Origin of the sequence: Streptomyces coeruleorubidus (genome assembly GCF_008705135.1) — a bacterium.
GTDB classification, from domain to species: domain Bacteria; phylum Actinomycetota; class Actinomycetes; order Streptomycetales; family Streptomycetaceae; genus Streptomyces; species Streptomyces coeruleofuscus.
The window spans coordinates 4,731,968-4,847,310 of sequence record NZ_CP023694.1 but is presented as its reverse complement, the minus strand read 5'-3'; the positions used below and the strand labels follow the sequence as shown (position 1 = coordinate 4,847,310).

Annotated in this window: 103 protein-coding genes, 3 tRNA genes and 1 pseudogene (2 of these 107 running past the window's edge); 43 read left to right on the top strand and 64 right to left on the bottom strand. The window is 70.1% G+C overall.

The annotated features are described in order from the left end of the window. The 3 genes from CP976_RS22425 to CP976_RS22415 form a co-directional block, all read left to right on the top strand. On the top strand, positions 1-54 hold the final stretch of the coding sequence (locus CP976_RS22425) for an acyl-CoA dehydrogenase (protein ID WP_150481978.1). It extends 1,773 nt beyond the left edge of the window; the window shows 54 of its 1,827 coding nt (coding positions 1,774-1,827); its start codon lies off the left edge, out of view; its stop codon occupies positions 52-54. Positions 55-128: 74 nt separating this feature from the next. Continuing rightward, the gene (locus tag CP976_RS22420) at positions 129-1,427 is read left to right on the top strand and encodes a M18 family aminopeptidase (RefSeq protein ID WP_150481977.1); all 1,299 of its coding nucleotides are present in this window, start codon (positions 129-131) and stop codon (positions 1,425-1,427) included. An 86-nt stretch (positions 1,428-1,513) separates the two neighbouring features. Continuing rightward, positions 1,514-1,762 carry a DUF6458 family protein gene (locus CP976_RS22415; RefSeq protein ID WP_086600312.1) on the top strand — a complete coding sequence of 83 codons (249 nt, stop codon included), beginning with the start codon at positions 1,514-1,516 and terminating at the stop codon, positions 1,760-1,762. A 12-nt stretch (positions 1,763-1,774) separates the two neighbouring features. Here the strand turns inward: CP976_RS22415 and CP976_RS22410 are convergent, their stop codons facing one another. The 3 genes from CP976_RS22410 to CP976_RS22400 form a co-directional block, all read right to left on the bottom strand. After that, positions 1,775-3,580, bottom strand: a complete 1,806-nt coding sequence (locus CP976_RS22410) for an NHL domain-containing thioredoxin family protein (protein ID WP_150481976.1) — start codon at positions 3,578-3,580, stop codon at positions 1,775-1,777. Further along, positions 3,472-4,866, bottom strand: a complete 1,395-nt coding sequence (locus tag CP976_RS22405) for a recombinase family protein (protein WP_150481975.1) — start codon at positions 4,864-4,866, stop codon at positions 3,472-3,474. Before CP976_RS22405 ends, CP976_RS22410 begins: the two co-directional genes overlap by 109 nt. Before the next feature lie 68 nt (positions 4,867-4,934). Then, positions 4,935-5,327 (bottom strand): cupin domain-containing protein, encoded by a 393-nt coding sequence (locus CP976_RS22400; protein WP_150481974.1) that lies wholly within the window; start codon positions 5,325-5,327, stop codon positions 4,935-4,937. A gap of 52 nt (positions 5,328-5,379) precedes the next feature. Between CP976_RS22400 and CP976_RS22395 the strand changes: the two genes are divergently transcribed. Beyond that, a complete protein-coding gene (locus CP976_RS22395) occupies positions 5,380-6,378 on the top strand; it encodes a helix-turn-helix domain-containing protein (RefSeq protein WP_150481973.1) in 999 nt (332 codons plus the stop codon). Continuing rightward, positions 6,375-6,866: an LURP-one-related/scramblase family protein gene (locus CP976_RS22390; protein WP_150481972.1), complete on the top strand. Its 492-nt coding sequence runs from the start codon at positions 6,375-6,377 to the stop codon at positions 6,864-6,866. The genes CP976_RS22395 and CP976_RS22390 overlap by 4 nt, the downstream gene beginning before the upstream one ends. Positions 6,867-6,876: 10 nt before the next feature. Here CP976_RS22390 and CP976_RS22385 read toward each other — a convergent pair whose 3' ends face one another. Beyond that, positions 6,877-7,674: a carbon-nitrogen family hydrolase gene (locus CP976_RS22385; protein WP_150481971.1), complete on the bottom strand. Its 798-nt coding sequence runs from the start codon at positions 7,672-7,674 to the stop codon at positions 6,877-6,879. Between the two features lie 192 nt (positions 7,675-7,866). Here CP976_RS22385 and CP976_RS22380 point away from each other — a divergent pair, with 192 nt between their 5' ends. After that, positions 7,867-8,691: a maleylpyruvate isomerase family mycothiol-dependent enzyme gene (locus tag CP976_RS22380; protein WP_150481970.1), complete on the top strand. Its 825-nt coding sequence runs from the start codon at positions 7,867-7,869 to the stop codon at positions 8,689-8,691. Here CP976_RS22380 and CP976_RS22375 read toward each other — a convergent pair. After that, positions 8,675-9,949, bottom strand: a complete 1,275-nt coding sequence (locus tag CP976_RS22375) for an RNA-guided endonuclease InsQ/TnpB family protein (protein ID WP_150485451.1) — start codon at positions 9,947-9,949, stop codon at positions 8,675-8,677. The two genes, CP976_RS22380 and CP976_RS22375, sit on opposite strands and share 17 nt — an antisense overlap. Positions 9,950-10,235: 286 nt before the next feature. Here CP976_RS22375 and CP976_RS22370 point away from each other — a divergent pair, with 286 nt between their 5' ends. Next, positions 10,236-10,979, top strand: a complete 744-nt coding sequence (locus CP976_RS22370; protein ID WP_150481969.1) for a class I SAM-dependent methyltransferase — start codon at positions 10,236-10,238, stop codon at positions 10,977-10,979. Position 10,980: 1 nt separating this feature from the next. Here the strand turns inward: CP976_RS22370 and CP976_RS22365 are convergent, their stop codons facing one another. After that, complete coding sequence (locus CP976_RS22365; protein WP_150481968.1) at positions 10,981-12,276, bottom strand: MFS transporter; 1,296 nt, start codon at positions 12,274-12,276, stop codon at positions 10,981-10,983. Continuing rightward, complete coding sequence (locus CP976_RS22360; RefSeq protein WP_150481967.1) at positions 12,273-12,923, bottom strand: GntR family transcriptional regulator; 651 nt, start codon at positions 12,921-12,923, stop codon at positions 12,273-12,275. The genes CP976_RS22365 and CP976_RS22360 overlap by 4 nt, the downstream gene beginning before the upstream one ends. Before the next feature lie 208 nt (positions 12,924-13,131). Between CP976_RS22360 and CP976_RS22355 the strand changes: the two genes are divergently transcribed. Then, positions 13,132-14,031 carry a D-alanyl-D-alanine carboxypeptidase family protein gene (locus CP976_RS22355; RefSeq protein WP_150481966.1) on the top strand — a complete coding sequence of 300 codons (900 nt, stop codon included), beginning with the start codon at positions 13,132-13,134 and terminating at the stop codon, positions 14,029-14,031. Between the two features lie 65 nt (positions 14,032-14,096). Here CP976_RS22355 and CP976_RS22350 read toward each other — a convergent pair whose 3' ends face one another. From CP976_RS22350 to CP976_RS22325, 6 genes are all read right to left on the bottom strand, one after another. After that, positions 14,097-14,921 carry a twin-arginine translocation signal domain-containing protein gene (locus CP976_RS22350; RefSeq protein ID WP_229875449.1) on the bottom strand — a complete coding sequence of 275 codons (825 nt, stop codon included), beginning with the start codon at positions 14,919-14,921 and terminating at the stop codon, positions 14,097-14,099. Positions 14,922-14,961: 40 nt separating this feature from the next. Continuing rightward, positions 14,962-17,196, bottom strand: a complete 2,235-nt coding sequence (locus CP976_RS22345; RefSeq protein WP_150481965.1) for a glycoside hydrolase domain-containing protein — start codon at positions 17,194-17,196, stop codon at positions 14,962-14,964. A 151-nt stretch (positions 17,197-17,347) separates the two neighbouring features. After that, on the bottom strand, positions 17,348-18,763 hold the full coding sequence (locus CP976_RS22340) for a dihydrolipoamide acetyltransferase family protein (RefSeq protein WP_150481964.1): 1,416 nt from the start codon (positions 18,761-18,763) through the stop codon (positions 17,348-17,350). A gap of 10 nt (positions 18,764-18,773) precedes the next feature. Continuing rightward, a complete protein-coding gene (locus tag CP976_RS22335; RefSeq protein WP_150481963.1) occupies positions 18,774-19,751 on the bottom strand; it encodes an alpha-ketoacid dehydrogenase subunit beta in 978 nt (325 codons plus the stop codon). A gap of 1 nt (position 19,752) precedes the next feature. Continuing rightward, positions 19,753-20,946, bottom strand: a complete 1,194-nt coding sequence (gene pdhA, locus CP976_RS22330; RefSeq protein WP_150481962.1) for a pyruvate dehydrogenase (acetyl-transferring) E1 component subunit alpha — start codon at positions 20,944-20,946, stop codon at positions 19,753-19,755. A gap of 412 nt (positions 20,947-21,358) precedes the next feature. Further along, complete coding sequence (locus tag CP976_RS22325) at positions 21,359-22,951, bottom strand: protein kinase domain-containing protein (RefSeq protein ID WP_150481961.1); 1,593 nt, start codon at positions 22,949-22,951, stop codon at positions 21,359-21,361. Between the two features lie 354 nt (positions 22,952-23,305). Between CP976_RS22325 and CP976_RS22320 the strand changes: the two genes are divergently transcribed. Continuing rightward, complete coding sequence (locus tag CP976_RS22320; RefSeq protein ID WP_150481960.1) at positions 23,306-24,955, top strand: protein kinase domain-containing protein; 1,650 nt, start codon at positions 23,306-23,308, stop codon at positions 24,953-24,955. A gap of 67 nt (positions 24,956-25,022) precedes the next feature. Here the strand turns inward: CP976_RS22320 and CP976_RS22315 are convergent, their stop codons facing one another. Then, positions 25,023-25,562: a bacterial proteasome activator family protein gene (locus CP976_RS22315; RefSeq protein WP_150481959.1), complete on the bottom strand. Its 540-nt coding sequence runs from the start codon at positions 25,560-25,562 to the stop codon at positions 25,023-25,025. Positions 25,563-25,815: 253 nt separating this feature from the next. Here CP976_RS22315 and CP976_RS22310 point away from each other — a divergent pair, with 253 nt between their 5' ends. Next, the gene (locus CP976_RS22310) at positions 25,816-26,286 is read left to right on the top strand and encodes a hypothetical protein (protein ID WP_150481958.1); all 471 of its coding nucleotides are present in this window, start codon (positions 25,816-25,818) and stop codon (positions 26,284-26,286) included. 31 nt (positions 26,287-26,317) lie between these two features. Here the strand turns inward: CP976_RS22310 and CP976_RS22305 are convergent, their stop codons facing one another. Then, positions 26,318-27,307 carry an NAD(P)H-quinone oxidoreductase gene (locus CP976_RS22305; protein WP_150481957.1) on the bottom strand — a complete coding sequence of 330 codons (990 nt, stop codon included), beginning with the start codon at positions 27,305-27,307 and terminating at the stop codon, positions 26,318-26,320. A gap of 170 nt (positions 27,308-27,477) precedes the next feature. Here CP976_RS22305 and CP976_RS22300 point away from each other — a divergent pair, with 170 nt between their 5' ends. Together CP976_RS22300 and CP976_RS22295 are read left to right on the top strand one after the other, a co-directional pair. Then, positions 27,478-28,503, top strand: a complete 1,026-nt coding sequence (locus tag CP976_RS22300; protein WP_150481956.1) for an ATP-binding cassette domain-containing protein — start codon at positions 27,478-27,480, stop codon at positions 28,501-28,503. Further along, on the top strand, positions 28,500-29,348 hold the full coding sequence (locus CP976_RS22295) for an ABC transporter permease (RefSeq protein WP_150481955.1): 849 nt from the start codon (positions 28,500-28,502) through the stop codon (positions 29,346-29,348). Before CP976_RS22300 ends, CP976_RS22295 begins: the two co-directional genes overlap by 4 nt. 68 nt (positions 29,349-29,416) lie before the next feature. Here CP976_RS22295 and CP976_RS22290 read toward each other — a convergent pair whose 3' ends face one another. The 6 genes from CP976_RS22290 to pdhA (CP976_RS22265) all read right to left on the bottom strand — a co-directional run bounded on the left by CP976_RS22290 (position 29,417) and on the right by pdhA (CP976_RS22265) (position 36,494). Beyond that, positions 29,417-30,523 (bottom strand): potassium channel family protein, encoded by a 1,107-nt coding sequence (locus CP976_RS22290; RefSeq protein WP_190146860.1) that lies wholly within the window; start codon positions 30,521-30,523, stop codon positions 29,417-29,419. Then, a complete protein-coding gene (locus CP976_RS22285; protein WP_150481953.1) occupies positions 30,520-31,902 on the bottom strand; it encodes a molybdopterin molybdotransferase MoeA in 1,383 nt (460 codons plus the stop codon). The genes CP976_RS22290 and CP976_RS22285 overlap by 4 nt, the downstream gene beginning before the upstream one ends. Next, on the bottom strand, positions 31,899-32,873 hold the full coding sequence (locus CP976_RS22280; protein ID WP_150481952.1) for an NTP transferase domain-containing protein: 975 nt from the start codon (positions 32,871-32,873) through the stop codon (positions 31,899-31,901). Before CP976_RS22280 ends, CP976_RS22285 begins: the two co-directional genes overlap by 4 nt. Before the next feature lie 86 nt (positions 32,874-32,959). Next, a complete protein-coding gene (locus CP976_RS22275; protein ID WP_150481951.1) occupies positions 32,960-34,342 on the bottom strand; it encodes a dihydrolipoamide acetyltransferase family protein in 1,383 nt (460 codons plus the stop codon). Beyond that, a complete protein-coding gene (locus CP976_RS22270; RefSeq protein ID WP_150481950.1) occupies positions 34,342-35,346 on the bottom strand; it encodes an alpha-ketoacid dehydrogenase subunit beta in 1,005 nt (334 codons plus the stop codon). Before CP976_RS22270 ends, CP976_RS22275 begins: the two co-directional genes overlap by 1 nt. Next, positions 35,343-36,494 carry a pyruvate dehydrogenase (acetyl-transferring) E1 component subunit alpha gene (gene pdhA / locus CP976_RS22265; protein ID WP_150481949.1) on the bottom strand — a complete coding sequence of 384 codons (1,152 nt, stop codon included), beginning with the start codon at positions 36,492-36,494 and terminating at the stop codon, positions 35,343-35,345. The genes CP976_RS22270 and pdhA (CP976_RS22265) overlap by 4 nt, the downstream gene beginning before the upstream one ends. A 189-nt stretch (positions 36,495-36,683) precedes the next feature. Between pdhA (CP976_RS22265) and CP976_RS22260 the strand changes: the two genes are divergently transcribed. Beyond that, positions 36,684-37,169 (top strand): Lrp/AsnC family transcriptional regulator, encoded by a 486-nt coding sequence (locus CP976_RS22260; RefSeq protein ID WP_150485449.1) that lies wholly within the window; start codon positions 36,684-36,686, stop codon positions 37,167-37,169. A 2-nt stretch (positions 37,170-37,171) separates the two neighbouring features. Here CP976_RS22260 and CP976_RS22255 read toward each other — a convergent pair whose 3' ends face one another. Together CP976_RS22255 and CP976_RS22250 are read right to left on the bottom strand one after the other, a co-directional pair. Next, positions 37,172-37,762, bottom strand: a complete 591-nt coding sequence (locus CP976_RS22255; protein ID WP_150481948.1) for a TetR/AcrR family transcriptional regulator — start codon at positions 37,760-37,762, stop codon at positions 37,172-37,174. Beyond that, positions 37,759-39,276: a 3-hydroxyacyl-CoA dehydrogenase gene (locus tag CP976_RS22250; protein WP_150481947.1), complete on the bottom strand. Its 1,518-nt coding sequence runs from the start codon at positions 39,274-39,276 to the stop codon at positions 37,759-37,761. The genes CP976_RS22255 and CP976_RS22250 overlap by 4 nt, the downstream gene beginning before the upstream one ends. A 160-nt stretch (positions 39,277-39,436) precedes the next feature. On the opposite strand from CP976_RS22250, the gene paaN reads away from it, so the two are divergent. Then, a complete protein-coding gene (paaN, locus tag CP976_RS22245; RefSeq protein ID WP_150481946.1) occupies positions 39,437-41,128 on the top strand; it encodes a phenylacetic acid degradation protein PaaN in 1,692 nt (563 codons plus the stop codon). On the opposite strand, the gene CP976_RS22240 is transcribed toward paaN, so the two are convergent. Genes CP976_RS22240 through CP976_RS22230 form a run of 3 tightly spaced genes read right to left on the bottom strand, consistent with a single transcriptional unit; the run spans position 41,125 to position 43,918 of the window. Then, a complete protein-coding gene (locus CP976_RS22240; protein WP_229875453.1) occupies positions 41,125-41,940 on the bottom strand; it encodes a TrmH family RNA methyltransferase in 816 nt (271 codons plus the stop codon). The genes paaN and CP976_RS22240 overlap by 4 nt on opposite strands. Then, positions 41,937-43,148 (bottom strand): HTTM domain-containing protein, encoded by a 1,212-nt coding sequence (locus tag CP976_RS22235; protein ID WP_150481945.1) that lies wholly within the window; start codon positions 43,146-43,148, stop codon positions 41,937-41,939. The genes CP976_RS22240 and CP976_RS22235 overlap by 4 nt, the downstream gene beginning before the upstream one ends. Then, positions 43,145-43,918 (bottom strand): DUF5819 family protein, encoded by a 774-nt coding sequence (locus CP976_RS22230; RefSeq protein ID WP_150481944.1) that lies wholly within the window; start codon positions 43,916-43,918, stop codon positions 43,145-43,147. The genes CP976_RS22235 and CP976_RS22230 overlap by 4 nt, the downstream gene beginning before the upstream one ends. Positions 43,919-44,349: 431 nt before the next feature. Here CP976_RS22230 and CP976_RS22225 point away from each other — a divergent pair, with 431 nt between their 5' ends. After that, the gene (locus tag CP976_RS22225) at positions 44,350-45,483 is read left to right on the top strand and encodes an acyl-CoA dehydrogenase family protein (protein WP_150481943.1); all 1,134 of its coding nucleotides are present in this window, start codon (positions 44,350-44,352) and stop codon (positions 45,481-45,483) included. Between the two features lie 103 nt (positions 45,484-45,586). Here the strand turns inward: CP976_RS22225 and CP976_RS22220 are convergent, their stop codons facing one another. The 4 genes from CP976_RS22220 to CP976_RS22205 form a co-directional block, all read right to left on the bottom strand. Then, positions 45,587-45,916, bottom strand: coding sequence for a rhodanese-like domain-containing protein (locus CP976_RS22220; RefSeq protein ID WP_020273126.1), 330 nt, complete (start codon positions 45,914-45,916; stop codon positions 45,587-45,589). A gap of 58 nt (positions 45,917-45,974) precedes the next feature. Further along, positions 45,975-46,886: a hypothetical protein gene (locus CP976_RS22215; protein ID WP_190146861.1), complete on the bottom strand. Its 912-nt coding sequence runs from the start codon at positions 46,884-46,886 to the stop codon at positions 45,975-45,977. A gap of 71 nt (positions 46,887-46,957) precedes the next feature. Further along, entirely contained in the window at positions 46,958-48,391 is a 1,434-nt protein-coding gene (locus tag CP976_RS22210) for a DUF2252 domain-containing protein (protein ID WP_150481942.1), read from the bottom strand. A 134-nt stretch (positions 48,392-48,525) separates the two neighbouring features. Next, on the bottom strand, positions 48,526-49,224 hold the full coding sequence (locus tag CP976_RS22205) for a ScbR family autoregulator-binding transcription factor (RefSeq protein WP_150481941.1): 699 nt from the start codon (positions 49,222-49,224) through the stop codon (positions 48,526-48,528). 159 nt (positions 49,225-49,383) lie between these two features. Between CP976_RS22205 and CP976_RS22200 the strand changes: the two genes are divergently transcribed. Further along, complete coding sequence (locus CP976_RS22200; protein WP_150481940.1) at positions 49,384-50,526, top strand: ScbA/BarX family gamma-butyrolactone biosynthesis protein; 1,143 nt, start codon at positions 49,384-49,386, stop codon at positions 50,524-50,526. After that, entirely contained in the window at positions 50,523-51,458 is a 936-nt protein-coding gene (locus CP976_RS22195) for an NAD-dependent epimerase/dehydratase family protein (protein WP_150481939.1), read from the top strand. The genes CP976_RS22200 and CP976_RS22195 overlap by 4 nt, the downstream gene beginning before the upstream one ends. Here CP976_RS22195 and CP976_RS22190 read toward each other — a convergent pair. Continuing rightward, on the bottom strand, positions 51,403-52,743 hold the full coding sequence (locus CP976_RS22190; protein WP_150481938.1) for a cytochrome P450 family protein: 1,341 nt from the start codon (positions 52,741-52,743) through the stop codon (positions 51,403-51,405). The two genes, CP976_RS22195 and CP976_RS22190, sit on opposite strands and share 56 nt — an antisense overlap. Positions 52,744-52,910: 167 nt before the next feature. Next, positions 52,911-53,732 carry a ScbR family autoregulator-binding transcription factor gene (locus CP976_RS22185; RefSeq protein WP_229875455.1) on the bottom strand — a complete coding sequence of 274 codons (822 nt, stop codon included), beginning with the start codon at positions 53,730-53,732 and terminating at the stop codon, positions 52,911-52,913. 220 nt (positions 53,733-53,952) lie between these two features. Here CP976_RS22185 and CP976_RS22180 point away from each other — a divergent pair. Next, positions 53,953-54,829: pseudogene (locus tag CP976_RS22180) on the top strand (ABC transporter permease); the annotation flags it as partial. A gap of 58 nt (positions 54,830-54,887) precedes the next feature. After that, the gene (locus CP976_RS22175; RefSeq protein ID WP_150481937.1) at positions 54,888-55,421 is read left to right on the top strand and encodes a winged helix-turn-helix transcriptional regulator; all 534 of its coding nucleotides are present in this window, start codon (positions 54,888-54,890) and stop codon (positions 55,419-55,421) included. Between the two features lie 104 nt (positions 55,422-55,525). On the opposite strand, the gene CP976_RS22170 is transcribed toward CP976_RS22175, so the two are convergent. Then, positions 55,526-55,609 (bottom strand) — tRNA-Leu (locus CP976_RS22170). Positions 55,610-56,083: 474 nt separating this feature from the next. Here CP976_RS22170 and CP976_RS22165 point away from each other — a divergent pair. The 7 genes from CP976_RS22165 to CP976_RS42990 all read left to right on the top strand — a co-directional run bounded on the left by CP976_RS22165 (position 56,084) and on the right by CP976_RS42990 (position 64,858). Beyond that, positions 56,084-56,947, top strand: coding sequence for an FhaA domain-containing protein (locus CP976_RS22165; RefSeq protein WP_150481936.1), 864 nt, complete (start codon positions 56,084-56,086; stop codon positions 56,945-56,947). A 10-nt stretch (positions 56,948-56,957) separates the two neighbouring features. Beyond that, positions 56,958-57,467, top strand: coding sequence for an FHA domain-containing protein FhaB/FipA (locus CP976_RS22160; RefSeq protein ID WP_150481935.1), 510 nt, complete (start codon positions 56,958-56,960; stop codon positions 57,465-57,467). A gap of 132 nt (positions 57,468-57,599) precedes the next feature. Further along, positions 57,600-59,162: a Stp1/IreP family PP2C-type Ser/Thr phosphatase gene (locus CP976_RS22155; RefSeq protein ID WP_150481934.1), complete on the top strand. Its 1,563-nt coding sequence runs from the start codon at positions 57,600-57,602 to the stop codon at positions 59,160-59,162. A gap of 27 nt (positions 59,163-59,189) precedes the next feature. After that, positions 59,190-60,632, top strand: a complete 1,443-nt coding sequence (locus CP976_RS22150) for an FtsW/RodA/SpoVE family cell cycle protein (protein ID WP_150481933.1) — start codon at positions 59,190-59,192, stop codon at positions 60,630-60,632. Then, positions 60,629-62,107, top strand: a complete 1,479-nt coding sequence (locus CP976_RS22145; RefSeq protein WP_150481932.1) for a peptidoglycan D,D-transpeptidase FtsI family protein — start codon at positions 60,629-60,631, stop codon at positions 62,105-62,107. Before CP976_RS22150 ends, CP976_RS22145 begins: the two co-directional genes overlap by 4 nt. Before the next feature lie 168 nt (positions 62,108-62,275). After that, the gene (gene pknB, locus CP976_RS22135) at positions 62,276-64,303 is read left to right on the top strand and encodes a Stk1 family PASTA domain-containing Ser/Thr kinase (RefSeq protein WP_150481931.1); all 2,028 of its coding nucleotides are present in this window, start codon (positions 62,276-62,278) and stop codon (positions 64,301-64,303) included. Between the two features lie 384 nt (positions 64,304-64,687). Next, the gene (locus tag CP976_RS42990; RefSeq protein WP_167537388.1) at positions 64,688-64,858 is read left to right on the top strand and encodes a hypothetical protein; all 171 of its coding nucleotides are present in this window, start codon (positions 64,688-64,690) and stop codon (positions 64,856-64,858) included. Between the two features lie 101 nt (positions 64,859-64,959). On the opposite strand, the gene CP976_RS22130 is transcribed toward CP976_RS42990, so the two are convergent. The 6 genes from CP976_RS22130 to CP976_RS22105 are packed head-to-tail and all read right to left on the bottom strand — an operon-like array spanning position 64,960 to position 69,302. After that, a complete protein-coding gene (locus CP976_RS22130) occupies positions 64,960-65,712 on the bottom strand; it encodes a class E sortase (protein WP_150481930.1) in 753 nt (250 codons plus the stop codon). A gap of 13 nt (positions 65,713-65,725) precedes the next feature. Then, positions 65,726-66,955, bottom strand: a complete 1,230-nt coding sequence (locus tag CP976_RS22125; RefSeq protein ID WP_150481929.1) for a class E sortase — start codon at positions 66,953-66,955, stop codon at positions 65,726-65,728. Further along, positions 66,952-67,590 carry an aminodeoxychorismate/anthranilate synthase component II gene (locus tag CP976_RS22120; protein WP_150481928.1) on the bottom strand — a complete coding sequence of 213 codons (639 nt, stop codon included), beginning with the start codon at positions 67,588-67,590 and terminating at the stop codon, positions 66,952-66,954. The genes CP976_RS22125 and CP976_RS22120 overlap by 4 nt, the downstream gene beginning before the upstream one ends. Further along, entirely contained in the window at positions 67,587-67,784 is a 198-nt protein-coding gene (locus CP976_RS22115) for a hypothetical protein (protein WP_167537231.1), read from the bottom strand. The genes CP976_RS22120 and CP976_RS22115 overlap by 4 nt, the downstream gene beginning before the upstream one ends. 17 nt (positions 67,785-67,801) lie before the next feature. Further along, entirely contained in the window at positions 67,802-68,497 is a 696-nt protein-coding gene (locus CP976_RS22110; protein ID WP_150481927.1) for a class E sortase, read from the bottom strand. A 22-nt stretch (positions 68,498-68,519) separates the two neighbouring features. Beyond that, entirely contained in the window at positions 68,520-69,302 is a 783-nt protein-coding gene (locus CP976_RS22105; protein WP_150481926.1) for a DUF881 domain-containing protein, read from the bottom strand. Positions 69,303-69,441: 139 nt separating this feature from the next. Here CP976_RS22105 and crgA point away from each other — a divergent pair, with 139 nt between their 5' ends. Further along, the gene (gene crgA, locus CP976_RS22100; RefSeq protein ID WP_086846254.1) at positions 69,442-69,696 is read left to right on the top strand and encodes a cell division protein CrgA; all 255 of its coding nucleotides are present in this window, start codon (positions 69,442-69,444) and stop codon (positions 69,694-69,696) included. A 257-nt stretch (positions 69,697-69,953) separates the two neighbouring features. Here crgA and CP976_RS22095 read toward each other — a convergent pair whose 3' ends face one another. Continuing rightward, positions 69,954-70,844, bottom strand: a complete 891-nt coding sequence (locus CP976_RS22095; RefSeq protein WP_150481925.1) for a rhomboid family intramembrane serine protease — start codon at positions 70,842-70,844, stop codon at positions 69,954-69,956. A gap of 88 nt (positions 70,845-70,932) precedes the next feature. Beyond that, positions 70,933-71,460 (bottom strand): peptidylprolyl isomerase, encoded by a 528-nt coding sequence (locus tag CP976_RS22090; protein WP_150481924.1) that lies wholly within the window; start codon positions 71,458-71,460, stop codon positions 70,933-70,935. A 385-nt stretch (positions 71,461-71,845) separates the two neighbouring features. Between CP976_RS22090 and CP976_RS22085 the strand changes: the two genes are divergently transcribed. Further along, positions 71,846-72,547, top strand: a complete 702-nt coding sequence (locus CP976_RS22085; protein ID WP_150481923.1) for a DUF5324 family protein — start codon at positions 71,846-71,848, stop codon at positions 72,545-72,547. A 198-nt stretch (positions 72,548-72,745) separates the two neighbouring features. Here the strand turns inward: CP976_RS22085 and CP976_RS22080 are convergent. After that, positions 72,746-72,818: transfer RNA gene (locus CP976_RS22080), tRNA-Ala, on the bottom strand. Between the two features lie 182 nt (positions 72,819-73,000). Here CP976_RS22080 and CP976_RS22075 point away from each other — a divergent pair. Together CP976_RS22075 and CP976_RS22070 are read left to right on the top strand one after the other, a co-directional pair. Beyond that, positions 73,001-73,549, top strand: a complete 549-nt coding sequence (locus CP976_RS22075; RefSeq protein ID WP_086560503.1) for a helix-turn-helix domain-containing protein — start codon at positions 73,001-73,003, stop codon at positions 73,547-73,549. A gap of 294 nt (positions 73,550-73,843) precedes the next feature. Continuing rightward, positions 73,844-75,352, top strand: coding sequence for a serine/threonine-protein kinase (locus CP976_RS22070; protein WP_150481922.1), 1,509 nt, complete (start codon positions 73,844-73,846; stop codon positions 75,350-75,352). A 27-nt stretch (positions 75,353-75,379) separates the two neighbouring features. Here the strand turns inward: CP976_RS22070 and CP976_RS22065 are convergent, their stop codons facing one another. Together CP976_RS22065 and CP976_RS43290 are read right to left on the bottom strand one after the other, a co-directional pair. Further along, positions 75,380-76,738 carry a hypothetical protein gene (locus tag CP976_RS22065; protein WP_229875460.1) on the bottom strand — a complete coding sequence of 453 codons (1,359 nt, stop codon included), beginning with the start codon at positions 76,736-76,738 and terminating at the stop codon, positions 75,380-75,382. Between the two features lie 167 nt (positions 76,739-76,905). Beyond that, positions 76,906-77,034, bottom strand: coding sequence for a DLW-39 family protein (locus CP976_RS43290; RefSeq protein WP_003999697.1), 129 nt, complete (start codon positions 77,032-77,034; stop codon positions 76,906-76,908). A 337-nt stretch (positions 77,035-77,371) separates the two neighbouring features. Here CP976_RS43290 and CP976_RS22055 point away from each other — a divergent pair, with 337 nt between their 5' ends. Both CP976_RS22055 and CP976_RS42985 read left to right on the top strand, forming a co-directional pair. Next, on the top strand, positions 77,372-77,746 hold the full coding sequence (locus CP976_RS22055; protein WP_150481920.1) for a DUF6344 domain-containing protein: 375 nt from the start codon (positions 77,372-77,374) through the stop codon (positions 77,744-77,746). Between the two features lie 145 nt (positions 77,747-77,891). Beyond that, entirely contained in the window at positions 77,892-78,032 is a 141-nt protein-coding gene (locus CP976_RS42985; RefSeq protein ID WP_167537387.1) for a hypothetical protein, read from the top strand. Between the two features lie 371 nt (positions 78,033-78,403). Here the strand turns inward: CP976_RS42985 and CP976_RS22050 are convergent. From CP976_RS22050 to dnaA, 9 genes are all read right to left on the bottom strand, one after another. Continuing rightward, a tRNA-Ile gene (locus tag CP976_RS22050) sits at positions 78,404-78,480 on the bottom strand. Between the two features lie 133 nt (positions 78,481-78,613). Next, positions 78,614-79,435, bottom strand: a complete 822-nt coding sequence (locus CP976_RS22045) for a DUF3566 domain-containing protein (RefSeq protein WP_150481919.1) — start codon at positions 79,433-79,435, stop codon at positions 78,614-78,616. 18 nt (positions 79,436-79,453) lie between these two features. Continuing rightward, complete coding sequence (gene gyrA, locus CP976_RS22040) at positions 79,454-82,048, bottom strand: DNA gyrase subunit A (RefSeq protein WP_150481918.1); 2,595 nt, start codon at positions 82,046-82,048, stop codon at positions 79,454-79,456. 42 nt (positions 82,049-82,090) lie between these two features. Beyond that, the gene (gyrB, locus tag CP976_RS22035; RefSeq protein ID WP_086850654.1) at positions 82,091-84,163 is read right to left on the bottom strand and encodes a DNA topoisomerase (ATP-hydrolyzing) subunit B; all 2,073 of its coding nucleotides are present in this window, start codon (positions 84,161-84,163) and stop codon (positions 82,091-82,093) included. Between the two features lie 475 nt (positions 84,164-84,638). Next, a complete protein-coding gene (locus CP976_RS22030) occupies positions 84,639-85,241 on the bottom strand; it encodes a DciA family protein (protein WP_150481917.1) in 603 nt (200 codons plus the stop codon). After that, positions 85,238-86,359 (bottom strand): DNA replication/repair protein RecF, encoded by a 1,122-nt coding sequence (gene recF / locus CP976_RS22025; protein WP_150481916.1) that lies wholly within the window; start codon positions 86,357-86,359, stop codon positions 85,238-85,240. Before recF ends, CP976_RS22030 begins: the two co-directional genes overlap by 4 nt. A gap of 37 nt (positions 86,360-86,396) precedes the next feature. After that, entirely contained in the window at positions 86,397-87,272 is an 876-nt protein-coding gene (gene gnd, locus CP976_RS22020; RefSeq protein ID WP_150481915.1) for a phosphogluconate dehydrogenase (NAD(+)-dependent, decarboxylating), read from the bottom strand. 165 nt (positions 87,273-87,437) lie between these two features. Next, positions 87,438-88,568, bottom strand: coding sequence for a DNA polymerase III subunit beta (gene dnaN, locus CP976_RS22015; protein ID WP_150481914.1), 1,131 nt, complete (start codon positions 88,566-88,568; stop codon positions 87,438-87,440). 904 nt (positions 88,569-89,472) lie between these two features. Beyond that, positions 89,473-91,479 (bottom strand): chromosomal replication initiator protein DnaA, encoded by a 2,007-nt coding sequence (gene dnaA / locus CP976_RS22005; protein WP_229875462.1) that lies wholly within the window; start codon positions 91,477-91,479, stop codon positions 89,473-89,475. A 404-nt stretch (positions 91,480-91,883) separates the two neighbouring features. Between dnaA and rpmH the strand changes: the two genes are divergently transcribed. The 9 genes from rpmH (at position 91,884) to CP976_RS21960 (ending at position 98,844) form a co-directional block, all read left to right on the top strand. Then, positions 91,884-92,021 (top strand): 50S ribosomal protein L34, encoded by a 138-nt coding sequence (gene rpmH / locus CP976_RS22000; protein WP_005482975.1) that lies wholly within the window; start codon positions 91,884-91,886, stop codon positions 92,019-92,021. Positions 92,022-92,042: 21 nt separating this feature from the next. Next, positions 92,043-92,414 carry a ribonuclease P protein component gene (rnpA, locus tag CP976_RS21995; protein ID WP_082319883.1) on the top strand — a complete coding sequence of 124 codons (372 nt, stop codon included), beginning with the start codon at positions 92,043-92,045 and terminating at the stop codon, positions 92,412-92,414. Beyond that, positions 92,411-92,785, top strand: a complete 375-nt coding sequence (gene yidD / locus CP976_RS21990; RefSeq protein WP_150481911.1) for a membrane protein insertion efficiency factor YidD — start codon at positions 92,411-92,413, stop codon at positions 92,783-92,785. Before rnpA ends, yidD begins: the two co-directional genes overlap by 4 nt. Positions 92,786-92,788: 3 nt before the next feature. After that, positions 92,789-94,063, top strand: a complete 1,275-nt coding sequence (yidC, locus tag CP976_RS21985) for a membrane protein insertase YidC (RefSeq protein ID WP_150481910.1) — start codon at positions 92,789-92,791, stop codon at positions 94,061-94,063. A 15-nt stretch (positions 94,064-94,078) separates the two neighbouring features. Beyond that, a complete protein-coding gene (locus CP976_RS21980) occupies positions 94,079-94,591 on the top strand; it encodes a Jag family protein (protein WP_086560485.1) in 513 nt (170 codons plus the stop codon). Positions 94,592-94,715: 124 nt separating this feature from the next. Beyond that, positions 94,716-95,432, top strand: coding sequence for a 16S rRNA (guanine(527)-N(7))-methyltransferase RsmG (rsmG, locus tag CP976_RS21975; protein WP_059414784.1), 717 nt, complete (start codon positions 94,716-94,718; stop codon positions 95,430-95,432). A gap of 302 nt (positions 95,433-95,734) precedes the next feature. Then, positions 95,735-96,811 (top strand): ParA family protein, encoded by a 1,077-nt coding sequence (locus CP976_RS21970; RefSeq protein ID WP_150485445.1) that lies wholly within the window; start codon positions 95,735-95,737, stop codon positions 96,809-96,811. After that, positions 96,808-97,908, top strand: coding sequence for a ParB/RepB/Spo0J family partition protein (locus CP976_RS21965; RefSeq protein ID WP_150481909.1), 1,101 nt, complete (start codon positions 96,808-96,810; stop codon positions 97,906-97,908). The genes CP976_RS21970 and CP976_RS21965 overlap by 4 nt, the downstream gene beginning before the upstream one ends. 318 nt (positions 97,909-98,226) lie before the next feature. Beyond that, the gene (locus tag CP976_RS21960; protein WP_150481908.1) at positions 98,227-98,844 is read left to right on the top strand and encodes a GNAT family N-acetyltransferase; all 618 of its coding nucleotides are present in this window, start codon (positions 98,227-98,229) and stop codon (positions 98,842-98,844) included. Positions 98,845-98,937: 93 nt separating this feature from the next. Here CP976_RS21960 and trxA read toward each other — a convergent pair whose 3' ends face one another. The 7 genes from trxA to CP976_RS21925 form a co-directional block, all read right to left on the bottom strand. Next, on the bottom strand, positions 98,938-99,270 hold the full coding sequence (trxA, locus tag CP976_RS21955; protein WP_030847066.1) for a thioredoxin: 333 nt from the start codon (positions 99,268-99,270) through the stop codon (positions 98,938-98,940). Between the two features lie 45 nt (positions 99,271-99,315). Further along, positions 99,316-100,284 carry a thioredoxin-disulfide reductase gene (gene trxB / locus CP976_RS21950; RefSeq protein ID WP_150481907.1) on the bottom strand — a complete coding sequence of 323 codons (969 nt, stop codon included), beginning with the start codon at positions 100,282-100,284 and terminating at the stop codon, positions 99,316-99,318. A gap of 166 nt (positions 100,285-100,450) precedes the next feature. After that, positions 100,451-101,374, bottom strand: a complete 924-nt coding sequence (locus CP976_RS21945) for an anti-sigma factor family protein (protein WP_150481906.1) — start codon at positions 101,372-101,374, stop codon at positions 100,451-100,453. After that, positions 101,371-102,096 (bottom strand): RNA polymerase sigma factor SigM, encoded by a 726-nt coding sequence (gene sigM, locus CP976_RS21940; RefSeq protein WP_150481905.1) that lies wholly within the window; start codon positions 102,094-102,096, stop codon positions 101,371-101,373. The genes CP976_RS21945 and sigM overlap by 4 nt, the downstream gene beginning before the upstream one ends. Before the next feature lie 27 nt (positions 102,097-102,123). Continuing rightward, the gene (locus tag CP976_RS21935) at positions 102,124-103,821 is read right to left on the bottom strand and encodes a protein kinase family protein (RefSeq protein ID WP_150481904.1); all 1,698 of its coding nucleotides are present in this window, start codon (positions 103,819-103,821) and stop codon (positions 102,124-102,126) included. Between the two features lie 141 nt (positions 103,822-103,962). Further along, positions 103,963-106,269: a murein biosynthesis integral membrane protein MurJ gene (murJ, locus tag CP976_RS21930; protein ID WP_150481903.1), complete on the bottom strand. Its 2,307-nt coding sequence runs from the start codon at positions 106,267-106,269 to the stop codon at positions 103,963-103,965. Between the two features lie 43 nt (positions 106,270-106,312). Next, positions 106,313-108,709 (bottom strand): DUF6049 family protein, encoded by a 2,397-nt coding sequence (locus CP976_RS21925; RefSeq protein WP_150481902.1) that lies wholly within the window; start codon positions 108,707-108,709, stop codon positions 106,313-106,315. Between the two features lie 257 nt (positions 108,710-108,966). Here CP976_RS21925 and CP976_RS21920 point away from each other — a divergent pair, with 257 nt between their 5' ends. Next, the gene (locus CP976_RS21920; protein ID WP_150481901.1) at positions 108,967-110,436 is read left to right on the top strand and encodes a CCA tRNA nucleotidyltransferase; all 1,470 of its coding nucleotides are present in this window, start codon (positions 108,967-108,969) and stop codon (positions 110,434-110,436) included. Between the two features lie 99 nt (positions 110,437-110,535). Here the strand turns inward: CP976_RS21920 and CP976_RS21915 are convergent, their stop codons facing one another. The 4 genes from CP976_RS21915 to CP976_RS21900 form a co-directional block, all read right to left on the bottom strand. Beyond that, on the bottom strand, positions 110,536-111,045 hold the full coding sequence (locus CP976_RS21915; RefSeq protein ID WP_086846491.1) for a DUF1720 domain-containing protein: 510 nt from the start codon (positions 111,043-111,045) through the stop codon (positions 110,536-110,538). Positions 111,046-111,169: 124 nt separating this feature from the next. Then, positions 111,170-112,432: an MFS transporter gene (locus tag CP976_RS21910; RefSeq protein WP_150481900.1), complete on the bottom strand. Its 1,263-nt coding sequence runs from the start codon at positions 112,430-112,432 to the stop codon at positions 111,170-111,172. Positions 112,433-112,521: 89 nt separating this feature from the next. Continuing rightward, on the bottom strand, positions 112,522-113,604 hold the full coding sequence (locus CP976_RS21905) for an inositol-3-phosphate synthase (protein ID WP_086560472.1): 1,083 nt from the start codon (positions 113,602-113,604) through the stop codon (positions 112,522-112,524). A 45-nt stretch (positions 113,605-113,649) separates the two neighbouring features. Then, positions 113,650-114,324: a PadR family transcriptional regulator gene (locus CP976_RS21900; RefSeq protein WP_150481899.1), complete on the bottom strand. Its 675-nt coding sequence runs from the start codon at positions 114,322-114,324 to the stop codon at positions 113,650-113,652. A gap of 387 nt (positions 114,325-114,711) precedes the next feature. Here CP976_RS21900 and CP976_RS21895 point away from each other — a divergent pair, with 387 nt between their 5' ends. Then, positions 114,712-115,343, top strand: the 5' portion of a protein-coding gene (locus tag CP976_RS21895; protein ID WP_208838940.1) for a transglycosylase domain-containing protein. 2,011 nt of this gene lie beyond the right edge of the window; 632 of the gene's 2,643 nt are visible here — the first part of the coding sequence; its start codon is at positions 114,712-114,714; its stop codon lies beyond the right edge, outside the window.

The following is a 115,343-nucleotide window of genomic DNA, read 5'->3' as shown; positions in this document are numbered from 1 at the left end:
GTCGCCGAGGGCGTCGAGCTGGACCTGATGGAGCTGGACGAGGCCGCGTTCTGATCCTCACGTCCTCTGTTCGAGGGCCTGTTCCCCTACACCGGGAACGGGCCCTCGTCCGTCGTTAAGGTGAACCCATGACCGAACCAGCCCGCTTCGACCGCGGCCACACCGACGACCTCATGACCTTCCTGGCGGCGAGCCCCTCGCCGTACCACGCCGTGGCCACAGCTGCCGAGCGGCTGGAGAAGGCCGGCTTCAGGCAGGTCGCCGAGACGGACGCCTGGGACGGGACGAAAGGCGGCAAGTACGTGCTGCGCGGCGGCGCGATCGTCGCCTGGTACGTGCCGGAGGGCGCTGCGCCGCACACGCCGTTCCGGATCGTCGGCGCCCACACCGACTCCCCCAACCTGCGCGTCAAGCCGCTCCCCGACAGCGGGGCGCACGGCTGGCGCCAGGTGGCCGTGGAGATCTACGGCGGACCGCTGCTCAACTCCTGGCTGGACCGCGACCTGGGTCTCGCGGGCCGGCTGACCCTGCGCGACGGCTCGACGCGCCTGGTCAACGTCGACCGCCCGCTGCTGCGCGTCCCGCAGCTCGCCATCCACCTGGACCGCTCGGTGACGGCGGACGGCCTCAAGCTCGACAAGCAGCGGCACATGCAGCCGATCTGGGGCCTGGGCAACGACGTGCGCGACGGCGACCTGATCACCTTCCTGGAGGAAACGGCCGGCATCCCCGCGGGCGAGGTCACCGGCTGGGACCTGATGACGCACTCCGTGGAACCGCCCGCCTACCTGGGCCGCGACCGCGAACTGCTGGCCGGTCCGCGCATGGACAACCTGCTGTCAGTGCACGCCGGCACGGCGGCCCTCGCGGCCGTGGCATCCGGCGCGGCAGAGCCGGCCGCCATCCCGGTCCTGGCCGCCTTCGACCACGAGGAGAACGGCTCCCAGTCGGACACCGGCGCGGACGGACCGCTGCTCGGCAACGTGCTGGAGCGCTCGGTGTTCGCGCGCGGCGGCTCCTACGAGGACCGGGCCCGCGCCTTCGCCGGCACGGTCTGCCTGTCCTCCGACACCGGCCACGCCGTCCACCCCAACTACGCGGAGCGGCACGACCCGACGCACCACCCGCGCGTCAACGGCGGCCCGATCCTCAAGGTCAACGTCAACAACCGCTACGCCACGGACGGTTCGGGCCGCGCGGAGTTCACGGCGGCCTGCGAGGCGGCCGACGTGCCCTTCCAGTCCTTCGTCTCCAACAACTCCATGCCCTGCGGCACCACGATCGGCCCGATCACCGCCGCCCGGCACGGCATCAAAACCGTCGACATCGGCGTGGCCATCCTGTCGATGCACAGCGCGCGCGAACTGTGCGGTGCCGATGACCCGTTCCTGCTCGCGAACGCTTTGACGGCGTTCCTCGAGGGATAGAACGGGCCGTCACCGCATGGGTGTTCCCCTCGGGGGTACCCGGTGTGCGGACCGGAACGACCGGACCGTACAGGGAGGCGACACACATGGGCCTCGGCGGATGCATCATCCTCATCGCCGTGGGAGCCATCCTCACGTTCGCGACCGACTGGGACATGCAGGGGGTCAACCTCGACCTCGTCGGCATCATCCTGATGATCGTCGGACTGATCGGCGTCACGACGTTCAGCAGCATCGCCAGGCGCCGGCGCGTGGTGGTGCCACCCACGACGCCGGTCGTGGACGACGGACGGCGCCACACGCGCGACGGCTACAGCGACGGTTACGGGGTGTGACCCCCGCCCGGATCAGGTGTCCATCCCGGCAAGGACCAGGGCCAGCCGGTCCGTCCCCGACTCGGTGAGACGGACCGGCACGCCCCAGTCCTGCTGGTGGACGTGACAAGCCGGGTACTCGTTGTCGGGGTCGTCGTCGCAGGAGGCGGCCATCGCGGAGACGTGCAGCACACCCTCCGGCACGGAGGGGTCGAGTTCGAGGGCGCGGGACAGCTCGGTTCCCGCGCCCTCGCCGTCGATCAGCAGGTCCGGCGGGGTGGACGAGACGAGCAGGCGGGTGGAGGGGCCGTACCGTGTGTCGAGCTTCTGGCCCGCCGGGGCCTGGAAGACCACGTCCAACCGGAGCCGTCCTGGGGCGACTTCGGTGGCCTCCCGCTGCGTGCGGTGGGCGACCTCGGGCACCTTCACCGCTTCCTCCGGCAGCCGCAGCCTGGTCAGCCGGTGGCGGGCCGACTCCACGACCACGATGTCGTCGCCGACGAGCACCGCGTCACTGGGCTCGCGCAGGTCCGTGGCCAGGGTGGTGACCTCGCCGGTCGCGGGGTCGTAGCGCCGCAGGGCGTGGTTGTAGGTGTCGGCGACGGCGACGGACCCGTCCGGCAGGGCGGTGACGCCCAGTGGGTGCTGGAGCAGGGCCTGTCCGGCGACGCCGTCCCGGTGGCCGAAGTCGAACAGACCGGTGCCGACGGCGGTGTGGACGGAGCCGTCCGGGTCCACCCAGCGCAGGGCGGACGTCTCGGAGTCGGCGAGCCAGAGCCTCTCCGGTGTCGCGGCCAGACCCGACGGCTGCGCGAACCAGGCCTCGGCCCCCGGGCCGTCCACCAGTCCCTCGTTCGTCGTCCCGGCCGCGACCGCGACCGTGCCCTCGGCCGGGTCGTACGCCCAGAGCTGGTGGACGCCGGCCATGGCGATCCAGACCTTGCCCTGCCAGAGGGCGACGTCCCAGGGGGAGGACAGGTCGACCTCGCGGGCGGGGCCGGAGGTGGGTGAGCCCTGCCACCACTGCCTGCCCGTACCGGCGAGGGTGGTGACTTCACCGGTGGTGAGGTCCAGCCGCCGCAGGGCGTGGTTGACGGTGTCGGCGACGACCACGGATCCGTCCTCCAGGAGGGCGAGCCCCTGCGGCTCGTTGAAGGATGCGGAGCCGGCGGCCCCGTCGGCGAACCCACGCCCTCCGGATCCGATCCGCCGGACGACCGACTCCCCGTCCTGCGCCAGCTCCACGAGCTGATGCCGGGTGGTGTCGCTCACCAGGAAGTTCCCCGACGGCAGCAGCAGCGCCTTCCCCGGGAACCGCAGCACCGTCGGCTCCGGCTCCGGCGCCACGTACGGTCCGTCCCCTCGCCGCAGCGTCCCCTTGGCCTCGTGCTCGGCCTCCAGCTCCGCGACCAGCCGCTCGATGGCGTGCGCATGCCCCTCACCGGCGTGCTGGGCGACGACGTACCCCTCGGGGTCGATCACGACGAGCGTCGGCCAGGCGCGCACGGCGTACTGCTTCCACGTGGCCAGCTCCGGGTCGTCGAGCACCGGGTGCTCCACGCCGTACCGCTCCACGGCGTCGACGACCGCCTGGTGCTCGGCCTCGTGCACGAACTTCGGCGAGTGCACCCCGATCACCACGACCGTGTCCCGGTGCTTGTCCTCCAGCTCGCGCAGCTCGTCCAGGACGTGGAGGCAGTTCACGCAACAAAAGGTCCAAAAATCAACAATTACGATCCGGCCGCGGAGCTCCGCCAGGCCGGGTTCCTTGTCCCCTGTGTTGATCCAGCCACCCTTGCCGATGAGCTCGGGAGCACGGACGCGTGCGCGCTTTGACATGCCTCCAGCCAATCACACCGGTCGGTCCGCTCTCCCTCGTCTCCTTCGTCGGCCCAGACGACCCGAAGCCGCTTTTCCGGCTCGAACCGTCGTCCTCTCCCGGTCGCCCTGGTTACCCAGACTCGCTCCACCACTTCGGACAGCAGCGCCCGCTTTTGCGAAACGTCTCCGTTCTCCCATCGCGCCGCCATCTCTGGGTGTCTGCTCAACAACGCCGCCGCGACAGCCCCTTCGACGCTGGTAGCCATCGCCCGCGCTCCAGGACAGGTGTGTCCCAGACGCACGCCCTGGCACACGTATGACGTCCCGTTCCTGCTCATGCGCGTCCCGCAGCCGTCGACAGCGCAGAACAGCAGCCCCGTCAGCAAGTGCGTCGGGCCCCGTGCCGGCCTCTTGAGACCGTCGCCTCGCAGGCGGGTTCTGGATTCCAGTTCCGCGACGATCCGCTGTTGTTCCTCCAGAGTGACGATCCCCTCGCCTGCCACGACCGGTTGCCCCGTCTGCGGATCCAGATAGGGCCGCACAACGCCTGTGTACCTGCGACAATCGCGCTTCTCGTCCCACACGGTCTCCGTTTCGGGCAGCAATCCGGCGAAGGCCGGGGCCCGGAGCAGTTGAGACAGCGATCCCACTTGCCACAGACCGCCTCTGGGGGCGGCGATCTCATGCTCATTGAGCAGCCTGGCGATCCTCACGAGCGGCCGTCCGGAGAGGGCCTCGTCCGCGATCAAGCGTGCGTACACCGCAGTCTCGGGGTCGGGCGTCAGCCGTCCTGATTCGGCATCGATACGCAGTCCGTAAGGCGGTTGCCCTCCGATCCACCGACCCCGACTGCGCAAATACCGCTTGGCATGCCGGATGCGTTCACCCTGGATCTCCGCCTCGGCTCGCGCCCACTCCGACAGGGAGGCCATGGCGAGCCTGTCTCCGGGACGGCTCGAGTCCAGACCATCCATGACGGAGACGAGTCGACCGCCGATCAAGTCGAACGCGTCCAGGAGAGGGCCGACTTCAGCCGTTCCCTTGCGACTGAGGCGATCCAGCTTCCACACGATCAGCGTCCGGACGACGCCTGAGGCCACGGCCCTTCTCGCCGCCTCGAAGCCCTTCCTGGTCACGCTCTTGTAGCCGGAGCGGCCTCGGTCAACGTGCACCTGGCGAACCAGCAGCCCGTGCCGAGCGGCCCAAGCCCGGCAGTCGGCCTCCTGTCGCTCGATGGCTGTCTTTCCTTCCCGGTCCACGGAAAGCCGTAGGTACAGATCGGCGCCGACATCCCGCTTGCCCATGTCCCCTCCCAGAGTTGCTCACCCTGTGAACGAACATGAGTGTCGAAGGTAATGAACTTCTGCGACCGCTAAGCCAGCGCATGCCCCGTCGTGGCGTCCACGTGGGCCGGGATCTCGTCGTGGCGGTCGCCGACCGTGAGGGTGCCGGTGGGCTCGAACATGAGGATCGCGGTCGGGACGGGGGCGTACGGCTTGTGCTCGGTGCCGCGCGGGACGGTGAAGACCGAGCCCCTGGGCAGGACGGCCGTGCGCTCACCGGCCGGTTCCCGCAGTCCGATGTGGAGTTCGCCGTCGAGGACGAGGAAGAACTCGTCGGTGTGGTCGTGGACGTGCCAGACGTGCTCGCCCTCGACCTTGGCGATACGGACGTCGTAGTCGTTGACGGCGGTGACGATGCGCGGGCTCCACTGCTCGGAGAAGGAGGCCAGGGCGTGGGCGAGGGAGACGGGTTCCTGGGTCATGAGGGGATCCTCCGGGGTTCCGCCCGCCTCGCACGAGTGCTAGGAATCGCACATGCCGCAAGGATCCTCGCACCGCCCGCACCAGGTCGCCGTGATCGTCGACGAGGGCACCAACCCCTTCGAGGTCGGGGTGGCCACCGAACTGTTCGGACTGCCACGGCCCGAGCTGGGGCGGCCGGGGCCGTTGTACGAGGTGACGCTGTGCGCGCCCGCGCCGGAGATCCGGATGAACCACGGCTTCTTCACGCTCACCGGCGTCCGGGGCCTGGACGCCGTGGACCGGGCGGACACGCTGGTCGTGCCCGGCCGGCCGGACAACGTCGTACCGCGCGCCCCTGCCGTGCTCGACGCCATCCGGCGCGCACACGCGCGTGGCACCCGGGTCATGAGCTTCTGCACCGGCACCTTCGCGCTCGCCGAGGCCGGACTGCTGGACGGCCGGCCGGCGGCGACGCACTGGCGCTGGGCCGACTCCTTCCGCCGGCTGCACCCGAAGGTGCTGCTGGAGCCGGACGTGCTGTTCGTGGACGAGGGCGACCTCCTCACCGCCGCCGGCAGCGCGGCCGCGCTCGATCTCGGGCTGCACGTCTGGCGCCGGGACCACGGCGCCGAGATCGCCAACCACGTCTCCCGGCGGCTGGTGTTCGCCACGCACCGGGACGGCGGGCAGCGGCAGTTCGTAGAGCGGCCGGTGCCGGACGTGCGGGACGAGTCCCTGGCCCCCCTGCTGGAGTGGGCGCAGGAGCGGCTGGGCGAGCCGCTGACGGTGGCGGACCTGGCCGCACGCGCGCGTGTCAGCCCCGCCACGCTCCACCGGCGCTTCCGCGCCCAGCTCGGGACGACACCGCTCGCGTGGCTGACGGGGGAGCGGGTGGCGCTGGCCTGCCGGCTGATCGAGCGGGGCGAGGAACGGCTGGACGTGGTGGCGGCCCGCAGCGGGCTCGGTACGGCCGCCAACCTGCGGAACCGGCTGCGGCGGGTGACCGGGCTCAGCCCGTCGGCCTATCGACGGCGTTTCGGAGCGGGCGCCGGGGAAGCCCTGGTGACATGAGATTCCTCGTGTACGACCGGCTCCTCGGCTTCGGCGACGACTACTGGATCGAGGACGCCGGCGGCTCCAAGGTGTTCCTCGTCGACGGCAAGGCCCTGCGGCTGCGGGACACCTGGGAGCTCAAGGACACCCAGGGGCACGTCCTCGTCGACATCCACCAGAAGATGCTCGCCCTGCGCGACACGATGGTGCTCCAGCGGGGCGGCGAGCCGCTGGCGACGATCCGCCGCAAACGGCTGTCCCTGCTGCGCAACCACTACCGGGTGTCCCTGGCCGACGGCAGCGAGCTGGACGTCAGCGGCAAGATCCTCGACCGGGAGTTCGCCGTCGAGTACGACGGGGAGCTGCTGGCGGTGATCTCCCGGCGGTGGCTGACCGTACGGGACACCTACGGCGTGGAGGTCGTCCACGAGGACGCGGATCCGGCGCTGCTGATCGCGGTCGCGGTGTGTGTGATCCACCTGGCGGAGAAGGAGCGGGAGGGCTGAGAGCGCGTCCTCAGGGCCTGCGAGGAGGCTGGAGCCCCAGCACCCGGTCCTTCAGCGCCGGGAACTGCTCACGGGTGGCGGCGACCTTCCCGGGGTCGAAGTCCACCGTGAGGACCTCCTCCTCGGCGCCCGCCTCGGCCAGCACCTCGCCCCACGGGTCGACCACGATCGAGTGACCGGCCTGGGGAACTCCGGCGTGCGTCCCGGCCGTTCCGCACGCGATGACGAACGACTGGTTCTCGACCGCCCGCGCCTGAGCCAGCAGCGTCCAGTGGGACCGGCGGCGCTCCGGCCAGCCCGCCGGGACCACGAGCGTCTCGGCACCGGCGTCGACGAGACCGCGGAAGAGTTCGGGGAAACGGAGGTCGTAACAGGTGCCGAGGCCCAAGGTGGTCGCCGGCAGACGGACCGTCACCAGCTCGGCACCCGCGCCCATCAGCACGGCCTCGCCCTTGTCGAAGCCGAAGCGGTGGATCTTGCGGTAGACGGCGGCGAGGTCGCCGGAGGGGGAGAAGACGAGGGAGGTGTTGTAGAGGGGGCCGTCCGGATCACGCTCGGGAATCGACCCCGCGTGCAGCCACACGCCGGCGTCGCTCGCGGCCTTCGCCATCGCCTCGTACGTCGGCCCTTCGAGCGGCTCGGCCTCCTGCCCGAACTCCTCGTACGCGAAGGCACCCGTGGTCCACAGCTCCGGCAGGACGACGAGATCGGCCCCGGCCTGATCCCGGACCATCGAGGCCGCCCGCCGACGGCGCGATTCGACCGATTCGCCCTCGTCTACGGCGATCTGGATCACAGAGGCGCGCACACTACCACCGTCCTGGCATTCGGCCCGTCCAACAAGGGGATCCCCACGGGCCTACGATCGTCACACGAAAGCACTGCCGGGGTGCCTCACAGCAGCGTAACTTAGCTGCCAAGACACCCGCCGACAGCCGCCACCTCCCACTGGCAACCGCCACCACCTGCCCGTGCACCGACCGCCGAGGGGTCCCGTTCCGTGAGTCTGCATCCCACCCTCCAGCCCTACGCCGACGCCTGGACCCACTCCATCGAAGCGATATCCGAGCTGCTCCAGCCGCTCGCGGAGGCCGAGTGGAACCGGCGGACGCCGTGCCCCGGGTGGTCGGTGCGGGACGTGGTCTCCCATGTCATCGGCCTGGACTGCGAGATGCTGGGCGACCCGCGCCCCATCCACACGCTGCCGCGCGACCTCTTCCACGTGACGAACGACCACCAGCGCTACATGGAGATGCAGGTCGACGTCCGCCGTCACCACACAGCGCCGGAGATGACCTCCGAGCTGGAGTACGTGATCATCCGCCGCAACCGTCAGCTCCGCAACGACTCGCGTGACCCGGGCACGAAGGTGCGCGGCCCGCTCGGCACGGAGCTGACCCTCGAGGAGTCCATGCGCCGGCACGCCTTCGACGTGTGGGTGCACGAGCAGGACCTGCGCACGGCCCTCGGCCGGCCCGGCAACCTCGACTCCCCCGGCGCGCACGTCGCCCGTGACGTGCTGCTCGGCGAACTCCCGCGGGTGGTCGCCGAGGACGCGCAGGCACCGCGCAGCTCGGCCGTCGTGTTCGACGTCCACGGTCCCATCGAGTTCCTGCGCACGATCCGCGTCGACATCCAGGGCCGCGGCACCCTGGAAACGGCCCCCGCCCTCGGCCCCGCCGCCACGCTCACCCTCGACTGGGAGACGTACGTCCGCCTGGCCTGCGGCCGCGTGACACCGGAGTCGGTGACGGACCGGTTGAAGACGGAGGGCGACCCGGACCTGACGGCGGCGATCCTGAGGAACTTCACGGTGACGAATTGACGTGCTCCCTGGCCTGAAGTCCAGGGATTCCGGCCTGGGTCGGCTGACCCTTCCGGGGGCTTCCTGCTTCACCACGCTGTGCGGGCACGTGTGCCCGTCTTACCAGCGCTCCACAGGCGTTTAGCGTCTCCGCCCGTCCGGCGGCGACGATACGACGTCCTTCGAAAAGGACGTTGCGAGCTGCGTTGTGGTCGCGGTCATGCACGGCGCCGCATCCGCCGCACGTCCACTGCCTAACGTGTAGAGGCTTGGGGCCGTCCCGGAACCCGCAGGCCGAGCAGACCTGAGAAGACGGGAAGGCCCGGCCCACCTTGACGAAGGTGCGGCCGTGCAGAGCCGCCTTGTACTCCAGCATGCCGACGAACGCGGACCATCCCGCGTCGTGCACGGACTTGGCGAGCCGGGTGCGGCACAGGCCCGATACCGCGAGGTCCTCCACATACACCGCTTGGTTGTCGCGAATGATCTGCGTGGAAGCCTTGTGGTGCCAGTCCCTGCGCCGGTACGCCACCTTGGCGTGCTGGCGTGCGACCTTCATGCGGGCCTTGGCCCGGTTCTTCGACCCCTTGACCTTGCGGGACAGCTCCCGCCCAAGGCGCTTGAGTTTCTTCTCCGCCCTGCGCAGGAAGCGGGGGCTGGCGATCTTCGTCCCGTCGGACAGGACGGCGAAGGCGGACAGACCCAGATCGATGCCGGACTCCGTCTCCAGGTCGGGGAGGATGTCCGGCTCGGTGTCCACGACGAAGCTGAGGAAGTACCGGCCGCAGCTGTCCTTGGTGACGGTCAGGGACGTGGGTGCGGCCGGGAGTCGGCGGGACCACTTGACCTTGAGGTTGCCGACCTTGGCCACGTACACTGTGCCGTTTTCCTTGAGGGAGAAGGCGCTGGTGGTGAGACGGATCGACTGCCGGGTGTCCTTCTTCGACTTGTATCTGGGCGGCCCGACCTTCCGGCCATGCCGCTCGCCCTCGAGGCTGTCGAAGAATTTCTTGTAGGCGGAGTCCAGGTCCCGCAGGGACTGTTGCAGGATCACGGCGGACACGTCGGCGAGCCAGGCGCGTTCCTCGGTGCGCTTGGCCTGTGTGATGCGCAGCTTGGAGAGATCCCCCGACTTCACATACGGCAGCCCCGCCGCGTGCGCTTCCTTACGGTCGCGCAGGCAGTCGTTCCACACCACACGGGCACACCCGAACGCCCCGGCCAGCGCACGGCGCTGGGAGGCGTCCGGGTAGGCCCGGTAGTTGTAGCGGAGCTTCATATCGATCAAGGTACGGATGCTCCGCAGCCGCTCGCAGCGAAAGATCACATACAACTGGAATTGCACTCGATGTGAGCAGGTGAGTTCGAATGCTTCAAGCGGAGAAGGAGGTCAACGGCGAATACGACCACGTCCACCTCCTGATCAAACAAGTACCACCGCGGCCACAGGTGCCCGTTCATGATGGCGTGCTTGATGCGCCGGTGAATTTTTGGTGCATCCGGCGGGCGGAGGGGCCGCAAAACCCCATGCCGCCAACGCCCCACTCCACGTACCGTCCCTGGACATGACAACCCCGCCCCGCCGCAGCCGCCTCACCTTCCACGGCCCCCTGTCCGAAGCACGGGCCGACCAGCTCGTGACCCGCCTGGCCGGCAACACCCCGACCACCGTCCTGGACATCGGCTGCGGCTGGGGCGAGCTGATGCTCCGCGTCCTCACCGCCACCCCGGAGGCCACCGGCACCGGCATCGACATCAACGCCGAGGACCTGGCCCGCGCCCGCCGGACCGCCGAGGAACGGGGACTCACCGACCGGGTCCGTTTCCTCGAAGAGTCCGCCACCGGAACCCCCCACGGCCCCGCCGACCTCGTCCTGTGCGTAGGCGCGAGCCAGGCCCTCGGCAGCCAACTCCCCCAAGCCCTCGGCGAGCTCCGCGGGCTCGTCTCCGACGGCGGCCGCGTCCTCCTCGGCGAAGGCTTCTGGCACCGCACCCCGACCGAGGCCGAACTGTCCCGCATGTGGCCGGACGCGAAGGCCACCGACCACCCCGACCTCGCGACCCTCGTCGGCCTGGCCGTCGACGCGGGGTTCCGGCCGGAGTGGACGGAGACCGCGAGCCTCGACGAATGGGAGGCGTTCGAGTCGGCGTACCTCGCGGACACCGAGGTGTGGCTCGCCGAGCACCCCGGCCACCCCCTGGCCGACGAGACCCGGGAGCGCGCCGACCGGCACCGAGCCGCCTGGCTCACCTACCGCGGCGTTCTCGGCCTGGCGTACCTCACCCTCGTACCGGTAGCGGCTCGTTGACCTACGCCGGCACGTGCACCGTCGCCACCCGGCTCGCCACCAGCCGCTCCCGTTCACGACGGGCCGCCTGCTTGCGCAGCCGCAGGATCTGCGTGACCCCGAGCGCCTGGAGCACGAACACGAAGGAGAAGGCCACGGTGTAGTCGTCGCCGGTGGCGTCGAGCAGCACGCCGACCGCGAACAGCGTCGTCATGGAGGCCACGAAGCCGCCCATGTTGGTGATGCCGGAGGCCGTGCCCTGCCGCTCGGGCGGGTTCGCCGGGCGGGCGAAGTCGAAGCCGAGCATCGACGCGGGCCCGCATGCCCCGAGGACCGTGCACAGCACGATCAGCAGCCACATCGGGGCGTGCGGGCCGGGGTGGGCCAGGGTCGCCGCCCACAGGGCCGCCGTCGTCCCGACCGTGCCGAGCGCGAGCGGCAGCCGCGCCCCGTGGTGCCGGGCGACGATCTGCCCGTAGACCAGGCCGACGACCATGTTCGAGAGCACGACGAGCGTGAGGAGTTCGCCGGCCGTGGCCCGGGACAGTCCCTGTGCCTCGACCAGGAAGGGCAGGCCCCACAGCAGCAGGAACACCATCGCCGGGAACTGGGTTGTGAAGTGCACCCACAGGCCGAGCCGGGTCCCCGGCTCCCGCCAGGCGGCGGCGATCTGCCGCCGTACGTAGGCCGCGCCCTGGTGCGGGACCGGCTCGGGCTCGTGGCCCTCCGGGTGGTCCTTCAGGAACAGCAGCACCAGCACGAACACCACGGCCCCGGCGGCCGCGCTGCCCGCGAAGGCCGCCGTCCAGCCGATGCCGTGCAGCAGCCGGGCCAGGACGAGCGTGGAGACGAGGTTGCCCGCCATGCCCACCAGCCCCGCGAACTGGGCGACGAGCGGCCCGCGCCGGGCCGGGAACCACCGGCTGCCCAGGCGCAGCACGCTGATGAACGTCAGCGCGTCACCGCAGCCGAGCAGCGCCCGGGAGGCGAGCGCCGTGCCGTACGACGGGGAGAACGCGAAGCCGAGCTGCCCGGCCGTGAACAGCACCGCGCCGAGGGCCAGCACCTTCTTGGTGCCGAGCCGGTCGACGAGCAGGCCGACGGGTATCTGCATGCCCGCGTAGACCAGGAGCTGGAGGATGGAGAAGGTGGAGAGCGCGGAGGCGTTGACGTGGAAGCGGTCGGCCGCGTCGAGGCCGGCGACGCCCAGGGACGTGCGGAAGATGACCGCGACGAAGTAGACCGAGACGCCGATGCCCCAGACGGCCAGGGCCCGCCGGCCGCCCGGCGGATCGTCCGGCAGCGTGGTGGAGCTCATCGGACCTCCCCCCGGGCCAGATGCGAGAACCAGCCGACGTGCCGGTGGACCAGCGCGACGGCCGCCTCGGCGTCCCCGGCGCGCAGCGCCTCGAGGATCTCCTCGTGCTCGGCGAGGGTCTTGGCGATCCGGTCGGGGTGGGAGTGCATGACGGCGACGCCCATCCGGAGCTGGCGGTCGCGCAGCTGGTCGTAGAGCCGGGAGAGGATCTCGTTGCCGCCGCTGCGGACGATCTCGGCGTGGAAGCAGCGGTCGGTGACGGCGGCTCCCGCGAGGTCTCCGGCGGCGGCCTGCTTCTTCTGCCGGGCCAGCAGTTCCTCCAGGCGCTCGATGAGCCCGGCGGGCGCGGGGACGGCCTTGCGCGCCGCGTGTTCCTCGACGAGCAGTCGTGTCTCGACGACGTCGGCGATCTCCTGCGCGGAGACCGGCAGGACGAGGGCGCCCTTCTTCGGGTAGAGCCGGATCAGCCCTTCGGCCTCCAGCCGGAGCAGCGCCTCGCGCACCGGCGTGCGCGAGACCCCTACGGCCTCCGCGAGCTCGCCCTCGGTGAGGAGGGTCCCGCCCTCGTAACGGCGCTCCAGCACGCCCTGCTTGACGTGGGTGTAGACGCGGTCGGCGGCGGGAGGTTGCTTCACGGCCAGGGTCATGCCGACAGCATAGATACAACAGGTACGCATGAATGCATCCGTCCAGTATGCGGACCCGAATGTCACACGTCTGTGGCAAAGGGTGGGTCCTGGTCGGCAACGGCACAACCAGATGTGCTAGTTACGAGTCAGACACGTGCGGCCCCCTTCCCCTCGTCCTCAATTCGGCCGCACACCTGGGGCATTCAACGCAATCGGGGTACTTCACTTGATAACCGGCATTAAGGGCACCCGTCTCCGCAGAGCTGCGGCCGTCGCCGTGACCACCGGCGCCATGCTCGCGACCGGAGCCCTCACCGCTGCGCCGGCGCAGGCCGCCACGGCGCCCTCGATCGCCGCCAAGGGCGGCTACGTGATGAACAACGCGACCGGCAAGTCGCTCTACACCAAGGCGGCCGACACCCGCCGCTCCACCGGCTCGACCACCAAGATCATGACGGCCCTGGTGGTGCTGAAGCAGCCGAAGCTCAACCTGGACAGCAAGGTCACGATCCAGAAGGCGTACAGCGACTACATCGTCGACAACAACTGGGCGTCGAACGCCAGCCTGATCGTCGGCGACAAGGTCACCGTCCGCCAGTTGCTGTACGGGCTGATGCTGCCGTCCGGCTGCGACGCGGCGTACGCGCTCGCCGACAAGTTCGGCTCGGGCTCGACGCGGGCGGCGCGCGTGAAGTCGTTCATCGGCAAGATGAACACCACCGCCAAGGACCTGGGTCTGAAGAACACCCACTTCGACTCGTTCGACGGCATCGGCAAGGGCGCCAACTACTCGACACCGCGCGACCTGACGAAGCTCGCCAGCAGCGCGATGAAGAACTCCATGTTCCGCACGGTCGTCAAGACGAAGAAGTACACGGCGAAGACGACCACGAAGTCCGGCGGCACGCGGACGATGGCCCCTTGGGAGAACACCAACCCGCTGCTGAGCAGCTACAGCGGCGCGATCGGTGTGAAGACCGGCTCCGGCCCGGAGGCCGGGTTCTGCCTGGTCTTCGCCGCCACCCGCAACGGCAAGACGGTCATCGGCACGGTCCTCGCGTCGACCGACAAGACCGCGCGGAAGACGGACGCCACGAAGCTGATGAACTACGGCTTCGCGAAGTAACAAAAGCAGGACGGGCACCACGAAGGGGGCTCACCGCCGATGGCGGTGAGCCCCCTTTCCGTTCGTCACGCGGCGGTGCGCTGACGGCGCTCCAGCGCCCGGGCCGCCTTGCGCCGGCTGCCCGCCAGTACGTTCACGGGGGCGCCCGCACCGGCTCCGGGCTGCAGCTGCCAGCCGCGGATCCGCGCCGCGACCTGGGCCAGCCGCTTGTCGCCGGGCCGTACGTCGACGGAGAACAGCGACTCGTCGGGCGTGGGGTCGTCGCCGCCCCAGCGGACGACGCCGTCGAGCTCGGCGAGGATGTCGCGGATCACGACCTCCTGGTGCGGGAAGAAGCCGCCCCGGGCGCCGCGCGGGTAGAAGCCCGGCCGGATCCGCACCGCCGTGCCGGACGCCAGGTTGGACTCCGGGCGGCCCTTGCCGACGCCGGACGGGTCGTGCCAGCCGACGACGTCGCCCCGGCGCAGCCGGTCGACCTCGTAGTGGAACCGGCGCACCAGGTGGACGAGGACGGTCTCCACGTCGCCCATGCGGACCGCGATGCCCGTGAGCGGGGTGCCGGGCACGGGACGGGTGTAGACGGTGCCGCCGTCGTCCGCGACGTTCTCCATCTCCCAGCCGTTGTGGGAGCGCGAACCGGCCAGCACGCGCCGGGTCCGGTTCTGCGCGCTGCGCAGGGCGTCCCGTACGCGGCCCGGGATGGGGTTGTGCGCGTCGGCGTACGCCTGGGACAGGAAGTGCGAGACGGGCAGGGCGGCGACGCCCACGGCACCGCCGACGGCGGCGACACGGCCGAGCAGGGCGCGGCGGGACAGACCGCGGCGGTGGGCCGCCGCCGGTCCGGACCGTCTGCGGGTGAGACGGGGTATGTGGGGGAGGTTGAGGTTCAACGGGCTCTCATTCCGGCGATTCACGCGTTGCGGCGATGCTTCACGCGTTGCGGGCGATGCTGTTGTACTTCTCGAAGATCTGGTAGACGGCCAGGCTCTGGTGCGTCTGCGCCTCCACGTCGGGGTCCCAGGCCCGGTAGCGGCGCAGCAGCTCGGTGATCTCGAACTCGGCGAGGTCCAGGCGCATGGACCGCGGGGTGGTGACGCGGTCGCCGGGGGGTAGTTGGCCGCCGGGCCTGCCCCGTGTGCCCCACAGGTGGACCAGGGCCGCGGTGCGCACGCTGAAGGCGTTGTCCTTGCTCAGCTGCTGCCACACCGACCAGAGATCGGCGTCCTTGGCCGGGTCGCGGCGGTCGCCGGTGGTGAAGCCCCAGCCGATGCCGTGGTTCCAGGCCTGGATGGCGTCGGAGGCGCTGATCTGCCCGATGCCGGTGTGCGAGTCCCTGACCGGGCCGGAGCCCGTGAGGTGGTGGTCGGCGACCTGCTGGTCGGTGGCCTGGTCGGCGAGGCTGTAGTCGCGCATGGCCCAGTACACGGCCGTCTGGATCAGCGCCTTGCGCATCTTGTACGTGTTCGACAGCTCGGTGATCAGCCCGTCCTGGTCCTGGATCGCCTCGACCGCCTGGACGTTGGTGTAGAGCCCGGCGTCGCCGCCGACGCCGCCCAGGTCCGGGCGTCCGATCGACCGCATGTAGCGCGCGAGGTCGGCCCGCAGCGCCGGCACCTGGCGTTCGTCGAGGGCGACGTCCGGGACGGCGGGCCGCGGCCGGTTGAACGAGCCCTGCCCGGTGTCACGGCCCGAGGCGATGTCGACGTCCACCTCGAGCTGCCCGTCGCCCGAGCCGAGCGTGCGGATGACGAACTGGTCGTAGGCCCAGTCCTTCGGCAGCGGGCGCCCGGCGTTGCCGTCGAAGCCCGGGGACATGTCGGCCACGAAGCTCGCCGTCGACCAGCCGGCCGCGCCGACCTGCGCGCAGACGTTGCGGGAGCCGTAGACCCCGATCTCGTACGGGTGGCCGGAGTCCGCCATCGCCTCCTTGATGCCCTTGAAGTGGGGCAGGACGTTCGCGGTGATCTCGGCGTCGATCGCGTCGAAGTCGACGGCGAAGAAGATCCGGGTGCCCCTCTTGAAGCCGTGGTCGAGGGCGGCGTTGAGCGCCGCGTACCCGGCCGTGCGCCCCGCGACGTAGTCGAAGTCCGAGGCGTCGTTGTTGACGGTCTGGTAGATCGGGAAGCAGCGCAGGCCGTGCTGGGCGAAGACCTGCAACTCGCCCGGCTGGATGGCCTTCTCCGGCAGGGACGTGGCGCTCGGGTTGGTGAGGTAGCGGCCGACGTACGTGATCCCGGCGGCTTTGAGGGCCGCCGCCCGGGCCGGGGTGACCTTGGCGATGGTGTCGCAGGCCTTGCCCTGGCGCGACTGGTCGCCGTAGGAGGCCAGGAGCGAGGCGAAGGTGGGGAAGTCGCCCTCGCCCGTGGGCGGGAGGGCGACGAAGGTCTGGAAGGACCTTACGGCCGAGGCGAGATAGGAGTCGAAGGTGTCGGTGAGGGCGACGGGCCGCCGGTTCACGACCATCCCGGCGGAGAACAGCTGGACGTAGACGCCCTTGTCGCCCTGCCGCACGGGGTGCGCCTTCAGGGCCGACTGGGTGCCGGGCCCGAAATTGCCGTTGGCGGTGCCGTCGGCCATGCCCAGCTCGTACTGCGTGCCGAGGACCAGCGCCCGGGCCAGGTCCCGGGAGACGCGTCCGTCGCAGGCGACGACGAAGAAGTCCTGCCGGTTCAGGTAACGCCCGTTGAGCCACTGCTGCACCTCGCGGACCTGCGGGGCGCCGGAGGGGCCAAGGACGTACGAGTCCATCGTCAGCAGCGCCTTGAACACCTTGGGCGTCAGATCGGCGCCGGGGAAGGCCTGTTCGAGGCCCATGTCGGTCTTGAGCTTCGTGACGGCGGCCTCGACCCGCTCGCCGTACGTGCCGTCCAGGTCGCCGCCGTCGTAGCCCTTGCAGTACAGGCCGGACTGGATGATGCGGCAGAAGTCGGGGGAGGGGACGGTGTCCGCGTTGAGCTTCGGGTGCTTGGCGGTCAGCGTCGCGAGCGTGGTGGGGCCGAAGTTGTCGGACAGTGCCGTGATGCCCAGCTCGTACTGGAGGGCACGGGTCAGGGCGTACAGGGTCGCCCAGTCGGTCTCGCCGGTTTCCTCCACGGTCGTACCGGTACGGCTGCCGTAGACGGAGTTCACGAATCTCTGGGCCCTGAGCACCATGGGGTCGCGCATGAAGAGTGATCGTATGTCCGGCTAAACCGCTTACTGTGGGGTACTTGGGCAGGTCCGAGGAGCTTCCTGTGCTCTTCGGCGTACCCCCGGTTCACCCACCGGGCAGACGGCGGCGGCCCCCGCCCGGGGGCAGGGGGCCGCCGCCGTCGCTTCACGCCCAGGTGATCAGGCGCTTCGGCTGCTCCAGGATCGCGGCCACGTCCGCCAGGACCTTCGAGCCCAGCTCGCCGTCGACCAGGCGGTGGTCGAACGACAGGGCCAGCGTGGTGACCTGGCGGGGCTTCACCTTGCCCTTGTGGACCCACGGCTGGAGCTTGATCGCACCGACCGCGAGGATCGCGGACTCGCCGGGGTTGAGGATCGGCGTGCCCGTGTCGACGCCGAAGACGCCGACGTTGGTGATCGTCACCGTGCCGCCCTGCATGGCCGCCGGGGACGTCTTGCCCTCCCTGGCGGTCGACACCAGCGCGCCCAGCGACTCGGCCAGCTGCGGCAGCGTCTTGGCATGGGCGTCCTTGATGTTCGGCACGATCAGGCCACGCGGGGTCGCGGCCGCGATGCCCAGGTTCACGTAGTGCTTGACCACGATCTCCTGGGCGGCCTCGTCCCAGGACGCGTTGACGTCCGGGTTCCGCCTGATCGCGACGAGCAGCGCCTTGGCGATCAGCAGGAGGGGGTTCACGCGCAGGCCCGCGAACTCCTTGTCCTGCTTCAGCTCCTCGACCAGCTTCATCGTGCGCGTCACGTCGACCGTGACGAACTCGGTGACATGCGGCGCGGTGAACGCCGAGCCGACCATCGCCGCCGCCGTCGCCTTGCGGACGCCCTTGACCGGGATCCGGGTCTCGCGGGTGGTGTCGTACGACACCGGCGTCTGCGCGGGTGCCGGGGCGGCGGCCACGGGGGCCTCCTGCTGCGGTGCCTGGGTCCGGGCCACCGCCGCGTGCACGTCCTCGCGGGTGATGATGCCGTCCGGGCCGGTCGGGACGACCGTCGTCAGATCGACGCCCAGGTCCTTGGCCAGCTTGCGGACCGGGGGCTTGGCGAGGGGGCGCTCCTTGACGGCGGAGGCGGCCTGGGGCGCCGCCCCGTGGCCGTTCAGCTCCGTCTGGATCGCCGTCGAGGCCTGCTGGACCGGGACCTCGGGGCCCTTGCGGGGGCGGCGGCGGGTGGAGGACGTCGCCACCCCGTAGCCGACGAGGACCGGCTGCCGGCCGGAGCCCTCCGCCTTCGGCTCGTCCGTCGGCCGGGGCGCCGGGGTCTGCTCGGCGGCGGGCGCGGGCTGCTCGGCTGTGGGGGCGGCACCTCCGCTCACGTCCACCGCGATGATCGCCGTGCCCACGTCGACCGTGGTGCCCTCGGGGAAGTGCAGCGCCCGGACCACGCCGTCGTACGGGATGGGCAGCTCGACGGCCGCCTTCGCCGTCTCGACCTCGCACACCACCTGGCCGTCCGTGACCGTGTCACCGGGCTGGACGTACCACTTGAGGATCTCGGCCTCCGTGAGCCCCTCGCCCACGTCGGGCATCTTGAACTCGCGCACGGACGCTTCCGTCATCGTCGTCACGACCCTCTCCTCAGTACGCCAGCGAGCGGTCGACGGCATCCAGCACCCGGTCCAGGTTCGGCAGGTACTCCTCCTCAAGGCGGGCCGGCGGGTACGGCGCGTGGTAGCCGCCGACCCGGAGCACCGGGGCCTCCAGGTGGTAGAAGCAGCGCTCCGTGATCCGCGCGGCGATCTCCGCGCCCGATCCGAAGAACACCGGTGCCTCGTGGACGACGACCAGGCGGCGCGTCTTCTCCACCGACGCCTGGATCGAGTCGAAGTCGATCGGGGAGACCGAGCGCAGGTCGAGGACCTCCAGGTTCCTGCCCTCCTCGGCGGCCGCGTCGGCGACCTCCTGGCAGAGCTTCACCATCGGGCCGTAGGCGGCGAGGGTGAGGTCGGTGCCCTCGCGGACCACCTGGGCCTTGTGCAGCGGGCCCGGGATCGCCTCCGTGTTGACCTCGCCCTTGTCCCAGTAGCGGCGCTTGGGCTCGAAGAAGATCACCGGGTCGTCGCTCTGGATGGCCTGCTGCATCATCCAGTAGGCGTCCGACGCGTTCGAGGGGCTGACGATCTTCAGACCCGCCACGTGCGCGAACAGCGACTCGGGGGACTCCGAGTGGTGCTCCACCGCGCCGATGCCGCCGCCGTAGGGGATGCGCACGACGACCGGGAGCTTGACCTTGCCCAGCGAGCGGGCGTGCATCTTGGCGAGCTGCGTGACGATCTGGTCGTAGGCCGGGAAGACGAAGCCGTCGAACTGGATCTCCACGACCGGGCGGTAGCCGCGCAGGGCGAGGCCGATCGCCGTGCCGACGATGCCCGACTCGGCGAGCGGGGTGTCGATGACCCGGCTCTCGCCGAAGTCCTTCTGCAGGCCGTCCGTCACACGGAAGACGCCGCCGAGCTTGCCGACGTCCTCACCCATGATCAGGACCTTGGGGTCGGAGTCCAGGGCGCGGCGCAGCGACTCGTTGATCGCCTTGGCCAGAGCCATCTTGTCGGCCATCTCAGTTACCCCCCTCGTCGGCGAACGACGCCTGGTACGCGGCGAACTGGGCTCGCTCCTCGTCGACGAGGGCGTGTCCGTCCGCGTAGACGTTCTCGAAGATGGCGAAGTGGTCCGGGTCCGGCATGGCACGGACCGCCTCGCGCACTCGTTTGCCCAACGCCTCGGACTCGGCCTCCAGTTCCGCGAAGAATCCCTCGTCCGCGTGGTTTGAGGCCTCCAGATAGCGGCGAAGGCGCAGGATCGGGTCCTTGGCCTCCCAGGCCTGGCGCTCCTCGTCGCCGCGGTACCGGGACGGGTCGTCGGAGGTGGTGTGGGCGCCCATGCGGTAGGTGAACGCCTCGACGAGGGTCGGGCCCTCACCGGCGCGGGCCCGCTCCAGGGCCCACCGGGTGACCGCGAGGCAGCCGAGCACGTCGTTGCCGTCGACACGGACGCCCGGGAAGCCGAAGCCCTGCGCGCGCTGGTAGATCGGCACCCGGGACTGCTTCTCGGTCGGCTCGGAGATGGCCCACTGGTTGTTCTGGCAGAAGAACACGACGGGGGCGTTGTAGACCGCGGAGAAGGTGAACGATTCGGCCACGTCGCCCTGGCTGGAGGCGCCGTCGCCGAAGTAGGCGATCACCGCGCTGTCCGCGCCGTCCTTGGCGATGCCCATGGCGTAGCCGGTGGCGTGCAGCGTCTGGGAGCCGATGACGATCGTGTAGAGCTGGAAGTTGTTGCCGTTGGGGTCCCAGCCGCCGTTGTTCACGCCGCGGAACATCCCGAGCAGGTTGGTCGGATCCACGCCGCGGCACCAGGCGACGCCGTGCTCCCGGTAGGTGGGGAAGACGTAGTCGTCGTCGCGCAGGGCCCGGCCGGAGCCGATCTGGGCGGCCTCCTGGCCGAGCAGCGAGGCCCACAGGCCCAGCTCGCCCTGGCGCTGCAGGGAGGTCGCCTCGGCGTCGAAGCGGCGGGTGAGCACCATGTCGCGGTACAGACCGCGGAGCTCGTCCGGGGTGACACCGGCGACGTACTTGTCGTACTCGGCGTTCTTGACGCGCTTGCCCTCGGGCGTCAGCAGCTGCACGAGCTGGGGCTCGGTGCCGGCGTCCTTCTTGGCGGTCGTGCGGGTGGTGCGCTTGGTGCCGGTGGTGCCGGCCTTGCTTCCGGCGCTGCGTCGCGGTGTGCGCGCGGCAGTGCTCTCCACGGTCACGTGTGCTCCTCCGTCGGTCCGGCCCCCGGGGTTGCCGGTAGGCCAGTGCGGCTCACCTGTTCCGACCACCGGGCACGGGGTGGGTGCCACTCGACCGGGAACAGGCGGGACAGGTGCCCCGGCGAGCGCCCTGCAGAAGGCACGTTACCCAGTGCATCACATTTCTGTGAAACCCCCTCTGACCTGGGATTTTGCTTGGATATCCAAGTAAATCGGGAAGGCGTGGAAGGGGCCCTGGTCACAGCCTTGCAGGAGGCCGGAGCAACCGCACGTTAACCCGGTGACCCAGGTCACGGGAAGAGTTCTTTTGTCGGCGTGCCTTAACGGCACGCGCGCGTGGGCCCCGTCTCCGGGCCCCACGCGCGCGTGGATCATGCTTTTTTCTCCAGCTGTCAGCCCTTTAATCCAGCTGTCAGCCGCTGCCTTCGCCGCCGGTGCCCCCGACGACGCCGGTCGCGCCGCCCGCGTCGGTGCCGCCCGTGTCGTCCGGCGGCGTCGCCGGGTCCGAGGGCTCCGGGTCCGTGGGCTCGTCGGTCGGCTCCTGCGAGGTCGGCTGGTCCGACGGCTGGCCGGTGGGCGACTCGGGAGCGCTCTGCGACGGCGTGTAGGACGGCGTGTACGACGGTGTGTACCCGCCACCGCCGGAGCTCGTGCCGGAGCCGTCGTCGGTGGACGTGTCGGTCGGCTCGTCCGTCGGCTCGTCGCTCGGCGTCTCGCTGGGCGTCTCCTTCTCGGTCGTCTGCGAGGTGGTCGGCGACTGCTTGGTGCCGGGCCCGTTCGTATCACCGCCGGTGTTCTGCAGCGCCAGGGCGACACCCGCCGCGACGGCGATCACCGCGAGCACGGCGAGGATCCACAGCTTGCCGCGGCCGCCGCCCTTGTTGCCGTGGCCCTCGAAGCCGCCGTCGTCCCCGCCGCCGTAGCCGGCAGGCAGGATCGGCGACGGGATCTGCGCGGTGCCGGAGGGGTCCCCGGGGTGGCCCATCACGGCCGTACCGGCGAAGCCGCCCGACGGGGTGTGCCGGCCCTCGTGCATGTCGACCGGGCCGGTGTTCCAGGTGCCGGTGTGGCCGCCCTGGTCGTAGAGCATCTGGAGCGCGTACTGGACCAGCCCGCGCATCTCCTCGGCTGTCTGGAAACGGTCGTCCGGCTCCTTGGCGAGGGAGCGCATGACCAGGCCGTCGAGCTCGGGCGGGCAGGCGTCGGAGGCCTCGGAGGGAGGCGTCGGGATGTCCTGGACGTGCTGGTAGACCACCGACAGCGGGGTCTCCCCGGTGAACGGCGGGCGCAGCGAGAGGAGTTCGTAGAGCAGGCAGCCCGTGGCGTACAGGTCGGAGCGGTGGTCGACGGCCTTGCCGAGCGCCTGCTCGGGGGACAGGTACTGGGGGGTGCCCATGACCATGCCGGTCTGCGTCATCGTGGACTGCGCGCCGTGCAGGGCGCGGGCGATGCCGAAGTCCATCACCTTCACGGCGCCGCTGTGCGTGATGATGACGTTGGCCGGCTTGATGTCGCGGTGCACGATGCCGTGCTGGTGCGAATAGGCGAGCGCCTCCAGGACGCCCGAGACGATGATCAGGGCCTGCTCGGGGCCCGGCGCCTCGGCGTTCAGCAGCAGGTCGCGGATCGTGCGGCCCTCGACCAGCTCCATGACGATGTAGGGCACGGACTGGCCGCCGACGACGTCCTCGCCGGAGTCGTACACGGCGACGATCGCGTGGTGGTTGAGGCCGGCGACCGACTGGGCCTCGCGCGTGAAGCGCGCCTTGGACACCGGGTCCTCGGCGAGGTCGGAACGGAGCAGCTTGACGGCTACGGTGCGCCCGAGGCGGACGTCCTCGGCTGCGAACACCTCGGCCATGCCGCCCCGGCCGAGTCTGCCGGTCAGCCGGTACCGGCCGTCCCCGACGAGCCCGCCGTTACCCCAGGACTCCGGCGCGTCCGACATGCCGCCGCCAGTCGCCTCGGGTTCGGACGGGCCCTGAGCGCGCTGCTGCTGTGCCATCAGTCCTCGCCGTCGTTTCTGCCCGCGGTGCGCGCGGTGTTGTTACGGTCTCCGTCGGCCACGCTACAGCCTCGGCGCAAGCCGCCGTTCCGAGACGGGTACCAGTGCGGGCACGGGACGGACGCGTCATGAAACCTTCACTCCGTACTGTCGTGCAAATTCTGTGTACCGGCCGCACATCCCCTGTAACGCTTCCGCGACGCTTCCTTCGCGTACGGTCACGGAACGGGCACCGAGCTTGACGTGTCGGTGCCCTGGGGCAGACTTGGCCGGGAATGGCGGTTTGGATCACCGCGGTCAGCGACGGATCAGCGGCAGTCGGCGGCGCCTCAAGGGCTACGGGGGAAACGGAACATGAGCCAGGACGGCGCACAGGGCCAGTACACGGGGCGGGCGGTCGCCAACGGCCGCTATCAGCTGCGTGATCTGCTCGGCCAGGGCGGCATGGCCTCGGTGCACCTCGCGTACGACAGCGTGCTCGACCGACAGGTCGCGATCAAGACACTTCACACCGATCTCGGTCGGGAACAGGCCTTCCGCGAGCGGTTCCGCCGCGAGGCCCAGTCCGTGGCCAAGCTCACGCACACCAACATCGTCTCGGTCTTCGACACCGGCGAGGACACCCTCGACGGCATGACGACGCCGTACATCGTCATGGAGTACGTCGAGGGCCGCCCGCTCGGCTCGGTGCTCGACGAGGACGTGCGCCAGCAGGGCGCGATGCCCGCCGACAAGGCCCTGAAGATCACCGGGGACGTGCTCGCCGCGCTGGAGATCAGCCACGAGATGGGCCTGGTCCACCGCGACATCAAGCCGGGCAACGTGATGATGACCAAGCGCGGCGTGGTCAAGGTCATGGACTTCGGCATCGCCCGCGCCATGCAGTCCGGTGTGACGTCGATGACGCAGACCGGCATGGTCGTCGGGACCCCGCAGTACCTCTCGCCGGAACAGGCCCTCGGACGCGGTGTGGACGCCCGCTCCGACCTGTACTCGGTCGGCATCATGCTGTTCCAACTGGTCACCGGGCGACTGCCGTTCGACGCGGACTCGCCACTGGCCATCGCGTATGCGCACGTTCAGGAGGAGCCCCCGGTTCCGTCCTCGGTCAACCGCTCGCTGCCCCCGGCCGTGGACGCGCTGATCGCCCGCGCGCTGAAGAAGAACCCGAACGAGCGCTTCCCGAGCGCCGAGGCCATGCGGGACGAGTGCCTGCGCGTGGCGGCGTCCGTCCAGGCCGCCCCGCCGAGCATCGTGCCGGGCACGCAGGCCCCGAGCGGCGCGGGCGTCGGCTCGGCCGTGTTCCCGCCGGTCGACCAGGCGACCCCGGCGCCCTCGGGCCAGGTGCAGGCGCCGTACCAGCCGACTCCGCCCCCGAACCCGTACGGCCCGCCCGCCCCGGCGGCGCCGTCCCCGGCCTACGGCTACCCGCAGCAGGGCGGCTACCAGACGCCGTCCCCCGCCGCGTACTCCCCGCAGCCGGGTCCGTCGACCCCGCCGCCGTACAACCTCGCGCCGCAGACCGCGCAGGTCTCCGCGGGCGGCGGCAAGAGCAACAAGCCGGTGATCATCGGCTCGGTCCTGGTGTCCGTCGTCGCGGTCGGCGGCCTGGTCGCGGCCCTGCTGATGAACGGCGGCGGCCAGGACGACCAGGGCGGCGGGGGCAGCAGCGCGAGTGCCTCGGCCTCGGCGGCGGTCAAGAAGCCGGGCTACCGCGGGCCGGACACGTCGAAGACGATCGAGACCGAGGAGTGCACGGAGCCTCAGGAGTCGTACAACGACCCCGAGAAGATCCGGATGCCCAACTTCAAGTTCAAGAACATCGACTCGGTCAAGGCCTGCCTCCAGGCGGCCGGCTGGGAAAAGAAGATCAACAACATGGACGAGAACACGTACGGCGACGGCACGGTCATGAACCAGTTCCCGTCCGCCGGCACCGACGTGGACCCGGAGGACATGCCCGAGATCGAGCTCGGCGTCTCCACGGGCAACCCGCCGGCCTGATCGTCGCGTGCGAAGGGCCCGGCAGCTTCGGCTGCCGGGCCCTTCGCACGGCCGGTACGCGGACGCGTTACAGGTACGGCCCGCCCGAACGGCCGCCCGGGTGCTGCTCGTCGAGGCCGTCCTGGCCGACGCCCGGCGGGAGGGCGCGGCGCATCTGCTCCAGCTGGGCGCGGGCCGCCATCTGCTGGGCGAACAGCGTGGTCTGGATCCCGTGGAAGAGCCCCTCCAGCCAGCCGACCAACTGGGCCTGCGCGATGCGCAGCTCCGCGTCGCTCGGGGTCGTCTCGTCCGTGAAGGGCAGGGAGAGCCGCTCCAGCTCCTCGACCAGCTCGGGCGCCAGACCGTCCTCCAGCTCCTTCACCGAGCTGGCATGGATCTCCTTGAGCCGGACCCGGCTGGCCTCGTCCAGGGGAGCCGCGCGCACTTCCTCCAGAAGCTGCTTGATCATGCTGCCGATCCGCATGACCTTCGCGGGCTGCTCCACCTGTTCCGTGACCGGGGTCTCGCGGGAGTCCTCGTCACCGCCGCCGCTGAGCGCCATGCCGTCCTGGCCCACGACCAGGATCTGCGGGTTCTCCGGCGACCTTTCGTTCCTCGGCATCTCCATGCCGCCATTCTCTCGCACGCCTGCACCTCCCCTCTGTGGTGCCCCCTCGGGAGGCTGATCCACCGTGTGGGAGGAGACGTGCGGGTCAGGCCCCGGGTTGCTCACCAAAGAGTGAATCCGGCTCGTGCGGCGATTCCGCCTGTCGGCCGAACCCGGAGTGCCGCGGGAGTGGGGCGGTGTGAGGCTGATTGCCTCGATCTGACCGAACTTGCCGAATTCGCCCTACCGGGCACGGCGGGAGGGGGTCACCAACGTGACTCCATGGCAACGCGCACTACGGGCGACGGGACTGGCGGTCGCCCTGGGGGCGGGTGCGGTCGTCTCACCGTACGGGGCCGGCGCCTCGTACGGAGCTGTCCAGTCCGTCCAGTCGTACGGCTCTGTCCTCGCGTACGACGGCGCCCCCGGGGGCGGTGCCCTCGCCGCCCCCTCCGACCCGGGTGAGCCCTCGCGGGCCGGGACCCGGGCCGGTGAGGGGCGGCAGCGGCCGGGGCGGCCCGAGGAGGCCGAGCGGGAGCGGGAGGTCACCGCCGTGCCCGAGGAACCCCGGGAAGCCGTCCCCGAGCCCACTGCGCAGACGGAGCAGCCCGTACGGGAGGCCGCCGCGCGCGCCGAGCGTCCCGTCGGGCCGGTCCTGCGCATCCTGCCGCTGGGCAGCGGCCTGGTGCTGATCGGCCTCGGCCTCGGACTCGCCTTCTTCGCCCTGCGGCTGCGGCGGATCTAGGCCTGTCGGCCGGGGCCTGTCTGCCGGTGCCTCAGGCGCCCTGCGGGGTGATCAGCAGCACCTTGCCGATGTGGCCGCTGTCCTCCACGACCCGGTGCGCGGCGGCCGCGTCCGGCATCGGGAGCTCGCGGTCGACGACCGGGCGCAGGTGGCCGCCGGCGAACAGGGGCCAGACGTGTTCGCGTACGGCCGCGACGATGGCCGCCTTCTCCTCCAGCGGCCGGGCGCGCAGGGACGTCGCGCTGATGGCGGCGCGCTTGGCGAGCAGGGCGCCGATGTTCAGCTCCCCCTTGACGCCGCCCTGCATACCGATGATCGCGAGCCGGCCGTTGACGGCGAGCGCCCTGACGTTGCGCTCCAGGTACTTGGCGCCCATGTTGTCGAGGATGACGTCGACACCGGCACCGTCCGTGGCCTTCCTGACCTCCTCGACGAAGTCCTGCTCGCGGTAGTTGACCAGGATGTCGGCGCCCAGTTCGGCGCACCGGTCGAGCTTCTCCTTGGTACCGGCCGTGACGGCCACCCGGGCGCCGACGGCCTTGGCGAGCTGGATGGCCATGGTGCCGATGCCGCTGGAGCCGCCGTGCACGAGCAGCGTCTCGCCCGGGCGCAGGTGGGCGATCATGAAGACGTTCGACCAGACGGTGCAGGTCACCTCGGGCAGGGCCGCGGCCCGCGTCAGTGCGATGCCCTCGGGCACGGGCAGCAGCTGCCCGGCCGGGACGACCACCTTCTCGGCATAGCCGCCGCCGGAGAGCAGCGCGCACACCTCGTCGCCGACGTTCCAGCCGGAGACACCGGGGCCGATCTCGGCGATCCGCCCGGAGCACTCCAGGCCGGGGTAGGGGGACGCGCCGGGCGGCGGGTCGTAGAAGCCCTGCCGTTGCAGGATGTCGGCCCGGTTGACGGCACCGGCCGCCACCTCGACCAGGACCTCGCCCTCGCCGGGCGCGGGATCCGGGACCTCGTCCCAGACCAGCGCCTCGGGCCCACCAGGTTCGGGAATCGTGATCGCATGCATGAAGGGGACGGTACTCCTCGGTCGCCGGACGGACCCCCCCTCCGCCCCCTGGCCGGCTCCGCCTCCGTCGTTGGTCCGGTCCTGGCCGAATTCCATGTGCGGGACCGATGAGTTTGCGCGACGGTGAGGGTCTCCCCATGCGTAGCCCACGTACTCGGAAGGACCCGAACATGAGCACGCAGACGTCCGGCCTGGCGATCGAGACCGCGGGCCTGGTGAAGACCTTCGGCGAGACGCGGGCGGTAGACGGAGTGGACCTGTCCGTGCCCGCGGGCACGGTCTACGGCGTCCTCGGCCCGAACGGCGCCGGCAAGACCACCACCGTGAAGATGCTCGCCACGCTCCTCCGGCCGGACGGCGGCGAGGCTCATGTCTTCGGCCACGACATCGTGCGCGAGGCCGACGAAGTGCGCGGCCGGGTGAGCCTCACCGGCCAGTACGCGTCGGTGGACGAGGACCTCACCGGCACCGAGAACCTGGTCCTGCTGGGCCGGCTGCTCGGCCACCACAAGAAGGCCGCCCGGGGCCGTGCCGCCCAGCTCCTGGAGGCCTTCGGGCTCACAGAAGCGGCGGCGAAGCAGGTCAAGCAGTACTCGGGCGGCATGCGGCGCCGCATTGACATCGCCGCGTCCATCCTCAACACCCCCGATCTGCTGTTCCTCGACGAGCCGACCACCGGCCTCGACCCGCGCAGCCGCAACCAGGTCTGGGACATCGTGCGGGCCGTCGTGGCCCAGGGCACCACCGTGCTGCTGACCACGCAGTACCTGGACGAGGCCGACCAGCTCGCGTCCCGCATCGCCGTCATCGACCGCGGCCGGGTGATCGCCGAGGGCACCAAGGGCGAGCTGAAGTCGTCCGTCGGCGCCGGGTCCGTCCATCTGCGGCTGCGAGATCCGGACCAGCGGACCCTGGCGGCGGATCTGCTGCGCCGGGTCCTCGACGCACAGGTGCAGCTGGAACCCGACCCGGTGGCCCTGACCGCCCGCCTCGGTACGGCGGCGAGCGACGACAGCGCGGCCGAGCAGGCGTCCCGCGCGCTGAGCGAGCTGTCCCGAGCCGGGATCACCGTCGACAACTTCTCGCTGGGCCAGCCCAGCCTGGACGAGGTGTTCCTCGCCCTCACCGGGCACGACACGCACGACTCCGACCACACCGACGACTCCCACGACCCGAAGGACGAGGTGGCGGCATGAGCACCGCGACGACCACGGAGAGCAAGGAACTCGCCCCGGTCAGCACCGAATCCCTCGCCGCGCTGCTCATCTCCGAGGAGCGTCCGCCCCGGCCCAGCGCCTGGTCGGCCTCGATGACCTTCGGCTGGCGGGCGATGCTCAAGATCAAGCACGTGCCGGAGCAGCTCTTCGACGTCACGGCGTTCCCGATCATGATGGTGCTGATGTACACGTACCTGTTCGGCGGGGCGCTGGCCGGCTCGCCGGGGGAGTACATCCAGTTCCTGCTGCCGGGCATCCTCGTGATGTCGGTCGTGATGATCACGATGTACACGGGCGTCTCGGTCAACACCGACATCGAGAAGGGCGTCTTCGACCGGTTCCGCACCCTGCCGATCTGGCGGCCGTCGACGATGGTCGGCTATCTGCTCGGCGACGCCCTGCGGTACACGATCGCGTCCGTCGTGATGCTCACCGTCGGCATCATCCTCGGCTACCGGCCGGACGGCGGGATCGTCGGAGTGCTCGCCGGGATCGCCCTGCTGGTGCTCTTCTCGTTCGCCTTCTCGTGGATCTGGACGATGTTCGGGCTGATGCTGCGCACCGAGAAGTCGGTGATGGGCGTCAGCATGATGGTGATCTTCCCGCTCACCTTCCTGTCCAACGTCTTCGTCGACCCGAAGACGATGCCGGGCTGGCTCCAGGCCTTCGTCAACAACAGCCCCATCACCCATCTGGCGTCGGCGGTGCGCGGCCTGATGGGCGGTGACTGGCCGGCCGCCGAGGTCGCCTGGACGCTGGGCTGGACCGGGCTGTTCGTGCTGGTCTTCGGGCCGATCACGATGCGGCTGTACAACCGGAAGTAGGTCGCGGGGACTTGGCCGGCCGTCACGCACGGAATGGGTGCGTGACGGCCGGCCTTTCGTCCTGCCGGTCAGCCGCGGGGCATCGGCGGCAACGGCCGGGTGTCGGGCGCGATCTGGGAGCCGGGCGTCGCCCGCACGATCGTGATGAGCCGGTCGGTCAGCTCCAGCGTCCCGACGGCCGCATCGTCGTAGCCGAGCACCCGGTGACCGCGTATGACGCTCACCACCAGGTCGGTGATCTCCCTTGGAGTCTTGCCCACTTCGGCCTTGACCACCGGCCGTTCGACGATGTCGAGCCCGCTTCCCTGCTGGATGAGGTCCTCCATCACCATGCCCGCCGAGGGGCTGAGGACGGAGAGGCCGAGCAGACGGCCGGCGGCGCTGGCGCTGGTGATGACCGCGTCGGCACCCGACTGCTTCAGCAGCGGCGCGTTCTCCTCCTCCCGCACCGCGGCCACGATGTTCGCCCCGCGGTTGAGCTGCCGGGCCGTCAGCGCCACCAGGACCGCCGTGTCGTCCCGCTGCGTGGCGATGATGATCTGGCGCGCCCTGTGCACCTCGGCCCGCTTCAGCACCTCACTGCGCGTCGCGTCCCCGACGATGCCCGCGTAGCCCTCGGCGGTCGCGGCGTCGATCACCTTCGAGCTGGGGTCGACCACGACGACCTGTTCCTTCTTCAGGCCCGTCGCGCAGACGGTCCGGATCGCCGACCTGCCCTTCGTGCCGAAGCCGATGACGACGGTGTGATCGCGCAACGTGGACCTCCAACGGGTCAGCCGCCACTCCTCCCGTGTGCGTTCGGTGAGGGCTTCGAGCGTGGTGCCGACCAGGATGATCAGGAACAGCACGCGCAGGGGCGTGACGATGAGGATGTTCGTGAGCCGGGCGGCGTCACCGGCCGGGGTGATGTCGCCGTAGCCGGTGGTGGAGAGGGTGACGGTCGCGTAGTAGAACGCGTCGAGGAGGGTGAGGCCACCGCCCGCGTTGTCGTTGTAGCCGTCGCGGTCGAGGTAGACGATCAGCGCGGTCACGACGAGGACCACCAGTGCCATGGAGAGCCGCTTGGCGACCTGGCGGATCGGGTGTTCCACCACTTTCCTCGGGAGTTTCACCCGATGGGTCACCAAATGTTCGTCCGCCTGGCGGGCGATCGCGTCCTGGCCCGGAAGTTTCACGTGAAACACACCCCGATTCCTCCGGACGCCCAGGGCAGGTCGAGCAGTTCCGCCTCCTGTCCCGGTCGTGCACCGCCTGGGGGTACGACGGCCAGCGCGTCGGCCGCCGCGATGCCGCGCAGCATGGCCGGTCCGTTGTAGCGCAGCGGCACGGCCTGGTCGCCCCGGAGGACGACGGGGACGAGCCGGGTGTCGTACGGGTGCCCGTGCACGGCGTCCCTGATCGGCAGCGTGTACGGCTCCGGGGCCGGACGGGCCGCGAGGGTCCGCAGCAACGGCTCGGCGAGCGTCAGCAGCCCGGAGACGGCGGCGAGCGGGTTGCCCGGCAGGCCGACGAGGTGCTGGGTCTCCGTGATGCGGGCCAGCAGCATGGGGTGGCCGGGGCGCACCTTGACGCCGTCCACGAGGAGTTCGGCACCGATGCGGCGCAGAGTGGGGTGGACGTGGTCGACCGGGCCCGCGGCGGTGCCGCCGGTGGTCACGACGACATCGGCGTCGGACGTGGTGATCGCCTGGTGCAGGGCGTCGGCGTCGTCGCGGACGCGTCGTACGGCGGTGACCTCGGCGCCGAGCGCCCGCAGCCAGGGCGGCAGCATCGGACCGAGCGCGTCCCGGATCAGACCGTCGTGCGGCCGCCCCTCGGTGAGCAACTCGTCGCCCAGGACCAGGACTTCGGCACGAGGCCTCGGGACTGCGGTGACGGTGTCGTATCCGGCCGCTGCGGCGAGCCCGAGTACGGCCGGGGTCACCAGGGCGCCGACGGGGAGCAACTGGTCGCCGCTGCGGCACTCCTGGCCGCGCGGGCGGATGTCCTGGCCGGGGACCACGTCCCTGGTCGCGTAGAGGCGGCCCTTGTCGTCGGTGCGCCCGTGCTCGCTGCGCAGGACGGCGGTGGTGTCCGGGGGGATGCGGGCGCCGGTGGCGATCCGGACGGCCTCGCCGTCGGTCAGGCGCTCCTGCGCCGCGTGCCCGGCCAGGACGCCGTCGTCCCGTACGTCCCAGGGGGCGGGCCCGGCGACCGCCCAGCCGTCCATCGCGGAGGTGTCGAAGGAGGGGAGGTCGGTGAGGGCGTCGAGGGGAGCGGCCAGGGTGAGGCCGAGGGCGGCTTCGAGAGGCACGGAGACCGGCCGGCGGCGGGCGGCCCGGGTGGTGCTCCGGGCGGCGCGTCCCGCGGTGGCCCGGGCCTCCGGCCAGGGAGTGGCGTGGTGGCGGGCGTCGGGCCGGGGAGAGGTGTCCGGCCGGCCGGAGGCGCGGCGGCTGTCCGTCTCACTCCGTTCGGCGGGGCCGGGCAGGTCGTTGCTGTTGTTCACGAGGGCGAGCACCTCCTCGACGTCGAGGTCCTCGGCGTCCTCACCGGCGCGTGTGCCGTGCGGGGTCATCCGGCGTCCGGGCGGGTGTCGGGCGTCGCGTCGGGGGCGACGTCGGGCTCGGTCCGGGTGCCGGAGGTCTGGGCCTCTGCGGCACTTTCTTCCGCCCAGCGGGCGGCGAGAGCTTCGGCTTTGCGGGCGGCCTCGGCGACCGCCTCGGGGCCGCCGCCCGCCCGTGCGGCCGCGTAGCCGACGAGGAAGGTGGTCAGCGGCGCCGCCGGACGGTCCACACCGTGGGCGGCGTCGCGGGCGAGGTCGAGCAGAAGGCGGGTGTCGACGTCGAGGTCGATCCCCAGGTCGTCCTTGACTGCGGAAATCCATTCATCCAACACGTGCCCATGCTCCCTGATGCGTGCCCTGGCGGTGGCGATGTCGTCCCAGGTGTCGCAGTCGAAGGACGCGACGGGGTCGGAGACGCGGGTGAGGTTCAGCTCGGCGATGAGACGCCGCAGCGGGAGACCGGCGAGACCCTCGTGCCGGTCGGTGAGGAGTGCGAGCACCTCGCGCAGCCGCGGTGCGGCGTACGCGGCCACGAGGGGCTGGTCACGGCCCTCGGGGTCGGTCAGCAGCACGCCGTCGGCGGTGCTCGTCCGGAGCGTGCTCAGCAGCCGGCCGACCGTGCGCTCCTCCAGGAACGGCAGATCGGCGGAGAGCACCACGACATGCTCCGCCGTGGTGTGCCGGAGTCCGGCGTCGAGCGCGGCGAGCGGGCCGCCGCCGGGCGGGTCCTCGTGGGCCCAGGTCACGGGCCGTGCCGTCGGCCGGGGCGCGGCGACGACGACGGTGCCGCGGGCGCCCGCGCACGCGGCGAGCACGCGGTCGAGCAGGGCCCGGCCGCCCACGCGCACACCGGGTTTGTCCGCGCCGCCGAGCCGGCGGGCGGCACCCCCGGCGAGCACGACGGCGTCGTACACGGCGGGGCCCGGCCGCTGCGCGGGGCCGGAACCGGTACCGGGTTCACCCGGGAGCTCGTAGGCGGTCACACCCCGAGTATGCGTGCCCCCGCGATCACACGGAACGCGGGGGAACGGACCCGATCACGGGCACCGGCTCACGGGCCGAACAGGAATCACAGCGTCCGCAGCAGCACGGCCGGCTGTTCCACGCAGTCCGCCACGTAGCGCAGGAAGCCGCCCGCCGTGCCGCCGTCGCACACCCGGTGGTCGAAGGTGAGCGAGAGCTGGACGACCTGCCGCACCGCGAGCTCGCCCTCGTGCACCCACGGCTTGGGGACGATGCGGCCGACGCCGAGCATGGCCGCCTCGGGGTGGTTGATGATCGGTGTGGAGCCGTCGACGCCGAAGACTCCGTAGTTGTTCAGCGTGAAGGTCCCGCCGGTGAGTTCCGCGGGCGTCAGCGTCCCGGTCCGGCCCGCCTCGGTCAGCCGGGCGAACTCAGCGGTCAGGGACTCGGCGTCGCGCGCGTGCGCGTCCCGGACGACCGGGACGACGAGCCCCCGGTCGGTCTGCGCGGCGAAGCCCAGGTGCACGCGGTCGAACTGGACGACCTCCCTGGCCTCCGCGTCCACGGTCGAGTTGAGCTCCGGGAAGCGGGCGAGGGCCGCTGTGCAGATGCGGGCCAGCAGGGCCAGCAGGGAGATCTTCGGGCCGCCGGCCGCGTTCATGGCCGTGCGTGCCCGCATGAGCTCCGTGGCGTCGGCGTCCACCCAGCAGGTCGCGTCCGGGATCTCGCGGCGACTGCGCGCCAGCTTGTCGGCGACGGCGCCCCGGATGCCCTTGAGCGGGGTGCGGATCTCGCCGGGGGCCGCTGTCGCGGTGGGCTGCGGTGCGGGGGCCGTGCCCGGTGCTTGCGGCACGCGCGGGTGCGGCTGTGCCGACGGTGCGGCCGCGGCGTCCTGGCCGGCGGCACGCAGCGCGTACTCGACATCCGCCCGCAGGATCAGCCCGTCGGGGCCGGACCCGGTCAGCTCCCGCAGGTCGAGGCCGTTCTGCCGGGCCAGCCGGCGGACCAGGGGCGAGATCACGGGGACGGGGCCGTCGTCGGTCTCGGGGGCGGCAGCCTGCCCGTTCACCGCTGGGACAGCGCCCTGCCCGTTCACTTCCCCGGAGCCCGCCGCGGACGCACCGGACACCGGCCTTCCCTGCCGCACCCTGCGTCGCCGCGCGGGCGCCTCGGACGTGCCGTATCCGACCAGGACGTTCCCGGAACCCTCGGCACTGGCAGACCCGGCACCGGACGCCGGCCGCTCCCCCACCGCCACCGTGATCAACGGCGCGCCGACGGGCAGTTCCGTGCCCTCCTCGCCGAAGCGGGCCGTGACCACACCGCCGTAGGGGCAGGGCACCTCGACCATCGCCTTGGCCGTCTCGACCTCGACGACCGGCTGGTCGATGGCGACCACGTCGCCGACCTCGACCAGCCAGCGCACGATCTCCGCCTCGGTGAGCCCCTCGCCCAGGTCGGGCAGCTTGAACTCCAGCACCTGTGCCATCAGCTCTCGGCCTCCCACTGCAGACGCCCCACGGCGTCCAGGATCCGGTCCACTCCGGGCAGGTGGTGGCGCTCCAGCATCGGCGGCGGATACGGGACGTCGAACCCGGCCACCCGCAGCACCGGCGCCTCCAGGTGGTGGAAGCAGCGCTCCGTGACCCGGGCCGCGATCTCCCCGCCCGGGCCGCCGAAGGAGCCCGACTCGTGGACGACGACCGCGCGTCCCGTCCGCCGCACCGAGGCGACCACCGTCTCGTCGTCGAACGGCACCAGGGAGCGCAGGTCGACGACTTCGAGGTCCCAGCCCTCGGCCCGGGCCGCCTCGGCCGCCTCCATGCAGACGGGGACGGACGGCCCGTACGTGATGAGCGTGGCGCTCCGGCCCGGGCGCCGCACCACCGCGCGGCCGATCGGTTCGACGGGCGCCGGATCCTCGGGGTTCCAGGAGTCCTTCGACCAGTACAGCCGCTTGGGCTCCAGGAAGACGACCGGGTCGTCGGAGGCGATCGCGGCGCGCAGCAGCCCGTAGGCGTCGGACACGGTGGCCGGCGTGACGACATGGAGCCCCGGAGTCGCCATGTAGTACGCCTCGGAGGAGTCGCTGTGGTGCTCGACACCGCCGATGCCGCCGCCGTAGGGGACGCGGATGGTGATCGGGAGCGGCATCCTGCCGCGGGTGCGGTTGCGCATGCGGGACACGTGCGAGATGAGCTGCTCGAACGCCGGGTAGGCGAACGCGTCGAACTGCATCTCCACGACCGGGCGCAGGCCGTACATGGCCATGCCCACCGCCGTGCCCAGGATCCCCGCCTCGGCGAGCGGGGTGTCCGTGCAGCGGTCCTCGCCGAACTCCTTGGCGAGTCCGTCGGTGACGCGGAAGACGCCGCCGAGGGTGCCGACGTCCTCGCCCATGACGTGCACGGCGGGGTCGGCGGCCATGGCGTCGCGCAGCGCGCGCGTGAGGGCCTGCGCCATGGTGGCCGGCTTGACGGCGACGGTGGTCATCGGTGCGTGCCCTCCTCCGGCTCGGCCTCGGCCTCGGCCTCCAGCTCGGCCCGCAACTGTTCCCGCTGGTCGCGCAGTTGGGTGGTGGGCTCGGCGTAGATGTGGGCGAACAGGTCCATGGGGTCGAGGACCGGGTCCTGGTTCATGTGCTCGCGCAGGTCGGCGGCCATCGCCTCCGCGGCGTCCCGTGCGGCCTGCTTCCCGGCCTCGTCGAGCAGGCCGCGCGCGGTCAGCTCCCGCTCCAGCAGCTGGATCGGGTCGTGCTCGCGCCAGGCCTCGACCTCGGCGTCGCCGCGGTAGCGGGTCGCGTCGTCGGCGTTGGTGTGGGCGTCGACGCGGTAGGTGATCGCCTCGACGAGGGTGGGTCCGCCGCCCGCGCGGGCGTGGCGCACGGCGTCGCTCAGCACCTCGTGCACGGCGGCGGCGTCGTTGCCGTCGACCAGGCGGCCGGGCATGCCGTAGCCGACGGCCTTGTGGGCCAGCGAGGGGGCCGCGGTCTGCTTGGCGAGCGGGACGGAGATCGCGAAGCCGTTGTTCTGCACCAGGAAGACGACGGGGGCCTGCCAGACGGCGGCGAAGTTCAGCGCCTCGTGGAAGTCGCCCTCGCTGGTGCCGCCGTCGCCGACCATGGCCAGCGCGACGACGTCGTCGCCCTTGAGGCGGGCGGCGTGCGCGAGGCCCACGGCGTGCGGCAGCTGGGTGGCGAGCGGGGTGGACAGGGGGGCGACCCGGTGCTCGTACGGGTCGTAGCCGGTGTGCCAGTCGCCGCGCAGCAGCGTGAGCGCCTCGACGGGGTCCACACCGCGGGCCACGACGGCGAGCGTGTCGCGGTAGCTGGGGAAGAGCCAGTCCCGCTCCTCCAGCACGAGCGCGGCGGCGATCTCGCAGGCCTCCTGGCCGGTGGTGGAAGGGTAGACGGCCAGGCGGCCCTGCTTGGTGAGCGCGGTGGCCTGCGCGTTGTAGCGGCGACCGCGGACCAGCTGGCCGTACAGCGTCCGCAGCAGCTCCGGGTCGGCCTTCGCGGCCGCCTCGGTGCCGAGGACGCGGTACGGCTCGGCGTCGGGCAGCAACGGCGCGGGGTCCGTGCGGGGCTGCCAGGCGGGCGGCGGGGTCGGCCGGTACGCGCCCCGCTGCTCCATGACCGTCATGACGGCACCTCCTCGTGGGAGCGGCTTCGCAGGCGCGTCGGCTGTGATGCGCCTCACCTACCGATTGTTCGGTCGTCGGCACATTTTGGCTACGGGTCCCCTCAGGCTGTGGACAAACGGTTCTCCACAGCCTGTGATGGACGCAGTACGTCCATGGCAGGGAGGCGGACGCCGGTGGCATCTGAACAAATGGCCGAAAGCCAGGACGACAGCGGCCTGCCGCCACCCCCGCGTCCGCTGGACGCCATCGACCAGGACATCCTGCGCATGCTCCAGGCGGACGGCCGCGCCTCGATACGGTCGGTCGCCGAGCGGGTTCACGTCTCGCGCGCCAACGCCTACGCCCGCATCAACCGGCTCGTCGAGGACGGCGTCATCCGCGGCTTCGGCGCCCGCGTCAACCACGAACGGGCGGGCCAGGGGACGTCCGCATACATCACCCTGAAGATCGTGCAGAACTCCTGGCGCACCGTGCGCAAGGAGCTCAGACAGCTTCCCGGCGCCTCGCACATCGCCCTGGTGGGCGGGGATTTCGACGTGCTGCTGCTGGTGCACGTGTCCGACAACCGGGCGCTGCGCGAGCTGGTCCTGACCCGGCTCCAGGCGATCCCGCAGGTGCTCAGCACGCGCACGCTGCTGGTGTTCGAGGAGGAGGACCTGGAGCCGCAGGGCTGAGCTCAGGCGCTCTTGCGGAGCCCGCCGAACGCCAGCCGCACCACCGCGTCGGCCACCTCGCGCTCGTCCATGCCCCGACCGCCCGGCTTGTACCACTCGACGATCGAGTTGATCATCCCGAAGACCAGCCGGGTCACCAGCCGGACCTCTATGTCGCCGCGCACGTCCCCGTCCGCCGCCGCGGCCTTCAGCAGGTCGGCGACCCGGTGGTCGAAGTCGCGGCGGCGGTCCAGGGCCCACCGCTCGGTGTCCGTGTTCCCGCGCACGCGCAGCAGGAGTGTCACGTAGGGCAGCTCGGCTATGAGCACCTCGACCATGCGCCGGACGACGTACTCCAGACGCTCGGCGGCACGCCCCACGCGCGCGTGCTCCTCGTCGAGGATCCCGAAGAGGCCGTCCAGGGCCCGGCTCACGGCCCGGCGCAGCAGCTCCTCCTTGCCGGTGACGTGGTGGTAGATCGACGACTTGGAGATGCCGGCCGCCTTGGAGAGGTGCTCCATGGAGGTGCCGTCGTAGCCGCGCTCGTTGAACACCCGGACGGCGACGGACAGCAGGGTGTCCGGCGTGTAGGTGTCGCGTTTGGCGGTGGTCATGAGGCGGTGCCCTCCCGCTTGTCGGAGGCGTGGGCGTGGCGGTACAGCGCGAGGGACGGCGCGTAGCGCCCCGAGGGGTCGCGCAGGTGCAGGTCGTCCAGGAGCGCGTAGGCCCAAAAGCGGCCGAGCCGGCGGCTCCACTCGAAGGGACCCAGGGGGTAGTTCACGCCCAGGCGCATCGCGGTGTCGACGTCCTCCTCGGTGGCCACGCCCTTGGCGACGGCGTCGTGCGCCAGGTCGATGATCCGCGCGACCGTGCGGGCGACGATCATGCCGGGGACGTCGCCGATGACGCTGACCTTCTTGCCGAGCGCCTGGAACAGGCCGACGGCCTCGGCGAGGGTCTGCGGGGAGGTGTCCTGGGAGGCGGACAGGGCGATCCGGGTGGCCTTGCGGTAGTCCAGGGCGAGGTCGAAGTAGACGACGTCCCGGAACTCCACGGAGGTCTGCCCGTCGGCGAGGGCGAGCTGCCCGCCGCTCGGCAGCACCATGCGGGTGCCGTTGTCCTCGTCCTCGTCGCGCACCGGGATGCCCGCCTCGCGGATCAGCGCGAGCAGGTCACCGGCCGGACCCAGGTCGCCCTCGGCGACGACGTAGGCGGGCGGCTGCCGCTGCTCCGCGGTGTCCGGCTCGGGGCGCTCGGCGCCGTCCCGGTGGTCGTACCAGCCGTGGCCGGTCTTGCGGCCCAGCCGGCCGGACTCCACCAGGCGCCGCTGGGCGAGGGACGGCGTGAAGCGCACGTCCTGGAAGAAGGACTGCCAGACCGACCGCGTGACGGACTCGTTGACGTCCTGGCCGATCAGGTCGGTCAGCTCGAACGCGCCCATCCTGAAGCCGCCGGACTCGCGCAGCACGGCGTCGATGGTGGCCGGGTCGGCGCCCTGCGCCTCGTAGACCGCGAAGGCCTCCGCGTAGAAGGGCCGGGCGATGCGGTTGACGATGAAGCCGGGGGTGTCCGCGCAGGCGACGGGCGTCTTGCCCCAGGCGCGGGCGGTCTCGTACGCGCGCGTGGCGTACGTGACGTCGGTGGCGAACCCGGAGACGACCTCGACCAGCGGCAGCAGCGGGGCGGGGTTGAAGAAGTGCAGGCCGACGAAGCGGCCGGGGGAGCGCAGGGCGCCGCCGATGGCGGTGACGGACAGGGACGAGGTGTTGGTGGCGAGCAGGCAGTCGTCGGCGACGATGTCCTCCAGCCCGCGGAACAGGTCCTGTTTGACGTCCAGCCGCTCCAGGACCGCCTCGACGACCAGGGAGCAGTCCGCCAGCTCGGAGAGGTCTTCGGCGGGCAGCAGCCGGGCGCGGGCGGCGTCCCGGTCGGCGCCGGTGAGCCGGTCCTTCTCGACGAGCCGGTCCAGCCGGGCGCCGATCGCGTCGGCGGCCTCCCGTGCGCGCCCGGGGATGGTGTCGTACAGCCGTACGGGATGGCCCGCGACCAGCGCGACCTGGGCGATTCCCTGGCCCATGGTGCCGGTGCCGACGACGGCCACGGGGCTGCTGAGGTCGAGTGCTGTCATGTGCGCGATCCTCCCGCACGGGGTTTTCCACAGATGCGGCGGACCCCCTTGAACCGACCGATCGTTCGGTTACTCTAGCTCTGTCCGAGTGTTCCTGCCCAGGTTTCTGCCCAGGTCATGAACTCGACGAAGAGTTCTTGAGACGAGGAGTTGGTCACCCATGACCGCCGCACTCTCGGCGCACGAGCTGATCGCCCGGCACCGGTCCACCCTCGACCAGGCGCTGGAAGCGATCCGCACGCGCGCGTACTGGTCCCCCCACCCCGAGCACCCCAAGGCCTACGGGGAGAACGGCAGCCTGGACGCGGCCGCGGGCAAGGCCGCCTTCGACGCCCTGCTCGGCACCCGCCTCGACCTCGGCCAGCCGGGCACGGACGACTGGGTGGGCGGCGAGACGTCCCCGTACGGCATCGACCTGGGCGTGACGTACCCGCACGCGGACCTCGACGTGCTGCTGCCCGCCATGAAGGCCGGGCAGCGGGCCTGGCGGGACGCGGGCGCGGAGCAGCGCGCGGTGGTCTGCCTGGAGATCCTCAAGCGCATCAGCGACCGGACGCACGAGTTCGCGCACGCGGTCATGCACACCTCCGGCCAGGCGTTCATGATGGCGTTCCAGGCGGGCGGGCCGCACGCGCAGGACCGCGGCCTGGAGGCGGTGGCCTACGCCTACGTGGAGCAGGTGCGCACGCCCGACAACGCCGAGTGGACCAAGCCGCAGGGCAAGCGCGACCCGCTGGCCATGACCAAGCAGTTCACGCCCGTCCCGCGCGGCATCGGCATGGTGATCGGCTGCAACACCTTCCCGACCTGGAACGGCTACCCGGGCCTGTTCGCCTCCCTCGCCACCGGCAACTCGGTCCTGGTCAAGCCCCACCCGCGCGCGGTGCTGCCCCTCGCGCTCACCGTGCAGGTCGCGCGCGAGGTGCTCGCCGAGACCGGCTTCGACCCGAATCTGGTGGCGCTGGCCGCCGAGCGCCCCGGCGAGGGCATCGCCAAGACCCTCGCGCTGCGCCCCGAGATCCGGATCATCGACTACACGGGCTCGACCGAGTTCGGCGACTGGCTGGAGGCCAACGCCCGCCAGGCGCAGGTCTACACGGAGAAGGCCGGCGTCAACACGGTCGTCGTCCACTCCACGTCCGACTACAAGGGCATGCTCTCCAACCTGGCGTTCTCGCTGTCCCTCTACAGCGGCCAGATGTGCACCACCCCGCAGAACCTGCTCGTCCCGCGCGAGGGCATCTCCACGGACCAGGGCCCCAAGTCGTACGACGAGGTGGTCGCGGATCTCGCGAAGTCGGTGGACGGGCTGCTGGGCGACGACGCCCGGGCCAACGCGCTGCTGGGCGCGATCGTCAACCCGGAGGTGAAGGCCCGGCTGGAGGCCGCGGCGGGGCTGGGCGAGGTCGCCCTCGCCTCCCGGGAGATCACCAACCCGGACTTCCCGGGCGCGGTCGTCCGTACGCCGGTGATCGTGAAGCTGGACGGGGCCAAGCCGGATGCCGAGGCCGCGTACATGAGCGAGTGCTTCGGGCCGGTCTCCTTCGCCGTGGCGGTCGACTCGGCGGCGGACGCGGCGGAGCTGTTGCGGCGGACCGTCCGTGAGAAGGGCGCGATGACCGTCGGGGCGTACACGACCGACCCGGAGGTCGAGCAGGACGTGCGGGAGGTGTGCCTGGAGGAGGCGGCGCAGTTGTCGCTGAATCTCACGGGTGGGGTGTATGTGAACCAGACGGCCGCGTTCTCCGACTTCCACGGCTCGGGCGGTAACCCGGCGGCCAGTGCAGCGCTGTGCGACGGGGCGTTCGTGGCCAACCGGTTCCGGGTGGTCGAGGTGCGGCGGGACGCCTAGGAGCTCGGGAGGTGCGGTGATTGCGCGGCTGCCGTTGCGTTGTGGTTTGTCGCGCAGTTCCCCGCGCCCCTGAGCGCCACACCGCAGCTCCAGTGGTACAGGGTCATGGCCACACTGGTCGCCAGGTTGTAGCTGGAGACCTGAGGGCGCATCGGCAGGGACAGCAAGTGGTCGGCCCGGGCGCGCAGTTCGGGCGACAGGCCCGTGCGTTCCGAACCGAAGGACAGGACGGCGTCGTCCGGGAGCTTCGTGGCCCGGATGTCGTCGCCCTCCGGGTCGAGTGCGAACAGCGGGCCGGGCGGCAGGCCGGACACCTCCAGCCGCTCCACCGCCGTCGCGAAGTGCAGCCCGGCCCCGCCGCGGACGACCGTGGGGTGCCAGGGGTCGACCGTCCCGGTGGTGACCACGCCCGTCGCCCCGAAGCCGGCCGCCAGGCGGATCACCGCCCCCGCGTTGCCCAGGTTGCGCGGGTTGTCGAGGACCACGACGGGGGCCGTGCGGGGCGTGTGCGCCAGCTTCTCGAGGTTGGACTCGCGGGAGGGCCGTACGGCCAGGGCGGCCACGGCGGTGGGGTGCGGGCGCGGCACGAACGACGCGTACGTCTCGTGCGGCACCTCCGTCAGCAGCCCGGCCAGCGCGTCCCGTACGTCCGGGGCCAGCTCGTCGGCCAGGGCGAGCGTGGCCGCCCGGTCGGCGGTGACCGCGACCGGCACCTCGGCGCCGAACCGCACGGCGTGCTTGAGGGCGTGGAAGCCGTCGAGCAGGACGGTGCTGCCGGCGAGCCGGCGCCAGGCGGTCACGGGGTCGGTCATGTCCCGAAGCCTACGTGCGTGGCCTCGGGGCGCTCGTGGACCTGCTGCTCAGGCACCTGTCCCGGCCCGCCGCGCCGCAGCAGCCGGTCACGGGCGCGTGCCGCCCGGCCGCCCATGCGGCGCAGGAAGGCCGTCGGCAGGAACACCGCGTCCGCCGCGATCATCGCCAGCGAGAAGAACGGCAGTCCGAGGACGACGGCGATCACGGCGTGCTCGGTGATCATGACGGCCAGCAGGACGTTCTTCACCCGCCGGTTGAACAGCGTGAACGGGAAGGCGACCTGCACCAGGACCGTCCCGTAGGTCACGAGCATCACCATCGTGCCGCTGGCGGACAGCAGGTCGGCGAGCCCGGGCCAGGGCGAGAAGTACTCCAGGTGGAGCGGGTAGTAGACGGCGGTGCCGTCCTGCCAGCGGGAGCCCTGGATCTTGTACCAGCCGGCCGTCGCGTAGATCAGGCACGCCTCGGCCATGATCACGAGCAGGGCGCCGTTGTGCACGACGTTCGCGACGACGTCGAGCATGATCCTCGGCTCACCGGCCTGCGCGCGGCGCCCGGTCAACCACCACAGGCCCTGCGTCACCCACACGGTCCACAGCAGCGCCGGTATCAGCCAGTCGCTCTCCATCCGGCCGGCCAGGGTCGCCCCGGCCAGCACGAGCCCCAGCACACCCCACAGGGCCGGGCCGGTCCGGTCCGTGACCCGCTCGCCCCGCGCGTGGGCCGCCCTGGCGCGCGCGGCCCGGCGGGCGTCCAGCGACCACACCTGGGCACAGCGCGTGAACACCAGGTAGACCGACATCAGGTGCAGCACGTTGTCGCCGCCGTCGCCCATGAAGACGCTGCGGTTCTGGAGCGACAGCACACCGACCATGAACAGCACCGACATGGTGCGGCTGCGCCAGCCCAGCATCAGCAGGGCACTGGCGAGGACCGCGAGCAGATAGACGATCTCGAACCAGGCCCCGCCGTCCGACCACATGAGAGTGGTGAAGGCCTTGTTGGTCCCTATGAGCTGCTCGGCGAGACCCCAGCTCCAGGGCCCGTCGGGGCCGTAGAGCTCGTGGCGGTGGGGGAACTCGCGCAGCAGGAAGAGCAGCCAGGTGGCGCTGAAGCCTATGCGGATCACGGCGGTCTGGTACGGGCCGAGGGCGGCCTCGGTGACCCGGGCTATACCGCGCGAGGCGGCCAGGGAGAAGCGGTTCACCGCACACCACCCCCGGCCTCGTCCTCCGGCACCGGCCACCACGGCAGCTCGCGGTAGGCCGGTGTCGTGGAGACCTTCTCCCGGCTCCACTTCGGCGGGGGCACATTGCTGGTGCGGGAGCGGACCTGGACGCGCTCGATGGTGCCGACGCCCCCGGTGGCGGCCCGCACGGCGTCGTCGCGGTCTAGGCGCAGCACCACGATCCGGCGCAGGTACGACTCGGAGAGCGAGCCGCGCAGACCCACCGGGCGGTTCTCGCTGTCGTGCGTGGCGAGGAAGAAGTCCCAGGCGCGCCGCAGCTCGTTCTGCTGGGTGTGGCTGGGCAGCAGGTTGCCGTCGATGGCCCGGCCGTCCTCGGCGGACAGGTCGTACCAGCCGGTGGTCAGCGTTCCGCCCTCCCCGTCCCGGACCTCGGCACGGACCTGGATCGAGATGTTCTGCTGGAGCGGGTTCGGCGCGAAGAGCTTCCAGTTCTGCTCGAACTCCGGATAGATCCAGTCGTCCACGGCCTTGCCGTGCTCCCTGGTGACGGTGTTCGGCGGCGCGACGTGCAGGAACATCATCCCGACGTGCACACAGACCCCCACCGCGACGACCGCGAGCGCCAGCGCGACACCGATCCGGTAGGGGAGGGAGAGCGCGGCGACACCGGCGGGGGGTTCGGTGGGCGGGGCCGGCTCGACAGGCCCGCCCGACTCGGCCGGCACACCCGGCCCGTCCGGCCCGCCCGGCCCGTGCCGGGCTTCCGAGCCTCCGTCGTACGCGTCCATTCAGCCCCGTTCCACGATCCCGGTCCGTCGTTCCGTCCGCCCGGCCGCGAGGGCGTCGTACCGCCCGCACACCGCTGCGCGACGTCGGCACGGGCACGGTACTCAGGCCGCCCACCCGGGCACAGCCTCTTGCGCCGGTTCCGACCGTGGCCGTCACCACATCGCGGAAGCCGGCCCGAAGCCGACCCGAAGGTGATCGGAAGCCGACCGTACGGCGCTCGCGGCGGCCGGGGAGCGGCGGTCCCCCTGGTCCACAGGGGACCCCCGCAGGTTATCCACAGGGCGCCCGGACAGGTCGCCCACAGGAGTGACACCCTACGGCGCCCGCCCGCACGCCCATTCCCTTCTTCTAGAACCTGTTCTATCTTGCGGCCCGTCAGCTCACGTCAGCTCACGTCCGCTCAACGGGACCGGCCGGAAGGACAGGCACCGTGGACTTCACCTTCACCGAGGAGCAGCAGGCCGCGGCCGAGGCGGCGAAGGGCGTGTTCGCCGGGGTCGCGCCCGACGCCGTGCCCAGTCCGGCCCTCACCCCCGGCGCCGTCGCCGACGCCTGCGACCGCGCCCTGTGGGCGAAACTCGCCGACGCCGACCTGCTGAGTCTGCTGCTGGATTCCCGGTACGGCGGGGCCGGGCTGGACGCGATCGCGCTGTGCCTGGTGCTGCGGGAGTCGGCGCGGGTGCTGGCCAGGGTGCCGCTGCTGGAGAGCAGCGCGGCAGCCGCCGCCGTCCAGGCCTTCGGCGGCGAGGAGGCGAAGTCGGCGCTGCTGCCCCGGGCGGGCCGGGGCGAGCTCGTGCTGACCGTCGCCGCGCACGGCCGCACCGGCCACGACCCGGCCGAGCTCGCCGTGACCGCACGGCAGGACGGCGCGGCGTGGGTGCTGGACGGAGTGCAGACGGCGGTGCCCTGGGCGTACGACGCGGACGTCACGGTCGTCCCCGCGCACACGGCGACCGGGCGGACCGTGCTGGCCCTGGTCCCGCGGGGGCACGAGGGGGCCGTCCTGGCCGAGCAGTTCTCCACGAGCGGTGAGCGGCTCGGCGAGCTGCGGCTGGAGTCGGCGCGGCTGGCCGCCCGGGACGTGATCGACGCCGAGGGCGCGTGGGAGTGGCTGCGTGACCTGCTGGCCACCGGGACGTGTGCGCTGGCGCTCGGGCTCGGGGAACGCGTGCTGCGGATGACCGGGGAGTACACGAGCGAGCGGGAGCAGTTCGGCTTCCCGATCGCGACCTTCCAGGCCGTCGCCGTGCAGGCCGCCGACCGCTACATCGATCTGCGCGCGATGGAGGCCACACTGTGGCAGGCCGCGTGGCGGATCGCCTCGGGGGCGCCGGGCGCGCTGCCCGCAGCCGGTGACGTCGCCGTCGCCAAGATCTGGGCGGCGGAGGGCGTACGCCGGGTCGTGCAGACGGCGCAGCATCTGCACGGCGGGTTCGGCGCCGACGTCGACTATCCCCTGCACCGGTACCACGCCTGGGCCAAGCACCTGGAGCTGTCACTCGGCCCGGCGGCGGCGCACGAGGAGGCCCTGGGCGACCTGCTGGCCGCCCACCCGTTGGCCTGATCCCACCGGCGGGCGGGCGCCACGGGCGGGCGCCAGGCCGCTACAGCCGCTACAGCCGCTACAGCCGCTACAGCCGCTACAGCCGCTACAGCCGCTACAGCCGCTACAGGACGAACCCGGGCTGCCCGTCGTCCGTCACGACGGGACGGCCCGCCGCCTCCCACACCTGCATGCCGCCGTCGACGTTCACGGCGTCGATGCCCTGCTGGGCCAGGTACATCGTGACCTGGGCGGAACGCCCGCCGGAGCGGCAGATCACATGCACCCGGCCGTCCTGCGGGGCGGCCTCGGTCAGCTCCCCGTACCGGGCGACGAAATCGCTGATGGGGATGTGCAGCGCCCCTTCGGCGTGACCGGCCTTCCACTCGTCGTCCTCCCGGACGTCCAGCAGGAAGTCGCCGTCCTTGAGGTCCGCGACCTCGACCGTGGGCACACCAGCTCCAAAACTCATGCGTCCGACGCTACCCGAACCGGCCCGGCCGGGCCGCGGCTCAGCCCTCCGCCAGCAGCGCGGCCAGCTCCCGCTCCCGCTCGGTGACCTGCGTGAGCAGCTGCTGCCCGATCTCGTCCAGGAGGCCGTCCGGGTCGTCCGGGGCAAGCTGGAGCATGTGGCCTATGGCGCTCTCCTCCAGCTCCTTGGCGAGCAGGGCGAGCAGTTCCTTGCGCTGGGCGAGCCATTCGAGGCGGGCGTAGAGCTCCTCGGCGCGGCTCGGGCCCCGCTTCAGCTCGGGCCCCTTGGCCCACTCCTCGGCGAGTTCGCGCAGCTCCGCCTCGTCGCCCCGGGCGTAGGCGGCGTTCACCCGGGTGATGAACTCCTCGCGCCGCTCGCGTTCCTTCTCCTCCTGCGCCAAGTCCGGGTGGGCCTTGCGGGCGAGCTCGCGGTAGAGCTTGCGGGCCTCCTCGCTGGGGCGGACCCGCTGCGGTGGCCGGACCGCCTGGTCCGTGAGCATCGCCACGGCCTCCGGGAACAGGCCGCTGTCGTCCATCCAGCCGTGCAGCAGCTCCTCGACGCCGGGGATCGGCGCGAGCCGGGCCCTGGCCTCCTCCGCCCGGCGCCGGTCCTCCGGGTCACCGCTGCGGGCGGCCCTGGCCTCGAGGATCCGGGCGTCCAGCTCCTCGAGCCGGCCGTAGAGCGGACCGAGTTTCTGTTCGTGCAGCCGGGAGAAGTTCTCGATCTCGACGCGGAAGGTCTCCACCGCGATCTCGTACTCGATCAGCGCCTGCTCGGCGGCCCGCACGGCCCGCTCCAGCCGCGCCTCGGGCCGCGCCGCCTCGCTTTCGGTAGGCGCCGCGCCGCCTTCGGGGCGGTCCTCGCCGCCCTCGGCACGCGCCGCGTCACCTTCGGGCGTCACCCGTTCCTCACCGGCGCCGCCACCACCCTGCTCAGCTTCCGGGGTCGTCACCCGACCAGCGTAGGCCACGGCCGGACCGCTCCCGTGCTCCGGACGACCGCACGCCCGATGTCCCGCAGGCTTCAGACGCCCATCTCCGCGGCGACCTTCCCCGCCCGCACCCCCGCCACCAGGTCCGCATGGTCCGCCTCCGTACGGTCCGCATAGGCGACGGCGAAATCCGCCACCGCCTCGTCCAGCTCCTCGCTCTTGCCGCAGTAGCCGGCGACGAGGCGCGGGTCGGCGCTGTGGGCGTGGGCGCGGGCCAGGAGGGCGCCGGTCATCCGGCCGTAGTCGTCTATCTGGTCGGCGGCCAGGGCGGCCGGGTCGACGCTGCCCTTGCGGTTGCGGAACTGGCGGACCTGGAAGGGATGCCCGTCGACCGTTGTCCAGCCGAGCAGGATGTCGCTGACGACCTGCATCCGCTTCTGCCCCAGCACGACCCGCCGGCCCTCGTGGTCGACCACCGGAGCGTCGAAACCGGCCGTCGCCAGATGCGGCACCAGGGCCGACGCCCGCGCCTCCTTGACCTGGAGCACCAGCGGCTCACCCCGGTGGTCCAGGAGCAGCACGACGTAGGACCGGGTGCCGACACTGCCGGTGCCGACGACGCGGAACGCCACGTCGTGCACCGCGTGCCGGGCGAGGAGCGGCAGGCGGTCCTCCGGCAGCGTGCCGACGTACTCCTCCAGGGACGCCGCCACCGCCGCGGCCTCCGCGTCCGGGACGCGCCGCAGCACCGGCGGGGCGTCGACGAAGCGGCGCCCGCCGTCCTCCGTGGCCTCCGTCGACCTGGCCGCGAAGCGGCCGCTGGTGTTGTGGCGGGCCTTCTCGGAGACCCGCTCCAGCGTGCCGAGCAGGTCGTGGGCGTCCGTGTGGGAGACGAGTTCCTCGTCCGCGATGGCGTTCCACGCGTCCAGCACCGGGAGCCTGGCCAGCAGCCGCATGGTGCGGCGGTAGGCGCCCACCGCGTCGTAGGCCGCCTTGCGGCACCTCTCCTCGTCCGCTCCGGCCTCCCGGCCCGCGAGCACCAGGGAGGCCGCGAGGCGCTTCACGTCCCACTCCCAGGGGCCGAGCACCGTCTCGTCGAAGTCGTTCAGATCGATGACCAGGCCGCCGCGCGCGTCGCCGTACAGGCCGAAATTGGCCGCGTGGGCGTCGCCGCAGATCTGCGCCTTGATCCGGGTCATGGGGGTGCGCGCCAGGTCGTAGGCCATGAGGCCGGCGGCGCCACGCAGGAACGCGAACGGTGTGGCGGCCATGCGGCCGACCCGGATCGGTGTGAGCTCGGGGAGCCGGCCGCGGCCCGACTCCTCGACCGCGCTCACCGCGTCGGGCCGGGACGCGTCCAGGTCGAGCGTGGCGTGCGCGCGGCGTGGGACCCGCTTGCGCAGGGCCTTGCCCTCGTCCTTGGGCGAACCCTCGGCGGGCCACTCGGCGAAACCCCGCACCCGGGGCAGCCGACGGGTCTCCCCATGCACCGCCCCGCCCTCGGCCCCAGCACTGTCCCTGGTCACACCGACCGCCTCCCCCGCACGCGAACGAACATCAACTCGTGCGACCGTACAGCCGGTGGCCGAAACGCGTCAGACCCTGTGGACAACTCCACAGCTGTGGACAACCCGTGCGGGCACCCGGCGAAAGGCGACTCCTAAGCCCCCGACGAGACCTGCGCCGGCACAGCCCCCTCCTGCGTCTCCATCCGCTCCCGCCCGGGTCTCTGCTGCACCTGGGCCAGCACCCGCTCAGCCCGCTCCACCGAGATGTCGAGCCGGGCCAGCACCGCGGGGACGGCGATGCTCGGCAGGAAGTGTTCGAACATCACGACGACGCGGCGCTCCAGGTCCTGCCGCTGGCACCGTAGCTGGGACAGCAGCTGCACCCCCGAGAAGCTGCCGACCAGCAGTTCCGCCGTCTCCGCCACGTCGACATGCGGCAGCAGTTCGCCCTGCGCCTTCGCCTCACCCAGCCGCTGTACGTTCTGGTCGAACCACATACGGAAGGCCGGCGTGCGGTCGAGCTCCATGGCCCCCTGGTCGAGGGCGAGCCCCACACTGGCGCGAACCAGCGGTTCGGAGCGCAGCCGGCGGGCCAGCACCAGCCCGGAGTCGATGAGTTCCTGGAGCTTGCTGGACTGCGGCGGGAGCGTGATCGCGAGCTGCTCCTCGAACACCCCCACCGCAAGCTCCTCCTTGGAACCGAAGTGGAAGTACAGCGCGCCCTTGGTGACGCCCGCCCGGTCCAGGATCTCCCCGATGGTCGCCGAGGTGTAGCCGCGTTCGTCGAAGACGGCCGCGGCCGCTTCGAGGATGGTCCGCCGGGTGCGGATCGCGCGCTCCTGTCGCGCCATCGGGTGCCTCCTGATCTCCGTCGATTCCTGTGAAATCGCTGTGCGGCGGGGGCGCGGGAGCCTGTCCCAGCGGTTTGACCAACCCTTTGAAAAAAACCGGCTCGTCCGTATCTTAGTCAAACGCCGACCTCAGCCAGGCTGCCGATCCTGGGGGTTCTCATGCCGCAGTCAGAACCTTTAAGCGCACCCACGGACGATCAGACCGGACAGGGGGGCCGTCCGGCAAACAGATCCACCGCGGCCGTCGAGAACGCGCCACAAGCCACAGTCATCGATCCCGTCGATCCCCCCGAAGCCGCCGCAGCCATCGAACCCGCGCAACCCACCGAACCCACCTCGGTCACCAAGGAACTCGCCCACCGCACCGTAGAAGCAGATGTCTTCCCCACCCAGTGGCGCCGTATCTCCGATACGCGCTTCCGCTTCACCGCTCACTGGCCGGCCACCCATCCCTTCTTCGGCCCCGTGGACGACCACCACCAGGATCCGATGATCGTGGGCGAAACGTTGCGGCAGGCCTCGATGGTGCTCGCGCACGCCGAGTTCGGAGCCCCCGCCGACACCCACTTCGTCATGTGGGACCTGACGGTCCACACCGACCCGTTCGCCCTCCTGCTGTCGGACGCCGCCGAGCCGGTCGACGTGGACGTCGTCTGTTCCGAGATACGCCGCCGCGGTCGCGGTCTGCACAGCATGCGGACCACCATGGAGTTCCGCCGTGCGGGACGCTTCATCGCCCGCGGCACCGGCAGCACCGGCTGCACCTCCCCGCTCGCCTACCGCCGTCTGCGGCAGAAGCAGCTGGCCGCACTGGGCACACCGGTGCCGCTGCTGCCGGGCATATCCCCGGCGCTCGCCGGCCGCTCCCGCGCCGAGGACGTCGTCCTCGCCCCCTCCGACCGTCCCGGCGTCTGGCGGCTGCGCGTGGACACCGGCCACCCCGTGCTCTTCCCGCGGCCCAACGACCACGTGCCCGGCATGGTCCTGTTCGAGGCGGCCCGGCAGGCGGCGGCCGCCGCGTCCGGCCGGCACACCTTCCTGCCCCGCTCGATGACGGCGACGTTCGCCCGGTACGCCGAGCTGCACAGCCCGTGCTGGATCGAGACGGAGGTGCTCGACGAGAACCCGGGAATCCCGGGAGATCCGGGAGATCCGGGAGATCCGGGAGATCCGGGAGATCCGGGAGATCCGGGAGATCCGGGAGAGACGACCGTACGGGTGTCCGGGCGGCAGGACGGCGAGTCCGTCTTCAGCGCCACGCTGACCTGCGCGCAGCCGGCCCGGGTACGGTCGCTGTCGTGACGGTCGATTTTCTGATCACGGGCGGGAGCGGCTTCGTCGGCAGCAGGGTCGCGGCCACCGCACACCGGCAACCTGGTGTCCGCGTACGGCACTTGTCACGCCGTACCCCACCACCGGGAGCCGAGCCCGGCGCGTCCGTCCACGGCGACCTCGCCGACCCGCTCTCCCTGCGCGGCACCTGCGCGGGCGCCGACGTCCTGGTGCACTGCGCCACACGGGTCGGCGGCGACGCCGAGACCGTCGAGGCCGTCAACGAGCTGGGCACGCGGGCCCTGGTCGAGGAGGCCGTGCGCGCCGGGGTGCCCCGGATCGTGTACCTGAGCACAGCCGCCGTGTACGGCCGGGGCCCCTTCCGCGGAGTGCGCCCCGGGGAAGTGCCGATCGCCCCGGCGTCGGCCACCAGCCGCACCCGGGCCGCCGCCGAACGGCACGTCCTCGACGCGGGCGGCCTGGTGCTGCGCCCGCACCTCGTGTACGGCGAGGGCGACCGGTGGGTCGTCCCCGGACTGGTGTGGCTGCTGGGCGAGTTGTCGGCGACCCTGACCGGCTGCGAGGCGCTCCAGTCGATGATCGACGTGGACACCCTGGGCCGTGCGGTGGTGGCCGCGGCCCTGTCCCCTACGCACGACGGCGGTGTGCACCACGTCAACCACCCCGAGCCCGTGGGGGCCTCGGACCTGCTCGGGGCGGCGGGCGAACTGCTGGGGGAGCCCGGCGGCGGTGCGGCGGTGGACGTCGCCACCGCCCTGGACCGGGCCGCCGGGAAGCCGCTCGCCCTCCATCACCTCGGCATGCTCACGGTGGACCACTGGTTCGTGGACGACGCCTTCTGGAAGGACCTCGACTGCTCCCCCGGCGAGGGATTCGCGGCCGGATTCAGACGCGCGGCACCCTGGTACCGCTCGTTCCTCCGAGGCCGGAAAGCCTCCTGATCGCCTCCGCCTCCTCCGCACGCGGGCCCGGTACCGGCCCGCCATCGCGGCCGTGCAGCAGCACGGGCAACTCCTGGTGCCCCGTGGAGATGATGGAGCGCAGCCGCTTCGGAGGCCGGGCCGGATCGGCCAGGGCCAGCCGCGGGAACCGGTCGAACAAGGACGTCAGGGCCACCGTCGCCTCGGCCATGGCCAGGGGCCGGCCCAGGCAGTGGTGCACGCCGTGGCCGAAGGAGACGTGGTCGCGGCTGGTGGACCGGGTGACGTCGAACCGTTCGGCGTCCGGGCCGTGCCGCTCGGGGTCGCGTCCGGCACCGGCGAAGGAGACCACGACGGGATCACCCTTCGGGATCGTCAGGCCTGGCTCGATCTCGATGTCCTCGACGGCGTAGCGCAGACCCGACATGGCACCGGGCGCCTCGAAGCGCAGTGACTCCTCGATGGCGTCCTCCCAGGTCGCCTGTCCGGAGCGGACGAGTTCGAGCTGGTCGGGGTGGGCGAGCAGGCTGTGCACGGTGTTGTCGATGAGGTTGACGGTCGTCTCGAAGCCCGCGGTGAGCAGCAGGATCAGGTTGTCCATCAACTCCTGTTCGCTGAGGCTGCCTTCGTCGTGCGCGGCCATCAGGGCCGTCGTCAGGTCGTCGGCCGGGTGATCGCGCTTGTACTGGAGGAACGCGGTCAGCGTGCCGTACAGCTCGACCCCGTTGGCCTGGGCGTCCTCCAGTGAGATCGCCGTGTCGAAGAAGCGGTTGATGATGCGGTAGAGGGCCCCTCGCGGACCGTCCTCACCCGGCGGTACGCCGAAGAGCTCGCACACCACCTCGTGCGGTATAGGCGCCGCGAACCCCGCCCGCAGGTCGATGACTTCGCCCTCGGGGATCCGCTCCAGGCCGTCCAGCGCCCGGTCGACGATCTCCTGGACGCGCGGGAGCAGCGCGTCGACGCGGCGCTTGGTGAAGGCGGCGGACATCGGCTTGCGCAGCCTGCTGTGGTCGGTGCCGTAGGCCGTGACCATGTTGCGCACCGAGACCCAGATCGCGAGCGGCCAGGTGCGGGAGATGTCCCCGTTGATCCAGGCCGGCCAGTGCTGGAAGGCGTCCTTGCTCGTCTCGGGTCCGGCCAGGAGCCGCTTGTTCAGCTCCAGGCCGTTGATCCACCACGCCCGTACGCCGCCCGGGAGTTCGACCTCCACGGCGGGTCCCTGGGCCCGGATCCGGGCTATCTCGTCGTAGAGGTCCTGGCCGGACGGGTCGATCGCCAGGAAGGGGCAGGCCTGCTGTGCCATGACTCATCGCTCCTTGGTCCAGAGGCTGGGGAACCATCGTGCGATCGAAGGGACGAAAAAACTTGGCAACCGGTTTGTTTTGGCCACCACTTCATTGACTGCCGGCCATGGGAAGGCCGACCGGAAGCCGTCAGAAAAGCCGACCGAAAGTCGACCGGGACACCCCGCTACCGCAGCGCGAGCCCTGCCCGGCCCGGCTCCTCCAACGCCCCGCCGGTGTCCCTGCCGACGTCCGGCTCCCGGCTGGCGTCCGCCTCGTTGCCGACGTCCGCCTCCTTGCCGACGCCCGGCTCCCTGCCGAGGTCCGCGTCCCTGCCGATGTCCGGCTCCCTGCCGTTGTCCGGCTCCCTGCCGATGTCGGGCCCCGCATGCTCCGGCTCCGTCCCGGCCGGGTCCAGCGCGCCGGCCAGGTGCGGGGCGGCCACGCACGGCAGGAGCAGGTGCCACAGGTCGGTCAGGGAGGGCCGGGCGAGCCAGCCGGGGTCCTCCCGGGCCAGCACCTCGATGCCGGTCGTGGCGGCGAGAACGACGGCGCTGGAACGGTGCGGCGGCATCCCGGCGGCGAGTTCGCCCCTGCGCTCCGCCTCGGCCAGCAGCGCGTGCACGCACTCCCGCCACTCCCGGCGCAGGTCCCGCACCCGCCCGGCGACCGCCTCGGCGTTGAGCCGCAGCCCCGCGCGCACGACGACGTCGGCGCACAGCAGCCGGGCGACGTGGTGCGTGACGTCCACGAGGCGCTGGAGGGCGCAACCGTCACCGCCGCGGCCCCGGCCCGCGACCCGGCGCAGGGCACGGGCGGCCGCGTGCTCGACGGCCTCGGCCACGGCGGCCTTGTTCGCGAAGTGGAAGTGCAGAGCGCCGGAGCTGACACCGGCTCCGGCGCTGATCTCCGACAGACTGGCCCGGACGTATCCCCGTGCCTCGAAGTGCTCGGCCGCCGACCGGATCAGCGCGAGACGGGTCCGGACGGCCCGGTCCTGTTTGGTCACCCTGGCTCCCGTGGAGGGCTCTGATGGCGACGCAATGAAACCAACTCGCTGGTTTTTCCACAACGCGCGTATGCGCGGAAGGCGTTGGGCTTCACGGTGACGGCGTCGTTCCATCGCGGGGACGAAGGTGTCCGGCCGGGTCCGACCCGCCAGGCCCGACCGCGCGCCTACGCCCGCAGATACGCCAGCACGGCCAGCACCCGGCGATGGGTCTCGTCCGCCGGCGGCCTCGACGGCCGTCCACGTCCTGGAGGACGGCGTCGCCCTCATCCGCTCCGAGGCCAGCGCCGCCACCCCCGGCCCCCTCGCCGCCACCCCCGGCCCCCTCGCGGCCACCACCCGCCTCCCGCTGGCCGTCGGCGAGGTGAGCGGCCTCGACGACGACTCGGTCATCGTCAACGAGGAGTGGCAGCGGCACCGGGTGGGCACTGGGTCCGCGTCTGGCTCGGCGACGGAACACCGCGCACCCTGCGGATCGCCGCGGTGATGACCACCGGCACCGGCGACAACGGCGTCTACGTCACCCCACGCAACGCCCCCGGCGCCACGGTCGACCGGATCGACGTGGCCCTGACCGACGACGCGGACCCGAACACCGTCGCCACCGCCCCGCACCGGGCGCTCGGCCCCGGGAACGGGCAGATCCTCACCCGCGACGCATGGATCCGCGCCACCCACCCCGAGACGAACCGCACCACCCGCCTCGGCCTCCTCCTGGTCCTCGGCATCGCCCTCCTCTACACGGGCATCTCCGTGGCCAACACCATGGTCATGGCGACGTCCGACCGGGCCCGCGACCTGTCCCTACTGCGGCTGGCCGGAGCCACCCGGTGGCAGGTCCTGCGGCTGACCGGCGCCGAGGCGCTGACGGTCGTGGCGGCCGGCGCCCTCCTCGGCCTCCTGGTCGCGCCTTTAACCTGGCCGACAGGGCGAGCGCCCTCGCCCTGTTGTCGGCCCCGGCCACGATCGAGCTCCCGTGGCAGGCCCTCGGCACGACCACAGCCGTCTGCGCCCTCCTCGCGACGACCTCCGCATTCGCCCCGGCCGCCCTCGCCCTGCGCCGCCGCCCGGCGGAACTGGCGGGCATACGGGAGTGACGGGCACAGGGACGCCGAGGCCGGTCCATCTCATGATGAAACCGATAGCCTGGCAGCCGTGAAACGGACCTCGTTCGACACCTGGCCCTGCTCCATCGCCCGCACCGCCGACATCCTGGGCGACGCCTGGAGCCTGCTGGTGCTGCGCGAGGTCTTCTACGGGGAATCCCGCTTCGACGGCTTCATCGGCTCGCTCGGCATCGCCCGCAACACCCTCACCGACCGGCTGCGGCGCCTGGAGGCCGAGGGCCTGCTGCGGCGGCGGGCCTACCAGAGCGACCCGGTCCGCCACGAGTACCTGCTGACGGACAAGGGCCGCGACTTCTTCGGCGTACTCGCCGCGATCAACGCCTGGGGCGACCGCTGGCTGGCCGGCGACGAGGGCGCCCCGGTGGTCCTGCACCACACGCCCTGCGACCACGACACCGAGGCCCGGGTCGTCTGCTCGTCCTGCGGGGAGCAACTGCGCCACCAGGACATGACCGCCAGCACCGGCCCCGGCTACCCGGCCCGCCTCCTCGACACCCCCGCCGTACGGGACCGCTTCGCCCCCGGCCGGCCGCTGGGGGATGCCCGAGCCGGCCAGGCCTGAGAGCTTCCTCACACCAGCACAACCCCCGGATGCCGCGAGACAACCATCACATCCGCAGACACGAGAAACGGGCGGCATCTGATCGATGCCGCCCGTTCCGACGGTGCGCGAGGGGGGAGTTGAACCCCCACGCCCTTGCGGGCACTGGAACCTGAATCCAGCGCGTCTGCCTATTCCGCCACCCGCGCATTGGGTGTGTCATGGGCTCCTGCCCCTTGGGGCCTGGCGCCTTCCGACACCCAGAACATTAGCACGCGGGGCGGGGTGGATTCACATCCGTTCTTCCGCAGGCAGACCCGCCTCCGAGCCTTCGGTGCCCTGGCCACGTATCAACGCGTAGCGCTTCACGTATCAACCTCGTACCGGTACCCCCCGTCTCCCCAGCAGGGGGTCGGGGTCCACAGCCGGGTGCGGGACACTGGTCTTCGGCCGCCTCTACGATCCTTGTCAGGAGTACGCGAGAGCGGTTGCGCGGCAGCCGTATCACCGGAGGAGTTCGAAGGGGAGCTCCACAGGGAACTTCGTCATGCGTCGACATCCGTCGGCCGTGCTGACAGGGGGAACCAGCCGATCGAGCGGCGCGTGGATACGATCAGTAAGCAGTACCAGGCAAGCGGCCCGCAGGGCAGTACACAGGACGGCAGCGACGGAGGAGGTGCCCCATGGGAGTCCTGAAGAAGTTCGAGCAGCGTCTCGAAGGTCTGGTCAACGGCACCTTCGCCAAGGTGTTCAAGTCCGAGGTCCAGCCCGTGGAGATCGCCGGCGCGCTCCAGCGCGAGTGCGACAACAACGCCACCATCTGGAACCGCGACCGCACGGTCGTACCCAACGACTTCATCGTGGAGCTGAGCACGCCCGACTTCGAGCGGCTCAGCCCCTACTCCGGCCAGCTCGGCGACGAGCTGGCCGGCATGGTGCGTGATTACGCCAAGCAGCAGCGCTACACCTTCATGGGCCCGATCAAGGTGCACCTGGAGAAGGCGGAAGACCTGGACACCGGCCTGTACCGGGTGCGCAGCCGTACGCTCGCCTCCTCCAGCAGCCAGCAGGCCCCGTCAGGCGCCGCCGCGCCCGCGGCCCCGCCCGCCGGACGCCCCGGCGGCTACGGCTACCCGCCGGCCGCCGCGCCCGCGGGCGCCCCGCCCATGCCGGCCGCGCCGCCGCCCGGCGGCCGCCCCGGCGGGTACGGCTACCCGCAGCCCGCGGGCACCCAGCGACCCCCGGCCGCCCCGGCGGCCGGCGGACGCACCCGCCACTGGATCGAGATCAACGGCACGCGCCATCAGATCTCCCGCGCGACGCTGGTGCTGGGCCGCAGCACCGACGCCGACGTGCGGATCGACGACCCCGGCGTCTCCCGCCGGCACTGTGAGATCCGGACCGGAACGCCCTCGACGATCCAGGATCTCGGATCCACCAACGGCATCGTGGTGGACGGGCAGCACACCACCCGCGCTACGCTCCGCGACGGCTCGCGGATCGTCGTGGGCAGCACCACCATCATTTACCGGCAAGCCGAAGGGTGAAGCGGGGGCAATGTCAGAGCTGACCCTCACGGTCATGCGGCTGGGTTTCCTGGCCGTTCTGTGGCTGTTCGTGATCGTGGCCGTGCAGGTCATCCGGAGCGACCTGTTCGGTACGCGCGTCACCCAGCGCGGATCGCGCCGGGAGGCCGGCCGGCAGCAGCAGGCCGCCCGCCAGGCGCCGCCGCAGCAGCGCCAGCAGTCCGGCAGCGGCCGGCGCGGCCGTAACGCCCCCACCAAGCTGGTCGTGACCGAGGGCACCCTCACCGGCACCACGGTCGCGCTCCAGGGCCAGACCATCACCCTGGGCCGGGCGCACGACTCGACCATCGTGCTGGACGACGACTACGCCTCCAGCCGCCATGCCAGGATCTATCCGGACCGCGACGGCCAGTGGATCGTCGAGGACCTCGGCTCCACCAACGGCACGTACCTGGACCGGAACCGGCTGACGACTCCCACACCGATTGCGCTGGGCGCGCCGATCCGCATCGGCAAGACCGTCATCGAGCTGCGGAAGTAGTACGACAATGAGCGAGCGGAGCGAGCACGCAGTGGCGGGCCCCACCCCGGGCCCCGGCGCGCTCCCGACCGGAGGGTGGGCAGTGTGGCTCGACACGACCGGCTGTACCCGGAGCCGACAGGCGAGGTGCGCATGAGTCTGTCACTGCGCTTCGCGGCCGGATCGCACAAGGGGATGATCCGGGAGGGCAACGAGGACTCCGGATACGCCGGCCCGCGCCTGCTCGCCATCGCCGACGGCATGGGCGGCGCCGCGGCGGGCGAGGTCGCCTCCTCCGAGGCCATCTCCACGATCGTCGCGCTCGACGACGACGTCCCCGGCTCCGACATCCTCACCTCGCTCGGCACGGCCGTACAGCGCGCCAACGACCAGCTGCGCTCGATGGTCGAGGAGGACCCCCAGCTGGAGGGCATGGGGACCACCCTCACCGCCCTGCTCTGGACCGGCCAGCGCCTCGGCCTGGTCCACGTCGGCGACTCCCGCGCGTACCTCCTCCGCGACGGCGTCCTGACGCAGATCACGCAGGACCACACCTGGGTGCAGCGTCTGGTCGACGAGGGCCGCATCACCGAGGAAGAGGCCACCACCCACCCGCAGCGCTCGCTCCTCATGCGCGCCCTCGGCAGTGGCGACCACGTCGAACCGGACCTGTCCATCCGCGAGGTCCGCGCCGGCGACCGCTACCTGATCTGCTCCGACGGCCTGTCCGGCGTGGTGTCCCACCAGACCCTGGAGGACACCCTCGCCAGCTACCAGGGCCCCCAGGAGACCGTCCAGAACCTGATCGAGCTGGCGCTGCGCGGCGGCGGCCCGGACAACATCACCGTCATCGTCGCCGACGTCCTCGACCTCGACACCGGCGACACCCTCGCGGGGCAGCTCTCCGACACCCCGGTCGTGGTCGGCGCCGTCGCCGAGAACCAGCACCAGCTGCAGGACAACTCCTTCATGCAGACCCCCGCCGGCCGCGCCTCCGGGCTCGGCCGCCAGGGGCACGGCCAGGGCGGCGGCGGCGAGTTCGGCCCGCCCGGCTCCGGCGACACCACCGGCTACATCCCGGCGGCCGGCCTGGGTTACGGCGACGACGACTTCGACAAGCCCCGCAAGAAGGGCCGCTGGCTGAAGAGATCCTTCTACGGCGCCCTCGCGCTGGCCGTCATCGGCGGCGGCCTGTACGGCGGCTGGCGCTGGACGCAGACGCAGTACTACGTCGGCGCCGAGGGCGAGCACGTCGCGCTGTACCGGGGCATCAGCCAGGACCTGGCGTGGGTGTCGCTCTCGGAGGTCGAGAAGGACCACCCCGAGATCGAACTCAAGTACCTGCCGCCCTACCAGCAGAAACTGGTCGAGGCGACGATCGCCGAGGGCGGGCTGGAGAACGCCCAGGCGAAGATCCAGGAACTGTCGGTGCAGGCCTCCGCGTGCAAGAAGGAGGCGCAGCGGCGCCAAGCCGAGAGCCAGAACAACTCCAAGACCGGCGAAGGCGAGGCCGGGGGCACCACGGGAACCACTCCCGCCTCCTTCACGTCCAAGGCCACACCGACGCCGAACCCGTCGAACCCGTCGAACCCGTCGGGCTCGCCGTCGGCGCCTGAGAAGTCCCCGAACCCGTCCACGACCGCACCTACTCCCAGCCCCGGCCCCAGCCTCTCGGAGGAAGAGCAGAAGGTCGTCTCGCTGTGCGGTAAGCAGTAGGCAAGCCGTGAGAGGCCCTGTTACACGATGAGCGGTACGAACACATCGCCGACGCACCACACGTCCACGATCGGCGCGATCGGTGCGCCGAGCCGGCGCAACACCGAGCTGGCGCTGCTGGCGTTCGCCGTGGTCATCCCGGTGTTCGCCTATGCCAACGTCGGGCTGGCGCTCAACGACTCGGTGCCGCCGGGTCTGCTCAGCTACGGGCTCGGACTCGGCCTGCTGGCGGGCGTCGGCCATCTGGTCGTAAGGAAGTTCGCGCCGTACGCGGACCCGCTGATGCTGCCGCTGGCAACTCTGCTGAACGGCCTCGGTCTAGTCGCCATCTGGCGTCTGGACCAGTCCAAGCGACTCAGCAACTACGCCGAAGCCGCACCGCGCCAGCTGCTGTATTCCGCGATGGGCGTCGCCCTGCTGGCAGTCGTACTGATCTTCCTCAAGGACCACCGCGTCCTGCAGCGCTACACCTACATCTCCATGGCCGGCGCGCTGTTCCTGCTGATCCTGCCGCTCGTGCCGGGACTCGGCGCGAACATCTACGGCGCCAAGATCTGGATCAAGATCCCCGGCCTCGGCACGCTCCAGCCCGGTGAGTTCGCCAAGATCGCCCTCGCGGTCTTCTTCGCCGGCTACCTCATGGTCAAGAGAGACGCCCTCGCCCTGGCCAGCCGCCGCTTCATGGGCCTGTACCTGCCGCGGGGCCGCGACCTGGGTCCGATCCTCGTCGTCTGGGTCATCTCGATCCTCATCCTGGTCTTCGAGACCGACCTCGGTACGTCGCTGCTGTTCTTCGGAATGTTCGTCATCATGCTGTACGTCGCCACCGAGCGGACCAGCTGGATCGTCTTCGGTCTGCTGATGTCCGCGGTCGGCGCCGTCGGCGTGGCGAGCTTCGAGCCTCACATCCAGACGCGTGTGCAGGCCTGGCTCGACCCGATGCGCGAGTTCGAACTCTCCCGCGCCGGCGTCCAGGACGGCGTCGTCCACTCCGAGCAGGCCATGCAGGCGCTGTGGGCCTTCGGCTCCGGCGGCACGCTCGGCACCGGTCTCGGGCAGGGCAACTCCGACCTCATCGGCTTCGCCGCCAACTCCGACTTCATCCTCGCCACCTTCGGCGAGGAGCTGGGCCTCGCCGGTGTCATGGCGATCCTGCTGCTCTACGGCCTGATCATCGAGCGGGGCGTACGTACGGCGCTCGCGGCCCGCGATCCGTTCGGCAAGCTGCTGGCCATCGGCCTGTCGGGCGCCTTCGGCCTCCAGGTCTTCGTCGTGGCCGGCGGTGTGATGGGCCTCATCCCACTGACCGGTATGACGCTGCCGTTCGTGGCCTACGGCGGTTCCTCCGTGATCGCCAACTGGGCCCTGATCGGCATCCTGCTGCGCATCAGCGACACCGCACGCCGCCCGGCCCCGGCCCCGGCCGGCAATCCCGACGCCGAGATGACTCAGGTGGTCCGCCCGTCATGAACAAGCCCCTGCGCCGGATCGCGGTCTTCTGCGGTCTGCTCGTCCTGGCACTGCTCATCCGCGACAACTGGATCCAGTACGTCCAGGCCGACGAGCTCAGGACCGACAAGAACAACCGCCGCGTCACCATCGAGCGCTACGCCTCCCCCCGCGGCGACATCATCGTCGACGGCAAGCCGATCACCGGTTCCGCCGAGACGTCGGGCAGCGACTTCAAGTTCAAGCGCACCTACAAGAACGGCCCGATGTGGGCGCCGGTCACCGGCTACGCCTCGCAGGCCTTCGGCGCGACCCAGCTGGAGTCCATCGAGGACGGCATCCTCACCGGCAACGACGACCGGCTCTTCTTCCGCAACACGCTCGACATGCTCACCGGCAAGAAGCAGGAGGGCGGGAACGTCGTCACGACGCTGAACGCCGCCGCGCAGAAGGCCGCCTACAACGGCCTGAAGAAGCAGGGGGGCAAGGGCGCCGTCGTCGCCCTGGAGCCGTCCACCGGCAAGATCCTGTCCCTGGCCTCCTACCCGTCGTACGACCCGTCGTCCTTCGCCGGGAACTCCACGACGACGGACACCGACGCCTGGCAGAAGCTCCAGAAGAAGAACAACCCGAACGACCCGATGCTCAACCGGGCGCTGCGGGAGACCTATCCGCCCGGCTCCACCTTCAAGGTGGTCACGGCGGCCGCCGCCCTGGAGGACGGCCTGTACACGGACCCGGACGGCAAGACCGACTCGCCCGACCCGTGGATCATGAAGGGCACCACCACCAAGCTGCCGAACGAGGGCAACATCCCCTGCAAGAACGCGACACTGCGGGTCGCCCTCCAGTACTCCTGCAACACCGTCTTCGGCAAGATCGGCTCCGACCTCGGCAACGACAAGATGCTGGACATGGCCAAGAAGTTCGGCTTCGACGAGGAGCAGTTCACGCCGGTGCGCGCCAATGCCTCGGTGTTCTCCGACGACATGAACCCGTCGGAGACCGCGCTGTCGTCGATCGGCCAGTTCAACACCGCCGCGACCCCGCTCCAGATGGCCATGGTGGCCTCGGCCGTCGCCAACGACGGCAAGCTGATGAAGCCGTACATGGTCGAGGAGCTCCAGGCGCGCAGCGTCGACACCATCGAGAGGACCGAGCCGGAGGAGCTCAGCCAGCCGCTGTCCCCGGAGAACGCCCAGAAGCTCCAGTCGATGATGGAGACGGTCGTCGACAAGGGCACGGGCTCCAACGCCAAGATCCCGGGCGTCACGGTGGGCGGCAAGACCGGTACCGCCCAGCACGGTGTCGACAACAGCGAGAACCCCTACGCGTGGTTCATCTCCTACGCCAAGGGTGAGGACGGCAGCGCGCCGGTGGCCGTGGCGGTCGTGGTCGAGGACGACAACGCCGTCCGTGACGACATCTCCGGCGGCGGCCTCGCGGCGCCGATCGCGAGGAACGTGATGGAGGCGGTCCTCAAGAGCAAGCAGTGACTCCGCTCACGTCTGCTTCACAACGGTGCACGTTGCGATACCGGTCCTGTATCGGCTGACGGGCTTGGCCAGGTCACACAAAGCGAGCCGGGTACGGTAGGCCCGGACGGCAGCCTCCGACCGTACAAGCTTCCGGTCGGGACCGACGGAGAGGGCTGGTAGGTAGCTATGGAAGAGCCGCGTCGCCTCGGCGGCCGGTACGAACTGGGCCAGGTGCTCGGGCGTGGTGGCATGGCGGAGGTCTACCTCGCGCATGACACCCGCCTCGGCCGCACCGTGGCGGTGAAGACGCTGCGCGCGGATCTCGCGCGTGACCCTTCCTTCCAGGCCCGGTTCCGCCGGGAGGCCCAGTCGGCCGCCTCGCTCAACCATCCCGCGATCGTCGCGGTCTACGACACGGGCGAGGACTACATCGACGGGGTCTCGATCCCGTACATCGTCATGGAGTACGTAGAAGGCTCGACGCTCCGCGAGCTGCTCCACTCCGGCCGCAAGCTGCTGCCGGAGCGGTCGATGGAGATGACCATCGGCATCCTCCAGGGCCTGGAGTACGCCCACCGCAACGGCATCGTCCACCGCGACATCAAGCCCGCGAACGTCATGCTGACGCGCAACGGCCAGGTCAAGGTGATGGACTTCGGCATCGCCCGCGCCATGGGCGACTCGGGCATGACCATGACGCAGACCGCGGCGGTCATCGGCACGGCCCAGTACCTCTCGCCGGAGCAGGCGAAGGGTGAGCAGGTCGACGCCAGGTCGGACCTCTACTCGACCGGCTGTCTGCTCTACGAACTCCTGACGGTGAGGCCCCCCTTCGTTGGCGACTCGCCGGTCGCCGTGGCCTACCAGCACGTCCGGGAAGAGCCGCAGGCGCCGAGCGTCTTCGACCCCGAGATCACGCCCGAGACGGATGCGATCGTCCTGAAGGCGTTGGTCAAGGACCCCGACTACCGCTACCAGTCGGCCGACGAGATGCGCGCCGACATCGAGGCCTGCCTCGACGGCCAGCCGGTCGCGGCCACGGCGGCGATGGGCGCGGCGGGTTACGGCGGTTACCCCGACGACCAGCCGACGACGGCCCTGCGCGCGGACTCCGGTGCGGGCGCCACGTCGATGCTGCCCCCCATGAACCCGGACGACGGCGGCTACGGCTACGACGACCGCCCCGACCGGCGCCGCCAGCAGCAGCGCAAGTCCAACACCTCGACGATCCTGCTGGTCGTGGCCGGCGTCCTCGTCCTGGTCGGGGCCATCCTGATCGGGCGGTGGGCGTTCAGCGGCAACGGCGTGGCCAACGACACGGTCGCCGTCCCCAACCTCGTCGGCCAGACACTGGACGACGCCAAGAGACTGGCGGTCAACAGCGACCTCAAGCTGAGTACGACCGAAAAGCCCTGCGAGAACCAGAGCAAGGGCAAGGTCTGCGATCAGACCCCGGATTTCCCGACCAAGGTCAAGAAGAACTCCACCGTCGAGGTCGTGGTGTCGACGGGCGCGCCGAAGGTGTCCGTCCCCAGCGTCACCGGCCTGAGTCTCGACGAGGCGAAGGAAAAGCTGGAGGACGGCAAGTACGAGCTCCAGGTCGAGACGGAGACCCGGACGTCCCCCGAGGACCCGGGCACCGTGCTCGAGCAGAACCCGACCACGGGCGAAGAGGTGGAGAAGGGTTCGACGATCACCCTGACCGTCGCCAAGGCCGAGGAGAAGGCCACCGTGCCGGACGTCGTCGGCCAGACCTGTGACGCGGCGAAGGCCCAGATGACGGCCAACGACCTGACCGGTCAGTGCACCGAGCAGGAGACCGACGACCCGAACCAGGTCGGCAAGGTCATCTCCACCACCCCGCAGGCCAATCAGCAGGTCGACAAGAACTCGTCGGTGCAGATCGTCGTCGGCAAGGCCAAGCAACAGCAAAAGGTGAAGGTGCCGGAGGTCCGGCTGCGGACCCTGGGCCAGGCCAAGCAGATCCTGCAGCAGAACGGGTTCACCAACATCCAGGTGTCCGGAGCGCAGGACGACAATGCCGTGGTCACCCAGCAGGATCCGCAGCCGGGTACCGAGGTCGACAACCCGGGCGGTCAGGCGATCACGCTGACGACCGCCGGCGGTGGCGACAGCGGCGGTGGCAACAACGGCGGAGGCAACGGCGGAGGCGGCATCTTCGGAGGCACCATCAGCCGCAACGAAGACGGCTGACCGGTCGCTTCTCGTACGGCGAGCGCCCCAGCACTCTCAGAGCGCTGGGGCGCTGTGCTGTCCGCGGCCGGCAGCGGGGTGTCCGAACAGGCTGTTCGAGCCTCGGAGTTCGATGATCGGTTAAGATGCGCCTTGATCGCGTTTTGAACGCGACATGATCAATGGGGGAACATCATCAAGAAGCGAATCCTGGCCGTCGTCGGCGCTGCCTGCGCCCTGACGTTCCTTGCCACGGGAACCGCGAACGCCGGGACCAACAGCGGCTTCGTCTACACGACGGACTGGGACCCGGGCGGCAAGGGCGCCTTCGGTCACGACGGGGACTGCCTCACGGTCTACGACGACCAGAGTGACGGCTACGCCGTCGAGATCCACCTCTTCAGGATGAGCGACTACAAGACGATCGCCGAACTGAGGACGACGCAGCCCGCCCTGTCGCACAACTACCAGTGCTTCGGGAGCCAGGTGCCCGAGAACATCAAGGTCGGCGTGCGTGTCTCGCTCATCAAGAGCGGCGACAAGTTCAGCGGCTTCAAGTACAACCTCACCACCTGAGCCGCGGCCGGGGAAACACAGCCGGAGGGGGCCTGTCCCGTGTGACACACGGGACAGGCCCCCTCCGGTTCGTTCGGGTGGGCCCCGAACTGCCCGTCACCTCACCGCAGTTCCTCCGGCGGGGTCCGGTCCGCATCGACCTTCTCGACCCGCTCCAGCTCGCCCCACACGATGTACCGGTACGTGCTCGTGTACACCGGCGTGCACGTCGTCAGCGTGATGTAGTGGCCCGGCTTCTTCTTGCCGGACTCCTTCGGCACCGCCGAGAGGACCTTGACGTTGTACTTCGAGGTCTCGGGAAGGATGCCGTAGACCTTGTAGACGTACCACTTGTCCTTCGTCTCGAAGACGATCGGGTCGCCCTTCTCGATCTTGTCGATGTTGTGGAACGCGGCGCCGTGACCGTCCCGGTGGGCGGCGAGGGAGAAGTTGCCGGCCTTGCCCGACATCGGCAGGGCCGACTTGACGGGATCGGTGTAGTACCCGGCGACACCGTCGTTGAGGATCTTGTTCGACGTGCCCTTCTCGACCAGGACCTCGTCGTTCCTCATCGCCGGCACATGCAGGAACCCGATGCCGTTCTTCGTGTCCAGCGCACCGGGCCCACCCCGGCCGTGAGCCCAGTCGTCACGGACCTGGTCCGCCTGCTTCCCGGCCGCACGGTCGGCGACCACGTTCGTCCACCAGAGCGAGTAGGCGACGAACAGGCCCAGGACCAGTCCCGCGGTGATGAGGAGTTCCCCGAAGACGCTCACCGCCATGGCGATCGGGCCGGGACGGCGCCGGGCCGCGGACGGCCGGGACGCCGCCGCGCCGGTGTGCTCTTCGTGGTCCGTGTCGGTGGTCGCTGCCACTGGTCATCTGCCCTTAACTGACGAGCGCATCCGGCTTGCCCTTGCTGCGCGGCCGTTCCTCGACCATCTTGCCCCACACGATCATCCGGTACTTGCTGGTGAACTCCGGCGTGCACGTGGTCAGCGTGATGTAACGGCCGGGCTCGGTGAATCCCGACCCCGCGGGGACGGGATTCAGGACGCTCGTGTTGCTGGGCGAGGTGACCGGCAGGATCGAGGCCATCTTGTAGACGTAGTACTCGTCCTGCGTCTCCACGACGATCGGATCGCCCGGAGTGAGCTTGTTGATGTACCGGAACGGTTCTCCATGGGTGTTGCGGTGGCCCGCGAGCCCGAAGTTCCCGGTCTTGTCACTGGGCATCGCGGTCTTCAGCGCGCCCTCGGCGTAGTGGCCGACCATGCCCCGGTCGAGCACGCCCTTGCTGTTCGTGCCCTCGGCGATCGGCACCACCACGTCCAGCTTCGGGATGTGCAGGATGGCGAAGCCCTGCCCCGGCTCGAAGGCCCCCGGGTTGCGCTTGCCGTTCGCCCAGTCGTCCTGGAGGCTGCTGGCCTCCTTGCCGGCCTGCGCGTGCGCCCGGACGTTCGTCCACCAGAGCTGGTAGGTCACGAACAGCAGCATCAGCACGCCGGTCGTGATGAACACCTCGCCGATCGCCCGGCTTGCCACCACCGCCGCACCCGGCTTGCGCGCCCGCGCCTGCCGTCGCGCCTCGACCCGCGACAGCGGTGCCCGCCGCCCCTCCGGAGCCGAGTCCTGGGCCGAGTCCTGGGCCGGTCGGGTCTCCGCAGCGCCGCCATGGCGCCCGTGACGGCGTTTGGAGGCCTTTCTGCGGGCCGCGCGGCCGCCGTGGGCAGGTCCATCGTTCCGGGTGGCGGAAGAGCCCGCAGAACCGGTCATGGGGTCATCGGCCGCGGGCGGCGGATCCGGTATCCGCAACGCCACCGTCTCCTCGTCGACGACAGGCGGGTACGGCTCGTCCGGGACGGGCTCGTACGGCGCCGCGTACGGCTCCGGCCCGGACGCGTACGTCTCCGGTGTGAACGGCTCCGGCTCCGGGGCGTACGGCTGCGGCTCCGGCCCTGGCATGTACGGCTGTGACGGCGGCTGCGGCTGCGGTTCCGGCCGCGGAGAAGCACCGTACGCCCCTCCACCCGACCAGTCCTCGAACGCACCCGGCGCCCCGTACGACTGCTGCCCGTACGAGGTGTCGGACTCGCGCTCGGGGCGCAGCGCGGTCACGCCGTGGCCCTGCCCACCACCGGGGCGAGCCCCGCCGACCTCGCCACCGCACCCTCGTCGCCGCACTCCACCAGCCAGTTGGCCAGCATCCGGTGCCCGTGCTCGGTCAGCACCGACTCGGGGTGGAACTGCACGCCCTCGACCGGAAGTTCCCGGTGCCTCAGGCCCATGACGATGCCGTCGTGCGTCCGGGCCGTGACCTCCAGCTCCGCCGGGACCGTCGCGGGCTCGGCGGCCAGCGAGTGGTAGCGCGTCGCCGTGAAGGGCGAGGGCAGGCCGGCGAAGACACCCCGGCTCGTGTGCTCGACCGGCGAGGTCTTGCCGTGCAGCAGCTCGGGCGCGCGGTCCACCACACCCCCGTACGCCACCTGCATCGACTGCATGCCGAGGCACACGCCGAAGACCGGGACGCCCGTGGCGGCGCAGTGCCGGACCATGTCGACACAGACGCCCGCCCCCTCCGGCGTGCCCGGGCCCGGAGAGAGCAGGACCCCGTCGAAGCCGTCCTGGGCGTGCGCCGTCGACACCTCGTCGTTGCGCAGGACCTCGCACTCGGCGCCCAGCTGGTACAGGTACTGGACCAGGTTGAAGACGAAGCTGTCGTAGTTGTCGACGACGAGAATGCGCGCGCTCACTGGTTGTCCACCGTCACATCGTTGAAGGGCAGCAGCGGTTCCGCCCACGGGAAGACGTACTGGAAGAGGACGTAGACCACAGCCACGACCAGGGCGAGTGAGATCAGCGCCCTCACCCACGTGCTCCCCGGCAGATGCCGCCAGATCCAGCCGTACATGCCGTCCCTTCCGTCGTACCACGGCACCAGACCCACGCCGTACAGCCACCAGACTAACGGCGCAACGCCTCAGGTTTCCCGGCCTCCACAGGCTGGGTGGAGTCCAGGTGCGCCCAGACGATCAGCCGATGACTGTGTCCCCATTCCGGTTCGCACGTCGTCAGCGTCAGATATCGGCCCGGACGCGTGTACCCGGATGTACGTGGGACAGGGTCGATCACCTCGATATCGGAGGGCACTGTTTTGTACGGGCCTTTGTCGATCCGATACGTGAACCACGTCGTGCCGTCGGTCAGCACCACGGCGTCACCCCGCCTCAGCCGGGGGAAGTCCTTGAAGGGGTCGCCGTAGGTGCGGCGGTGACCGGCGACCGCGAAGTTCCCCTTCTGGCCGAGCCGGGCGGTCTCCGCGTAGTGGCCCAGGCCCTTCTTCAGGGTGCCGGTCGCCGTGCCTTCGAGCACCGGCTTGTTCCACGTGAAACCAAGACGTGGGATGTGCATGATCGCGAAGGGCTTGCCCTTGGCGTAGGGCGCGGGTTTTGGAGGGCTCGCGGTGTTCGCGGTGGAGGAGCCGGCCCCCGCGGGGGGCGTGCTCGACCGCGCCCACTGCTCCTGGAGCAGTTCGATCTGGTCGTCCATGACGCCGTCGGCCTTCACGCCGGTCCAGAACAGCACGTAGACGACGAACAGCACGATCACGCTGCCGACGGTGATACACAGTTCGCTGACGGTCCTGACGATCACACGCACCGGCGGCTCCCCCGGCCAGGCTCTACTCCTCCACGGGCTTCGCGTAGTGCAGATCCACTGTGCCCGAGTAGCCGGGAAGAGTCACCGGCCCGTTCTCCTCGACTTTCCAGCCGAGCCCGTAGACGTTGACGTAGACCATGTAGTTCTGGATCGCCGGGGACGCCGCGAGCGCCTTCTGGAGCTTGTCCGGGTCACCGACCGCCGTGATCTTGTACGGCGGTGAGTAGACGCGGCCCTGGAGGATCAGGGTGTTGCCCACGCAGCGCACCGCGCTGGTGGAGATCAGCCGCTGGTCCATGACCTTGATGCCCTTGGCCCCGCCCTGCCACAGCGCGTTCACCACGGCCTGGAGGTCCTGCTGGTGGATGACCAGGTAGTCGGGCTGCGGCTCGGGATAGCCGGGCAGCTTGGCGGTGGCGTCCGGCGGGGCGTCGTTGAGGGTGACCGAGAGCGACTCGCCCTTGAGCTTCTGCGTGCCCGCGCGCTTCTCCAGGGCGGCGAGCTTCTCGTCCTCCGCCTTGGTGCTGCCGTCGTCGCGCTCGGCGAGTGCCTCTATCTCCTTGCGCAGGGTGCCGTTGGTCTCGTCCAGCTCGCCGTTCTTCCTGCTGCGCTCCTCGATGAGATCGGACAGCTTCAGCAGCGAGGTGTCCGTGCGGATGTTGGTGCCCTTGGCGGTGTTGAAGCTGGTGAAGAAAATGAGTCCCGCGAGAGCGAAGACGGCCGCCGTGAGGATCCGCACGGGCCGGAAACGGCGCGCGCCCTCAGGGGTGGATCCCGTCCCGGGGGAGTCGGCAGAATTGCTCAACGTACCCTTATCTCCTTCGGCGCCACGGAAGCACTACGCTAACGGACGCCCGGGGGAGCACTCAGAGTCCCCTTACGCTGCCCCGAGACCGACTCAGTTCCCTGCGCGGCCACGCAGCGCATCGACAGGAGAGACCCTCGTGCCGAAGTCACGTATCCGCAAGAAGGCCGACTACACGCCGCCGCCTGCGAAGCAGACGACCGCCATCAAGCTGAACAGCCGTGCCTGGGTCGCACCCGTCATGCTGGCCATGTTCCTCATCGGCCTGGCCTGGATCGTGGTCTTCTACGTCACCGACGGCTCGCTGCCCATCGACGCGCTGGGCAACTGGAACATCGTGGTGGGCTTCGGCTTCATCGCCGCCGGATTCGGCGTCTCGACCCAGTGGAAGTAGCGGCAACCCGCAGGTGAACGTAGCTCTGCCCAGGGCTGTTCACTGAGTTATCCACAGCCGTTTTCCACAGGTGGAAAAGAAACGACGATCTGTGGATAACTCGTTGAGCGTTGACGCCGGTATGACGGAAGTACCGGAACTCGAAAACTTGTTCGCCCCCTGCCTGACCTGCGGAAACGCAGGTCAGTGACAGGGGGTACATGTGTTCCCGCACACTGTGCACAAGATCCGCAACCCGCTGTGGACAACGCCCGCGCTCAGCTGAGCTGGGCCGTCCTCAACAGGGTCAACAGGACGACAAGGCCGAGGACCAGCGCACACGTGCCGTACTGGACCAGGGCACGTCGCTCGCGCGGGGCGTGGACCATGGCGTATCCGACGACGACACCGGCGACGAGGCCGCCGATGTGGGCCTGCCAGGAGATGTTGAAGCCCGGGCTGAAGGTGAAGATCAGGTTGATCACCAGCAGCGCGACGATCGGCCGCATGTCGTAATTGCGCTGGCGCATCAGCACGGCCGTGGCTCCGAAGAGGCCGAAGATGGCGCCGGAGGCGCCCAGCGTCGCCGTGTTCGGGGAGGTCAGCAGATAGGCCAGGGCGCTGCCCGCGAGGCCCGAGATCACGTAGAGCGCGAGGTAGCGGACGCGGCCGAGAGCCGCTTCGAGCGGGCCGCCGAGCCACCACAGACTGAGCATGTTGAACGCGATGTGCCAGATCTCCTGGTGGGTGAACATCGAGGTCACCATGCGGTACCACTCGCCTCCCGCCACGCCCTGTGTGGGCGTGAAGGGCGCGGGCGGCCAGGCGCCGAGCAGGACGAGGTCGGTCAGGAGCGACTCGCGGACGGAGACGGCGATGAACACCGCCAGGTTGATCCCGACGAGGATCTTGGTCAGCAGGCGGGGGTCGGCGGTGACGGCGCCGCCCGCGATCGTCCGGGGCATGGCGGCCGTGGGCGCGTGACCGGTGCCGGAGCCGCCGCGGACGCACTCGGGGCACTGGAAGCCGACGGAGGCGTTGACCATGCACTCGGGGCAGATCGGGCGCTCGCAGCGGGTGCAGCGGATGCCGGTCTCGCGGCCCGGGTGGCGGTAGCACATGGGGACGCTGTGGGCGTCCTGCGGGCTGCCCGCAGCCTGGTCGTCCATGAGATCCCCTAGGTCGTGATGAGAAAGCCCGCCCCGCTCATCTTTACGGACGAGCGGGGCGATTGGTTCCCTGTGGGGGCTTCCGCGCTCAGCGGGTCTCGATGACGACCGACTCGATGACCACGTCGTTGAGCGGGCGGTCGGTGCGCGGGTTCGTCTGGGCTGTGGCGATGGTGTCCACGACCTTCTGGCTGGCCGCGCCGGTGACCTCGCCGAAGATGGTGTGCTTGCGGTTCAGCCACGCCGTCGGGGAGACGGTGATGAAGAACTGCGAGCCGTTGGTGCCCGGGCCGGCGTTGGCCATCGCCAGCAGGTAGGGCTTGTCGAAGCGCAGGTCCGGGTGGAACTCGTCCTCGAACTGGTAGCCGGGGCCGCCGGTGCCGTTGCCCAGCGGGTCACCGCCCTGGATCATGAAGCCACTGATCACCCGGTGGAAGACCGTGCCGTCGTAGAGCCTGTCCGTGGTCTTCTGACCCGTCTCCGGGTGGGTCCACTCCCGCTCGCCCTGGGCGAGCTCGACGAAGTTCTTGACCGTCTTCGGGGCGTGGTTCGGCAGAAGCCGGACTTCGATGTCGCCGTGATTGGTCTTCAGGGTGGCGTAGAGCTGCTCAGCCACGATCTGCCTTCCGTTGTCTTTCCGTGACTCCCTGATCCTCGCATGGACGGGGCTCCGCGTCGCCCGACCTCCGTTCACCGGGGGTAAACGGCGCCGATCACTTGCAGAAAACCAGTCGAGTAGTCCCGGGGCGGGGGCGCGCGACGGCGATCCGTGGCATTGTCGACGACAAGCTCCTGTTGCCCCCTATTCATCCGCTATTGCATGCGATCGGCTCCTGATCAGCACTCGGTCCGCTCTTGATCGGTTCTCGACCGGAGAGGGCCCGGGGCCGGTGCCCGTGACCCGGATGCCCGCCCGCGCATGCCTGGTGGCGCACTGGGAGGCATGATCCGTAAAAGGGTGGAAAGTCGAAATACCGTACGCCACCGAGGAGGAGGAACCCGTGACCCGCATCGACAGCGTGCGCGCCGCGACTGGTTCGGCGAAGGACAGCGTGCTGCACGCCGCGGAAGTGGTGGCGCCCTACGCCGACACGGCCAAGGACAGGGCCGCGCACTACGCACACGAGGCACGCGTACGGCTAGCGCCCAAGGTGACGCAGGCCGCCGGGCAGGCGCGCGTCCAGTACGGCGCCCATGTGCAGCCGTATCTGGAGCAGGCCCGCACGCATGTGCCGCCGAAGGTCGACCAGGCCGCCCACGAGGCCGCCGTCCGCACACGAAAGGCCGCCCGGCAAGCGGCGGAGTACTCCAGGCCGAGGCTCGAGCAGGCGGTGGCCGCGGCCGTGCCCGTCACGACCGAGGCCGCCGCCCGGAGTGTGGCCGCGGTGGCCGCGCTGCGCGGTCAGGTCTCGTCGAAGGAGGTCCAGAAGCTGATCCGCAAGCACGAGCGGCGGGCGAGGGCCGGCCGGGCCATGAAGACGCTGGTCATCCTGGGCGCCGTCGCAGGCGGTGCCTTCGCGGCCTGGAAGTGGTGGGACAAGCAGGCCAACCCGGACTGGCTGGTGGAGCCGCCCGCCGCGACGGAGGTTCCCGAGTCGGGCCGCCTGGCCTCTGTGGACGGCAGTGGTGAGTCCGTTCTGGACCCGGAGGTCGAGGCGAAGCAGGCCGAGGACGAATCCGCCCGGCGCGACGACCGTTCCTGACACACGCCATCGGATCCGAAGGCCCGGCTATAGCTCAACGGCACGGCGGGGCGGGAGACTTGAGGCTCGATCTGGAGAGCCTCGGGAGTCTCCCGCCCCGCCGTGCTGTTTCACGTGAAACATGCGTCCGCGACACCTGTCAGGCCACGAAAAAAGCCCTCCGAACCACGTTTCCGCAGTTCGGAGGGCCTTCCAGAGTGGAGCCTAGGGGAGTCGAACCCCTGACATCTGCCATGCAAAGACAGCGCTCTACCAACTGAGCTAAGGCCCCGGAAGAGGAACGTCCGCCGGAAGAAACCACGTCCCGACGAGCGTCGGAGACCAGACTACCGGGTTACCCCCGGGATTCCGCAAAAAGATTGGGGGTCCCCGTCGCCGACCACTCTCCGTAAGATGCTCGGCGTGGTTCGCTACCGCGAACCGCCGTACTTGGGGAAGCGATGGGGAGACGCAATGGACGCCGCACAGCAGGAAGCCACCGCAAGAGCGCGGGAACTGCAGCGGAACTGGTACGGGGAGCCGCTGGGGGCGCTCTTCCGTAAGCTTATCGACGATCTTGGTCTCAACCAGGCTCGTCTCGCGGGGGTACTGGGACTGTCCGCGCCGATGCTGTCGCAGCTGATGAGCGGTCAGCGGGCGAAGATCGGCAACCCCGCTGTGGTGCAGCGGGTGCAGCTGCTCCAGGACCTGGCGGGGCAGGTCGCGGACGGCAGCGTGAGCGCGGCCGAGGCCACCGAGCGCATGGAGGAGATCAAGAAGTCACAGGGGGGCTCGGTGCTCAGCAACACCACACAGACGACGAGCAGTTCGGGGGCGCCCACGGTCAAGCGCGTCGTCCGGGAGATCCAGTCGCTGCTGCGCTCGGTCGCGGCGGCGGGCGACATCATCGACGCCGCGGAGACCCTCGCCCCGACCCACCCGGAACTTGCCGAGTTCCTCCGGGTGTACGGTGCCGGCCGCACCTCGGACGCGGTCGCGCACTACCAGTCCCACCAGAACTGACCCCGCCACCCGGCCGCCGAAGGGGGTTCGGCACCGGGCAACGGGCGATGTGACGGGGGTTGCGTCACGGTACGGGCGGGCACGAGGGGGCGTGTGCCGTACGGGGGACCGGTCGACGCGAGGGGGACGTGTATCTCATCGGTATCGCTGATCGGATCGCTGATCGGTGTCTTTGATCGGCATTGCTCATCGGTATCGCTCATCGGGGGACCTGTTTCGCCCGTAGGGGAGTCGTAACGCTCGCCGAGGGGGAAGCAAGGGGGGAGACCACAGGGGGAGGAGCGACGTACAGCCATGGGTGAGGTCTTCGCCGGCCGGTACGAACTGGTCGACCCGATCGGACGCGGAGGGGTCGGCGCCGTCTGGCGCGCCTGGGACCACCGCCGCCGCCGCTATGTGGCCGCCAAGGTCCTGCTCCAGAGCGACGCGCACTCGCTGCTGCGCTTCGTCCGCGAACAGGCCCTGCGGATCGACCACCCCCATGTGCTCGCCCCCACCAGCTGGGCCGCCGACGACGACAAGGTCCTCTTCACCATGGACCTGGTCGCGGGCGGCTCACTGGTCCACCTCGTCGGGGACTACGGCCCTCTTCCGCCGGCCTTCGTCTGCACGCTGCTCGACCAGCTGCTGGCGGGGCTGGCCGCGGTGCACGCGGAGGACGTCGTGCACCGCGACGTCAAGCCCGCCAACATCCTGCTGGAAGCAACCGGCACGGGCCGGCCGCGGCTGCGGCTGTCCGACTTCGGCATCGCGATGCGGCTGGGCGAACCCCGCCTGACGGAGACCAACCTCGTGGTGGGGACGCCCGGCTATCTCGCGCCCGAGCAGATGATGGGCGCGGAGCCTGACTTTCCCGCCGACCTGTTCGCCACAGGCCTGGTCGCGCTGTATCTGCTGGAGGGTGCCAAGCCGGACAGCAAGGCGCTCATCCAGTACTTCGCCGAGCACGGAACTCCCGGCGCACCCAAGGGCATTCCTGAGCCGCTGTGGCAGGTGGTGGCCATGTTGCTCCAGCCGGACCCGCAGGCCCGGTTCCGTACGGCCACGGGCGCGCGCAAGGCGCTCGCCGCCGCCGCGGAGCTCCTCCCCGAGCCCGGTCCGGACGACGAACTGATCGAGATCTTCGACCAACTCGGCCCGCTACCAAAGGGGTTCGCCCCGGAAGGCCCGCTGGAGAGAGCACGGGGGCTGGGGCCGAGAGAGGGCGGACCGCCCAGCCCGGTGGCGGGTGAGGAGAGGTCCGGTCCGGCGGCGGACGAGGGGCGGTCCCGGCAGAACACCGCCGGCAGCGGCGACGCCTGGTCCGACCCGGACGCAGCAGTCGTGCCGCCCGGCCCCGGCCAGGACACCGCCCCGCCGGCCACCCCGGCTCAGCCGCCCTCCATGTCGGACACCGGCAGCTTCCACCTGCCGCCACCCCAGGCCACCGTCACCAACTCCCCCACGCCGGGCCACGACGCACAGGCACAGCCCTCGCACCGACAGGCCCTGTACTCCCCCTACGACTCCACACACCGCCTGTCACCGTCCCAACCGCTCCCACCGCCGTACCCGAGCCACGCGGGCTACCCCGGCCAACCGCTGCCACCCGCAACACAGCAGCCCACCAACACCTCCACCGCCCCCTACACCGCTCAAACCCCGCAGACCCCGCAAGCCCCACCCGCCGGACAGGCGCCCTCACGGCACCGAGCACCACGCCCTCCCCGCCGCCCCGGGCCCCCGGCCAAGGTGGCGGTTCCGCTCCTGCTCCTCGCCCTGATCTGCTACTCCGTAGGGTTCTGGGCCCTGACCCGCATCTGAGCACCTGCGGGCATCAGCCCGGCTCCCCTACCCGGCGCTCCTCCGCCGAGCCAGCACGGTCCACATCCCGAGCCCCACGAGCAGCGCGCTCCCGGTGCCGATGCCGCCCACGGCGACGACCCGCAGAGCGGTGTCATCCCCCCCGGCCACGCCTTCGGCAGCCGCCTCCCGGTCCTGGTCGGAGACGTCGAAGACGCCCTTCGGCTGGGACTCCCCCACGTAGTCGGGCCCACCCTGCGCCGCCCCGCTCACTCGGACGCGCAGTATCACGTCGAACGGCCCGTCCCCGAAGCTGTCGGCGACGCCCTCCGAGAGGTGCGCGACGAGGTAGTAGGAGCCGGCGAAGCGCATCGCACCGACCTGGCCGATGGCGGAGTGACGGTTGGCGTGGTCGACCGGCGGCAGGGGAGGCAGACTCTCGGACTTCTGGTCCCCGTTGTAGCCGACGCCCACGCCGGCGACGCGGCCGCGCGCCGGGTTGTAGAGGTCCAGGTCCAGCGCGTCGGGCGTGTAGCCGGTGCCGCCGGAGGCCGAGCTGGCGAGATCGGCGGTGACCTGGAGCTGCTGGCCCCAGTCGACCGGCACCTCGTAGAAGAGCGTCTGGCCGGGGCGGATGTCGTCCCGCCAGACCCCCTGGTCCAGCGGGGTGGCCCCGGCGAATCCCGCACCGCCCGGGCGGCGCTCGGCCTTCCCCTGGAGCGGCTGGGGCGAGGCGGAGTTCCACACCTCGGGTGCGCTGGTCGGCCCGGTCTTCGCCGTCCGTGGCTCCGTCGTGGCGAAGAGTTCCAGATCCCAGGCGTCGGGCGAGGAGCCCTCGCCCTTCGGGTCGACGCGCTCGACGAACACGTAATAGGTCCCGGCCTCCCGGCACAGCGACTTGGTGGGCGAGATCTCGCGCCGGCCCCACGCCGCGATCGGGTGCGGGCTGCGGGCGGCGCCGAAGTTCGCGGTGTCGCTGGAGCAGGGGGTGCCGTCGTCGTCCTGCACGGACACCCGAAGCCCGTCGATGACCGAGACGGTGCTACCGGGGGAGGGGACGGCGGTGACGGAGACGTACGCGTTCGACGTGGCGTCGAGCTGGAGGCTGTAGCTGACCTTGCCGCTGCTCGGGAGGGAGCTCTTGTAGGCCGTGCCGGGCGTCAGCGGTACGGCGTTGGCGGTGCTCCTCGCCCCCTCGATGCTCCGGGCGTCGTCGGCGAAGGCGTACGGGCTCGGCGACACCGCCGTACCGGACGCCCCGGCGGCTGCCAGGGCGGCCTGTCCGGGCACCACGGCGGCCGTCGTACCCAGCACCACCGCCACGACACCCAGGCGCACCACCACCGACGGGCCACGACCGCGCCAAGCGCCCGCACGCCCCCACGCCGTACGACACCGTCCCCTCACGCGCCACCCCTCACGTCACCGGACCGCAGAACCGCCGTGAAACCGCAAACCGTGGAACCGTGGCCCATCCTGCACCGCCGTCGCGCCCACCGTCCCGCCGTCCCCATGAACACACAAAACCCCGACCGCGAGGCGGCCGGGGTGTGCTCGGTTTGGGATGTCGTGACTCACGAACCCGTGGGCACGGAGTCAGTCGCCTCCGTCCACAGATCCTGCTCGGCGCGATCCGCCTGGATCTGGCGGTACACGAGGAGCCCGCCGATGGCGGCCAGTGCGACCAGGAGAAGCTTCTTCACCGCGCGACCTCGTCTTTCCTTGACGTAGGGGACCTCTGCCGCCCGACTATACACACCGACCGATACCGATCGGTGACCTGAGTCGGCCCTCAACTCCCTTCCCGGAAACCGGGATAGAAGCGGAGTACACCGATCCGGCCGGAGAGTGATCACACGCCGACGGACGGTTACTTCGACCGCTCTCCTCCCTTTTTCTCACCTTTTCGCCCTCTTTGCACCCATCCGGGTGGTGTTCATCTGAACTTCGACGCGCCACGGGCGTCGGTCCACCACTTCCCGGCCCTCATACACATCATGAGGAAAGTACGCAAATCGTCCGACCCGAAAGTGAGGGGTTATGGCCCGGAACAAGGTCATGAAGCTGTGGACCGCCATCGTCACCGCCTTCCTCGCGCTGTGCACGGCGCTCGGATTCATCACCACGACCGCCGCCGCGGCGGTACCGCAGCCCGAGCAGAAGCGCAACCGCGCGCTCGTCCCGCAGCAGCGGACGGCGCCGGCGCCGGCGATGGCCCCCTGGTCCTTGTCCTACGCCAAGGCCCTGCCCCCCACGATGAAGCAGCGCATCCACGCCGAGGCCCACGGCAAGTCCCCGAGCTGCCGCCACCGCCCGCTCGCGGACACGACGGCGTCGCCCACGGCCGACTGCACCGACGACGACCCCGACACCCACGGCGACCCAGCGGACCATCTCACTCCGCTACAGCGCTGAGATCCCCAGAACGTCCCGGCGACCTGCGTACAGGCCCGGCAGCTCCCAGGAGCTGCCGGGCCTTTTCAGCACGTGACGTCAGCGGATTTCGCGGCTGCCGCCGGCTGATCCAGCAGTCCCCTGGGGGCCGAAGGCGATGTGCTCGATGGTGAAGGAACCGGAGGCGGTGTTGCACCACTTCTCGGTCCCGTTGTCGGTCCCGCTGAACACCAGTTCCGGATCCTCCGGCTGGGCGTCGGGCCACTGCTTCGTCCCGGTGTACGTGGTGCCCTCGGTCAGCTTCTGACCGTCGGGGGGCGGCGACGATGAGACGCCAGAGCGTGCCCTGGTCCACGTCTGTCGCGACGGTGAGGCTGTTCCCGTCCGCGCTGCCCTGGACGTCGAACATCTGGACCGCTCCAGTCGTGTACTCGTACGACTGACCACCGGATACGGGCTCACCCGCGTCGCCACTGAAGCTCAGCGTTCCCGACGCCGCGCTGTGGGCCTGCGCGGTGCCCGCCAGCGGCGCGACCGCGAGCGCGACGGCCATCGCCGCGACGACTCCCACCGCCCGGGCCAGGACGCGTCTGGGCATGGTGCTTCTCATCAAGGTCCAAGGGCCTCATGGATACGAGAAAAGACCCCCTGTCGGATACCGACTGGGGGTCTTCTCGCTGGTGGGGCTAACAGGATTTGAACCTGTGGCCTCATCCTTATCAGGGATGCGCTCTAACCAACTGAGCTATAGCCCCGCCGCGCTCTGCGGTGTGTGTCCCGCGCGCTGACTCCTGAAGATTAGCGCACGACATGGGCAGTCCCAAAATCGGTTGTCGGGACACCGCCATCCGCCGTCAGCGAGGGGTCTGCGACGGATCTACGAGGGATCTACTCGTCCTCGGCGAGCGTCAGCTCCACACCGCCCACGAAGCCCGCGGACAGGTTGTAGATGAACGCGCCGAGCGTCGCGAGGGCCGTCGCCAGGACGACGTCGATGACCGCGATGACCGACGTGAACATGAGGACGTTGGGCAGCGACAGGAAGGCCTGGAGGTCGAAGCCGTTCGACTCGTTCGAGCCGGTCGCCTCGGAGATCGTGCCGCCGACCGTGGAGAAGACGCCCATCGCGTCCATCACCATCCACAGCACGGCGGCCGCCACGATCGTGCAGATGCCCAGGGCGATGGAGAGCAGGAAGCTGACCTTCATCACCGACCACGGGTCGGCCTTGGACACGCGCAGGCGGGCCTTGCGGACGCGCGGCGTGGTGCGAGCACCCGTGCGGGGACGCCGCGCGGCACCGGCGGCAGCACCGGCTCCGGCACCGCCCGCGGCGGGCTGCGCAGGGTAGGCCTGCGGCGGGTGGTACGGCCCGGCCTGCTGCTGAGCCTGCCGTTCCCCCGGCAGGGGGGAGGCCGTCTGCGCGGCGCCCTTCTCCTGCGCGGCCGGCTCGGGCTGCGGCTGGGCGCCGGATGCGGACGGGCCCGCTCCAGCGGTGTGGTGCTGGGTCTGCGGACCTCTGGTGTCCGTCACAGTTCCCCCCTGTGATCCATGCGTGTCAGGCGAGGGCGAGTCCTTGGTCGGGGACTTGATCGCCTTCAGGTTGGTCGTGTGCGGGTCCGCCGCACGCGCGGCGGAGCCACGACCGCCGTCGTCCGTGTCCGTACCCTTCGAGGTACCCCTCGGTCCGGCGCCCGTGGCTCCGCTCACGCTGACTCACTCCTCGTGCTACTCGGCCGAGGGCGCCTCACCCTCGTCCGTGCCGGTGGTCGCGGCACCTTCGGCGGTCTCGTCGACGACCACGTCGCCGTCGACCTCCTCCGCCTCGCGTCCCGCCTCGGCGTTGCGTGCGACGCCCACAACGGCATCGCGCTTGCCCAGATTGATCAGTTGGACGCCCATGGTGTCACGGCCGGTTTCCCTGATCTCGTTGACTCGCGTACGAATCACACCGCCGCCCAGCGTGATGGCGAGGATCTCGTCGGTCTCCTCGACCACCAGTGCGCCGACGAGAGATCCACGGTCCTCCACGATCTTGGCGGCCTTGATGCCGAGGCCGCCGCGACCCTGGACGCGGTACTCGTCGACGTTGGTCCGCTTCGCGTACCCGCCGTCGGTGGCAGTGAACACGAACGTACCGGGTCGAACAACATTCATCGAGAGCAGCTCGTCGCCCTCGCGGAAGCTCATGCCCTTGACACCCGAGGTGGCACGGCCCATGGGACGCAGGGTTTCGTCCGAAGCGGTGAACCTGATCGACTGCGCCTTCTTGCTGATCAGAAGCAGATCGTCGTCCGACGAGACGAGTTCGGCTCCGATCAGTTCGTCGTCCGTACCGTCCTCTCCCGCGCGCAGGTTGATCGCGATCACACCGCCGGAACGCGGCGAATCGTAATCCTTCAGAGGCGTCTTCTTCACAAGTCCGGCCTTGGTGGCGAGGACGAGGTACGGAACCGCCTCGTAGTCGCGGATCGCCAGGATCTCGGCGATCGCCTCGTCGGGCTGGAAGGCGAGCAGGTTCGCGACGTGCTGACCGCGCGCGTCCCGGCCGGCGTCGGGGAGCTCGTAGCCCTTGACGCGGTAGACGCGGCCCTTGTTGGTGAAGAACAGCAGCCAGTGGTGCGTCGTGGACACGAAGAAGTGGTCGACGATGTCGTCTTCCTTGAGCTTCGTGCCGCGGACACCCTTGCCGCCGCGCTTCTGGGCGCGGTAGTCGTCGGTCTTGGTGCGCTTGATGTAGCCGCCCCGGGTGACCGTGACGACGATGTCCTCCTCGGCGATCAGGTCCTCGATGGACATGTCGCCCTCGTACGGGATCAGCTTGGTCTTGCGGTCGTCGCCGTACTTCTCGACGATCGCGGCCAGTTCCGCGCTGACGATGCCCCGCTGACGGACCGGGGAGGCCAGGATCTCGTTGTACTCGGTGATCTTCGCCTGGAGTTCGTCGTGCTCCTGGACGATCTTCTGGCGCTCCAGGGCGGCCAGTCGGCGCAGCTGCATCTCGAGGATGGCGTTGGCCTGGATCTCGTCGATCTCCAGGAGGCTCATCAGGCCCCCGCGCGCGATCTCGACGGTGTCACTGCGCCGGATCAGCGCGATGACATCGTCGATGGCGTCCAGAGCCTTCAGCAGGCCGCGCAGGATGTGCGCGCGCTCCTCGGCCTTGCGCAGCCTGAAGCGCGTACGGCGGACGATGACCTCGATCTGGTGCGCCACCCAGTGGCGGATGAACGCGTCGAGCGAGAGCGTGCGCGGCACGCCGTCCACCAGCGCCAGCATGTTGGCGCCGAAGTTCGTCTGGAGGTCGGTGTGCTTGTAGAGGTTGTTCAGCACGACCTTGGCGACCGCGTCCCGCTTCAGCACGATGACCAGGCGCTGGCCGGTGCGGGAGGACGTCTCGTCGCGGACGTCCGCGATGCCGCCGATCTTGCCGTCCTTGACCAGGTCGGCGATCTTCTGGGCGAGGTTGTCCGGGTTGACCTGGTAAGGGAGTTCGGTGACCACCAGGCACTGGCGGTTCTGGATCTCCTCGACCTCGACGACCGCGCGCATGGTGATGGAGCCGCGGCCGGTGCGGTACGCCTCCTCGATGCCCCTGCGGCCGACGACGAGCGCGCCGGTCGGGAAGTCCGGGCCCTTGATGCGCTCGATGAGCGCGTCCAGCAGCTCCTCGTGGGAGGCCTCGGGGTTCTCCAGGTACCACTGGGCACCGGCGGCGACCTCGCGCAGGTTGTGCGGCGGGATGTTGGTCGCCATGCCGACCGCGATACCGGCCGAGCCGTTGATCAGCAGGTTCGGGAAGCGGGCCGGCAGGACGGTCGGCTCCTGGGAGCGGCCGTCGTAGTTGTCCGTGAAGTCGACGGTCTCCTCGTCGATGTCACGGACCATCTCCATCGACAACGGCGCCATCTTGCACTCGGTGTACCGCATGGCCGCGGCCGGGTCGTTGCCCGGAGAGCCGAAGTTGCCGTTGGAGTCGACGAGCGGCATGCGCATCGACCACGGCTGGGCCAGGCGCACCAGCGCGTCGTAGATGGAGGAGTCGCCGTGCGGGTGGTAGTTGCCCATGACGTCGCCGACGACGCGGGCGCACTTGTAGAAGCCGCGCTCGGGGCGGTAGCCGCCGTCGTACATCGCGTACAGCACGCGGCGGTGAACGGGCTTGAGGCCGTCGCGGACGTCTGGCAGCGCACGCGACACGATGACGGACATCGCGTAGTCGAGGTACGAGCGCTGCATCTCCGTCTCGAGCCCGACGGGCTCGACGCGCATGGCCAGGGCGTCACCCTCGGGCGTCGTCACGGGAGTGTTCTCGTCGGTCATTGCTGGTGAAGATCCTTCCTGATGCGGTCAGCTGAGACCGACTCAGATGTCGAGGAAGCGGACGTCCTTGGCGTTGCGCTGGATGAACGCGCGGCGGGCCTCGACGTCCTCGCCCATGAGGACCGAGAACAGGTCGTCGGCCTGGGCGGCGTCGTCGAGGGTGACCTGGCCGAGGACGCGGTGCTCCTGGTCCATGGTCGTGATGCGCAGTTCCTCGGCGTTCATCTCGCCGAGACCCTTGAAGCGCTGCACGGAGTCGTCCTTGATGCGCTTGCCGGCGTTGCGGCCCATTTCGATCAGGGCGTCGCGCTCGCGGTCGGAGTACGCGTACTCGAAGTCGTCCTTGCCCCACTTGATCTTGTAGAGCGGCGGGCGGGAGAGGTACACGTGCCCGGCCTCCACCAGGGGCCGCATGAAGCGGAACAGGAAGGTCAGCAGCAGGGTGTTGATGTGCTGGCCGTCGACGTCGGCGTCCGCCATAAGGATGATCTTGTGATAGCGGAGCTTCTCGATGTCGAAGTCCTCGTGGACTCCGGTGCCGAAGGCCGAGATCAGCGCCTGGATCTCCTGGTTCTGCAGGATCTTGTCGATCCGCGCCTTCTCGACGTTCAGGATCTTGCCGCGGATCGGGAGGATCGCCTGATACTCCGGGTTGCGGCCGGACTTGGCCGAGCCGCCTGCGGAGTCACCCTCGACGATGAAGATCTCGCACTTGGTGGGATCGTTCGACTGGCAGTCGGAGAGCTTGCCCGGCAGGGACGCGGTCTCCAGCAGGCCCTTGCGGCGGGTCAGGTCACGGGCCTTACGGGCCGCCACGCGCGCGGTGGCCGCCTGGATGCCCTTGCGGATGATGTCCGCGGCCTCGTTGGGGTTGCGGTCCAGCCAGTCCGCGAGGTGCTCGTAGACGACCTTCTGAACGAAGGTCTTGGCCTCGGTGTTGCCGAGCTTGGTCTTCGTCTGGCCCTCGAACTGCGGCTCGCTCAGCTTGACCGAGATGATCGCCGTCAGACCCTCGCGGATGTCGTCACCCGTGAGGTTGTCGTCCTTCTCACGCAGCAGCCTCTTGTCGCGCGCGTACTTGTTGATCAGGGAGGTCAGCGCGGCCCGGAAGCCCTCTTCGTGCGTACCGCCCTCGTGGGTGTGGATGATGTTCGCGAAGGAGTACACGCCCTCGGTGTAGCCGCCGTTCCACTGCATGGCGATCTCGAGGGACAGCTGCCTGTCCTTGTCCTCGGCCTCCAGGTCGATGACGGTCGGGTGAACCGCCTCGCCCTTGCGGGAGTTGAGGTACTTCACGAAGTCGACGATGCCGCCCTCGTAGTGGTACTTGACCGTCTTGACCTCGGCGGTCTCGTCCGCGCCCGCCTCGTCCGCCCCGGAGGTGGCCTTCGCGGACTCACGCTCGTCGGTGAGGTTGATGCGCAGGCCCTTGTTGAGAAACGCCATCTCCTGAAAGCGTCGCGAGAGCGTCTCGAAGGAGTAGTCGGTGGTCTCGAAAATGTCCGGGTCAGCCCAGAAGGTGACCGAGGTACCGGTCTCCTCGGTGGCCTCGTGCTTGGCGAGCGGCGCCGTGGGGACGCCCATCTTGTAGTCCTGCGTCCAGCGGTGGCCGTCGGTCTTGACCTCGACGGCGACCTTCGAGGACAGCGCGTTCACGACGGAGACACCCACGCCGTGCAGACCGCCGGAGACCGCGTAGCCCCCGCCGCCGAACTTGCCGCCCGCGTGCAGCACGGTCAGCACGACCTCGAGGGCCGGCTTGCCCTCGGAGGCGACGATGCCCACCGGGATGCCACGGCCGTTGTCGACGACCCGGACACCGCCGTCGGCGAGGATCGTCACGTCGATGGTGTCCGCATGGCCAGCCAGCGCCTCGTCGACCGAGTTGTCGACGACCTCGTACACGAGGTGGTGCAGTCCTCGCTCACCGGTCGAACCGATGTACATGCCGGGTCGCTTGCGGACCGCGTCCAGACCCTCGAGGACGGTGATGGCACTGGCGTCGTACGACGCCGTTACGGAGGCCTCGGCGACTCCGGCCGGGGCCTCGGTGGACGGGATGTTCTCGTTGGGGTTGCCGGAATCGGCCACGAAGCGCCCTTTCTGGCACAGCACGAGCCAGGCTCGTCGGCGGGTTGCCGGAGCGGCTGCGGCATGTTGCGTTGGTAAGCCTTGAATCAGCGTTGCTCAGCTTTTCCCGGACGGTCCCCACGATTGGGGCGGGATTGCCTCCAGTCTACCGGTAGCACTGGCACTGATGGGGGCTTGCCGGTACCTGAGTCCGCATGTGCCGCCCTCAACCGGTCTTCCCCGACTCCCGATATGCGGATGGGGGCTCCAAGAGGCTCACAGAGGCACTCAGCGCTTCCGGCCGTCAACCCTTGGCTACTTCGGAGTCAGGTGGCGATTCGCAACCGTGTGCGGTGATGCGGAGAGAGGGGCGCCGGGGCTCCCAGCGGGCCACCGACACCCACTTTTGTGATGTCAGTCACTTGTTGCCGACCGGTGGGAAACGGGTCGCCGATCGGGCCCTCGCAGGGCCTCCCGGCAGCCTCCGGGACCGGTTGAGCGGCGGCCGGGAGGACTCCCGTCAGCCGTACGTGTCGCCGGGACCGGTGCTGCCCGGAGCCCGCAGCGGGCCGTAGCGGCGGTTGGGGGCGCCGGGGCCCTGCACCTTGATCATCTTCACGGTGCCGTGGCCCAGATCCTCGTTCAGGCGGGCTACCAGGGTCGGGGCGAGCAGCCGGAGGTTGGTCGCCCAAGCCGTCGAGTCGCAGCGCACGGACAGGACGTGCTCGTCCTCGTCGTACCTCTCCGGCACGCAGTGCTTGGCCACGTCCTCGCCGACGATCTGCGGCCAGCGGCCCATCACCCCGCCCACCGCGGCCGGGGCCTCCCAGCCGCGCTCGGTGATCAGCCGGTTGATCGCGGAGCCGAGCGCCATGGGGTCGCGGCCGTCGGCGCGCGCGCCGGAGCGCAGTCCGCCGCGGCGCGCCTGCTTCTTCTGCTGCGCCGCGTCCCCACGCGCGCGTGCGGCTTCCTTGGCGGCGCGGAGCGCCACGCGCGCGAGGTCTACGCCGGACGGCTCGGGCGACCGGGGCCCGGGGGCTTTCCCGGGCGGGTTCTCCGGTGTGCTCTCCGGTGTGTTCCTCGGAGTGTTCTCCGGTGAGTTCCCCGGTGTGTTTTCCGTCATACGCGCTCCACCGCCCCCTCGGACACGGCGAACCGCACCCCGGACAGCACATGCGGTACGTCGTCGTCGACCGCGGCCGTCACCAGGACCTGTTCGCCGGGCGCGACCAGCTCGGCGAGGCGCTCACGGCGGCGGGTGTCCAGTTCGGCGAACACGTCGTCGAGCACCAGCACCGGCTCGTTGCCCTCCGCGCGCAGCAGGTCGTACGAGGCGAGGCGCAGCGCCAGTGCGTAGGACCAGGACTCGCCGTGCGAGGCGTATCCCTTGGCGGGCAGCTGGCCGAGCTTGAGCTGGAGGTCGTCGCGGTGCGGGCCGACCAGGGTGACGCCCCGCTCGATCTCCTGCTTGCGGGCCTCGGCGAGCGCGGTTGTCAGCTGCTCGAACAGGTCCTCGCGCGTGTGGGCCTCGCCCGGCGCGGACGGCTTGTACTCCAGGGCGATCGGACCGCCGCCGGGGGCGAGCTGCTCGTACGCCTTGTCGGCCAGCGGCTGGACCGCTGCGATCAGGTCCAGGCGCTGGGCGAGCAACTCGGCGCCCGCGCGCGCGAGATGCTGGTCCCAGATGTCGAGCGTGGACATGTCCACGTTGCGGCCGCCGTGCCGGCGGGCGAGCGCGGCGGACTTCAGGAGGGTGTTGCGCTGCTTGAGGACCCGGTCGTAGTCGGAGCGGACTCCGGCCATGCGCGGGGAACGGGCGGTGATCAGCTCGTCGAGGAAGCGGCGCCGCTCACCGGGGTCGCCCTTGACCAGGGCGAGATCTTCGGGGGCGAACAGCACGGTCCGTACGATCCCCAGCACGTCACGTGGCTTGACCTGCGAGGACCTGTTGATACGGGCCCGGTTGGCGCGCCCCGGGTTCAGCTCCAGCTCGACCAGCTGCTGCCGCTCGCCCTGCCGCACCTGAGCCCTGATGATCGCGCGCTCGGCGCCCATGCGGACCAGGGGGGCGTCGGAGGAGACGCGGTGGCTGCCGAGCGTGGCCAGATAGCCGACGGCCTCCACGAGGTTGGTCTTGCCCTGCCCGTTCGGGCCGACGAAGGCCGTCACTCCCGGGTCGAGCGGGACCTCGACCCGGGGGTACGAGCGGAAGTCGGCCAGCGACAGATGCGTGACGTGCATGGTCGTTTCGCCGACCTCCCCAACCGTCGGGTGTTGCTTACTTGGTCTCGACCGCGTGGCCGCCGAACTGGTTCCGCAGCGCCGCGATCATCTTCATCTGGGGCGAGTCCTCCTGGCGGGAGGCGAACCGCGCGAACAGCGACGCCGTGATCGCCGGCAGCGGCACCGCGTGGTCGATGGCTGCTTCCACAGTCCAGCGTCCCTCACCGGAGTCCTGTGCATAACCCCGGAGCTTGTCCAGGTGCTCGTCCTCGTCGAGCGCGTTGACCGCGAGGTCCAGCAGCCAGGAGCGGATGACGGTGCCCTCCTGCCAGGAGCGGAAGACCTCCCGGACGTCGGTCACGGAGTCGACCTTCTCCAGGAGCTCCCAGCCCTCGGCGTAGGCCTGCATCATCGCGTACTCGATGCCGTTGTGGACCATCTTCGCGAAGTGGCCCGCGCCGACCTTGCCGGCGTGCACCGAGCCGAAGTCGCCCTCCGGCTTGAGCGCGTCGAAGACCGGCTGCACCTTCGCGACGTTCTCCGCGTCGCCGCCGTACATCAGCGCGTAGCCGTTCTCCAGGCCCCAGACGCCGCCGGAGACACCGCAGTCGACGAAGCCGATGCCCTTGGCCGCCAGCTCCTCGGCGTGCTTCTCGTCGTCGGTCCAGCGGGAGTTGCCGCCGTCCACGACGACGTCACCCGGCTCCAGCAGTTCGGCCAGCTCGTCGATGGTGGACTGCGTGGGCTCGCCCGCCGGGACCATCACCCAGACCACACGCGGGCCACTGAGCTTGCCCACAAGCTCCGGCAGGCTGTGGACATCGGCGAGGTCCGGGTTGCGGTCGTATCCGAAGACGGTGTGGCCCGCGCGGCGTATCCGCTCGCGCATGTTGCCGCCCATCTTGCCGAGGCCGACGAGACCGAGCTCCATCAGTTGTGTTCCTTAGGTTTGCAGGTGTCCGACGTGGCGTTGCGGCACTTTCGTGCCCGCGTCCGAGCCTAAACCCGGACGCTCGCGCACATCTGTGGGCATACGCGCTCAGTCGTACGCCCTCACCTGCGGGTTTGCCCCCAGCCTGTGGACAACCGCCGGGCCTCAGCCGCTGAGGCGCACCGGCATGATCAGGTACTTGTAGGCCTCGTCCGCCTCGGCGTCCAGCGCCGGCTTGCCGCTGAGCAGCGCGGGCTTCGTGGACGTCGTGAAGGAGAGCTGCGCGACCGGGGAGTCGATGGCGCTCAGGCCGTCCAGCAGGAACGTCGGGTTGAAGGCGATCGAGATGTCGTCGCCGTCCAGCTGAGCGTCGACCCTTTCCACAGCCTGTGCGTCGTCGCTGGAGCCGGCCTCCAGGATGAGCACGCCCTGCTCGAAGCTGAGCCGCACCGGGGTGTTCCGCTCGGCGACCAGGGCCACGCGCTTGACGGCCTCCACGAACGGGGCGGTCTCGATCACGGCGACGCTGTTGAACTCCGTCGGGAACAGCGTGCGGTACTTCGGGAGGTCGCCCTCCAGCAGGCGGGTCGTCGTACGGCGGCCGGCGCCCTCGAAGCCGATCAGGCCCTCGCCCGAGCCCGAGCCGGACAGCGCCAGGATCACCTGGTCGCCGCTCGTCAGGGCCTTGGCGGTGTCCAGCAGCGTCTTGGCGGGCACCAGGGCGACCGCGGAGGCCTCCGGGTTCTCCGGCTTCCACAGGAACTCACGGACCGCGAAGCGGTAGCGGTCGGTGGACGCCAGCGTGACCGTGTCGCCCTCGATCTCGATGCGGACACCCGTGAGGACGGGCAGTGTGTCGTCGCGGCCGGCGGCGATCGCCACCTGGGCGGCCGCGGAGGCGAAGACCTCGCCGGGGACCGTGCCCGTCGCGTTCGGCATCTGCGGCAGCGCCGGGTACTCCTCCACAGGCAGGGTGTGGAGTGTGAACCGGGAGGAGCCGCAGACCACGGTCGCCCGTACACCGTCTGTGGAGATCTCCACCGGCCGGTTGGGGAGGGCGCGGCAGATGTCCGCGAGGAGGCGGCCGGAGACGAGCACCGTGCCCTCCTCCTCGACCTCGGCCTCCACGGACACGCGCGCCGAGACCTCGTAGTCGAAGCTGGACAGGCTCAGCTGGCCTTCCTCGGCCTTCAGCAGCAGGCCGGCGAGGACAGGCGCCGGCGGACGGGCCGGGAGGCTGCGTGCCGCCCAGGCCACTGCCTCCGCGAGTACGTCGCGTTCCACCCGGATCTTCACTGTTGCCGCCTCCTGCTGTTGCCGGCGCTTCTCGCTCTGCCTGGCCCTCGTCGTCTGTCTCGGTGTCGACGGTCCCTGGGATGGGGAGGACACCGGGGACCAGTCTGACGCACCGCACTGACAGTAGGTGCCTCTCGGGGTCAAGTCGTGACGAGGGGCGGTCGGGCGCCGGAGGGCGAGTTGTGCACAGGACCCGCTTCGAAACGAATTCCCAGCTCTCTCTAGTCGGGAGTAGTAGTAGGGCCTGTGGATACGGTGGATAACCACGTTTGCCCAGCTCAGAGCGGGAATTTTGTCCACTGGCCCTGTGGGTGACGGCGGTGGACAACCAGGGGTATCTGTGGAGAACGGAAAGTTCTGCACACCCCGTGCACAGGAAGAGGCGAGTTCTCCCCAGTGCCGTCCCCAGGTTTACCCACCTTTCCCACAGCCCAACCCGGCACCTTCGTGTGACGCCTTTCACTCGACCCGGTGAGGAGGCGCGTCATGTTGCCGAACAGTGGACAGCGATGTGGAGAAGCTGGGGATCGCTGGGGACAACCGGCCCCAGCCTGTGGGTTGCCGGTGGACAACTCGATGCACAGGCTGTGGACGCTCTCGTTGTCCACAGCCTGTGGAGATCCTTCGTCCACGAATCCACACCCGGGTGACCTGGTCTGATGGTCCTTCAACAGAGGCCTCTGTGGACACAGTCTGGACAACTTTCCAGTCCCCAGGGTGTGGACGGGAGAAAGTCGCCGAATCTGTGGAGAGGGACCGTAACCCGGCAGGTAATTCGAACAGCCGGCGACCGCGACATGGCGACGGGCGGCCGTGACACGACGAACGGACGGCCGCCGCATGACGAAGGGCGCCCCCGGAAAGCTGCTCCGGGGGCGCCCTCTGCGTCGTACGGCCGGCTCTGTCAGCCGTTCTTGATGCGGTTGGTCAGCTCGGTGACCTGGTTGTAGATCGAGCGGCGCTCTGCCATCAGATTGCGGATCTTGCGGTCCGCGTGCATGACCGTCGTGTGGTCGCGGCCGCCGAACAGCGCGCCGATCTTCGGCAGCGACAGGTCTGTCAGCTCACGGCACAGGTACATGGCGATCTGCCGGGCCGTGACGAGGGCGCGGCCGCGCGAGGTGCCGCACAGGTCCTCGACGGTCAGCCCGAAGTAGTCCGCCGTCGCGCCCATGATCGCCGTGGACGTGATCTCGGGGGCCGAGTCCTCGCCGCCGGGGATCAGGTCCTTGAGGACGATCTCCGTCAGGCCCAGGTCGACCGGCTGCCGGTTGAGCGAGGCGAACGCCGTGACCCGGATCAGCGCGCCCTCCAGCTCGCGGATGTTGCGCGAGATCCGGGAGGCGATGAACTCCAGCACCTCCGGCGGCGCGTTCAGCTGCTCCTGCACCGCCTTCTTGCGGAGGATCGCGATACGCGTCTCCAGCTCGGGCGGCTGCACGTCGGTGATCAGACCCCACTCGAAACGGTTCCGCAGCCGGTCCTCCAGCGTGACCAGCTGCTTGGGCGGCCGGTCGGAGGACAGCACGATCTGTTTGTTGGCGTTGTGGAGCGTGTTGAAGGTGTGGAAGAACTCCTCCTGCGTCGACTCCTTGTCCGCCAGGAACTGGATGTCGTCGACGAGGAGGATGTCCATCTCGCGGTAGCGCTTGCGGAAGCTGTCGCCCTTGCCGTCGCGGATCGAGTTGATGAACTCGTTGGTGAACTCCTCCGAGCTCACGTACCGCACCCGCGTGCCCGGGTAGAGGCTGCGCGCGTAGTGCCCGATCGCGTGCAGCAGGTGCGTCTTGCCGAGCCCGGACTCCCCGTAGATGAACAGGGGGTTGTACGCCTTCGCCGGTGCCTCGGCGACGGCGACCGCGGCGGCGTGCGCGAAGCGGTTGGAGGCGCCGATGACGAACGTGTCGAAGAGGTACTTCGGGTTCAGGCGCGCGGTGGGCTCACCCGGGCCGGTCGCCGGCGCGGGCTGCGCGGCCAGTGGGCCGGGCGCACCGGTCGTGGGCAGGTTCGGGCCGACGGGGCCGCCGCGGTGCACGTGCCCGGAGCCGGCCGGCGGCTCGGGCAGCTCCCGGCGGACCGGGTCGCGCTGGTCGTAGTCGGGGCGTGATGTGTCGTAGTCGGAGCGCGGCTGGTCGTAGGAGGGGCGCTCCATGGACTGCGGACGGTAGTCCTGGGACGGGGAGCCGTAGGCGTCCTGGGAGGACGAGCCGTAGGAGTCCTGCGACCCATGGGACCCCTGTGGCCGGTGTGATCCCTGTGATCCACGGGATCCGTACGACTCCTGCGAGGACCCACGAGATCCATACGAGTCCTGGGATCCGTACGAGTCCTGTGAGCCGTAGCCGTCCTGGCTCGGCGACGCGTACGGGTCACGGTCGGGGAAGCCGAGGCGCTGCTGCTGCCAGCCGTACTCGTCCTGCGTCGGCCGCGGCCAGGAGCCGGGCTCGGGGCGCTGGTACTCGGACGGGTACGCGGGACGGGGGGTGGGGAGTTGATCTCCGCGCGTAGGCGGGAGCTGGTCGCCGGCCGTTCCCGGCAGCTGGTCGGCGCGGTGGCGGCCGTACCCCTCATAACCGTCGCGGTCCTGGCGCGCGGCCGGAATCTCGGGCTCCTCGTAACGCGGCTGGGGCCGGGCCTGGGGGGCCGGTGTGGCCGGGGGCTCGCCCGCGGAGTCGTCGACGGTGATCGCGATCCGGATCGGGCGGCCGCACTCGCGGCTCAGGGTCTCGCTGACGACGGGAGCCAGGCGGCCCTCGAGTACGCCCTTCGCGAATTCGTTCGGTACGGCGAGCAGGGCCGTGTCCGCGACCAGCGCGAGCGGCTGGCAGCGGCGGATCCAGTGCTCGTCCTTCGCCTCGACGCCCTGGCCGCGGCCCTCCCCGAGGAGCTGCTCCAATACGCGTGGCCACACTGCGGCAAGATCGGCAGGTACGTCAGCCACAGGGCACGCTCTCTCACAGGTCCCACGAACGTGTGGTTCTGGGACGGCTCGGGATGTAAATCGGGTGGGGCAGGGATAAGGGAACGAATCGGAGTTCCGTCACGGTAGTCAGGGCGGCCACTACGGTTCAAGTTGTTGTCCCCAGCCTGTGGACAAGTGTCTCCGGGCTGCTGCCGGTTTGACCGGATGGCGTAGCCGCGCGTACCGTAACCAGGTCGAGTTGTCGATGGCTGCTGCCGCCTGCCTCCGATGGGCACAGATCATTTGGGTGATCGGTCAGCGGTGCACACGGGCGTAACTGCGAGCTACTCGTGGGCGCACGGTGACAGCCAGGACGGCACCCCGCAACTACCGATTTCTTCTGGAGCCCCCGAGTGAGCAAGCGCACCTTCCAGCCGAACAACCGTCGTCGCGCGAAGACCCACGGCTTCCGCCTGCGGATGCGTACCCGTGCCGGTCGCGCGATTCTCGCGAACCGTCGCAGCAAGGGTCGCGCCAGCCTGTCCGCCTGATTCCGATCAGGTCATGACGTCGTGCTGCCCACCGAGAACCGGCTGAGGCGGCGCGAGGACTTCGCGACCGCGGTACGGCGAGGACGCCGGGCAGGACGCCCGCACCTCGTCGTCCACCTTCGAAGCGGTGCAACGGACCCGCATGCGCCTGGGGAGAGCGCTCCCCCGACGCGTGCGGGTTTCGTCGTGAGCAAAGCCGTGGGCGGTGCGGTCGTACGCAACAAAGTGAAGCGCAGGCTTCGCCATCTGATGCGCGACCGAGTCGCCCAGCTGCCCCCCGGTAGCCTGGTAGTGGTACGAGCGCTGCCCGGTGCGGGCGACGCCGACCATGCACAGCTGGCCCGAGACCTGGATGCCGCCCTCCAGCGGCTGCTGGGAGGGGGCGCGCGATGAAGTACCCGCTGCTTGCTCTGATCAAGCTCTACCAGTGGACGATCAGTCCGCTGCTCGGGCCGGTCTGCAAGTACTACCCATCGTGCTCCCACTACGGCTTCACGGCCATCGACCGGCACGGTGCCATCAAGGGAACGGCACTCACGGCCTGGCGCATCCTGCGGTGCAACCCGTGGTCGCTGGGCGGTGTGGACCATGTCCCGCCGCGCAAGCGCCCGCGGTGGCACGAAATGCTGCGTAACGCGTGGCGTGCACGCAAGGGCGGGCCCTCCGCCGCCGTCCCGGCCACCGAGGGACAGACTTCTCCCACAAGTCAGTCCAGTCCTTCGAGCCAGGCCGCAGAGACACCGTCCCATGCCCAAGGAGCATGATTAGTGGACACGATTGCCAGCCTCTTCAGCTTCATCACCACACCCGTCTCCTGGGTCATCGTCCAGTTCCATTCGGTGTACGGCGCCCTCTTCGGGCCTGACACCGGCTGGGCCTGGGGCCTGTCGATCGTGTCCCTGGTGATCCTGATCCGTATCTGCCTGATCCCGCTCTTCGTGAAGCAGATCAAGGCGACCCGGGCCATGCAGACGCTCCAGCCCGAGATGAAGAAGATCCAGGAGCGCTACAAGAACGACAAGCAGCGTCAGTCCGAAGAGATGATGAAGCTGTACAAGGACACGGGTACCAACCCGCTGTCCTCGTGCCTTCCCATCCTGGCGCAGTCCCCGTTCTTCTTCGCCCTGTACCACGTGCTGAACAGCATCGCGTCGAACGACACCATCGGCGTGATCAACACCAGCCTTCTGGAGAGTGCCCAGAAGGCGCACATCGTCGGTGCTCCGCTTGCGGTGAAGTTCACCGACAGCGCGTCGAAGGTGGAAGCACTCGGTGCCTCCCTCACCGACGTCCGCGTGGTCACCGCCATCATGATCGTGCTGATGTCGGCCTCGCAGTTCTTCACCCAGCGTCAGCTGATGACGAAGAACGTCGACACCACGGTGAAGACGCCGTTCATGCAGCAGCAGAAGATGCTGATGTACGTCTTCCCGATCATGTTCGCCGTCTTCGGCATCAACTTCCCCGTCGGTGTCCTCGTCTACTGGCTGACCACCAACGTGTGGACCATGGGCCAGCAGATGTACGTGATCCACAACAACCCGACGCCGGGTTCCAAGGCCCAGGCCTCGTACCTGGAGCGGCTGCACAAGCACGTCACCAGTCACGGCAAGGTCAGCCGGCGCCGTGACAAGGTCATCGTCAAGGCGATCGTCGCCAAGGGACGCGACCGCAACGAGTTCGAGCGCAAGTTCATCAACGGCCTGAGCAAGGCCGGCCTCGCCGCCCAGGCCGACGGCACCGTGATCAAGAGCGACACCACTGTCGCCGTCGAAGCCGAGGACGGTACGCCGACCACCGGCACGCCCAAGCGGCAGCAGCCCAAGCGGCAGAGCAAGGCTCAGCGGCAGTCCGGTGCCACGAAGGCGGCCGAAGAGTCAGGGCAGAAGACGTCGCTCACGAAGTCCGACGAGCCCGAGGACGCCAAGCCCGCCCCCGCTGCCAAGAAGTCCGGTGCGAAGTCCGGCAGCGGTACCCGCAGCAAGGCCCAGTCCGGACAGCGCAAGGGTCCGCAGCGGCCCAAGTCCCCGTCCAAGAAGTAAGAAGGAGTCCATCCCGTGACGGAAGGCACCACCTCCGCCGCTGCCGAGGGGGCAGACACCCTGACTCGCCTGGAGCAGGAGGGCGAGATCGCGGCGGACTACCTGGAGGGTCTGCTCGACATCGCCGACCTCGACGGCGACATCGACATGGACGTCGAGGCCGACCGTGCCTCTGTCTCGATCATCAGCGACACGGGCAGCCGCGACCTCCAGAAGCTGGTCGGCCGTGACGGTGAGGTGCTGGAGGCACTCCAGGAGCTCACCCGTCTGGCCGTGCACCGTGAAACCGGTGACCGCAGCCGGCTGATGCTCGACATCGCGGGATACCGGGCCCGGAAGCGCTCCGAGCTTTCCGAGCTGGGCGCCAAGGCCGCGGCCGAGGCGAAGAGCAGCGGTGAGGCCGTGAAGCTGGACCCGATGACGCCGTTCGAGCGCAAGGTCGTGCACGACGCGGTCAAGGCCGCGGGCCTGCGCAGCGAGTCCGAGGGCGAGGAGCCGCAGCGCTTCGTCGTCGTGCTTCCCGCCTGATCGGCCCCTACGTTCCCCGGCCCCGTCTGTTGCGCAGGCGGGGCCGAAGTTTGTCAGCCTGATAGTTCTGGTGGTTCTGGTGTCGGCGCTTGGTGCGCTGACGCGTACGGAAGGACGGTCCCCCGTGACGGAGGCAGCGGAGCTTCCCCCCGCGCCCGAGCAGGCGCGCGAGGTGTTCGGTGATCGCTTCGCGGATGCGGTGCGGTACGCCGAGCTGCTTGCTGAGGCGGGCGTGCAGCGCGGTCTCATCGGCCCGCGTGAAGTGCCCCGCCTGTGGGAGCGGCACCTGCTGAACTGCGCGGTGCTCTCGGAGGTTGTGCCCGAGGGCGTGACGGTGTGCGATGTCGGCTCGGGCGCCGGACTCCCCGGCATTCCCCTGGCACTGGTCCGGGAGGACCTGAAGATCACACTGCTGGAACCGCTGCTGCGGCGTACCAACTTCCTCTCCGAGGTCGTGGAGCTGCTCGGCCTCGATCATGTGACCGTCGTGCGCGGCCGGGCCGAGGAAGTCATGGGGAAGATCCAGCCCGTCCACGTCGTGACGGCCAGAGCCGTCGCCCCCCTCGATCGCCTTGCCACGTGGGGCATCCCTCTGCTGCGTCCGTACGGGGAGATGCTCGCGCTCAAGGGAGACGCCGCCGAGGAGGAGCTGAAGAGCGCGTCAGCGGCCCTGAGTAAGCTCGGTGCGGTGGAGACGTCCATCCTGCATGTCGGAGAGGGCGTGGTGGACCCGATGTCCACGGTGGTACGGGTCGAGGTCGGGGAAAGCCCCGGCGGTGTGCGCTTCGCCGCGAAGCGCGCCAAGGCGGCTCGCACGGGGCGTGCCCGCCGCCGACGCTGACCCCGCTGGGGACGTTGATCTTTTCCGGCGACGCTGATCCGTCCTGACGACGAGACGTACTCCACACAAGCTGCCAAACCTATGCATGCCGGAGTGTCGCGACAATCCGGCAACGACTGCTGTGCATCGTGTTTCACGTGAAACGTCGCTCACTGCTGCACGGCATCATCAGTCGTGGCCGCGCTGCGGCCGAACCCCGCGACCGTAAGCCTCTCGGGTCACTCGATGAGGGACCTGAGTTGTCCACAGAGGTGGAATTCTCCACAGAACGGAAGGCCTCACTGGTTCACGACCCCGAAGACATGGGAGGCTCTGTTCATTGCGAGCCTGAAGTCGAGGAGAGTGAATCCTTGCGGTCCGACGCCAACATCGCGGGACCGATGACCGATCCGGTCCCCGGTCCCCGTACCGAGTCGATGGGGGCGGATGTTTCACGTGAAACACCGCCTCCGATGGACGACACTCCCATCGGTCGTGCTGCCCAACTGGCGGTGGAGGCTCTAGGCCGCGCCGGCGAGGGCCTGCCACGGCCCGAGCAGACCCGAATCATGGTGGTCGCGAACCAGAAGGGTGGTGTGGGCAAGACGACGACGACCGTCAACCTTGCCGCGTCACTGGCCCTGCACGGCGCCCGAGTTCTGGTGGTCGACCTCGACCCACAGGGCAATGCGTCCACTGCGCTGGGCATCGACCATCACGCCGAAGTTCCGTCCATCTACGACGTGTTGGTGGAGAGCAAGCCGCTCTCCGAGGTCGTCCAGCCGGTCCCCGATGTCGAGGGTCTCTTCTGTGCCCCTGCCACGATCGATCTCGCCGGTGCGGAGATCGAGCTGGTGTCCCTGGTGGCACGGGAGAGCCGGCTGCAGCGCGCCATCCAGGCATACGAGCAGCCGCTGGACTACATCCTCATCGACTGTCCGCCCTCCCTCGGCCTCCTGACGGTCAATGCGTTGGTGGCGGGCCAGGAGGTTCTGATCCCGATTCAGTGCGAGTACTACGCGCTGGAAGGTCTGGGTCAGTTGTTGCGTAACGTCGACCTGGTGCGGGGGCATCTCAACCCCGCCCTGCATGTGTCGACCATCCTGCTCACCATGTACGACGGCCGGACGCGACTCGCGTCCCAGGTCGCGGAAGAGGTGCGCACCCACTTCGGTGACGAGGTGCTGCGGACGAGCATTCCCAGGTCCGTCCGTATCTCCGAGGCGCCGAGTTATGGGCAGACGGTCCTGACCTACGATCCTGGATCAAGTGGTGCCCTCTCTTACCTTGAGGCGGCACGAGAGATCGCGCTGAAGGGCGTGGGTATCAGCTATGACGCCACGCACGCCCACATCGGCGCACAACAGAACGACCCGAGCATGGTGGAGGGCATCCAGTGAGCGAGCGACGGAGGGGGCTGGGCCGTGGTCTCGGCGCATTGATCCCTGCCGCACCGACGGAGAAGTCGGTGGCCCAGGCTGCGGCGGGGGGCGCCGCGTCCACTTCCCCCGCGGCAGTGCCCGTGCTGCCGAACGACCGCGGGGTGGCCGCAGCGAAGGTGGCGACCCTGCCAACTGTTTCACGTGAAACAGAGGAGCCGACGCCGCCGAATGCTCCCGCCGCGCCTGCGGCGCCCGTGGGTGCGCACTTCGCCGAGCTCCCCCTCGACTCCATCACGCCGAACCCGCGGCAGCCGCGTGAGGTCTTCGACGAGGACGCGCTCGCGGAGCTCATCACCTCCATCAAGGAAGTGGGGCTCCTCCAGCCGGTCGTCGTACGGCAGGTGGGTCCCGCCCACTACGAGCTCATCATGGGCGAGCGTCGCTGGCGGGCCTGCCGTGAGGCGGGGCTGGAGGCGATTCCGGCGATCGTGCGGGCCACGGAGGACGAGAAGCTCCTTCTGGACGCTCTGCTGGAGAACCTGCACCGCGCCCAGTTGAACCCTCTGGAAGAGGCAGCCGCCTATGACCAGTTGCTGCGGGACTTCAACTGCACGCACGACCAGCTGGCGGACCGCATCGGCCGATCCCGCCCGCAGGTCTCGAACACCCTGCGTCTGCTGAAGCTCTCGCCGGCGGTACAGCGCCGGGTCGCCGCCGGAGTGCTCTCCGCCGGCCATGCACGGGCCCTGCTGTCCGTCGAGGACTCGGAGGAGCAGGACAGGCTGGCCCACCGCATCGTGGCCGAGGGGCTGTCGGTGCGGGCCGTCGAGGAGATCGTGACCCTGATGGGTTCGCGTCCCCAGAAGGCCCAGAGGCCCAAGGGCCCGCGTGCCGGTGCTCGTGTCTCTCCCGCGCTGTCCGAGCTCGCCACACGGCTCTCGGACCGCTTCGAGACGCGGGTGAAGGTCGACCTGGGCCAGAAGAAGGGCAAGATCACTGTCGAGTTCGCCTCCATGGAGGACCTTGAGCGGATCCTCGGCTCACTCGCTCCGGGCGAGGGACCGGTTCTGCAGAAGAGTCTCCTGGAGGGCGACTCCGAGGAGGACGAGTCCTGAGCCTCCGGCAGGAGCCTCTGTTGTGGATGACAGAGCGGGCCATGTCCGGTGTGTGCCGGAACGTGGCCCGCTCTTTCCTTTCTGGCGGTATCGACGGAATCGCATCGTGGATACGATGCGTTCGGATACGGCGCAACCACCCGGCACCACCTCTGAGAGGAAGGCAGGGGCCATGCGAACGATGAGCCGCACAGGACTGGTGAGCGCCGGTTTGGGGCTGGGGGCGGTCGGTGGGTTCATCGGCAGCCTCCTCAGGGAACGGAGCGCTCTGACAGCCGCCCGCGACGCGGCAGGCCAAGGAAGCGAGGAACAGCCTTCATGGGGCGCCGGCTCGTACCGCTCACGCTGGACAACCTTCAGGACCTTCCCAGGCGCTGTCGCTCGTGTGTCTTCTGGGAGCTCGACCCGGTCAGCGGTGAGGCCGCGGTAAAGGCGGGCGAGTCCGCTCTGGAGAAGGAAGCCTGGATCTCGGCCGTTCTGCTGGACTGGGGGTCCTGCGGTCGGGTCGTGTACGTCGACGACGTACCGGTGGGCTTCGTGCTCTACGCTCCTCCCGCCTATGTCCCGCGCTCCACGGCGTTCCCCACGAGTCCCGTCTCCCCCGACGCGGTTCAGCTGATGACGTCGTTCATCGTGCCGGGGTACCAGGGGCAGGGACTGGGCCGGGTGATGGTTCAGACGGTCGCGAAGGATCTGCTGCGTCGCGGGTTCAAAGCGATCGAGGCGTTCGGAGATGCCCGCTGGAAGGAACCGGCCTGTGTGCTGCCCGCCGACCATCTCCTTGCAGTGGGCTTCAAGACGGTCCGGCAGCACCCCACGTATCCCCGGCTGAGGCTGGAACTACGGTCGACGCTTTCCTGGAAGGAAGACGTCGAGATGGCGTTGGACCGGCTCCTGGGAGCCGTACAGAAGGAGCCAGCGCTGCGCCCGTTGTAGAGGAAGCAGTCAAACGAATGGGCCAACCCTTCCGGGTTGGCCCATTCGTGTTTCACGTGAAACATGCACCGTCGCTTAGACGGCACCGCCGGTTCACTCGGCGATGAACTCCTCGAGGTCGCGAACGATCGCGGCCTTCGGCTTGGCACCCACGATGGTCTTGGCGACCTCGCCACCCTGGTAGACGTTCAGCGTCGGGATGGACATGACGCCGTACTTGGCGGCCGTACCCGGGTTCTCGTCGATGTTCAGCTTGACGATCTCGATCTTGTCACCGTACTCGGAGGCGATCGCCTCGAGGGACGGCGCGATCTGGCGGCACGGACCGCACCAGGCGGCCCAGAAGTCCACCAGGACGGGCTTGTCGCTCTTGAGGACGTCCTGCTCGAAGGAGTCGTCGGTCACATTCTTCAGGGTGCCGGCCACGGCGGGCTCCTTAACTGGTTGGTGCGTGGGGCGGGTAGGGAGAGGTCAGACAGCGGTCTTCTCGGGCTCGGGCTGCTCCTCGTCCGCGAGGGCGGCGAGGTAGCGCTCGGCGTCGAGAGCGGCGGCACAGCCGGTACCGGCCGCCGTGATCGCCTGACGGTAGGTGTGGTCGACCACGTCGCCCGCACCGAAGACACCGGTCAGGTTGGTGCGCGTCGACGGCGCAGCCACCTTCAGGTAACCCTCGTCGTCCAGGTCGAGCTGACCCTTGAAGAGCTCGGTGCGGGGGTCATGGCCGATGGCGATGAAGAGACCGGTCACCGGCAGGTCCGAAAGCTCGCCGGTCTTGAGGTTGCGCAGCTTCAGGCCCGAGAGCTTCGGGTCGCCCTGGATCTCGGCGACCTCGCTGTCCCACACGAACGTGATCTTCGGGTCGGCGAAGGCGCGCTCCTGCATGGCCTTGGAGGCGCGCAGGGTGTCACGGCGGTGGACGATGGTCACGGACTTGGCGAACCGCGAGAGGAAGGTGGCCTCCTCCATGGCGGTGTCGCCACCACCGATCACGGCGATGTCCTGGTCCTTGAAGAAGAACCCGTCACAGGTGGCGCACCAGGACACCCCACGGCCGGAGAGGGCGTCCTCGTTCGGCAGACCGAGCTTGCGGTGCTGCGAGCCGGTGGCGACGATGACGGCCTTGGCCCGGTGGACGGTACCGGACGTGTCCGTGACGGTCTTGATCTCACCGGTCAGGTCGACGTTGACGATGTCGTCCGGGACGAGCTCGGCGCCGAAGCGCTCCGACTGGGCGCGCATGTTGTCCATGAGCTCGGGGCCCATGATGCCGTCCTGGAAGCCAGGAAAGTTCTCGACGTCGGTGGTGTTCATGAGCGCGCCGCCTGCGGTGACGGCGCCCTCGAACACCAGTGGCTTCAGCGACGCGCGCGCGGTGTAGAGCGCCGCCGTATAGCCGGCGGGCCCGGAGCCGATGATGATCACGTTACGGACGTCGCTCACGGCTGGATTCCTCGTCTCTGGACTGCGTCTTCGACCGGGGGGAGCTCCTCTCGGAGCTCTCACCCCACCCAACGGATCCTAAGGGGCGCGCATTCCCGCTGTGTCCGGGCACACGGAGATGCGGTCCTGTGCCGGGTACCGAGCGGGATGAAGACGAAGACGTGCCTCAGGCGGACGGGTACGAGCGCTGAAGAAGGACCTTGCCGGTTGCGGCCGTCGCGGAATGATCCACACAGGTCGCATCGACGATGTAGGCGGTGACCCGCGTGGCGTCGGAGGCGTCGGGGAGCAACACCAGCATGGCCTTCTTCCCCTGATACCTGCCGTTCTCCACAGCGAGGGCCGTGTCCTTGCGCCCGATACCGTCGCGGACGCAGCCGGGCACTGTGGGCGCCCTGAAGACCTGGGGATGGTCGGTACCCGGGGCTGTCGCCGAGCCGAAGGGGGTGCGGGAACTGCCCTTCTTGCCCTGGTTCTCCGTCAGGAGGTCGGTGACCTGCTTCTCCAGCTTCCCCTCGGAGAAGGTGTCCGCAGGGGCTGTTTGCTGTCCGCCCGCCGTGTCCTGCGGGGGCTTGCCGTCTCCGAGTGACGACAGCAGGACGGAGCCCAGTCCCAGGGCGGCGACGGTGAAGACGGTCCCCAGTACGGCGAACCTGCGGCGCCCGTTCAGCGTGCGGCCCTTGCGGCCCGGGCCGGTGGTGGAAGAACGGGGACGGCCGGCGGGCCGGTCGGCGGGGGTCGATGTTTCACGTGAAACATGCGCACCGCTGTCGTCCTCGGATGCGGACCGGGGAGTGCTCACCGGCGTATGGCTCTCCGCGCTCTCCGGCCCGGTGGCGTTCAGCAGGGCCTCGGCAGCGAGGGCGGCATCGATGCGGCCTGCGACATCGGCGGGCATGCGGGGTGGGCCCGGCAGCGTGCCGAGCAGCCCGCGGATCTCCCCCAAGGAGGCGTAGACGTCAGCGCAGAGCTCGCACCCGTCCAGGTGCCGGCGTACGTCGGTGCTCCGGGACGGTGGGAGGAGTCCCTCGGCCAGGTCGGAGATCTCCGCGACGTCCGGGTGTCCGGCCATGTCTGTTGTCGACGTCACGCTCGTCCACCTCCGCCCTTCACTGCCGCTGGGTCGCTCGGTCCTGTGTCCGGTGGTTCCGCTTGGCGCGGTCCCGCTGCGGGTGGGACGGCCGGCCCCTGCGTCCGGTTCCGTTCCCCGCCCGGCTTCTTGCTCTCACCGTTGCTGTCAGGCCGCAGATGGGTGAGCAGCGGCAGGAGTCTGGCTCTGCCGCGCGCACATCGGCTCTTCACTGTGCCGGTCGGCACGTCGAGGATGCGGGCCGCCTCCGCGACCGGGTAGCCCTGCATGTCCACCAGGACGAGCGCCGCCCGCTGGTCGGCCGGCAGGGTCCCCAGGGCTTCGATGAGCTGCCGGTGGAGATCGTTGCGCTCGGCGGGCGCCGAAGCCGACTCGTGCGGCTCCAGCAGCTGCTCCAGGCGCTCGGTGTCGTCGACGGGAGAGGTCTTCCGGGAGGCGACCTTGCGGGCGCGGTCCAGACAGGCATTCACCGTGATCCTGTGCAGCCAGGTCGTGACGGCGGACTGGCCCCGGAAGGTGTGGGCGGCCCGGTAGGCGGAGACGAGGGCGTCCTGCACCGCGTCAGCGGCCTCCTCGCGGTCTCCCAGCGTCCGCAGGGCGACGGCCCAGAGGCGATCGCGGTGCCGCCGCACGATCTCACCGAAGGCGTCGGGGTCGCCTTCCACGTGGCGGGCGAGCAGGTCCTGATCACTCACTCCGTCATACCCGGTGCCGTCTGCCATCGGCCTCCTTCCTCGAGGCAGATGCCGTCAGCTGGTCACCTTGATGTCCGCGACCCTGCCGCGCCACTTGCCGTCGTCTGGCTGTATGGGCAGATCGGTCAGCCACACCAGGAGATAGCGGCTCTTGAGGGACTTGCCGGGCTTGAGCTCTACCGTCGTTCCGGTGCCCTCGGCGACCTTGGTGTAGGCGTCGAACGACGTCGGCTCCGAACCGGCGTCCGCGCTCGCGCTGCGGAGCTCGACAGAGGTTTCGCCCACGAAGGTGACCGTCACCTTCCCGACCTGCTGGGTCTTGCCGAGATCGAGGATTATGCCGACGCCCGGCTTCAGGCGCCCGAAGTCCGCGCTGAGGTAGAAGTCCGTCTGCCAGTAGGTGGCGGTGCTGTTGTCGTAGACCTTCCCTATGTCGGACGGCTTCTCGGTCTGATCGCCGAAGGGGTCGAAGTCGTGGGCACCGCTGATGGTGATGGGCTTGCCGCTCGCCGGCTTCTTGGGACTCTTGTCGTTCCCGTCGTTCGTCTGCGTCTGGCCCGGGTCCTCGTTCTTGCCCCCTTGGTCCATGAGCGCGTCCGCGAGCTGCCAGCTGCCGAGGCCCAGCGCGGCGATCAGGAGCGCGGACACGGCCCACTTCAGGGCCTTGCCTGTGCGGCTCTGCAACGGGGGCGGCGGGGTCGGGACCGGCTGGGTGGTACCGGGGTGCGTGCCCTGGCGGCCGTACGTGCCCTGCTGGTACGACGTGCGCTGGTACTCGGGCGGGGCGGTGAACGCCGGCTCCGGCGGGCGGATGCGGGGCATCTCGCCGATCGCCTTCACCAGCTCCTCCGGCGTGGTGCACGGCGACTCGTGCCGGGAGGCGGTGGCGCCGTCGTTGACGAGCGCGCGCATGGAGAGTTCGGAGAGACCGCGGTGCACACCGGCACGCACCTGGTCGGGCGCGATCAGGCCGATGTCCTTCGGCAGGCCGGACAGCCCGTAGGCGTCGCTCTCGTACGGCCAGCGCTGGGTGAGCGCCGCGTACAGCAGGGCGCCGATGGCCTCGGTGTCCGTGCGCTGGGGGGTGTCGGACGCGACGCCCCGCAGCGCGGCGTTCACCGCGAGTCCGCGGATGCGCCACTGGCCGGTCGAGGCGCGCAGGACGGCGTTGGGGTTCAGCCGCAGATGGGCCAGACCCTCGCGATGGGCGGCGGCCATGGCGGAGGAGACCTGGCTGACCATCTGGTAGGCGTCGTACGGCTCCAGCGGCCCGGAGGCGAGGAGCGTGGTCAGTTCCGTCGCGTCCGGAAGCCACTCGTGGACGACGTAAACGAGGTCGTTCTCCTCCACCGCGTCCAGCACCTGGACGAAGCGTGGGTCGCCCAGGAGGGCGGAGGAGCGGGCGGCGGCCAGGACAGACCGGGCTCGTGAGTGATCCGCGGGCAGAATGTGCACGCCGACGGCACGGCGGAGCTTCTCGTCCACGGCACGCCAACTGCTGAAACCGTCCAGACGGGTGACGCACTCCTCGAGGCGGTAGCGTCTGGCGAGTTTGTGACCACTGTGCAGTTCAGGCGGCGAGGTCTTCCCGGAACCGTCGGTCCGGGTGCTCTCCTGTACCTCGTCGCTGTCCGTGTCCCGCTCCCGGTTCTTGGCCACCCCGTCGGCCGTGGACTGGTCCGCCTGCGCGGTCAGCGACGCCTCGTCGCTGTTGTCTGCCACGTCGACGGCAGCCGTACTCCGTTCCGCCACCGTCGTTCCTGCCTCCCCATCCATTGCGCGCCGCCCGGCATCCGTTGTACGCCGTCCGACGCCGAAACCAATTGTGCCCACAGTCCGCCGCTATGCACGACACGCGGTGGCTGACGATGGTTGTGCGCCTACCCCCCCGACTCAGCGTCCCAGCCGTCCGCGGACCATGCCGACCAGCGAGTTGAGTTCCTCGATGCGCATGCGCCGGGCGGCGACGAAGAAGATCACGAGCAGAACGGCACCACCCGTCAGCACCGCGGCGAGCGAGCCCACGACGCCCTGACCGAGCGTGCGGCCGATGCCGTAGCAGGCCGCGCCGCTGAGCAGGGCCGCCGGGACCGACGCGATGCACAGCCGGGCGTAAGTCCGCAGAACACGGGCGCCGTCGAGTTCCCCGCCCAGCCGCTTGCGCAGCCGGCGCCAGGCGACGCCGACGCCGATCGCGTAGGCCAGGCCGTACGAGGCGGCCATGCCGACCACGGCCCAGCGCGACGGCATGACGAAGTAGCAGACCGCCGAGGCACCCGCGTTGACGGCGGCCACGATGACCGTGTTGTAGAAGGGAGTTCGAGTGTCCTCGTAGGCGTAGAAGGCGCGCAGGACGACGTACTGCACGGAGTACGGAATCAGACCGAGACCGAACGCCATCAGCATGAAGCCCATGTTGGTGGCCTCGCTGGTGCCCGAGGAGCCGAACATCAGCGTGCACATGGGGATGCCGAGCGAGAGGAAACCGAACGCGATCGGCACGATGGCGACCGCCGTGTTGCGCAGGCCCTGGGAGATGTCGTCGCGCACGGCGCCGCCGTCGCCCTCGGCCGCCGAGCGCGACAGACGCGGCAGCAGGGCGGCCATGAGGGAGACCGTGATGATGGCCTGCGGCAGGCCCCAGATCAGCTGTGCGTTGGCATAGGCGGAGAAGCCGGTGCCGTCGACGTCCGAGGCCTTGCCCGCCGCGGTGGACAGCCAGACGACGACCATGGCGCCCGCCTGGTTGGCCAGGACGAACAGGACCGTCCACTTGGCGAGCGTGACGGCCTTGCCGAGGCCCTGGCCCTTCCAGTCGAAGCGCAGCCGCAGCCGGAAGCCGGTCTCGCGCAGGTAGGGGATCATCGCCAGCGCCTGGACCACGAGGCCGAGGAGGACACCGACGCCGAGGAGGCGCTGGCCCTCTGGCGGGATGCTCGTGACATTCATCTGGGAGTCGGCGGCGGTGCCGTAGACGTAGATGAACATGCCCAGCGTCGCGATGATGACGATGTTGTTCAGGACCGGGGTCCACATCATCGCGCCGAACTTCCCGCGGGCGTTGAGGATCTGGCCCATCACCACGTGGACGCCCATGAAGAAGATCGAGGGCAGGAAGTACTGGGCGAAGGTGATGGCGACCTGGTTCGCCGCGGGGTCGCTGGCGATCGAGGGGGACATCATGCGGATCAGGAGCGGCGCGCCGAAGATCCCCAGCGCGGTGAGTGCCCCGAGCGCCACCATGACGAGGGTCAGCAGGCGGTTGGCGTACGCCTCGCCGCCGTCCTCGTCCTCCTTCATGGCGCGGACCAGCTGCGGAACGAAGACGGAGTTGAGACCGCCACCGACCGTGAGGATGTAGAGCATCGTCGGCAGCTGGTAGGCGATCTGGAAGGTGTCACCGAGGAAACCGACGCCGATGGCCGACACGATCAGCGCGGAGCGGATGAAGCCGGTGAGGCGGGAGACCATCGTGCCCGCCGCCATCACGGCGCTGGACTTCATCAGGCCCGCGGCGCGGCCGCCCTTCTTCGGAGCGGGTGAGGCCGCGGGCTCCGGCGCGCGGGTGTCGTCCACCGCCGGCGTCGCCACGGTCTCGCCGGGAGCCGGGTACTGGCCCGCCCCGTACTGCCCGTGCGCCGCGTACTGCCCCTGCGCCATCTGGCCCGGGGCCGGGGACGGGCCGGGGACCGAGGGCGACTCGTAGGAGGGGTGGCCGCTGCCCTGCTGCTGGTCCCGGAAGAGATGCGCGAAAGCGTCCGGCTCCTGGCGCGGCTCGCCCGCCTGGGAGACGAGATCGTCCACGCCCACGAACTGGGTGGTCCGGGCGTCGTCGCCGTACGGCAGGTGACGCGTCGGGCCCTCCGGCTCCGGCGGGGGCGTCTGGGCCCACACCCGCGGGTCGGGCGCGTACGGCGACTGCGGCGGCTGGGCGTAGAGCTGCTGCTGCGGCTCGTACGTGCCAGGAGGGGGCGGGGGGTGCGCGGCGCGGTCGTAGTGAGCCTCGGCGACCGGGTCCTGGGCGGAGAGGTCCTGTGCCCGGTAGGGGTCCTGGGCGTAGGCGTCCTGGAGGTACATGTCCGCGGGCGGCTGCGGCGGCACCTGGCCGTGCTCGGGCTGCGGGCCCTCGGGCCCGCCCGACTCGGGGTAGCCCGAGCTGCCCACGCCACGGCCGTGGTCACCGTCGTACGGCGCGTTCATGGTTACCCCACCTCATCGTCCCGGGCCCACCGGCCACGACTTCTCAACGGTCCACTCTCTCACCCGTGCCGGACGGGTCGGCGCTTTCCGCTGCGGTGTCCGGGGCCGGGTCACTCGGCTGCTGCGGGGCGTCTGCCCGCGAGCCGGCTTCGGACTCCTCCTTGAGACGGTCGCCCGGGGCTTGCGGGTTCTGCGAAGCGGCGACCGGGTTGTCGACGTCGTCGTCCGCTTCCCCGGCGGCGTCCTCGGCCTCGTCGCGGGCGGCGGCGCGCTTGCGCTGGGTGTACATGCGGAAGCCGGCGAGGACCAGGAGCAGGACGCCGCCGCCGATGACCAGCATCACGGTGGGGGTGACCTCGGTGACCTTCACCTCGAAGGTGACGGGCTCGCCGTACTTCCGGCCGTCCTCCGTGTACAGCTGGGCCTCCACCTTCGCCCGGCCGTTGGCGTTGGCGGACGTGGTGAACTTCACCGACTGGCTGTGCCCGCCGTTCACGGCGACCCGCTGCTCCTCGTAGGCGTTGCCGCCGATCTTGAGTCGCGTCGGGTTCTGCGACGTGAGCCGCAGCTCCAGGTGCTCGACGCCTTGGACCAGGTTGTTCTGGACGGTCACCGGGATCGTCGCGCTGCGGCCGGAGAGCTTGGTCTCCGACTTCTTGATCAGCTTGACCCCGTCGATCAGCCCGTCGAGGTAGGACTCGACGTCGTCCCGGTATCCCACGGCCGCGACGCCGCGGCCTCGCCACGACGTGGACATCTCGCGGTTCATGGCCCGACCGAAGGGGGTGACCACCCGGGACTCGTCGGTGAGGATCACCTTGAAGTTGTCGAGGTTGTCCCGCGTCCTCGCGATCTGCTCGAAGGCGGCTCGCGGCAGCTCCTGCTTGCGCAGCGAAGGGGGATACGCCCGGGCGGACGGCACCTTCCTGTTGGCCGCCGGGTCCGGCTTGGCCTTGGCGGCGGCCGTGAGGTCCTGCGACTCGGACCAGTTCCCGCCCTGGAGGGTCCCCAGGGCCTCGGCCATCGCCTGCGCCTGGTTCACGGAGGGGGTGCGCTGTGGTGCGACGACGACGCTGCGCTGCTTGCCGGTCTGGAGTCCGAGCGTCAGGCTCTGCGCCAGGAAGCGCTGCACGGCGAGCGTGGACGCGGAGGCCTTTGTCAGGTCGCCCTGGAACGCCGTGGACATCCTGGAGTCCGCGACGACCGCCGTGGTGCCGCCGCCGATGGGCCGTGCCGCGGACGGCGTGTACGACAGATTGTCCTGGAGGCTGTCGCTGCGGGCGATCACCTTGTCGGCGCCCGCGGAGGTCGCGACCTTCATGATCGACGGGTCGACGGCGCCGTCCACGGGCCACGCGAAGTCCGTGGACGGTTTCGTGTGGAGGATCGTCGGCACCGTGTTGTCGACGGCGTCGGTGGCCTCCTTGAGGTGGCTCAGCGAGCCCGTGACGGTCGTGCCGTTGTGGGCGAGGGAGGCCAGGTCCGGATCACCGAACGGCAGGGCGACGACCTCCTTGCCCGCCACCGCCTGCTGGAGCTCGGAGAGCCACTGCTTGGCGACCGCCTGGCCGCGGCCGGAGGTGGTGGCGCCGTCCTCGCCCCTGACCTCGTAGTTCTTCGTCATCGCGTCGACGGACGCCAGCAGGTCCGGGTCGATCACCCAGGTGACGTCGAGACCTTTGCCCAGCGACACCATCTGGTCGAGGCGGCCGCCCGGGGAGATCTCCTCGGCGAGGTCGTCGTTGCTGAAGACCGGCGTCTGCTGCTCGTTCGACCCCGTCTCGGCCGTCATGTGGACGTCGGAGACGAGCGGCCACAGGAACGTGGTCTTCGTCTTGGTGCCGGCCTCCTCCGGCTGCCACGGCAGGAACGTGCGCTGGACGCCGAGAACCTGGTCCCAGGGCTGCGCTGCGGTCTCACCGGAGAGCGCGACGGCCAGCTGGTAGACACCGTCCTGGCCGAGGTCCAGCTCGTCGACCGGTACGGAGATGTTGAAGGGCTCCGCGACGCCGGGAGTGAGCTTGGAGAACTTCTCGGTGTACTTGCCGCCGACGGCCTTGCCTGCGGGGCCCTGGACGTCGTCGCTCTTCTTGGCGAGGGCGTCGATGGAGGAGCGGGTGTCGAGCGAGGGCCCCACCCGCAGGTCGACGTGGGCGTCGGTGACCGGCTGCTTGCCGTTGTTGGTCACCGTGCCCGTCACGCTCACCGTGTCCCCCTCGCTGGGAGTGCTGGGGGTGAGCGAGTCGACAGCGACGGACACCGAGCCCGCGCCGGAGGCAGCCTGCGGGGACTCCTGCCCGGACGCGTCCGCCGGCGTCGCGGCGGGCAGCTGGAGGAGTCCGGCCAGCAGGGGCGCACCGGCGAGCAGCGCCCCGGTGCGCCGCAGCCACCGGCGGGCAGGTGAGGCACTGGTCCCCTGGAAGTCTGCCGCCTCGGCCACGCGCTCGCCCGTCCCTCGTCGTCGTCAGTGGTCGTCGGAATGTGCGTCCACGCATGGTAACGATGCGCGCTGAGGGGAAGTGCCGCGGTCCGTTCCACAAGATCGTTGCCCGACGCCGTGCTGTCCGGAATGTTGCCGTATGACAGATAGTGGTTGTCTACAGGGCAGGGGCATCCCTTGTGCGCGTATTGACGGACGTGTCTGCACGCGGAATAGGGGGCGCTCGGGGGCGCCCGGGCCACGTACCCTCTTCTGTTGTGCCGAACGCCAACGAAGAAACGCCCAGTGCCCTGAGCCAGGTGCAGAACCGCGCGGTAAGTGAACTGCTGCGGGTCGCTCCTGTCGCCGACGACCTTGCCCGTCGCTTCCAGGAGGCCGGGTTCTCACTTGCCCTGGTCGGCGGCTCGGTCCGGGACGCGCTGCTGGGCCGGCTCGGCAATGACCTGGACTTCACGACCGACGCCCGCCCCCAAGACGTACTCAAGATCATGCGCCCGTGGGCGGACGCCCTCTGGGAGGTCGGGATCGCCTTCGGCACGGTCGGAGCGCAGAAGAACGCCCGCGTCGGAGACGCTGATCGACCTTTCCAGATCGAGGTGACCACCTACCGGTCGGAGGCGTACGACCGGACCTCACGCAAGCCCGAGGTGTCGTACGGCGACTCCATCGAGGAGGACCTCGTCCGCCGTGACTTCACGGTGAACGCGATGGCCGTCGCGCTGCCGGAGAAGGAGTTCATCGATCCGCACGGCGGGCTCGAGGACCTCGCGTCGCGTGTGCTGCGTACTCCGGGCACCCCGGAGGAGTCCTTCTCGGACGATCCGCTGCGGATGATGCGGGCCGCGCGCTTCGCGGCTCAGCTCGACTTCGAGGTCGCCCCTGAGGTGGTCGCGGCGATGAGCGAGATGTCCGGGCGTATCGAGATCGTCTCGGCCGAGCGGGTGCGGGACGAGCTGAACAAGCTGATCCTGTCGCCGTACCCGCGCAAGGGTCTGTCGCTGCTCGTCGAGACGGGCCTCGCCGACCGCGTGCTGCCCGAGCTGCCGGCCCTGCGCCTGGAGCGTGATGAGCACCACCGGCACAAGGATGTCTACGACCACACGCTGATCGTCCTGGAGCAGGCGATGGCGCTGGAGGACGACGGTCCCGACTTGACCCTCCGTCTGGCCGCCCTGCTGCATGACATCGGCAAGCCCCGCACGCGTCGCTTCGAGAAGGACGGCCGGGTCTCGTTCCACCACCACGAGGTGGTCGGGGCGAAGATGACCAAGAAGCGCATGACGGCGCTGAAATACTCCAACGAGCTGGTGAAGGACGTCTCACGTCTGGTCGAACTCCACCTGCGCTTCCACGGCTACGGCACCGGCGAGTGGACGGACTCGGCGGTCCGCCGCTACGTCCGTGACGCCGGCCCGCTCCTCGACCGCCTCCACAAGCTGACCCGCTCGGACTGCACTACACGCAACAAGCGCAAGGCGGCGGCCCTGTCGCGTGCGTACGACGGTCTGGAGGAGCGGATCGCCAAGCTTCAGGAGCAGGAGGAGCTGGACTCGATCCGCCCCGACCTCGACGGCAACCAGATCATGGAAATCCTCGGTGTCGGACCCGGTCCGGTCATCGGCCGCGCGTACAAGCACATGCTGGAGCTGCGCCTGGAGAACGGGCCGATGGAGCACGATTCCGCGGTGGCCGCGCTCAAGGAGTGGTGGGCCGGGCAGGAAGGCTGAGGCTGTGAAACCGGGGGCATGTTTCACGTGAAACATGCCCCCGAGGCGGATCGAGGGGCGGTGTTTCACGTGAAACACCGCCCCTCGCTGTGTCCTGCCTTACTTCTTGTCCTTCAGGCAGAGCAGGAAGTCCTTGCCGTCACCGCTCTCGGTGTACACGTACTGAAAGCCCTTGGCTTCCGCCTCGCACTTGCTGGAGGCCAGGGTGTCCGTGAGGAACTTGCCCTCGATCTTGGCCAGCACCTCGAACTGAGCCTTCGCGTCGCTGCACTCGACGACCTCGAGGTCCGGGTTGTTGTCGTTGGTGCTGCCACGGTGCATGCAGTCGCCGACGGCCGCCGTCTTGGCGTCGTCCCGGCTGGCTATGTAGCCGCCGATGGCGATGCTCGCCACCGCGATGACGATGGCGATGTTCTTGATGGTCTTGAAGCTGAGCTTGCGGCCGGTCGGCTGCGGCGGAACCGGCGCGTACGGAGCCGCACCCTGCGGCGGGAAGCCAGGCTGGCCGGGCTGCTGGGGGTAGCCCCCCTGCGGTGGGTACGGAGCCTGGGGCTGACCCGCGGGCTGGCCCTGCGCGAACGGGTTGCCCTGGGGCGGCGGAGTAGTCACTTCGAGGTCCCCCTTGAACATGGGTGAGTGACGCGAACATGTCGCGAGATAAGACCCACGTAAGTTATCGGTCCCCACTGACACCGCAGTAGCCAGATGTGGCTCTGTGTCATTGATGTGACACTTACTGGCGCCCAAACCGGCCCATAGTCACAGCTACTGCCGCGTAGATAACGGCGATCGTGACCACCAGAGGCACGGATCGGCCGTCCGGCGGCAGCATCAGGGCGGCGACGGCGGCGGCTCCGACGAAAGCGACGTTGAAAAGGACGTCGTAGACCGAGAAGATCCGGCCACGGAAGCCGTCCTCGACGGAGGACTGGACGATCGTGTCCGTGGAGATCTTCGCCGCCTGGGTGGTCAGACCCAGGACGAAGGCCGCGGCCAGCAGAGGGGCAGTGGCGAACGGCAGCCCCAGAGCGGGCTCCAGGAGAGCGGCGGCCCCCGCGCACACGACGATCCAGCGGCCCGGCCCGAGCCGGCCGGCGGCCCAGGGCGTCACTACGGCCGCCGCGAAGAAGCCGGCGCCGGAGACGCCCAACGCCAGCCCGAGCAGGGCGAGTCCGTCGTCCGTGGTCGTGGTGAGCGCGTACCGGCAGAGCATCAGCAGCATCACCAGCAGGGCGCCGTAGCAGAAGCGCATCAGCGCCATCGCCAGAAGCGCCCAGGCCGCTTCCCGGCGCTGCGGCGCGGCCAGGTGACGTACCCCCGCCACCAGGTCGCGAGCGGTGCCTCTGAGAGCCGTACCGATCGGCTCGCGCACCAAGGTCCGGTCGGGGCCCAGGAGTTCACGCGCCATGCTGAGCGACGCCAGGGCGGCGCACAGATACAGCACGGCCCCCACGAGCACCACGGCGGCATCGGAGTCCGCCACGAACAGGCGGACGACGAAGGCGATACCGCCGCCCGCGGTCGCCGCCAGCGTCCCGGCGGTCGGGGAAAGGGAGTTGGCGAGGACGAGGCGCTCGGCGTCGACCACACGGGGCAGCGCGGCGGACAGGCCGGAGAGGACGAAACGGTTGACGGCGGTGACGCACAGGGCGGAGACGTAGAAGAGCCAGTCCGGAGCCGGACTGAGTATCAGCAGAGCCGTGGCGGCGGCCAGCAGGGCGCGCAGCAGGCTGCCGTACAGCAGGACCTGGCGGCGTCGCCAGCGGTCCAGCAGGACACCGGCGAAGGGGCCGACGAGGGAGTACGGGAGCAGCAGCACCGCCATGGCGGAGGCGACCGCGGCCGCCGAGGTCTGTTTCTCCGGCGAGAAGACCACGTACGCGGCGAGTGAGACCTGGTAGACGCCGTCGGCGCCCTGGGAGAGCAGGCGCACGCCGAGCAGACGCCTGAAGCCCTGGAAACGCAACAGGACACGCAGGTCACGGACGACGGCCATGGGGCACAGCCTCACATACGGAGAGGGCCCCCGGGTCGTACGACCCGGAGACCCTCACAGCCCTGGCAGGAGCGACTGGTTGCGGCGCCTCAGCGCTCGACTTCACCCTTGATGAACTTCTCGACGTTCTCGCGGGCCTCGTCGTCGTAGTACTGGACGGGCGGGGACTTCATGAAGTAGCTCGACGCGGAGAGCACGGGGCCGCCGATGCCGCGGTCCTTGGCGATCTTCGCGGCGCGCAGGGCGTCGATGATGACGCCGGCCGAGTTCGGGGAGTCCCAGACCTCGAGCTTGTACTCCAGGTTCAGCGGGACGTCACCGAACGCACGGCCCTCCAGGCGGACGTACGCCCACTTGCGGTCATCCAGCCAGGCCACGTAGTCGGACGGGCCGATGTGGACGTTGTCCGCGCCCATGTCGCGGTCGCGGATCTGGGAGGTCACGGCCTGCGTCTTGGAGATCTTCTTGGACTCCAGGCGGTCGCGCTCCAGCATGTTCTTGAAGTCCATATTGCCGCCGACGTTCAGCTGCATCGTGCGGTCCAGGACGACGCCCCGGTCCTCGAACAGCTTCGCCATGACGCGGTGCGTGATGGTGGCGCCGACCTGGGACTTGATGTCGTCGCCGACAATCGGGACGCCCGCCTCGGTGAACTTGTCCGCCCACTCCTTGGTGCCGGCGATGAAGACCGGCAGCGCGTTGACGAACGCGACCTTGGCGTCGATGGCGCACTGGGCGTAGAACTTCGCCGCGTCCTCGGAACCGACGGGCAGGTAGCAGACGAGGACGTCGACCTGCTTGTCCTTGAGGACCTGGACGACGTCGACCGGCTCCTCGGCGGACTCCTCGATGGTCTCCCGGTAGTACTTGCCGAGGCCGTCGAGGGTGTGGCCGCGCTGCACCGTCACGCCGGTGCTGGGTACGTCGCAGATCTTGATGGTGTTGTTCTCGGAGGCGCCGATGGCGTCCGCCAGGTCGAGACCGACCTTCTTGGCGTCCACGTCGAACGCGGCGACGAACTCGACGTCGCGGACGTGGTAGTCGCCGAACTGGACGTGCATCAGGCCCGGCACCTTGGACGCCGGGTCGGCGTCCTTGTAGTACTCGACTCCCTGCACCAGCGATGCGGCGCAGTTGCCCACACCGACGATGGCTACGCGGACCGAACCCATTCCGGTTGCTCCCTGTGTGTACGAGTGAGGCCCTTCAACGGGCTCTCACGTGGCGGTGTCGTCGGGCGTATCCGGACGGGGGTCGTCCCCCGGCCGGGGCAGGCCGCCCGACGCTCCAGATGTGGTGTCACGCGAACCGGGCTCCCCGGAGGCGGGACCCTTCAGGTCCCGTCCCGCCCGTTCGCTCTCGATGAGCTCGTTCAGCCAGCGCACTTCGCGCTCCACGGACTCCATCCCGTGGCGCTGGAGCTCAAGCGTGTAGTCGTCGAGGCGCTCCCGGGTCCGGGCCAGGGAGAGGCGCATCTTCTCCAGGCGCTCCTCCAGCCGGCTGCGGCGGCCCTCCAGCACGCGCATGCGCACGTCGCGTGAGGTTTGGCCGAAGAAAGCGAAACGGGCGGCGAACGTCTCGTCCTCGTACGCGTCGGGCCCGGTCTGCGAGAGCAGCTGCTCGAAGTGCTCCTTGCCCTCCGCCGTCAACCGGTAGACGATCTTGGCGCGGCGGCCGGTGAGGGGAGCGGCCTCGGTGTCGTTCCCCGGCTCCTCGATCAGCCAGCCGTTGGCGACCAGCGTCTTGAGGCAGGGGTAGAGCGTCCCGTAGCTGAACGCACGGAACACACCCAGTGACGTGTTGAGTCGTTTGCGCAGCTCATAGCCGTGCATCGGAGATTCGCGGAGCAGGCCGAGTACGGCGAACTCGAGGATCCCGGAACGCCGGCTCATCGTCGCCTCCTCTCTGCCAACCCGATATGTCGGACCGATGTGTCGCGCTGATGTATCGACTCGATACATCTCGACGATAGAACGGCCTTCCGGATGCGACAAGAGGAGGTGTGGTGAACGGGATCACATCACCGATTCATCGGACGCGAGTTGCCTGGTTTGAGGTGAAGTTCAGTCCTCGGCAGGTTTTGGCGGTGCGTAGTCTGTGCGCCATGCACATCACCGGGAACCAAGTGACGCCTGAGAGCGTCGTCGTCTTCGGTGTAGTACGGGTGCATGCGGGACCGATGAATGCGGAGCCGACCGCATCCGTACTTCGGGGGGACCGGAAACCAGCCGCCGTTTCCAGGCGCGCAAGGGTGCGCCTGCCCGAGGAGTAGTCGTTCGATGAGCGAGCACCGTCGCAAACCGCCGCAGCCGCAGGGAGGCGGACGTGCCGCGGCCCGACGCGGCCAGTCCGGCTCGTCCTCCGGCCGCCGCGCGGCCCCGCGAGGCGCCACCGGGTCTCCGTCCGACTCCTATGGGTCGGGCTCCTATGACGCGGGGGGTGAGGAGCGTGCGTACGGCGGCCGTGCCGAGGCCCGTCGTGCGGCGCAGAGAAGTACCGGAGGCGGCCGCCGCAGAGCGGCCGAACCGGGCCGTGGTGGCCGACGCGCCGCCCCGGGCGGGCCTACGGGGCCCGGGCGGGGTCCCGGGCGTGCGGCAGCTGTCTCCGACAGGAAGCGGCTGATCGACTATCCGCGAGCCGGCAAGTACGGCTGGCAGCGCTGGCTGCCGTCCTGGAAGCTCGTCTCCGGTCTGTGCATCGGCTTCTTCGGCAGCCTGGTGGCCGTGGCGGGCATCGGGTACGCCATGGTGGGCGTCCCCAACGAGGAGAACGCGGCAGCCCGGTCGCAGAACAACGTCTACTACTGGTCCAACGGCAAGCAGATGGTCGCGACGGGCAGCGGCCAGAACCGGCAGAACGTCACGATCGACAAGATCCCCAAGGCCATGCAGCAGGCGGTGATCTCCGCCGA

Coding starts and splice junctions, on each gene's coding strand:
- CP976_RS22420 (WP_150481977.1), top strand. CDS start 129: ATGACCGAACCAGCCCGCTTCGACCGCGGCCACACCGACGACCTCATG.
- CP976_RS22415 (WP_086600312.1), top strand. CDS start 1,514: ATGGGCCTCGGCGGATGCATCATCCTCATCGCCGTGGGAGCCATCCTC.
- CP976_RS22410 (WP_150481976.1), bottom strand. CDS start 3,580: ATGTCAAAGCGCGCACGCGTCCGTGCTCCCGAGCTCATCGGCAAGGGT.
- CP976_RS22405 (WP_150481975.1), bottom strand. CDS start 4,866: ATGGGCAAGCGGGATGTCGGCGCCGATCTGTACCTACGGCTTTCCGTG.
- CP976_RS22400 (WP_150481974.1), bottom strand. CDS start 5,327: ATGACCCAGGAACCCGTCTCCCTCGCCCACGCCCTGGCCTCCTTCTCC.
- CP976_RS22395 (WP_150481973.1), top strand. CDS start 5,380: ATGCCGCAAGGATCCTCGCACCGCCCGCACCAGGTCGCCGTGATCGTC.
- CP976_RS22390 (WP_150481972.1), top strand. CDS start 6,375: ATGAGATTCCTCGTGTACGACCGGCTCCTCGGCTTCGGCGACGACTAC.
- CP976_RS22375 (WP_150485451.1), bottom strand. CDS start 9,949: ATGAAGCTCCGCTACAACTACCGGGCCTACCCGGACGCCTCCCAGCGC.
- CP976_RS22370 (WP_150481969.1), top strand. CDS start 10,236: ATGACAACCCCGCCCCGCCGCAGCCGCCTCACCTTCCACGGCCCCCTG.
- CP976_RS22365 (WP_150481968.1), bottom strand. CDS start 12,276: ATGAGCTCCACCACGCTGCCGGACGATCCGCCGGGCGGCCGGCGGGCC.
- CP976_RS22360 (WP_150481967.1), bottom strand. CDS start 12,923: ATGACCCTGGCCGTGAAGCAACCTCCCGCCGCCGACCGCGTCTACACC.
- CP976_RS22345 (WP_150481965.1), bottom strand. CDS start 17,196: ATGCGCGACCCCATGGTGCTCAGGGCCCAGAGATTCGTGAACTCCGTC.
- CP976_RS22335 (WP_150481963.1), bottom strand. CDS start 19,751: ATGGCCGACAAGATGGCTCTGGCCAAGGCGATCAACGAGTCGCTGCGC.
- CP976_RS22325 (WP_150481961.1), bottom strand. CDS start 22,951: ATGGCACAGCAGCAGCGCGCTCAGGGCCCGTCCGAACCCGAGGCGACT.
- CP976_RS22320 (WP_150481960.1), top strand. CDS start 23,306: ATGAGCCAGGACGGCGCACAGGGCCAGTACACGGGGCGGGCGGTCGCC.
- CP976_RS22315 (WP_150481959.1), bottom strand. CDS start 25,562: ATGGAGATGCCGAGGAACGAAAGGTCGCCGGAGAACCCGCAGATCCTG.
- CP976_RS22305 (WP_150481957.1), bottom strand. CDS start 27,307: ATGCATGCGATCACGATTCCCGAACCTGGTGGGCCCGAGGCGCTGGTC.
- CP976_RS22300 (WP_150481956.1), top strand. CDS start 27,478: ATGAGCACGCAGACGTCCGGCCTGGCGATCGAGACCGCGGGCCTGGTG.
- CP976_RS22295 (WP_150481955.1), top strand. CDS start 28,500: ATGAGCACCGCGACGACCACGGAGAGCAAGGAACTCGCCCCGGTCAGC.
- CP976_RS22285 (WP_150481953.1), bottom strand. CDS start 31,902: ATGACCCCGCACGGCACACGCGCCGGTGAGGACGCCGAGGACCTCGAC.
- CP976_RS22275 (WP_150481951.1), bottom strand. CDS start 34,342: ATGGCACAGGTGCTGGAGTTCAAGCTGCCCGACCTGGGCGAGGGGCTC.
- CP976_RS22270 (WP_150481950.1), bottom strand. CDS start 35,346: ATGACCACCGTCGCCGTCAAGCCGGCCACCATGGCGCAGGCCCTCACG.
- pdhA (WP_150481949.1), bottom strand. CDS start 36,494: ATGACGGTCATGGAGCAGCGGGGCGCGTACCGGCCGACCCCGCCGCCC.
- CP976_RS22260 (WP_150485449.1), top strand. CDS start 36,684: ATGGCCGAAAGCCAGGACGACAGCGGCCTGCCGCCACCCCCGCGTCCG.
- CP976_RS22255 (WP_150481948.1), bottom strand. CDS start 37,762: ATGACCACCGCCAAACGCGACACCTACACGCCGGACACCCTGCTGTCC.
- CP976_RS22250 (WP_150481947.1), bottom strand. CDS start 39,276: ATGACAGCACTCGACCTCAGCAGCCCCGTGGCCGTCGTCGGCACCGGC.
- paaN (WP_150481946.1), top strand. CDS start 39,437: ATGACCGCCGCACTCTCGGCGCACGAGCTGATCGCCCGGCACCGGTCC.
- CP976_RS22240 (WP_229875453.1), bottom strand. CDS start 41,940: ATGACCGACCCCGTGACCGCCTGGCGCCGGCTCGCCGGCAGCACCGTC.
- CP976_RS22230 (WP_150481944.1), bottom strand. CDS start 43,918: ATGGACGCGTACGACGGAGGCTCGGAAGCCCGGCACGGGCCGGGCGGG.
- CP976_RS22205 (WP_150481941.1), bottom strand. CDS start 49,224: ATGGCGCGACAGGAGCGCGCGATCCGCACCCGGCGGACCATCCTCGAA.
- CP976_RS22200 (WP_150481940.1), top strand. CDS start 49,384: ATGCCGCAGTCAGAACCTTTAAGCGCACCCACGGACGATCAGACCGGA.
- CP976_RS22190 (WP_150481938.1), bottom strand. CDS start 52,743: ATGGCACAGCAGGCCTGCCCCTTCCTGGCGATCGACCCGTCCGGCCAG.
- CP976_RS22165 (WP_150481936.1), top strand. CDS start 56,084: ATGGGAGTCCTGAAGAAGTTCGAGCAGCGTCTCGAAGGTCTGGTCAAC.
- CP976_RS22160 (WP_150481935.1), top strand. CDS start 56,958: ATGTCAGAGCTGACCCTCACGGTCATGCGGCTGGGTTTCCTGGCCGTT.
- CP976_RS22155 (WP_150481934.1), top strand. CDS start 57,600: ATGAGTCTGTCACTGCGCTTCGCGGCCGGATCGCACAAGGGGATGATC.
- CP976_RS22150 (WP_150481933.1), top strand. CDS start 59,190: ATGAGCGGTACGAACACATCGCCGACGCACCACACGTCCACGATCGGC.
- CP976_RS22145 (WP_150481932.1), top strand. CDS start 60,629: ATGAACAAGCCCCTGCGCCGGATCGCGGTCTTCTGCGGTCTGCTCGTC.
- pknB (WP_150481931.1), top strand. CDS start 62,276: ATGGAAGAGCCGCGTCGCCTCGGCGGCCGGTACGAACTGGGCCAGGTG.
- CP976_RS42990 (WP_167537388.1), top strand. CDS start 64,688: ATGAGCGACTACAAGACGATCGCCGAACTGAGGACGACGCAGCCCGCC.
- CP976_RS22095 (WP_150481925.1), bottom strand. CDS start 70,844: ATGGACGACCAGGCTGCGGGCAGCCCGCAGGACGCCCACAGCGTCCCC.
- CP976_RS22075 (WP_086560503.1), top strand. CDS start 73,001: ATGGACGCCGCACAGCAGGAAGCCACCGCAAGAGCGCGGGAACTGCAG.
- CP976_RS22070 (WP_150481922.1), top strand. CDS start 73,844: ATGGGTGAGGTCTTCGCCGGCCGGTACGAACTGGTCGACCCGATCGGA.
- CP976_RS22055 (WP_150481920.1), top strand. CDS start 77,372: ATGGCCCGGAACAAGGTCATGAAGCTGTGGACCGCCATCGTCACCGCC.
- CP976_RS42985 (WP_167537387.1), top strand. CDS start 77,892: ATGGTGAAGGAACCGGAGGCGGTGTTGCACCACTTCTCGGTCCCGTTG.
- gyrA (WP_150481918.1), bottom strand. CDS start 82,048: ATGACCGACGAGAACACTCCCGTGACGACGCCCGAGGGTGACGCCCTG.
- CP976_RS22030 (WP_150481917.1), bottom strand. CDS start 85,241: ATGACGGAAAACACACCGGGGAACTCACCGGAGAACACTCCGAGGAAC.
- recF (WP_150481916.1), bottom strand. CDS start 86,359: ATGCACGTCACGCATCTGTCGCTGGCCGACTTCCGCTCGTACCCCCGG.
- gnd (WP_150481915.1), bottom strand. CDS start 87,272: ATGGAGCTCGGTCTCGTCGGCCTCGGCAAGATGGGCGGCAACATGCGC.
- yidD (WP_150481911.1), top strand. CDS start 92,411: ATGAAGTACCCGCTGCTTGCTCTGATCAAGCTCTACCAGTGGACGATC.
- CP976_RS21970 (WP_150485445.1), top strand. CDS start 95,735: ATGGGAGGCTCTGTTCATTGCGAGCCTGAAGTCGAGGAGAGTGAATCC.
- CP976_RS21960 (WP_150481908.1), top strand. CDS start 98,227: ATGGGGCGCCGGCTCGTACCGCTCACGCTGGACAACCTTCAGGACCTT.
- sigM (WP_150481905.1), bottom strand. CDS start 102,096: ATGGCAGACGGCACCGGGTATGACGGAGTGAGTGATCAGGACCTGCTC.
- murJ (WP_150481903.1), bottom strand. CDS start 106,269: ATGAACGCGCCGTACGACGGTGACCACGGCCGTGGCGTGGGCAGCTCG.
- CP976_RS21910 (WP_150481900.1), bottom strand. CDS start 112,432: ATGGCCGTCGTCCGTGACCTGCGTGTCCTGTTGCGTTTCCAGGGCTTC.
- CP976_RS21905 (WP_086560472.1), bottom strand. CDS start 113,604: ATGGGTTCGGTCCGCGTAGCCATCGTCGGTGTGGGCAACTGCGCCGCA.
- CP976_RS21900 (WP_150481899.1), bottom strand. CDS start 114,324: ATGAGCCGGCGTTCCGGGATCCTCGAGTTCGCCGTACTCGGCCTGCTC.